General features: G+C 68.7%; 111 protein-coding genes, 4 tRNA genes and 1 pseudogene (2 of these 116 running past the window's edge). 43 read left to right on the top strand and 73 right to left on the bottom strand.

The window, feature by feature from the left end:
- Together ELQ92_RS12275 and ELQ92_RS12280 are read right to left on the bottom strand one after the other, a co-directional pair.
- Positions 1 to 3,651, bottom strand: partial view of a DUF7927 domain-containing protein gene (locus ELQ92_RS12275; protein WP_128499394.1) — the start only. 5,343 nt of this gene lie to the left of the window's left edge; only the first 3,651 of its 8,994 coding nucleotides appear in the window; its start codon is at positions 3,649 to 3,651; its stop codon lies beyond the left edge, outside the window.
- Positions 3,652 to 3,902: 251 nt separating this feature from the next.
- Positions 3,903 to 7,301 carry a PKD domain-containing protein gene (locus ELQ92_RS12280; RefSeq protein WP_128499396.1) on the bottom strand — a complete coding sequence of 1,133 codons (3,399 nt, stop codon included), beginning with the start codon at positions 7,299 to 7,301 and terminating at the stop codon, positions 3,903 to 3,905.
- 185 nt (positions 7,302 to 7,486) lie between these two features.
- Here ELQ92_RS12280 and ELQ92_RS12285 point away from each other — a divergent pair, with 185 nt between their 5' ends.
- Both ELQ92_RS12285 and ELQ92_RS12290 read left to right on the top strand, forming a co-directional pair.
- Positions 7,487 to 9,031 carry a helix-turn-helix transcriptional regulator gene (locus ELQ92_RS12285; RefSeq protein ID WP_128499398.1) on the top strand — a complete coding sequence of 515 codons (1,545 nt, stop codon included), beginning with the start codon at positions 7,487 to 7,489 and terminating at the stop codon, positions 9,029 to 9,031.
- A gap of 74 nt (positions 9,032 to 9,105) precedes the next feature.
- Positions 9,106 to 9,372 carry a hypothetical protein gene (locus ELQ92_RS12290; RefSeq protein WP_128499400.1) on the top strand — a complete coding sequence of 89 codons (267 nt, stop codon included), beginning with the start codon at positions 9,106 to 9,108 and terminating at the stop codon, positions 9,370 to 9,372.
- A gap of 115 nt (positions 9,373 to 9,487) precedes the next feature.
- Here the strand turns inward: ELQ92_RS12290 and rplA are convergent, their stop codons facing one another.
- The 7 genes from rplA to ELQ92_RS12320 form a co-directional block, all read right to left on the bottom strand.
- Positions 9,488 to 10,177 carry a 50S ribosomal protein L1 gene (gene rplA, locus ELQ92_RS12295; RefSeq protein WP_128499402.1) on the bottom strand — a complete coding sequence of 230 codons (690 nt, stop codon included), beginning with the start codon at positions 10,175 to 10,177 and terminating at the stop codon, positions 9,488 to 9,490.
- Between the two features lie 101 nt (positions 10,178 to 10,278).
- Positions 10,279 to 10,710: a 50S ribosomal protein L11 gene (rplK, locus tag ELQ92_RS12300; protein WP_128499404.1), complete on the bottom strand. Its 432-nt coding sequence runs from the start codon at positions 10,708 to 10,710 to the stop codon at positions 10,279 to 10,281.
- A gap of 83 nt (positions 10,711 to 10,793) precedes the next feature.
- Complete coding sequence (gene nusG / locus ELQ92_RS12305) at positions 10,794 to 11,963, bottom strand: transcription termination/antitermination protein NusG (protein ID WP_128499406.1); 1,170 nt, start codon at positions 11,961 to 11,963, stop codon at positions 10,794 to 10,796.
- Between the two features lie 116 nt (positions 11,964 to 12,079).
- The gene (gene secE, locus ELQ92_RS12310) at positions 12,080 to 12,358 is read right to left on the bottom strand and encodes a preprotein translocase subunit SecE (RefSeq protein ID WP_128499408.1); all 279 of its coding nucleotides are present in this window, start codon (positions 12,356 to 12,358) and stop codon (positions 12,080 to 12,082) included.
- A gap of 42 nt (positions 12,359 to 12,400) precedes the next feature.
- Positions 12,401 to 12,473 (bottom strand) — tRNA-Trp (locus tag ELQ92_RS12315).
- Positions 12,474 to 12,745: 272 nt separating this feature from the next.
- A complete protein-coding gene (locus ELQ92_RS16315; RefSeq protein WP_166426782.1) occupies positions 12,746 to 12,895 on the bottom strand; it encodes a hypothetical protein in 150 nt (49 codons plus the stop codon).
- Positions 12,896 to 13,055: 160 nt separating this feature from the next.
- Positions 13,056 to 13,235 (bottom strand): hypothetical protein, encoded by a 180-nt coding sequence (locus ELQ92_RS12320; protein ID WP_128499410.1) that lies wholly within the window; start codon positions 13,233 to 13,235, stop codon positions 13,056 to 13,058.
- Positions 13,236 to 13,502: 267 nt separating this feature from the next.
- On the opposite strand from ELQ92_RS12320, the gene ELQ92_RS12325 reads away from it, so the two are divergent.
- Positions 13,503 to 14,693: a pyridoxal phosphate-dependent aminotransferase gene (locus ELQ92_RS12325; protein ID WP_128499412.1), complete on the top strand. Its 1,191-nt coding sequence runs from the start codon at positions 13,503 to 13,505 to the stop codon at positions 14,691 to 14,693.
- A 558-nt stretch (positions 14,694 to 15,251) separates the two neighbouring features.
- On the opposite strand, the gene ELQ92_RS12335 is transcribed toward ELQ92_RS12325, so the two are convergent.
- The 5 genes from ELQ92_RS12335 to ELQ92_RS12355 are packed head-to-tail and all read right to left on the bottom strand — an operon-like array spanning position 15,252 to position 18,940.
- Positions 15,252 to 16,412, bottom strand: a complete 1,161-nt coding sequence (locus tag ELQ92_RS12335; protein ID WP_128499416.1) for a UDP-N-acetylmuramate dehydrogenase — start codon at positions 16,410 to 16,412, stop codon at positions 15,252 to 15,254.
- Positions 16,409 to 16,846, bottom strand: coding sequence for a MaoC/PaaZ C-terminal domain-containing protein (locus ELQ92_RS12340; protein WP_243695012.1), 438 nt, complete (start codon positions 16,844 to 16,846; stop codon positions 16,409 to 16,411). The genes ELQ92_RS12335 and ELQ92_RS12340 overlap by 4 nt, the downstream gene beginning before the upstream one ends.
- On the bottom strand, positions 16,843 to 17,289 hold the full coding sequence (locus tag ELQ92_RS12345) for a MaoC family dehydratase N-terminal domain-containing protein (RefSeq protein WP_128499420.1): 447 nt from the start codon (positions 17,287 to 17,289) through the stop codon (positions 16,843 to 16,845). Before ELQ92_RS12345 ends, ELQ92_RS12340 begins: the two co-directional genes overlap by 4 nt.
- Before the next feature lie 49 nt (positions 17,290 to 17,338).
- The gene (locus ELQ92_RS12350) at positions 17,339 to 17,932 is read right to left on the bottom strand and encodes a histidine phosphatase family protein (RefSeq protein ID WP_128499422.1); all 594 of its coding nucleotides are present in this window, start codon (positions 17,930 to 17,932) and stop codon (positions 17,339 to 17,341) included.
- A 9-nt stretch (positions 17,933 to 17,941) separates the two neighbouring features.
- Positions 17,942 to 18,940, bottom strand: a complete 999-nt coding sequence (locus ELQ92_RS12355; RefSeq protein WP_128499423.1) for a DUF7927 domain-containing protein — start codon at positions 18,938 to 18,940, stop codon at positions 17,942 to 17,944.
- 242 nt (positions 18,941 to 19,182) lie between these two features.
- Between ELQ92_RS12355 and ELQ92_RS12360 the strand changes: the two genes are divergently transcribed.
- A complete protein-coding gene (locus tag ELQ92_RS12360) occupies positions 19,183 to 19,917 on the top strand; it encodes a glutamine amidotransferase (protein ID WP_128499425.1) in 735 nt (244 codons plus the stop codon).
- 132 nt (positions 19,918 to 20,049) lie between these two features.
- On the opposite strand, the gene ELQ92_RS12365 is transcribed toward ELQ92_RS12360, so the two are convergent.
- The gene (locus ELQ92_RS12365) at positions 20,050 to 20,847 is read right to left on the bottom strand and encodes a DeoR/GlpR family DNA-binding transcription regulator (RefSeq protein WP_128499427.1); all 798 of its coding nucleotides are present in this window, start codon (positions 20,845 to 20,847) and stop codon (positions 20,050 to 20,052) included.
- Positions 20,848 to 20,892: 45 nt separating this feature from the next.
- On the opposite strand from ELQ92_RS12365, the gene galT reads away from it, so the two are divergent.
- The 3 genes from galT (at position 20,893) to galE (ending at position 24,240) form a co-directional block, all read left to right on the top strand.
- A complete protein-coding gene (gene galT, locus ELQ92_RS12370; RefSeq protein ID WP_128499429.1) occupies positions 20,893 to 22,011 on the top strand; it encodes a galactose-1-phosphate uridylyltransferase in 1,119 nt (372 codons plus the stop codon).
- A complete protein-coding gene (gene galK, locus ELQ92_RS12375; RefSeq protein ID WP_128499431.1) occupies positions 22,008 to 23,174 on the top strand; it encodes a galactokinase in 1,167 nt (388 codons plus the stop codon). The genes galT and galK overlap by 4 nt, the downstream gene beginning before the upstream one ends.
- A gap of 103 nt (positions 23,175 to 23,277) precedes the next feature.
- Entirely contained in the window at positions 23,278 to 24,240 is a 963-nt protein-coding gene (galE, locus tag ELQ92_RS12380; protein ID WP_128499433.1) for a UDP-glucose 4-epimerase GalE, read from the top strand.
- Between the two features lies 1 nt (position 24,241).
- Here the strand turns inward: galE and ELQ92_RS12385 are convergent, their stop codons facing one another.
- On the bottom strand, positions 24,242 to 24,544 hold the full coding sequence (locus ELQ92_RS12385; protein WP_128499435.1) for a hypothetical protein: 303 nt from the start codon (positions 24,542 to 24,544) through the stop codon (positions 24,242 to 24,244).
- A gap of 128 nt (positions 24,545 to 24,672) precedes the next feature.
- Positions 24,673 to 25,647 (bottom strand): L,D-transpeptidase, encoded by a 975-nt coding sequence (locus tag ELQ92_RS12390; protein WP_243695026.1) that lies wholly within the window; start codon positions 25,645 to 25,647, stop codon positions 24,673 to 24,675.
- 112 nt (positions 25,648 to 25,759) lie between these two features.
- On the opposite strand from ELQ92_RS12390, the gene ELQ92_RS12395 reads away from it, so the two are divergent.
- The 6 genes from ELQ92_RS12395 (at position 25,760) to ELQ92_RS12420 (ending at position 31,824) form a co-directional block, all read left to right on the top strand.
- A complete protein-coding gene (locus tag ELQ92_RS12395) occupies positions 25,760 to 26,371 on the top strand; it encodes a hypothetical protein (protein ID WP_128499437.1) in 612 nt (203 codons plus the stop codon).
- Positions 26,372 to 26,496: 125 nt separating this feature from the next.
- Entirely contained in the window at positions 26,497 to 27,228 is a 732-nt protein-coding gene (locus ELQ92_RS12400) for a YcnI family copper-binding membrane protein (protein ID WP_128499439.1), read from the top strand.
- A gap of 125 nt (positions 27,229 to 27,353) precedes the next feature.
- A complete protein-coding gene (locus tag ELQ92_RS12405) occupies positions 27,354 to 27,968 on the top strand; it encodes a TetR/AcrR family transcriptional regulator (RefSeq protein WP_128499441.1) in 615 nt (204 codons plus the stop codon).
- A gap of 120 nt (positions 27,969 to 28,088) precedes the next feature.
- Positions 28,089 to 29,696 (top strand): MDR family MFS transporter, encoded by a 1,608-nt coding sequence (locus ELQ92_RS12410; RefSeq protein ID WP_128499443.1) that lies wholly within the window; start codon positions 28,089 to 28,091, stop codon positions 29,694 to 29,696.
- A gap of 110 nt (positions 29,697 to 29,806) precedes the next feature.
- A complete protein-coding gene (locus ELQ92_RS12415; RefSeq protein WP_128499445.1) occupies positions 29,807 to 31,048 on the top strand; it encodes a cation:proton antiporter domain-containing protein in 1,242 nt (413 codons plus the stop codon).
- Entirely contained in the window at positions 31,045 to 31,824 is a 780-nt protein-coding gene (locus ELQ92_RS12420) for a hypothetical protein (protein WP_208004368.1), read from the top strand. The genes ELQ92_RS12415 and ELQ92_RS12420 overlap by 4 nt, the downstream gene beginning before the upstream one ends.
- A 16-nt stretch (positions 31,825 to 31,840) precedes the next feature.
- On the opposite strand, the gene ELQ92_RS12425 is transcribed toward ELQ92_RS12420, so the two are convergent.
- The 7 genes from ELQ92_RS12425 to ELQ92_RS12455 all read right to left on the bottom strand — a co-directional run bounded on the left by ELQ92_RS12425 (position 31,841) and on the right by ELQ92_RS12455 (position 39,948).
- The gene (locus ELQ92_RS12425) at positions 31,841 to 33,091 is read right to left on the bottom strand and encodes an MFS transporter (protein WP_128499447.1); all 1,251 of its coding nucleotides are present in this window, start codon (positions 33,089 to 33,091) and stop codon (positions 31,841 to 31,843) included.
- A 186-nt stretch (positions 33,092 to 33,277) separates the two neighbouring features.
- Entirely contained in the window at positions 33,278 to 33,985 is a 708-nt protein-coding gene (locus ELQ92_RS12430) for a hypothetical protein (protein ID WP_128499449.1), read from the bottom strand.
- A gap of 587 nt (positions 33,986 to 34,572) precedes the next feature.
- Positions 34,573 to 34,758 carry a hypothetical protein gene (locus ELQ92_RS12435; protein ID WP_128499451.1) on the bottom strand — a complete coding sequence of 62 codons (186 nt, stop codon included), beginning with the start codon at positions 34,756 to 34,758 and terminating at the stop codon, positions 34,573 to 34,575.
- 99 nt (positions 34,759 to 34,857) lie between these two features.
- On the bottom strand, positions 34,858 to 35,169 hold the full coding sequence (locus tag ELQ92_RS12440) for a hypothetical protein (protein ID WP_128499453.1): 312 nt from the start codon (positions 35,167 to 35,169) through the stop codon (positions 34,858 to 34,860).
- A gap of 353 nt (positions 35,170 to 35,522) precedes the next feature.
- A complete protein-coding gene (locus ELQ92_RS12445; RefSeq protein WP_128499455.1) occupies positions 35,523 to 37,454 on the bottom strand; it encodes a S8 family peptidase in 1,932 nt (643 codons plus the stop codon).
- A gap of 580 nt (positions 37,455 to 38,034) precedes the next feature.
- Positions 38,035 to 39,012, bottom strand: a complete 978-nt coding sequence (locus ELQ92_RS12450) for an AAA family ATPase (RefSeq protein ID WP_128499457.1) — start codon at positions 39,010 to 39,012, stop codon at positions 38,035 to 38,037.
- Between the two features lie 198 nt (positions 39,013 to 39,210).
- Positions 39,211 to 39,948, bottom strand: coding sequence for a hypothetical protein (locus ELQ92_RS12455; protein ID WP_128499459.1), 738 nt, complete (start codon positions 39,946 to 39,948; stop codon positions 39,211 to 39,213).
- A 254-nt stretch (positions 39,949 to 40,202) separates the two neighbouring features.
- On the opposite strand from ELQ92_RS12455, the gene ELQ92_RS12460 reads away from it, so the two are divergent.
- From ELQ92_RS12460 to ELQ92_RS16320, 3 genes are all read left to right on the top strand, one after another.
- On the top strand, positions 40,203 to 41,240 hold the full coding sequence (locus ELQ92_RS12460) for a tyrosine-type recombinase/integrase (protein ID WP_166426783.1): 1,038 nt from the start codon (positions 40,203 to 40,205) through the stop codon (positions 41,238 to 41,240).
- A gap of 16 nt (positions 41,241 to 41,256) precedes the next feature.
- The gene (locus tag ELQ92_RS12465) at positions 41,257 to 41,850 is read left to right on the top strand and encodes a hypothetical protein (protein WP_128499463.1); all 594 of its coding nucleotides are present in this window, start codon (positions 41,257 to 41,259) and stop codon (positions 41,848 to 41,850) included.
- 157 nt (positions 41,851 to 42,007) lie between these two features.
- A complete protein-coding gene (locus ELQ92_RS16320; RefSeq protein WP_166426784.1) occupies positions 42,008 to 42,172 on the top strand; it encodes a hypothetical protein in 165 nt (54 codons plus the stop codon).
- 125 nt (positions 42,173 to 42,297) lie between these two features.
- Here the strand turns inward: ELQ92_RS16320 and ELQ92_RS12470 are convergent, their stop codons facing one another.
- Complete coding sequence (locus ELQ92_RS12470; RefSeq protein WP_128499465.1) at positions 42,298 to 42,948, bottom strand: type IV toxin-antitoxin system AbiEi family antitoxin domain-containing protein; 651 nt, start codon at positions 42,946 to 42,948, stop codon at positions 42,298 to 42,300.
- 123 nt (positions 42,949 to 43,071) lie between these two features.
- On the opposite strand from ELQ92_RS12470, the gene ELQ92_RS12475 reads away from it, so the two are divergent.
- Positions 43,072 to 43,557 carry a hypothetical protein gene (locus ELQ92_RS12475; protein WP_128499467.1) on the top strand — a complete coding sequence of 162 codons (486 nt, stop codon included), beginning with the start codon at positions 43,072 to 43,074 and terminating at the stop codon, positions 43,555 to 43,557.
- 141 nt (positions 43,558 to 43,698) lie between these two features.
- On the opposite strand, the gene ELQ92_RS12480 is transcribed toward ELQ92_RS12475, so the two are convergent.
- The 3 genes from ELQ92_RS12480 to ELQ92_RS12490 all read right to left on the bottom strand — a co-directional run bounded on the left by ELQ92_RS12480 (position 43,699) and on the right by ELQ92_RS12490 (position 45,595).
- Positions 43,699 to 43,772, bottom strand: a tRNA-Met gene (locus ELQ92_RS12480).
- Positions 43,773 to 43,803: 31 nt separating this feature from the next.
- Positions 43,804 to 43,875: transfer RNA gene (locus ELQ92_RS12485), tRNA-Thr, on the bottom strand.
- Between the two features lie 118 nt (positions 43,876 to 43,993).
- Entirely contained in the window at positions 43,994 to 45,595 is a 1,602-nt protein-coding gene (locus ELQ92_RS12490; RefSeq protein ID WP_128499469.1) for an amidohydrolase, read from the bottom strand.
- A 111-nt stretch (positions 45,596 to 45,706) separates the two neighbouring features.
- Here ELQ92_RS12490 and ELQ92_RS12495 point away from each other — a divergent pair, with 111 nt between their 5' ends.
- On the top strand, positions 45,707 to 46,369 hold the full coding sequence (locus ELQ92_RS12495; RefSeq protein WP_128499471.1) for a YitT family protein: 663 nt from the start codon (positions 45,707 to 45,709) through the stop codon (positions 46,367 to 46,369).
- Positions 46,370 to 46,572: 203 nt separating this feature from the next.
- Positions 46,573 to 48,321: a glycoside hydrolase family 13 protein gene (locus tag ELQ92_RS12500; protein WP_128499473.1), complete on the top strand. Its 1,749-nt coding sequence runs from the start codon at positions 46,573 to 46,575 to the stop codon at positions 48,319 to 48,321.
- A 105-nt stretch (positions 48,322 to 48,426) separates the two neighbouring features.
- On the opposite strand, the gene ELQ92_RS12505 is transcribed toward ELQ92_RS12500, so the two are convergent.
- The 4 genes from ELQ92_RS12505 to ELQ92_RS12520 all read right to left on the bottom strand — a co-directional run bounded on the left by ELQ92_RS12505 (position 48,427) and on the right by ELQ92_RS12520 (position 52,516).
- Complete coding sequence (locus tag ELQ92_RS12505) at positions 48,427 to 50,121, bottom strand: M23 family metallopeptidase (protein ID WP_128499475.1); 1,695 nt, start codon at positions 50,119 to 50,121, stop codon at positions 48,427 to 48,429.
- 258 nt (positions 50,122 to 50,379) lie between these two features.
- Entirely contained in the window at positions 50,380 to 51,186 is an 807-nt protein-coding gene (locus ELQ92_RS12510) for an inositol monophosphatase family protein (RefSeq protein WP_128499477.1), read from the bottom strand.
- A 198-nt stretch (positions 51,187 to 51,384) separates the two neighbouring features.
- Positions 51,385 to 51,469, bottom strand: a tRNA-Tyr gene (locus ELQ92_RS12515).
- Positions 51,470 to 51,589: 120 nt separating this feature from the next.
- Positions 51,590 to 52,516 (bottom strand): carbohydrate kinase family protein, encoded by a 927-nt coding sequence (locus tag ELQ92_RS12520; RefSeq protein ID WP_128499479.1) that lies wholly within the window; start codon positions 52,514 to 52,516, stop codon positions 51,590 to 51,592.
- A gap of 56 nt (positions 52,517 to 52,572) precedes the next feature.
- Here ELQ92_RS12520 and ELQ92_RS12525 point away from each other — a divergent pair, with 56 nt between their 5' ends.
- The 5 genes from ELQ92_RS12525 to ELQ92_RS12540 all read left to right on the top strand — a co-directional run bounded on the left by ELQ92_RS12525 (position 52,573) and on the right by ELQ92_RS12540 (position 55,800).
- Positions 52,573 to 53,868 carry a GNAT family N-acetyltransferase gene (locus ELQ92_RS12525; RefSeq protein WP_128499481.1) on the top strand — a complete coding sequence of 432 codons (1,296 nt, stop codon included), beginning with the start codon at positions 52,573 to 52,575 and terminating at the stop codon, positions 53,866 to 53,868.
- A 70-nt stretch (positions 53,869 to 53,938) separates the two neighbouring features.
- Positions 53,939 to 54,427 (top strand): YajQ family cyclic di-GMP-binding protein, encoded by a 489-nt coding sequence (locus ELQ92_RS12530; RefSeq protein WP_128499483.1) that lies wholly within the window; start codon positions 53,939 to 53,941, stop codon positions 54,425 to 54,427.
- A 115-nt stretch (positions 54,428 to 54,542) separates the two neighbouring features.
- Entirely contained in the window at positions 54,543 to 54,719 is a 177-nt protein-coding gene (locus ELQ92_RS16325; protein ID WP_166426785.1) for a hypothetical protein, read from the top strand.
- On the top strand, positions 54,719 to 54,982 hold the full coding sequence (locus tag ELQ92_RS12535) for a hypothetical protein (protein WP_128499485.1): 264 nt from the start codon (positions 54,719 to 54,721) through the stop codon (positions 54,980 to 54,982). The genes ELQ92_RS16325 and ELQ92_RS12535 overlap by 1 nt, the downstream gene beginning before the upstream one ends.
- A complete protein-coding gene (locus ELQ92_RS12540; protein ID WP_128499487.1) occupies positions 54,979 to 55,800 on the top strand; it encodes a DUF1206 domain-containing protein in 822 nt (273 codons plus the stop codon). Before ELQ92_RS12535 ends, ELQ92_RS12540 begins: the two co-directional genes overlap by 4 nt.
- 116 nt (positions 55,801 to 55,916) lie before the next feature.
- Here ELQ92_RS12540 and ELQ92_RS12545 read toward each other — a convergent pair whose 3' ends face one another.
- The 3 genes from ELQ92_RS12545 to gabT all read right to left on the bottom strand — a co-directional run bounded on the left by ELQ92_RS12545 (position 55,917) and on the right by gabT (position 60,287).
- Positions 55,917 to 57,299 (bottom strand): flavin monoamine oxidase family protein, encoded by a 1,383-nt coding sequence (locus tag ELQ92_RS12545; RefSeq protein WP_128499489.1) that lies wholly within the window; start codon positions 57,297 to 57,299, stop codon positions 55,917 to 55,919.
- A 60-nt stretch (positions 57,300 to 57,359) separates the two neighbouring features.
- Positions 57,360 to 58,820, bottom strand: coding sequence for an NAD-dependent succinate-semialdehyde dehydrogenase (locus ELQ92_RS12550; protein ID WP_128499491.1), 1,461 nt, complete (start codon positions 58,818 to 58,820; stop codon positions 57,360 to 57,362).
- Between the two features lie 105 nt (positions 58,821 to 58,925).
- Entirely contained in the window at positions 58,926 to 60,287 is a 1,362-nt protein-coding gene (gene gabT, locus ELQ92_RS12555) for a 4-aminobutyrate--2-oxoglutarate transaminase (protein WP_128499493.1), read from the bottom strand.
- A 155-nt stretch (positions 60,288 to 60,442) separates the two neighbouring features.
- Here gabT and ELQ92_RS12560 point away from each other — a divergent pair, with 155 nt between their 5' ends.
- Both ELQ92_RS12560 and ELQ92_RS12565 read left to right on the top strand, forming a co-directional pair.
- Entirely contained in the window at positions 60,443 to 61,927 is a 1,485-nt protein-coding gene (locus ELQ92_RS12560; RefSeq protein WP_166426786.1) for a PucR family transcriptional regulator, read from the top strand.
- A 73-nt stretch (positions 61,928 to 62,000) separates the two neighbouring features.
- Complete coding sequence (locus ELQ92_RS12565) at positions 62,001 to 63,041, top strand: CPBP family intramembrane glutamic endopeptidase (protein ID WP_128499497.1); 1,041 nt, start codon at positions 62,001 to 62,003, stop codon at positions 63,039 to 63,041.
- Between the two features lie 9 nt (positions 63,042 to 63,050).
- Here ELQ92_RS12565 and ELQ92_RS12570 read toward each other — a convergent pair whose 3' ends face one another.
- The 8 genes and pseudogenes from ELQ92_RS12570 to ELQ92_RS12605 form a co-directional block, all read right to left on the bottom strand.
- The gene (locus ELQ92_RS12570) at positions 63,051 to 64,058 is read right to left on the bottom strand and encodes an alpha/beta hydrolase (RefSeq protein WP_128499499.1); all 1,008 of its coding nucleotides are present in this window, start codon (positions 64,056 to 64,058) and stop codon (positions 63,051 to 63,053) included.
- An 11-nt stretch (positions 64,059 to 64,069) separates the two neighbouring features.
- Positions 64,070 to 64,630: a hypothetical protein gene (locus ELQ92_RS12575; protein ID WP_128499501.1), complete on the bottom strand. Its 561-nt coding sequence runs from the start codon at positions 64,628 to 64,630 to the stop codon at positions 64,070 to 64,072.
- Positions 64,631 to 64,689: 59 nt separating this feature from the next.
- Positions 64,690 to 66,084, bottom strand: a complete 1,395-nt coding sequence (locus ELQ92_RS12580; protein ID WP_128499503.1) for an FAD-dependent oxidoreductase — start codon at positions 66,082 to 66,084, stop codon at positions 64,690 to 64,692.
- Between the two features lie 70 nt (positions 66,085 to 66,154).
- Complete coding sequence (locus ELQ92_RS12585) at positions 66,155 to 67,213, bottom strand: polyprenyl synthetase family protein (protein WP_128499505.1); 1,059 nt, start codon at positions 67,211 to 67,213, stop codon at positions 66,155 to 66,157.
- 89 nt (positions 67,214 to 67,302) lie between these two features.
- A complete protein-coding gene (locus ELQ92_RS12590; protein ID WP_128499507.1) occupies positions 67,303 to 68,535 on the bottom strand; it encodes a saccharopine dehydrogenase family protein in 1,233 nt (410 codons plus the stop codon).
- A 508-nt stretch (positions 68,536 to 69,043) separates the two neighbouring features.
- Positions 69,044 to 70,696, bottom strand: a pseudogene (locus ELQ92_RS12595) (amidase); the annotation flags it as partial.
- Between the two features lie 38 nt (positions 70,697 to 70,734).
- Positions 70,735 to 71,877, bottom strand: coding sequence for a Fic family protein (locus ELQ92_RS12600; RefSeq protein ID WP_128499509.1), 1,143 nt, complete (start codon positions 71,875 to 71,877; stop codon positions 70,735 to 70,737).
- Positions 71,878 to 72,195: 318 nt separating this feature from the next.
- A complete protein-coding gene (locus ELQ92_RS12605) occupies positions 72,196 to 72,912 on the bottom strand; it encodes a demethylmenaquinone methyltransferase (protein ID WP_128499511.1) in 717 nt (238 codons plus the stop codon).
- An 84-nt stretch (positions 72,913 to 72,996) separates the two neighbouring features.
- Here ELQ92_RS12605 and ELQ92_RS12610 point away from each other — a divergent pair, with 84 nt between their 5' ends.
- Positions 72,997 to 73,518, top strand: a complete 522-nt coding sequence (locus ELQ92_RS12610) for a hypothetical protein (RefSeq protein WP_128499513.1) — start codon at positions 72,997 to 72,999, stop codon at positions 73,516 to 73,518.
- Between the two features lie 54 nt (positions 73,519 to 73,572).
- Positions 73,573 to 74,817, top strand: coding sequence for an isochorismate synthase (locus ELQ92_RS12615; protein ID WP_128499615.1), 1,245 nt, complete (start codon positions 73,573 to 73,575; stop codon positions 74,815 to 74,817).
- A 109-nt stretch (positions 74,818 to 74,926) separates the two neighbouring features.
- Here ELQ92_RS12615 and ELQ92_RS12620 read toward each other — a convergent pair whose 3' ends face one another.
- The 3 genes from ELQ92_RS12620 to ELQ92_RS12630 are packed head-to-tail and all read right to left on the bottom strand — an operon-like array spanning position 74,927 to position 78,005.
- Positions 74,927 to 75,769: a PPK2 family polyphosphate kinase gene (locus ELQ92_RS12620; RefSeq protein ID WP_128499515.1), complete on the bottom strand. Its 843-nt coding sequence runs from the start codon at positions 75,767 to 75,769 to the stop codon at positions 74,927 to 74,929.
- Between the two features lie 54 nt (positions 75,770 to 75,823).
- Positions 75,824 to 77,572 (bottom strand): 2-succinyl-5-enolpyruvyl-6-hydroxy-3-cyclohexene-1-carboxylic-acid synthase, encoded by a 1,749-nt coding sequence (gene menD, locus ELQ92_RS12625; RefSeq protein WP_208004370.1) that lies wholly within the window; start codon positions 77,570 to 77,572, stop codon positions 75,824 to 75,826.
- Between the two features lie 10 nt (positions 77,573 to 77,582).
- Complete coding sequence (locus tag ELQ92_RS12630; protein WP_128499519.1) at positions 77,583 to 78,005, bottom strand: PLDc N-terminal domain-containing protein; 423 nt, start codon at positions 78,003 to 78,005, stop codon at positions 77,583 to 77,585.
- A gap of 89 nt (positions 78,006 to 78,094) precedes the next feature.
- Between ELQ92_RS12630 and ELQ92_RS12635 the strand changes: the two genes are divergently transcribed.
- A complete protein-coding gene (locus ELQ92_RS12635) occupies positions 78,095 to 78,352 on the top strand; it encodes a DUF4229 domain-containing protein (RefSeq protein ID WP_243695014.1) in 258 nt (85 codons plus the stop codon).
- 78 nt (positions 78,353 to 78,430) lie between these two features.
- On the opposite strand, the gene ELQ92_RS12640 is transcribed toward ELQ92_RS12635, so the two are convergent.
- From ELQ92_RS12640 to ELQ92_RS12650, 3 genes are all read right to left on the bottom strand, one after another.
- Positions 78,431 to 79,405 carry a 1,4-dihydroxy-2-naphthoate polyprenyltransferase gene (locus tag ELQ92_RS12640; protein WP_128499617.1) on the bottom strand — a complete coding sequence of 325 codons (975 nt, stop codon included), beginning with the start codon at positions 79,403 to 79,405 and terminating at the stop codon, positions 78,431 to 78,433.
- A 283-nt stretch (positions 79,406 to 79,688) separates the two neighbouring features.
- Positions 79,689 to 80,870, bottom strand: coding sequence for an AMP-binding protein (locus ELQ92_RS12645; protein WP_243695015.1), 1,182 nt, complete (start codon positions 80,868 to 80,870; stop codon positions 79,689 to 79,691).
- A 40-nt stretch (positions 80,871 to 80,910) separates the two neighbouring features.
- Positions 80,911 to 81,816 carry a 1,4-dihydroxy-2-naphthoyl-CoA synthase gene (locus ELQ92_RS12650; protein WP_128499525.1) on the bottom strand — a complete coding sequence of 302 codons (906 nt, stop codon included), beginning with the start codon at positions 81,814 to 81,816 and terminating at the stop codon, positions 80,911 to 80,913.
- Between the two features lie 83 nt (positions 81,817 to 81,899).
- Between ELQ92_RS12650 and ELQ92_RS12655 the strand changes: the two genes are divergently transcribed.
- The gene (locus tag ELQ92_RS12655; RefSeq protein ID WP_128499527.1) at positions 81,900 to 82,898 is read left to right on the top strand and encodes an o-succinylbenzoate synthase; all 999 of its coding nucleotides are present in this window, start codon (positions 81,900 to 81,902) and stop codon (positions 82,896 to 82,898) included.
- Between the two features lie 18 nt (positions 82,899 to 82,916).
- On the opposite strand, the gene ccsB is transcribed toward ELQ92_RS12655, so the two are convergent.
- The 5 genes from ccsB to ELQ92_RS12680 all read right to left on the bottom strand — a co-directional run bounded on the left by ccsB (position 82,917) and on the right by ELQ92_RS12680 (position 87,746).
- A complete protein-coding gene (ccsB, locus tag ELQ92_RS12660) occupies positions 82,917 to 83,897 on the bottom strand; it encodes a c-type cytochrome biogenesis protein CcsB (protein ID WP_128499619.1) in 981 nt (326 codons plus the stop codon).
- A 94-nt stretch (positions 83,898 to 83,991) separates the two neighbouring features.
- Positions 83,992 to 85,701, bottom strand: a complete 1,710-nt coding sequence (resB, locus tag ELQ92_RS12665) for a cytochrome c biogenesis protein ResB (RefSeq protein WP_424980169.1) — start codon at positions 85,699 to 85,701, stop codon at positions 83,992 to 83,994.
- Positions 85,702 to 85,765: 64 nt separating this feature from the next.
- Positions 85,766 to 86,500, bottom strand: a complete 735-nt coding sequence (locus ELQ92_RS12670) for a cytochrome c biogenesis CcdA family protein (protein WP_481808276.1) — start codon at positions 86,498 to 86,500, stop codon at positions 85,766 to 85,768.
- Entirely contained in the window at positions 86,497 to 87,111 is a 615-nt protein-coding gene (locus tag ELQ92_RS12675; protein WP_243695017.1) for a TlpA family protein disulfide reductase, read from the bottom strand. Before ELQ92_RS12675 ends, ELQ92_RS12670 begins: the two co-directional genes overlap by 4 nt.
- The gene (locus ELQ92_RS12680; RefSeq protein WP_128499529.1) at positions 87,111 to 87,746 is read right to left on the bottom strand and encodes a histidine phosphatase family protein; all 636 of its coding nucleotides are present in this window, start codon (positions 87,744 to 87,746) and stop codon (positions 87,111 to 87,113) included. The genes ELQ92_RS12675 and ELQ92_RS12680 overlap by 1 nt, the downstream gene beginning before the upstream one ends.
- A 71-nt stretch (positions 87,747 to 87,817) precedes the next feature.
- Here ELQ92_RS12680 and aspS point away from each other — a divergent pair, with 71 nt between their 5' ends.
- A complete protein-coding gene (gene aspS / locus ELQ92_RS12685; RefSeq protein WP_128499531.1) occupies positions 87,818 to 89,158 on the top strand; it encodes an aspartate--tRNA(Asn) ligase in 1,341 nt (446 codons plus the stop codon).
- Between the two features lie 74 nt (positions 89,159 to 89,232).
- On the opposite strand, the gene ELQ92_RS12690 is transcribed toward aspS, so the two are convergent.
- The 7 genes from ELQ92_RS12690 to ELQ92_RS12720 form a co-directional block, all read right to left on the bottom strand.
- On the bottom strand, positions 89,233 to 89,535 hold the full coding sequence (locus ELQ92_RS12690; RefSeq protein WP_128499533.1) for a Dabb family protein: 303 nt from the start codon (positions 89,533 to 89,535) through the stop codon (positions 89,233 to 89,235).
- The gene (locus ELQ92_RS12695; protein ID WP_128499535.1) at positions 89,532 to 89,798 is read right to left on the bottom strand and encodes a glutaredoxin family protein; all 267 of its coding nucleotides are present in this window, start codon (positions 89,796 to 89,798) and stop codon (positions 89,532 to 89,534) included. Before ELQ92_RS12695 ends, ELQ92_RS12690 begins: the two co-directional genes overlap by 4 nt.
- A gap of 9 nt (positions 89,799 to 89,807) precedes the next feature.
- Positions 89,808 to 90,527 (bottom strand): metal-dependent transcriptional regulator, encoded by a 720-nt coding sequence (locus ELQ92_RS12700; RefSeq protein WP_279432169.1) that lies wholly within the window; start codon positions 90,525 to 90,527, stop codon positions 89,808 to 89,810.
- A 10-nt stretch (positions 90,528 to 90,537) separates the two neighbouring features.
- Entirely contained in the window at positions 90,538 to 91,437 is a 900-nt protein-coding gene (locus ELQ92_RS12705) for a metal ABC transporter permease (RefSeq protein WP_128499537.1), read from the bottom strand.
- A 1-nt stretch (position 91,438) separates the two neighbouring features.
- Positions 91,439 to 92,191: a metal ABC transporter ATP-binding protein gene (locus tag ELQ92_RS12710; protein ID WP_128499540.1), complete on the bottom strand. Its 753-nt coding sequence runs from the start codon at positions 92,189 to 92,191 to the stop codon at positions 91,439 to 91,441.
- Positions 92,188 to 93,111, bottom strand: coding sequence for a metal ABC transporter substrate-binding protein (locus ELQ92_RS12715; protein WP_128499542.1), 924 nt, complete (start codon positions 93,109 to 93,111; stop codon positions 92,188 to 92,190). Before ELQ92_RS12715 ends, ELQ92_RS12710 begins: the two co-directional genes overlap by 4 nt.
- Before the next feature lie 161 nt (positions 93,112 to 93,272).
- Entirely contained in the window at positions 93,273 to 93,371 is a 99-nt protein-coding gene (locus ELQ92_RS12720) for a 30S ribosomal protein bS22 (RefSeq protein ID WP_003792170.1), read from the bottom strand.
- A 294-nt stretch (positions 93,372 to 93,665) separates the two neighbouring features.
- Between ELQ92_RS12720 and ELQ92_RS12725 the strand changes: the two genes are divergently transcribed.
- Entirely contained in the window at positions 93,666 to 94,169 is a 504-nt protein-coding gene (locus ELQ92_RS12725) for a hypothetical protein (RefSeq protein WP_128499544.1), read from the top strand.
- Between the two features lie 40 nt (positions 94,170 to 94,209).
- Here the strand turns inward: ELQ92_RS12725 and ELQ92_RS12730 are convergent, their stop codons facing one another.
- Both ELQ92_RS12730 and ELQ92_RS12735 read right to left on the bottom strand, forming a co-directional pair.
- Positions 94,210 to 94,416, bottom strand: a complete 207-nt coding sequence (locus ELQ92_RS12730; protein WP_128499546.1) for a helix-turn-helix domain-containing protein — start codon at positions 94,414 to 94,416, stop codon at positions 94,210 to 94,212.
- Positions 94,417 to 94,605: 189 nt separating this feature from the next.
- The gene (locus ELQ92_RS12735) at positions 94,606 to 95,043 is read right to left on the bottom strand and encodes an ArsR/SmtB family transcription factor (protein WP_128499548.1); all 438 of its coding nucleotides are present in this window, start codon (positions 95,041 to 95,043) and stop codon (positions 94,606 to 94,608) included.
- A gap of 158 nt (positions 95,044 to 95,201) precedes the next feature.
- Between ELQ92_RS12735 and ELQ92_RS12740 the strand changes: the two genes are divergently transcribed.
- Positions 95,202 to 95,873: a potassium channel family protein gene (locus ELQ92_RS12740; RefSeq protein ID WP_128499550.1), complete on the top strand. Its 672-nt coding sequence runs from the start codon at positions 95,202 to 95,204 to the stop codon at positions 95,871 to 95,873.
- Positions 95,874 to 95,900: 27 nt separating this feature from the next.
- Here ELQ92_RS12740 and proC read toward each other — a convergent pair whose 3' ends face one another.
- A complete protein-coding gene (proC, locus tag ELQ92_RS12745; protein WP_279432170.1) occupies positions 95,901 to 96,752 on the bottom strand; it encodes a pyrroline-5-carboxylate reductase in 852 nt (283 codons plus the stop codon).
- 86 nt (positions 96,753 to 96,838) lie between these two features.
- Between proC and ELQ92_RS16330 the strand changes: the two genes are divergently transcribed.
- The 3 genes from ELQ92_RS16330 (at position 96,839) to ELQ92_RS12755 (ending at position 98,443) form a co-directional block, all read left to right on the top strand.
- Entirely contained in the window at positions 96,839 to 96,988 is a 150-nt protein-coding gene (locus ELQ92_RS16330) for a hypothetical protein (protein ID WP_166426787.1), read from the top strand.
- Positions 96,985 to 97,920 carry an N-acetylglucosamine kinase gene (locus ELQ92_RS12750; protein ID WP_128499552.1) on the top strand — a complete coding sequence of 312 codons (936 nt, stop codon included), beginning with the start codon at positions 96,985 to 96,987 and terminating at the stop codon, positions 97,918 to 97,920. The genes ELQ92_RS16330 and ELQ92_RS12750 overlap by 4 nt, the downstream gene beginning before the upstream one ends.
- A gap of 115 nt (positions 97,921 to 98,035) precedes the next feature.
- On the top strand, positions 98,036 to 98,443 hold the full coding sequence (locus ELQ92_RS12755; protein WP_128499554.1) for a hypothetical protein: 408 nt from the start codon (positions 98,036 to 98,038) through the stop codon (positions 98,441 to 98,443).
- 14 nt (positions 98,444 to 98,457) lie between these two features.
- On the opposite strand, the gene tadA is transcribed toward ELQ92_RS12755, so the two are convergent.
- Entirely contained in the window at positions 98,458 to 98,931 is a 474-nt protein-coding gene (gene tadA, locus ELQ92_RS12760; protein ID WP_243695025.1) for a tRNA adenosine(34) deaminase TadA, read from the bottom strand.
- Between the two features lie 78 nt (positions 98,932 to 99,009).
- On the opposite strand from tadA, the gene upp reads away from it, so the two are divergent.
- Together upp and ELQ92_RS12770 are read left to right on the top strand one after the other, a co-directional pair.
- Positions 99,010 to 99,642: a uracil phosphoribosyltransferase gene (gene upp / locus ELQ92_RS12765; RefSeq protein ID WP_128499558.1), complete on the top strand. Its 633-nt coding sequence runs from the start codon at positions 99,010 to 99,012 to the stop codon at positions 99,640 to 99,642.
- A gap of 488 nt (positions 99,643 to 100,130) precedes the next feature.
- Positions 100,131 to 100,844, top strand: a complete 714-nt coding sequence (locus tag ELQ92_RS12770; RefSeq protein ID WP_128499560.1) for a winged helix-turn-helix domain-containing protein — start codon at positions 100,131 to 100,133, stop codon at positions 100,842 to 100,844.
- A 10-nt stretch (positions 100,845 to 100,854) separates the two neighbouring features.
- On the opposite strand, the gene ELQ92_RS12775 is transcribed toward ELQ92_RS12770, so the two are convergent.
- The 3 genes from ELQ92_RS12775 to ELQ92_RS12785 form a co-directional block, all read right to left on the bottom strand.
- Positions 100,855 to 102,231: a L,D-transpeptidase gene (locus tag ELQ92_RS12775; RefSeq protein ID WP_128499562.1), complete on the bottom strand. Its 1,377-nt coding sequence runs from the start codon at positions 102,229 to 102,231 to the stop codon at positions 100,855 to 100,857.
- A gap of 102 nt (positions 102,232 to 102,333) precedes the next feature.
- Positions 102,334 to 103,239 (bottom strand): DMT family transporter, encoded by a 906-nt coding sequence (locus tag ELQ92_RS12780; protein ID WP_128499564.1) that lies wholly within the window; start codon positions 103,237 to 103,239, stop codon positions 102,334 to 102,336.
- A 43-nt stretch (positions 103,240 to 103,282) separates the two neighbouring features.
- Entirely contained in the window at positions 103,283 to 104,431 is a 1,149-nt protein-coding gene (locus tag ELQ92_RS12785; RefSeq protein WP_128499566.1) for an AI-2E family transporter, read from the bottom strand.
- Positions 104,432 to 104,837: 406 nt separating this feature from the next.
- On the opposite strand from ELQ92_RS12785, the gene ELQ92_RS12790 reads away from it, so the two are divergent.
- The 5 genes from ELQ92_RS12790 (at position 104,838) to ELQ92_RS12810 (ending at position 108,349) form a co-directional block, all read left to right on the top strand.
- The gene (locus ELQ92_RS12790; RefSeq protein ID WP_128499568.1) at positions 104,838 to 105,098 is read left to right on the top strand and encodes a hypothetical protein; all 261 of its coding nucleotides are present in this window, start codon (positions 104,838 to 104,840) and stop codon (positions 105,096 to 105,098) included.
- Positions 105,099 to 105,221: 123 nt separating this feature from the next.
- The gene (locus ELQ92_RS12795) at positions 105,222 to 105,668 is read left to right on the top strand and encodes a MarR family winged helix-turn-helix transcriptional regulator (protein ID WP_128499570.1); all 447 of its coding nucleotides are present in this window, start codon (positions 105,222 to 105,224) and stop codon (positions 105,666 to 105,668) included.
- A gap of 9 nt (positions 105,669 to 105,677) precedes the next feature.
- Positions 105,678 to 107,060, top strand: a complete 1,383-nt coding sequence (locus ELQ92_RS12800) for a cryptochrome/photolyase family protein (protein WP_128499572.1) — start codon at positions 105,678 to 105,680, stop codon at positions 107,058 to 107,060.
- A 110-nt stretch (positions 107,061 to 107,170) separates the two neighbouring features.
- On the top strand, positions 107,171 to 107,425 hold the full coding sequence (locus ELQ92_RS12805; protein ID WP_128499574.1) for a DUF6458 family protein: 255 nt from the start codon (positions 107,171 to 107,173) through the stop codon (positions 107,423 to 107,425).
- A 171-nt stretch (positions 107,426 to 107,596) separates the two neighbouring features.
- Complete coding sequence (locus tag ELQ92_RS12810) at positions 107,597 to 108,349, top strand: DUF1206 domain-containing protein (protein ID WP_128499576.1); 753 nt, start codon at positions 107,597 to 107,599, stop codon at positions 108,347 to 108,349.
- A 96-nt stretch (positions 108,350 to 108,445) separates the two neighbouring features.
- Here ELQ92_RS12810 and ELQ92_RS12815 read toward each other — a convergent pair whose 3' ends face one another.
- The 5 genes from ELQ92_RS12815 to ELQ92_RS12835 all read right to left on the bottom strand — a co-directional run.
- A complete protein-coding gene (locus tag ELQ92_RS12815; RefSeq protein ID WP_128499578.1) occupies positions 108,446 to 109,195 on the bottom strand; it encodes a hypothetical protein in 750 nt (249 codons plus the stop codon).
- Complete coding sequence (locus tag ELQ92_RS12820) at positions 109,192 to 110,103, bottom strand: ABC transporter ATP-binding protein (protein ID WP_128499580.1); 912 nt, start codon at positions 110,101 to 110,103, stop codon at positions 109,192 to 109,194. The genes ELQ92_RS12815 and ELQ92_RS12820 overlap by 4 nt, the downstream gene beginning before the upstream one ends.
- Entirely contained in the window at positions 110,100 to 110,462 is a 363-nt protein-coding gene (locus ELQ92_RS12825; protein ID WP_128499582.1) for a GntR family transcriptional regulator, read from the bottom strand. The genes ELQ92_RS12820 and ELQ92_RS12825 overlap by 4 nt, the downstream gene beginning before the upstream one ends.
- A 96-nt stretch (positions 110,463 to 110,558) precedes the next feature.
- On the bottom strand, positions 110,559 to 111,437 hold the full coding sequence (locus ELQ92_RS12830; protein ID WP_128499584.1) for a universal stress protein: 879 nt from the start codon (positions 111,435 to 111,437) through the stop codon (positions 110,559 to 110,561).
- Positions 111,434 to 112,336, bottom strand: the 3' portion of a protein-coding gene (locus ELQ92_RS12835; protein WP_208004372.1) for an amino acid permease. 588 nt of this gene lie beyond the right edge of the window; 903 of the gene's 1,491 nt are visible here — the last part of the coding sequence; the start codon falls outside the window, past its right edge — the gene reads right to left on this strand; its stop codon occupies positions 111,434 to 111,436. Before ELQ92_RS12835 ends, ELQ92_RS12830 begins: the two co-directional genes overlap by 4 nt.

Consider the following 112,336-nt stretch of genomic DNA (forward strand, 5'->3'; position numbering starts at 1 on the left):
GGACGCCTCGACGGACTTCGTCGTGATCAGCTTTCCGATCGGGGTGATCGTGCAGTCGGGCTCCTCCCCATCCGTCGGCTCGCAGACGGGATCCGTGGGTGGGGTGTCCTCGGGGTCGAGGAGGAAGTTCGCCGCGATGTCGTCTCCGCGCTCGCCATCGGCCTTAAGTGTGACGACATACGTCACCGTGGTGCTTTCACCCGCTTCGAGCGAACCGGTGATCGCGATACGTGCGCCGTCCCGGACGACGGTGAGGTCGTCGGAGGACGGCTCGACGGTCACGTCGGCGTCGTCGAGGACGAGGCTCAGATCATCGACCCGGTCCACGTCGATCGCGCCCTCGCCGCGGTTCTCGAAGTGCAACGTGTAGGTCAGCTCGGTGCCGGCGCCAACGGGCGCCTCGGACGCCTCGACGGTCTTCCAGTCGTGGAGCTCACCGATGGGGTTCTCCGTGCAGAGGACGCTGCCCTCCACGCATTCGGTCGGCGGCTCGTCGCCGTCGACGACGAGGAAGTTGCCGAGTCGGTTGTCTCCGCGGTCACCGTCGGTTTTCACAGTGACCCGGTAGGTGACGGTGACGGTCGCCCCGGGCGCGATCGGGCCCGAGACCGTGATCGTCTCGCCGTCGAGGACGGCGGTGACGTCGGGCGACGAACTCGCCGGCTCCACCGTGACGTCCGCGTCGTCGAGCACCCGCTCGAGGAGGTCGACGTGGTTCACGACACCGGCGGCGTCACCCTCGTTGACGAACGTCAGCGTGTAGGTGAGCACCTCGCCGGCGGCGACGGGCGTGCCAGATGACGGGTCGACGGACTTCGACGGGACGATGGAGGGGAGCTCCGTGACCGTGCAGACGTCCACCTCGGGGTCGCACTCGGTCGGCGGCTCCTCGCCGGGGGTCAGCACGAAGTTGAGGGCCTGGTTGTCCCCGCGCTCAGCGTCCGGCCTCACGACGACCGTGTAGGTGATCGTGGCCGACTCTCCGGCCCCGAGCTCCCCACCGATCGTGATGACGCCGTCCACGACGGGGGAAGCCGTCACGGTGGACGCTCCGGTCACGACAGGGTCCCCGGCCACGTCGGCGTCGTCGAGCACGCCGGCCAGGTCGTCGATCCGGACCACGTCACCGGTGGCCGTTCCCACGTTCTCGGCCGTCACCGTGTAGGTGAGTTCCGTGCCGGCCGCGATCGGATCGGTCGACGCCACGACGGACTTGCGGTACACGATCTCCGGGATGAGGTTCACCGTGCAGTCGGCCTCCTGCTCATCAGTGGGCTCGCACCCCGGCACGGTGGGCGGCGGCACGTTGGGGTCCAGAAGGAAGTTGGCGACGACATTGTCCCCCCGCGAGCCGTCCGGTCTGATGGTCACCGAGTAGGTGACCGAGAACGTCTCGCCCGGCGGCACCGACCCGGTGATCGAGATGACCGCACCGTTGCGCGTCACGGTGAGCCCGTCGGCGGAGCCGGGCTCGATCGTGACATCGGCGTCGTCGAGCACGTGGGAGAGGTCGTCGACGCGGTTCACGCTTGCCGCCGCCTGCCCGTCGTTCCGGAAGAACAGCGTGTACTCGATCGTCGAGCCAGCGACGAGCGGGTCGCTCGATCCGGTCGCGGTCTTCCAATCGGTGAGGAATGCTGCGGGCACCTCGACCGGGGCGCAGGGGAGATTCGGGGCGATGATCTCGCTCTCCGGAACACACGCCGAATTGCGGAGGACGCGGTCACCGGCTCCCGTGTAGACGGCGCGGTATGTCACCTCGGCCGATTCACCGGCCGCGAGCACGCCCGACCAGGACAGGGTAGATCCCGAGACGGTCGCCTCACCGACGGAGGCCATGATGGAGCCGGCGTCGAGGGTCGCGTCGTCGAGGACGTCCGCGAGGTCGTCGGAGAAGGTGGCGGGGTTGTCGACCGTGTAATCACCCGGACCGTCGTTCGTGATGTTCACGGTGTACTCGACCGGTTCGCCCACGGCCGGCAGGTCGGTGCGGTCGGCGGACTTCTCGATGGAGAGGCTCGGAAGCTCGATCTCAACCTCCGCACAGGGGATCCCCGTGGCGGGATCGGTGCCCCCGGTCGGCGGATCGCAGGCGGGGGTCGTCCCGGGGTCGTCCGGGTCCTCGCTGGGCGGCGCCCAGGCGACGTTGCGCAGCCCCTTGACTCCACCGGCAGTCAGCTCGACGGAGTAGCGCATCGTCACCGATTCGCCCATCGGAAGTGCGCCGGTCCACGTGAGAACAGGGTCGTTGAATGCAATCGCACCGTCGCGATCGGCGTCGGCGTCTCCCTGGTAGGTCGCTCCGGGGAGCACAGCGCTCAGGTCGTCGGCGACGACGAGCGGAGCCACGTCCGTGTAATCGGCGTCTCCCGTGTTCCTGGCCGTGACCTCGTAGGTGATGATGTCGCCGGGCTTCGCGTCCGGCTGCGCGTCGGACGTCTTCGTAATCTCGACGTCCCGCTCCTTCGGGCTATTCTCCACAGCGCACTCGACGATGTCACCAACACCGGTCATCGACGGGTCGATGACGACGCGGAAGGGATCGTCCTCGGTCGGCACGATATCCGGGTCGACGACGCCGTTGCGCGTGCAGGACCAGCTCGGATTGTACTGGCTCAGATCGGTCGTGCCCGAGGCGGTGTCGTCGAGCGTGAGCGTGCTGTTGGAGGGGACCGTGATCTGCCCCGTCGTCGCGGTCGACCCCTGCTGGGTGTTCGCGGAGGCGATCGTCGACGCTCCGGACCGGACGATGACGTCGAAGTCGTCCGTGGCGGTTCGGCGGTCTGTGACCGTCTTCGTGAGCGAGACCTTCGACATCATGAAGCCGAAGACGCCCGCGTTGCGCGATGAACTGCGGATTGTCTGACGGATGAACGTCGGGTCGGTCGACCCGAAGATGAGGTTCGCGGTCGGCAAGGTCGTCCCCGACCCCGTGCACAGCACGGAGGTCGTGCCGATGCCGGTCGTGTTCGCAGTATGGCAGCCCATCCTCCCCGGCTGCTGATTGATCGCGGAGATGAGTTGCAGCGGCACGTCCGACTCGAACTGCACGCTCTCCGTAGCTGAGGTGGCCTCGGCGTCGCCGCTGACGAAGCGGAAGCCCTCGACGCTGTTGCCGTCCGGGCCGACCACGTCGATGTCGTTGAGCGTCCACTCGACACCGGAGCCACCCGGATTACCTGAATTCAGGATGTTCCACAGAACCGGCCGGCCCGCGATCCCCGTGTAGTTCGGGGAGCTTCCGAAGCCGTCGACGTTGTTCCGGAGGGGGGCTGGGTATGCAGCCGTCGGGGCGTACGGGTGTCCGGCCACGGGTCGCGTCGTCAGAGTAAACCGCGCCGTGTACCCCCCGTCTATCTCAATCTCGAAGTCCTGGCCGGCCGCGCTTCGCGCTTGCGTTTCGTTGTAGGACGAAAAGTCGATCCAACAAATGGTGTCCGTGTAGGCGGCCGTCCCGCCCGTCGCGTAGCTACAGCCCTCGGCTGCGGCGTTGGCCGGTTCGACTCGGAGCGTCGGTACGAGCACGGTCAGAAGTGCCGCCAATAGACCCATCACCACCGAGAAGGCGAGGAGGCGCATGATCCGCGACCCCTCAACTCGCTGACCGCCGTAGCCGTCGTCGCGTGCACGTCCCACCATCGTGTTCGCCAATGCTCTTCCTTCCGAGGACCGTCGATGCCGTAGAGCACGACACCCATTTCGTCTCCTGCGCGTCTGAACACGGCGCGCGGGAGACGAAGCGACTCCCAGCCTCGCGTGACGCCCAGGCGATTTTCAGAGTCCAGCCACCGTATGGTCCGGGGGCTACCTCCCCCCAACGCGGGGGACACCAGCCGACGCACAGGTGACGCACAGGTGACGCCCGGTCGAGACCGACCGGGCGTCACCTGTGCGAACGAGCTCTACGGGGCCGGAATCGTGCGGGAGACGAAGTCTCCGATCCTCACCGTCGCGGCGGTTTCGGCGGCGGGCAGGTAGGCCGAGAGACCGACTGCTCCCGCCTTCTGCAGCGCCGGGGCCGAATCCGTCGCCGCGACCTGCCAGTCGCCCGGTTGGGCGGCGCCGGTCCACGCCTTCGCGCGTACCGTCGTCGTGCCGGTCCCGGTGACCTGGACCCGCACGGAGAGGGTCGCGCCCGCCGCGTAGGTAACGTCCGACAGTTTGCCGCCGCCGATCGCCGATCCGTTCTGCAGGACGTGGAGATGCACCGAGCCGTCCTTCCCCGCTCGTACGCGGGCCGAATAGCTGTCCGACCCGACCTTGCGGCCGATCACGGAGACGTACTGCGCGTTCGCCGCGGGTGCCGCGCTCCAGACGAAGGTTGCACTCGTGTCGGTGTCCGTGGCGGACACATCCGGCAGCGATGCGGTCCGCGTCTGGGACGGAGCCATGGCGATCCCCGCAGACCCGTTCGACACCGACAGGTCGGCCGCTGATCCGGTCACGCTCCAGGCCCCTCCCTCCTGCGCGGCGGGCCAGCCGCCCGTCGCGTCGCGAGCGAAGTCATCGGCGGCGAGCACGTCGTCTCCCGTGGCGGGCGGTGCCGCCGCGACGGTGACCGATCGGGTACTCGTTGAACGCGCACCCTCGTCGTCCGTGACGGTGAGGTCGACCGTGTAGGTACCGGGCTTCGCATAGACGTGCCGCGCCGTCATGCCGTAGGCGGACGCACCGTCGCCGAAGGTCCAGGCGTAGGACAGCGGACCGTCGGGGTCCAGGGAGCCGCTGCCGTCGACCGAGAGCGCGAGGTGCTCGGCGTCGGTCGTGAAGGACGCGGTCGGAACCGTGTTCGGCGTCGGGGGTGTTCCGGCCGCGAAGTGCGCAGCGATGGTGGCCTCGTCGAGCGCCCGCGGGTAGGTAGCGATATTGTCGAAGCCGCCAGCGAGGTGATTGCTCGTCGGACGGAACGCGCGGAGGTACATGTCGTGTCCGCCGATTCCCCAGTACCCCACGCCGCGCCACTGGGTGGCCGGCGTCGCCTTCGAAGCACGCTTGACGCCGTCGATGTAGAGCTCGATGGATGTCGGCGTTACCGCTGTGACGACGTGGTGCCACTCGCCGTCGTTCAGCGCGCCGGGCGCGGTGATCGTCTGCAGGCCAGTGGCGGCGACTTCGAAGCTGAGCCGGCCCGAGTTGTCCATGTAGAGCTGGCGGTCGTGGAAGTCATTCGGCCTTTGCCCCGCGGGAGCCCCGGCCGTGCGCTTGTTGGAGAACCCCATGAGAAAGCCGCCGACCTTCGTCTTCGTCTGGAACCACAACTCCATCGAATACGTGGCAGGCGCCATCGTCGCAACGTGGCTCGAGGCGAACTGGAGCCGCCCGTCCATCGTGGCGGCGTTCCCCCCGTCGACACCCGCGGTGCGACCCGTGAGGACGGAGAGGTTGTCAGCCCCGGCCCAGTCGTAGCCGACCGGGTGACCGGCCGCCTCGTTGACCGGCCAGTAGGTGGTCGGCTGATCCTGGAGAATCTTCTTGTCGTAGGCGGTCATGGACGCGACCCTGCCCGTCGTCGCCGTCGCCGTGTAGGACACCGGATCGCTCATGGTCGCGTTGCCGAAGGGATCGATCGTGCGCACGCGGTACGTGTACGTGGTGCCCGGCTTTAGCCCCGTGTCCATCGAGCGGATTACTGGCCGACGGTAGAACGTGGAGTCGACCGTCGTCTCGAAGACGGGCCGGTCGGCGCGGTCGGATCGGATCAGCTGGTAGGTCAGGGTGCGGTTGTCGGGGTCGTGATTCGCCGTCCAGTGGACGCGCACGTTGGTTCCGTCGAAGCCGCCCACCCACGGCAGCATGTCCGCTCCGGAGAGCCGAGGGCCCTCAACGTTCGGAGCGACCGACCGCGTCGCGAAGCGAGCGAGCCCGGTCTGCTTCTGGCCGTTCACCTTCGTGAACTCGCCCCCGTACAAGACATAGTCGCCGGCACTCTCGACGTCGTACGGCCCCTGGTCCGCTCCCGTGAAGGTGCCATTGTTGAAGTAGGGGAACCACTGCAAGAGCGACGGTGCCGGCTGGCCGGCGAAGTTCTTGTACAGGTTGGTCTTCGCCCAGGGCGCGAGAGTGCCCGTCGTCGCGGTCGAGAAGGCGAGCGCACGGTGCCAGCGGTCGCCGCCGACCACGCCCTGGCCCTCGCCGAACTCGCCCATGGTGACGCAATCGTGGGTGTGCCCGGCGATGTAGACGGCGCTCCCGTGAACGGCGACGCCATGGGTGTCACCGTGACAGTCGGAGAGCCATTCGAGCTTTCCGTCCGTCCACCTCGCCTTGAAGATTCCCTCGAACGTCGCTCCGTTCGCGATGCCGATCGCGGTGCCGTAGACGCTCGTCCCGTCGGAGGCGAAAGAGGTGATGGTCGGGGTGAACCGACCCCAGGGCTGGCCCATGCGAACGATGCCGTTGGACGTCCACGAGAGCGGCTTGCCATTGTCCTGCAGCGATGTCCCGGTGTCGGCACGGACGACACCCAGACCGTAGCCCGGGTTCACCGAACCGTTGAGCGACTGGAAGCTCCCGCCGAGCAGGATGCGGTCACCGGTCGGTGACACGTGCATCGTCTGCACGGTGCCCGCGCCCTTCTTCGGAGCCCAGGGAGTGAGGACACCGGCGTGGTCGAATGCGGCGAGGCCCGACCGCGCGACTTTGTTGGCGGAGGCGAAGATACCACTCACGTAGACCGCGGCGTCCGTGACGACGAGCGACCGCACACTGGCGTTGAGGACCGGGCGGAATGCCATGTTCCGGTCACCGGTGGCGACGTCGAAGGCGGCGATCCGATAGGCCGACGCTCCGTCGACCGCACTGAACGTCCCGGCGACGTAGAGCGTCTTGCCGTCCGGTGACACCTCGATCTCGTTCACCGCCTGGTTGAACGCGGGAGCGTAGTCGAGCAGTTCCCCCGTCGTGAGGTCGTACGCGAGGAAGTTCTTCCGATCCACGACCTTCTCGTCCGGACCGGCGCCGAACGGCCGCGCATACTCGAACTTGCCTCCAACGTAGACGGTGTCGCCGACGACGAGCTGGTCGTAGACCACCCCTCCGCCGACGAGGTCTCCCGGGCCGTGCGACGCGCCGGTGCCGATCTGAGGAGTGGGAAGGAGATCGGCGGAGACCGTCTCCGGGGTTCGCGGGTCCGACGGCAGCGTCGGCGCCGTGTCCGCGAACGCTGTCCCCGTCGGGCTCAGCGGACTGAGCAAACCGGCTGCGAGGAGAACGGCGACAGCCGCGGTCACCGACCCGCGGAGCGACCGGGAACGGCGCCTCCGCTCGGAATAGTGCCCCGAGGGCACGACAAATGTACTCATGTTCTTCTCTGTTTCTGCCCGAGATTCGGGTTCAGGCAGCCCCCTGAGCGCGATTCCCCCCGCACTCAGGCCCAGTGTGACAGATGCTCACGTTCTCTTCCATCGCTCTCCCCACCCCAATTCGCGCCCCGATCCGGAGGGGGGTGACGGCCTCAATGCGGACGCCGCATGGTGGAATGGGAGCCATGTCCATCGAGACCGATTTGATGGCCGCCGTCGCGGCCGAGCACTGGGAGCGCGTCCACGAGATCGTCGGTGCGAATTGGGGGGAGCTGACGAACCATCACCGAGGCACGCTGGCGGCAGCGATGTCAGCGCTCCCGCCGGAGGTGCTCGCGTCGATGCCGCGTTATGCGGCTTCGAAGGCCTACGGCGAGTTCATCCCCGTGAGCGGTTCGACCCGCCCGACCCGATTCACCTCCCCCGATGCATCGCCACGTGCGCTCATCGACTACCTCTCCGTCCTCACCGCACGATCGGCAGCCGCCCGCATGCATGGGCACCACTCGAACGCCGTCTCCGCTGCCCGGGAGGCACGGAGCATGCTCGACGACGCAACGCCGGCTGCGCGAGCCGAGATCGCGGGCGTGCTCGCCGATCTCAAGGTGCAGTGGGGGATCGGGCATCTCCTCGCGGGCGATCTCGAGCAGGCGCTCGGCGAGTTCACGGCCGCATACGACTCGGCGGTCGCCGCTGACAACCGGCGCATGACGGTGGAGGCGGCGGGCGATTGCGCGCTCGTCCTCGCCCTCCAGGGGCTGGCACCCGGCGCATCCGACTGGATCGCGCGCATCCCGGAAATCGACGACGAGACCGACACCGTGGCGGACTCCGGCAACATCGCGACCGCGCTCGTGGCGATCGATGCCGGCGACCGAGACCGGGCGGCACTCGCGCTCTCGCGCTTCCGGCCCTCCACCGAAGAGGTGGACCACTGGGCCATCCGGCGGTTCACGCACTCCCGCTTCGCCGCGACGTTCGAGGACGACGCGGTCGCCGCCCTGTCGATGCTCGCGGCGACGAGAGCCGAGTATCCGGACCGCGAACGCAACAGCGGGCTCAACGGATCCCTGCTCGTCCTCGCTGAAGCGGAGCTCCGCCTTCTGACAGGCGACCTCGAGGGCGCGGATGCCGTGATCGCGCGCCACCGGAGATCCGTGGTGCCGTGTTTCGCCAACGCACTCACGATCATGGCGGCGCGCGTCGCCGTGACGGGGGGCCACCGTGATCGCGCGCGACGTCTCGCCGGTTCGGTCCTCGGCAAGAACCCGCTCCCCCGGGACGGTGCGACGACGCTCCTACTGATGGCGTCGCTCGACCCGGTGCCGGCGCAAGCGGCGCGTTTCCTCGCTTCAGCCCTTACCCTGATACGGGAGTTCGGTCTCACGACCGTCGCGGCGGCCATCCCCCTCGACGTCTGGACGGCGCTCTCCTCGCACGAGCCGTCTCCGGTCGACGTGCCCACGACGGTCGTCTTCCGTGCCCATCACCCGTCTGCTCCCGCGACGCTGTCCCGCCGCGAGACCGTCGTCCTCAGGGCCGCGAGTGCCGGCATGACCGTTGCCGAGATCGCCGCGTCCGAGCAGGTCTCGCCCCACACCGTCAAGAAGCAGCTGCACAGCGCCTATCGCAAGCTCGGGGCCACCAGCCGACAGGATGCCGTCGCCACGCTCGCGGCGAGCCCCTGGCTCCTGATACCGACCGAGGACCGGGAGGGCATCACCGGCTGACGCGGCCCGTCCCCGCCGTGGTCGACTGTGGAGAGTGCCGGGCAGCGGAAAGTGGACTCGCATACGCTGGCGCCATGCACACCCCTCGCTTACACGATTTCCGCGTCGCCGCGGGCGCGGTGCGTGCCGAACTCGCCCGCCGCAGCATCCCGCGCCGTGAGGCCGTTTCCGTGCTCCAGGGTGGCGCCTCCGGTCTCGGGCGAACCGCCGCCTACGAGCGCATCGCTGGGCTCGTTCCGTTCTCCTGGGCTGAACTCGTCCTGCTCTCGGCGGCGTTCGGAATACCCGTCGAGGTCCTCTCCGGATCGCGCGCCCCCGACCCGTCCGTCGTCGGGACCTGATCCTGGCGACTCGCCAGCCACCGCGCGTGGCGGGCCGTACCTCACACGACGAAGAAGGGCCCCGCCTGCCGGCGGGGCCCTTCTCACGATGGTGCTGCGTCTGTCGGACGACGAATCAGAGCGCGTTGACGTCGAGCGGGATGCCCGGGCCGAAGGTCGTCGAGACGGCGCCCTTCTGGATGTAACGGCCCTTCGAGCTCGACGGCTTGAGGCGCTGGACCTCGTCGAGGGCCGCTGCGAGGTTCTGCTCGAGCTGCTCCGCCGAGAACTGCGCCTTGCCGACGACGAAGTGCACGTTGGCGTGCTTGTCGACGCGGAACTCGATCTTTCCACCCTTGATCTCGGTGACCGCGCGAGCGACGTCCGGGGTCACGGTGCCGGTCTTCGGGTTGGGCATGAGGCCGCGGGGGCCGAGCACCTTACCGAGACGACCGACCTTGCCCATGAGTTCCGGCGTCGAGACGGCCGAGTCGAACGACGTGTAGCCGCCCGCGACCTTCTCGATGAGCTCGTCGCCGCCGACCTCGTCGGCGCCCGCGGCGATCGCGGCCTCGGCGGCCGGCCCGGTCGCGAACACGATGACGCGAGCGGTCTTACCCGTGCCGTGCGGCAGGATGACCGTTCCGCGGACCATCTGGTCGGCCTTACGGGGGTCGACACCGAGCTTGAGGGCGACCTCGACGGTGCTGTTGAACTTGGCCGAACCGGTCTGCTGAGCGAGAGCGACAGCCTCGGAGGTCGAGTAGAACTTGCCCTCTTCGATCTTCTCGGCCGCGGCCCGGTAGGCCTTTGACTTCTGTGCCATTTTTTTCTCCTGTGAGAATGTGGTCATCTGCGCCTGGCCGGCGCTGCCACGAATTTGCGTACCCGGTCCGAAAGGGACTGGGCGGGGATGTCTGGTGAGCGTCAGCCCTCGACGGTGATGCCCATGGAGCGGGCGGTACCGGCGATGATCTTCGCCGCAGCGTCGATGTCGTTCGCGTTGAGGTCGGGCTGCTTGGTCTCGGCGATCTCGCGGACCTGAGCCTGCGTGAGCTTCGCGACCTTGACGGTGTGCGGCGTGGAGGAACCCTTGCCGACGCCCGCAGCCTTCTTGATGAGCTCGGCGGCCGGCGGGGTCTTGAGGATGAACGTGAACGAGCGGTCCTCGTACACGGTGATCTCGACCGGGATGACGTTTCCGCGCTGTGCTTCCGTCGCGGCGTTGTACGCCTTGCAGAACTCCATGATGTTGACGCCGTGCTGACCGAGCGCCGGTCCGATCGGCGGTGCGGGGTTGGCGGCGCCGGCCTTGATCTGAAGCTTAATCAGACCTGTGACCTTCTTCTTCGGTGCCATGTTTCTTCCTTCTTCATTGGTTCGAACGCCATCGGATGATGCGCGCTCTCCCGCATGCCGCGAGGGCAGCGGTGGCTAGGGGGCTAGAGCTTCGAGACCTGGTCGAAGCTGAGCTCGACGGGCGTCTCGCGCTCGAACAGGGAGACGAGCACGGTGAGCTTTCCGCTCTCCGGCTTGATCTCGCTGATCGATCCGGGCAGACCCGCGAACGAGCCCTCCTTGATCGTGATGGTCTCGCCGATCTCGAAGTCGACCTCGGCAGGGATGGCGCGCGACGTCGTGGCCGATCCCTTCTGACCGCCCGACTTGGCGGGGGCGGTCTCCTGGATCTCGACGAGGCTCTTCAGCATGTTGAAGGCCTCCTCGAAGCGGAGCGGCGTCGGGTTGTGCGAGTTGCCGACGAAGCCCGTGACGCCCGGCGTGTGACGCACGACCGACCACGAGTCCTCGTTGAGATCCATGCGCACCAGCACGTAGCCGGGGATCCGGACGCGCGTGACCATCTTGCGCTGACCGTTCTTGATCTCGACGACGTCCTCCATGGGGACCTCGACCTGGTAGATGTACTCCTCGACCTCGAGCGAGCCCTTGCGCTGCTCGATGTTGGCCTTCACCCGCCGCTCGAAGCCCGCGTACGAGTGGATGACGTACCACTTGCCGGGGAGCGAACGCAACTCGGTGCGGAATGCGTCGTACGGGTCGACCTCCGCGGGCTCCTCGTCGGCGACGGCATCCACGCCGTCGTCGTCGGGACGCTCCACGTCGACGCCGCCTTCGTCCTCGGCCTCGATGATGTCGTCGAGAGCGGCGGAGACCTCCGCGACCTCGGCGTCGACATCGGGGACGGGACGAACGTCGTCGTCATCGTCTCCGCCGACGGGCTCTCCCGTGTAGGGCGAGTCGTCGTACTCGGTGCCCTCGGCGGCCTCGTCGGCCAGCTCCACCTCTTCTTCGTCCTCGATGGCCTCGGCGGCGGCCTCGACCTCGGCGGCCTCGTCGATCTCGAGCGCGTCGTCGACGACCGCGTCGGCCTCGGGGTCGGGAGCCTCCGCAACGGCGTCGACGTCGTCGAACGCAGCGTTCGACTCGTCGTCCGTCTCGTCGTCGGGGAGGACGTGCACGGCGGAGTGCTCGGCGGCGTCGACGGAGTGGATCTCGGCGTCGGCGACGTTGCCCTCCTGGGCCTCGTCGACCTCGCTCGACTGCTCGGCAGCCGTCGACAGGTCGATGTCGTCGCGGTTTCTGTCAGACACTGGATCTCTTCCTTCGATTTCGATCGGGGGCGCGGGCGCCGTCCGATGCGTCGTTGCGTTCTGTGCGTCGTCGTTCCGCCGATCACCGGGTTCCCCCGACGGACGGCATGAGAGCGTCAGCCGCCCGCGGGTGTCCCGAAGACGAAGATCACGATGAAGCTGAACAGCTGGTCCATCCCGTAGACGAGAGCCATCATGATCACCACGAACACGAGCACGACGCCCGTGTAGCTCAGCAGCTCTTTGCGGGTCGGGGTGACGACCTTCTTGAGTTCGTTCACCACCTGCTTGAGGAACAGGATGAGCCCGGCGATGGGTCCACGCCGTGCGGCGCGCTCCTTCTTCGCGTTCGCGACGATCTCTTCGCTCGGCTCGTCGATAACTTTTCGGGCCACCTCGTTACACCTTTCCCGTGTCGGACCCAGTGGGCCGACGCGCAGGGCGGACAGGACTCGAACCTGCAACCTGCGGTTTTGGAGACCGCTGCTCTACCAATTGAGCCACCGCCCTTCGGCCTCGGGGTTCCGAGGCCGGGCCCCGGAGGTCCGGAACCAATGGTACGAAATCCACGACTGCTCTGCTGACCACCTGCGAAGAACACGGGGAGCCGCCACCGGAAAAATGGGCGCAGAAAAGCTTGGCGGATTTCACCACCGTGATCCAGTGTAGACGACGCCCGGCGGCCGGTAAAGCCGAGCGGAGGAGCGGACGATCCGGACGCGACGCGACGACGCGCGGTCCCGCCGAGCGGCCACCCGCCCGCCCGGGCCGTGAACCGGCAGTCAGCGGAGGACGGACACGACGACGACGCTCGCGATGACGAGCCAGACCGGGATGACGAAGACGAGACCGTGCACGATGCCCGCGACGGCGGACGTTCCCGCGGGGTGCTCCGCGAGCTCGGAGCGGGTGTTGCTGTCCATGGCGACCATGTGGGCTCCCTCCCGACGGACGATACGAGTCAACAATGATCGCCGCCCCGCCTGACGGCCAGCCGAGAAGACCGGGAACGAGCAGAGTTCACGTGTTGTTCGCCGCGTCGCCGACGGGTGGGGGTCGCCCACGGCGCGGGGCGCGAGGGAAAGTACCGGGTCAGAGCGAGAGCAAGGCGACGATGCCGATGCCGGCACCGATCCAGATCGGCACGACGATCGCGAGGCCGAAGAGGATGCCGCGGATGGGGGCGGAATCACGGCGTGCGGCGGCGAGTTCCCGGCCCTCGAGGGGAGTCTGCTCGCCGAAGGGACGAGTCGAGACATCGTACGTGGTCATTCCTGACCCCCCAGGTCCTATCTCGCGCCCACTCCGCGTGCGACGGGAGCGAGCGCCACCGCGCGCACGGTGGCTGACGCCAGTCTGACCGCCCGTGGCCCGGCGGTCGACCCCGTATCCGGGCGATCCCCATTCGGGGGTCATCATGCCTCCCCTCTGCACCCCCTCTCCCTTCTCGGTTCGCCCACCGGAGCGCGATCACCCGGGCTGTCCGAGAATCGGGCGCCCGGGCAGTCGTTTCGGACGCACGGGCGATACGGTGGGAGCGTGACATCGCGACTCTCCACGAAGATCTCCGCCATCGCCGAATCGGCGACCCTCAAGGTCGATGCGAAGGCGAAGGCCCTCCAGGCCGCCGGCCGGCCGGTCATCAGCTATGCGGCGGGCGAGCCCGACTTCCCGACGCCCGCGCACATCGTCGAAGCGGCACTCTCCGCGGTGAGTGACCCCCGCAACCACCGGTACACACCCGCCGCCGGCCTGCCCGAGCTCCGCGAGGCGATCGCGGCGAAGACCCTGAGCGACTCGGGCACGGCCGTCGAGCCATCGCAGGTGATCGTGACGAACGGCGGCAAGCAGTCCGTCTACGAAGCGTTCCAGGTGCTCCTCGATCCGGGCGACGAGGTCATCGTGCCCTCCCCTTTCTGGACGACGTACCCCGAGGCCATCGCTCTCGCCGACGGCGTCACGGTGCCGGTCTTCGCCGACGCTGATGCCGGGTACCTCGTCACGGTTGAGCAGCTCGAGGCCGCTCGCACCGACCGCACGAAGGTGCTGCTCTTCGTCTCGCCGTCGAACCCGACGGGCGCCGTGTACTCAGCCGAGCAGACCCGTGTGATCGGCGAATGGGCCCTCGAGCACGGCATCTGGGTGATCAGCGACGAGATCTACCAGAATCTCACCTACGGCGAGCGCGCCGTCTCGATCCTCGAGGCCGTGCCCGACCTGGCCTCCCAGGTCCTACTCGTCAATGGCGTCGCGAAGACCTACGCGATGACCGGGTGGCGCGTGGGCTGGACCGTCGGCCCCGTCGACGCCGTCAAGGCCCTCGGCAACCTGCAGTCCCACCTCTCGGGCAACGTCAACAACATCGCCCAGCGCGCCGCGATCGCCGCGCTGACGGGACCTCAGGACAGCGCTCATGAGATGCGAGCGGCCTTCGATCGGCGCAGGCACCTGATCCTCGACGAGTTCGCGAAGGTTCCCGGCTTCCGCACGCCCACGCCCGATGGCGCGTTCTACGTCTACCCCGACGTGACCGCACTGCTCGGGCGCGAGTGGGGCGGACGGACGATCTCGACGTCGCTCGAACTCGCCGACTACATCCTGGACGACGCCGAGGTCGCCGCCGTTCCCGGCGAGGCCTTCGGGCCCTCGGGCTATCTGCGCTTCAGTTACGCGCTCGGCGACGAGCAGCTCGTCGAGGGAGCTCGGCGCCTCGCACGCCTTTTCGGCTGACGCCCCGTACGCGCCGTCAGTAACTGGGCGAGAACGGCGGTCCGCCCGGCGCGACCGGGCCTGACGGCGCGGACGGCGGGCTGAAGGGGGTCGACGGAGCGGTCGGGGCACCGGGAGCGCTGGGAGCTCCCGGCAGACCCGGAGGCCCAGGTCGCGGCTCCGTCCAGGGCTCCGGAGCGGGCTCCGGGACGGGTGACGGCTCCGGTTCCGGCGCGGGCTCGGGTTGCGGTTCCGGTGCGGGCTCGGGAACCGGCTCCGGGGTCGGCTCGCGAGCCGGTTCGGCGGGAAGCGACGATCGGCGGTCGACGCGTTCGGGGTGGATCGGCGGTTCGGGCTCCAGCGGACCGGGCTCCGGCGGAGCCGCGGACGGGTCGCCTCCGGGGGACGGAGCGGGCGGCGGGAAGGTCGGTTCCTGGGACATGGTCTCCTCCTCGATCGGTTCACCGAGCCTAGGCGAGCGCGGGCGCCTCGCCAGGGGGTCGCGGAATACCCAGGTCTCATCGATGATGGGCCCGGCTCGGGTCCACCCCGCCGGAGGCATCGACCGGCGATGCGGGATCAGATGTCGAGGCCGACGACCACGGGCTCGGGCAGGAGCAGGACTCCGAACTCCGACTGCACTCGTGCCTGCACGTACCGGGCGAGAGCCGCGACGTCCTCCCCTGAGGCGTTGCCCTGATTCGTGAGCGCGAGCGTGTGCTTCGAGGAGATGGCCGCTCGCGAACCCGGGAGGGCGAATCCCCGGCCGATGCCGGCGTTCTCGATGAGCCAGGCCGCGCTGAGCTTCACACGGCGCTCCTCCTCCGCGACCGACGCCGGACGGGGGAGATCGAAGCCGGCGGACCCGTCGAGCGGCAGCACCGTGACCGGCTCGTCGACCTCGCCGACGGGCCACCGGGGGGCATCGGCCGGGAGGTCCGCGGCGAAACGCTCCGAGACGATGGGATTGGTGAAGAAGGAGCCGGCGCTCCAGGAGTCGTGGTCGTCGGGGTCCAACACCATGCCCTTCGAGCCGCGGAGTGCGAGTACGGACGCCCGGACGTCGGCGAGCGCCACCCGTTCCCCGAGGTCGACGCCGAGGGCCTTCGCGAGCTGCGGGTAGGCGATCGGTGCCCCGAGGCCGTCGAGCGATCGGCGGAGATCGAGGTCGATCGACACGACGACGGCCTCGCGCTCGGCGGGGGCACCCCCGTGCCGCTTGAGGACGGACGTGCGGTACCCGAGTCCCAGGTCACGCGCGCTCACGCGTTCGAGAGTCCCCGACTCGCGGTCGTACAGCTCCACCGAGGAGAGGACGTCGCCGATCTCCGCTCCGTACGCCCCGATGTTCTGGATGGGCGCGGCTCCCGACGAACCGGGGATCCCCGAGAGCGCCTCGATGCCGCTGAGCCCCTCCTCGACGGCGAACGCGACGACCCGGTCCCACGACTCTCCGGCCTGGACCCGGAGACGCGCAGCCCCCTCCGGGACGTCGGGCTCGTCCTGTCCGCTGATGACCTCGATGCCCCGGGTACGGACGGCGATCGCGATGCCCGGGAAGCCGTCGGAACCGACGAGGAGGTTCGAGCCCCCGCCGACGACCATCCACTCGTCGAAACGCCGCCAGCCGTCGTCGAGCAGGGCGAGCAGTCCACGGACGTCGGTCGCTTCCGCGTACTCGGCCGGCTCGCCGCCCACCCGGAACGTCGTGAGTGAGGAGAACGGGACCACGGTCGTCATCGGAGGAGGACGCGGACCTGCGCCTTGCCGAGCACCGTCGTCCCGCCCACGGTGACGACGAGGTCGATCCGTGCGGACGACTCCTCGGCGAGGATCGCGCCGACCTTGGCCATCACACTCACGTCGACGCCGTTCTGCGGGTCGACGACGACGGGACGCGTGAAGCGCACCTGGTAGTCGGTGACACGGCCGGGGTCGCCGACGGCCTCGACGACCGGCTGGACCGCGACGCCCATGGTGAGCATGCCGTGCGCGAGGACTCCCGGCAGGCCGACGCTCGCCGCGACGTCGTCGCGGTAGTGGATGGGGTTGAAGTCACCGGACGCTCCGGCATACCGCACGAGGGTGTCGCGGCTGAAGTGGTAGTCCTTTTCCGCGACGACCTGCCCGACGGCGAGACCGTCGAGCTCGAGTCCGGTGTGCTGCATGGTCATTCGTCCCCCCTGACGACGAGCGTGGAGATGGCGGTCACGACGTGGGCGCCGTCGTGGTCGGTCACGGTGGTCTCCGCGGTGACCATGGAGTTGCCGCCGAGGGACTTGACGCTCGAGACCCGCAGGGTCGCCGTGAGCTCGTCGCCCGCCACGATCGGGCGGCCGAACGAGAACCGCTGGTCGCCGTGGACGACGCGCGAGAAATCGATGCCGGCATCGGGATCGGCGAGGAGCTGTGCGAGCGTCGCCTCCTGGATCACGACGGCGAACGTCGGAGGAGCGACGACGTCGGCGTATCCCGCCGCGCGAGCGGCGTCCGGATCGTGGTGCAGCGGGGACGTGGCGAGGACGGCACGCGCGAACTCGCGCACCTTCTCCCGACCGACGAGGTACGGGGGGACGGGAGGGAACTCCCTGCCCTGGATCGCGGGGTTCACAGTCACCCGGACAGCCTACAGCGGGTGCCCGGGGTGCCCCGCGATCGCGGTGAGGTCAGCGCGAGGGCGAGTGCCCGATGCGCGTCGCGGCCTCGACACCCTCGACGCTCAGCTCCGCGTGCACGAGGACCCATTCGTCGCCGGCCCGATCGAGTTCGACGATGGCCGTGTTCGGGATGGGCGTGATGGGCGTTCCGGTCACGGCGCCGACAGTGAGACGGATGAGCGTGCCGTGACTCACCGCGAGGACGTTGCGCTCCGGGAACTGCTCGCGGATCGCGGCGAGCGCTGCCGTTCCCCGGGCCTCGACCTCGCGCTCGGCCTCCATGCCGGGGTACTGACGGTCCGGCCAATTCGCGCGCACGTCCTCCGACGTCGCGCCCTCCGCTTGACCGTAGCTGCGCTCCCTCAGTTCCGGGATGGCTGGGCCGAGGTCGATTCCGAGACCGTCCGCGAGGATCTGCGCGGTCTCGCGCGCCCGGGAGAGCGGCGAACTCACGACGACGTCCCACCGGGACGCGTCGAGTCGCTCGACGATGCCCCTCGCCTGCTGGCGGCCCGCGTCGTTGAGCGGGATGTCGGTCGCGCCTTGGATGCGGAGAGCGAGATTCCAGTCGGTCTGGCCATGGCGGATGAGGGCGATCGGCATGTCTCGAGCCTAGGCGACGGGGACGGCCGCCCTCGACTCCGCGAGCCGGCGTTCACGCCGAGTCGAGTAGCCCGAGATCGGTGTCGGTGTCGGTATCGGGGCCGGGCCGGGCGTGACCGTCACCCGGACCGGTCGGGGCGATCGGCCCGACGGCGCCGGTCGGAGCGGCGAGCCGGGCGCGACGAGGACGCCACGCGCCGCCGTCGAGTGGCGGGGCCGGCGCACGGGCCCCCGACCTCGGCGGGCGATGACGGGCCCCCGACCTCGGCGGGCGATGACAATGCCGAGTACGACGACGAGACCGGGCCCGATCACCGCGACGGCGAGAGCCAGCGTCGGGAAGGACCCGGGTGCCGCGAGGACGGGCCCGATCGGGGCGGACACCCCCGTCGTGCCCTCGATGGCGGCGACACTGCTCGACAGGAGGGTGTCGGAGGGCATCGCTTCGGTCGTCGATACCACCGACGAGAGGAGGACCGTGCAGACCCCGAGCCCCTCGACCGCGGCCGGCGTCGCGGTGCCCGGGCACTCGGGCGCGTCCTCGTCGGCCGCGACGATGCTGCGACTCAGCATCCCGTCGCCACCGGCGGCGGGATCGTCGAGAATCGCTCGGTAGGTCAGCGTGACAGCTGCGCCGGCCGCAAGCCGTCCGGAGAGTCCCAGGCGATCGCGGCCCACGCGGACGACCGTGACGTCGACCGAGGACGAGGTGGACACGAGCGCGATCCGCGCGTCGTCGACGACCCCGGTGACGATCTCGTCGAGCCGGACGCGTTGCGAGGTCGCGCCGCGGTTCTCGAGTTCGACGGCCACGTCGACGCCGTCGCCGGGGCCGACCGGCTCGGCATCCGCGGCCATGCGCGCGGTGACCACGATGTCCGCCTCCGCCGCCGCCGCGGCCGTCGCCGGCATCGTCAGCGCGGTCGTGACGATCCCGGCAGCGACGATTCCGGCAGCGACGATCGTGCGGGCCACGTTCGTGACCGTGATGTGCTCTCGATGATGCATGCTGTGCTCCCCTGGCATGGCCGGTCGCGACGCCGATCGGCGTGCGACGCGTGCATCGGACCGCGGCCCCCCGACCTCGATCGATCCGTCACGACCGTGATATCGGTCGCGTGCACGTCTCCTGCACCGATTCTCATCGAGGAGGCGTCCGACGCGTCAGCCCCCGAGCACGGGGGCCGACGTCGCACCGGGCGCAGAGGGTGACGAGCGGCCGAGCGGGCGAGCGGCGCTACCCTGGGCGGATGCGCCCGTTCCTCCTGCTCACGACGCGCGTCGAGGACGACGCAGCCTCCCATGAGTATGGACTCTTCGTCGCGCTCACCGGTCTGGCCCCGAGCAGGCTCGCCCACCACCGCCTCGACGTCGCTCCGCTGCCCGCTGGCTTGGACCTCGACGACTACTCGGGCGTCTTCCTCGCCGGCAGCCCCTTCACCTCGACGGATCCTGTCGAGTCGAAGTCCACAGTCCAGCTCCGCGTGGAGCGGGAGCTCGACGACCTGCTCGACCGCATCGAAGCGGACGACGTGCCCTTCTTCGGCGCCTGCTACGGGATCGGCACGCTCGGTCGCCACGCCGGCGCGGTCATCGACCGTCGTTACGGCGAGCAGTCCGGCGCCGTCTCGGTGACCTTGACGGCGGAGGGCAGCATGGACCCCGTCTTCAGCGTGCTCCCCGCGCGATTCGACGCCTTCGTCGGCCACAAGGAGGCGATCTCGGTGCTCCCGGAGGGTGCCGTGCTCCTCGCGATGGGTGAGGCCTGTCCCGTTCAGGGGTTCCGGATCGGGCGGAACCGCTACGCGACGCAATTCCACCCCGAGCTGACCGTCGACGCGATGGTCGCCCGCGTGCGGACGTATTCTCGACACGGCTACTTCGATCCGTCGGACACCGCAGCCGTCGCCGACCGCGTCGCCGCAGCCGATGTCAGCGCCTCCCACCGCGTGCTGCGCTCCTTCGCCGAGCGCTACTCCGACTGACCGTCCTCGATCACCGAGAGGATGTTGCCGGTCGGGTCGGTGAACCACGCGATCGTGCGCCCGTTCCCGCGATGATGCCGCGGTCGTGAGCAGAGGGCACTCCCCCCGTGCGACACGGCGAGAACCGCCCCGTCACACGCGAGCGACCGCGAGCCCCACCGCGTCGAATTCGGCGAGCGCGCCGATCGGGGCCGACGGACCCGTGACGAGGGCGTCGACCTCGGAGAGGTGCGCGATGCGACCGAGGTGCACGTTGCCGAGCTTCGATCCGTCGGCGACCACGATGGCGCGGCCGGCCCGTTCCACCATCGCTCGCTTCACCTCCGCCTCCGGGAGGTTCACGTTCGTGACGCCCGCCTCCGGGTGCACACCGTTGCAGCCGACGATCGCGAGGTCGGCGTGCAGTCCCTCGAAGAGCCGCAGGGCCATCGGGTTCACGAGGGAGTGCTGGCGCGGTCGCAATGCTCCGCCTGTGACGATGACGGTCATGCGCGGGATCGCGGCCTCGAGGGCCAACGCCACCGTGAGACCGTTCGTCATGACGACGACGTCCTCGAGATCGTCGCGCGCCGCGAGGGCCACTGCGACCGCGTTCGTCGTCGTGCCGACATCGAGGAACACACTCTGCCCCGAGGAGACGAGGCCGGCGGCGTACCGGCCGATGGCCGTCTTCTCGGCCGCGAACGAGTCGGACGCCTGCTCGAACGACGGCTCCGCGAGCGGCGCGACCGCGGCGACGGCCCCACCGTGCACCCGTCTCACCGTGCCCGACGACGCGAGCACGTCGAGGTCCGCGCGGATCGTGACGTCTGACACGCCGAAGGCCGCTCCGAGATCCGAGACGCGGACGAAACCGCGCTCCAGGACGAGGTCGAGCACGCGGGCCCGTCGCAGTTCCGCCGGAACCATCGGCTCCTCCACAGCACTCATGATGTGAACCTTGCTTTACTTGCGTTTGCTTGTCAATATGAAACCATGCCAGTCCTTCCCGCCTCGACGCTGACGGACGGAGTCGTCCGTCGGGACGACACCCTCGCCGACGGACGCCGGCTCTACTACTACGACGATGCCGGATCGACGCTGCCGACGGAGCGAGCGAGCGACGCGCGTGTGCTCGACCCCCGCCCCGACACCGCCACGATGCGGCGTGATCCCCTCACCGACGAATGGATCTCCATCGCCGCCGCCCGGCAGAACCGCGTCTTCCTCCCCCCCGCCGACCTCGACCCGCTCGCCCCGGCGAGCCCGACGAACCCATCGGAGGTGCCCGACCGATACGACGTCGCGGTCTTCGAGAACCGCTCCCCCTCTTTCGGACCCGCAACCGCCGCGGACGTCGACGCCGACGCGGACACCGCCGGGTCGCGCGCGGTCGGCCACACCCGCGCGTCGGTCGGGCGCTGCGAGGTCGTGTGTTTCAGCCCCGAGCACGAGGGCTCACTCGGCAGCCAGAGCCCCGCTCGCCTCCGCACCGTCGTCGAGGCGTGGGCGGACCGCACGGCGGCCCTCTCCGAGATCCCCGGGATCGAGCAGGTCTTCCCCTTCGAGAACCGCGGAGAGGCCATCGGCGTCACCCTGCACCACCCGCACGGCCAGATCTACGGCTACCCCTACGTCACACCACGGACGCAGTGCCTCATCACACAAGTCGAGCGGCACGGGCCCGGCCTCTTCGAGGAGATCCTCGCGTTCGAGTCGGCGTCCGAGCGCCTCATCCTCCGCGGCGAGCATTGGAGCGCATTCGTGCCGTTCGCCGCGCGTTGGCCCCTCGAGCTGCACGTCATGCCGCACCGCCACATCGCCGACCTCGCCGAGACCGACTCCGCCGAACGCGGGGAGCTCGCTGCGCTCCTGCCGCGACTTCTCCAAGGCATCGACGCCCTCTACGGGGACCCGACCCCGTACATCGCCGCGTGGCACCAGGCACCGGTGCGCGACCACCGCGACATCCGATTGACGTTGCAGATCACGTCGCCGCGGCGCGCCGCCGCTCGTCTCAAGTACCTCGCCGGTTCCGAGAGCGCCATGGGCGCCTTCATCGGAGACGTCCTGCCGGAGGTCCAAGCGGCCGCCTGGAAGGAAGCCGTCCGATGATCGGCACCCGTGAGGACCGGGTTCTCGAGCTCTTCGCCGAGCACTTCGGCGGGCGACCGGACGGGGTCTGGTCCGCTCCCGGCCGCGTCAATCTCATCGGCGAGCACACCGACTACAACGACGGCTTCGCCCTGCCCTTCGCGATCGGCCACCGCGCCGTCGTCGCCGTGCGGCTGCGCCACGACGAGCGCGTGATCGTCGCGACGACGGCCCCGGGCGACCCCGTCGACACGACGCTGTCGGCCCTCACCGGCGAGCGGATCGCGTCGTGGGCCGCGTATCCGCTCGGCGTCGCCTGGGCGCTCGGCGAGGCCCACGGCCGTGATCGGCTCACGGGGTTCGAGCTCGCCGTGCACTCGGACGTCCCGATCGGCGCCGGTCTGTCGTCGTCTGCCGCCATCGAGTGCGCAGCGGCACTCGCCCTCGACGAGTTGTGGAGTCTCGAATCGGGCCGACCGGCGCTCGCTCTCGCGGGGCAGCGCGCGGAGAACACCGTCGTCGGCGCGCCGACGGGGATCATGGACCAGACCGCGTCGCTCCTCGGAGAGGCCGACGCCGCCGTCTTCCTCGACTGCCGGTCGCTCGAGGCCGAGGCCGTGGGCCTGGGGTTCGAGCGCGCGGGACTCGAGGTGCTCATCGTCAACACGCACGTCTCGCACGATCACGCCACGGGCGGCTACGCGAGCCGACGAGCGGCGTGTGAGCGCGCGGCCGACGCTCTCCACGTCGTGGCGCTCAGGGATGCGAGCCTCGACGAACTCCGCGCGGCCCGCGACGACGGACGTCTCGACGACGAGGCCTTCCGCCGGGCGCGACACGTCGTGACGGAGAACGCCCGCGTCCTCGACACGGTGGCGACCCTGCGGGACGTCGGGGCGGCGGCGATCGGTTCGCTGCTCGACGCCTCGCACGCGTCGATGCGCGACGACTTCGAGATCTCCGTCCCGGAGATCGACACGGCGGTCGAGGCGATGCGCTCGGCCGGCGCGCTCGGCGCTCGTCTCACGGGAGGCGGCTTCGGGGGGTCGGCGATCGGTCTCGTACCCTCCGATGACATCGGTGCGGTGGCCGACGCGGTGCTCGCCGCCTTCTCGCGCGCCGGGTTCCGGGAGCCCACCGTGTCGACGGTGTCGCCGTCGGCGGGAGCACGGCGAGAGCGATGACGACTCCCGCCGTGCATCCGTGCGGCGGGTCCGCCAGGATGAGGGTGGAGCGCCGGACGGCCTGCTCTCCACCCGGACGACGACGAGACGAACGAAGGACGACATGACCTGGTTGATCACCGGCGGCGCCGGATACATCGGGTCGCACGTCGTGCGGGCCTTCGCGGCGGCGGGCCTCCCGACGGTCGTGCTCGACGACCTCTCGAGCGGGCACCGCTCCTTCATCGCCCCGGATCAGGACTTCGTCGAGGGGACCCTGCTCGACGTCGCCCTGCTCGACCGGCTCTTCTCCGAATACCGCTTCGCGGGTGTCGTCCACATCGCCGGGTACAAGTACGCCGGCGAATCCGTCTCGAAGCCCGTGCACACCTACGAGCAGAACGTCACCGCGACGACGAACCTGCTGGCTGCGGCGCAACGCGCCGGCGTCGACCGCTTGGTGTTCTCGTCGAGCGCCGCCGTCTACGGCACGCCCGACGTCGATCTCGTGACCGAGGCGACGCCCACACGCCCCGAGTCGCCGTACGGGGAGTCGAAGCTCATCGGCGAGTGGCTGCTGCGGGACCAGGGGCGCGCGACGAGACTCGCGCACACGAGTCTGCGGTACTTCAATGTCGTCGGCTCGGCGACGCCGGAGCTCCGGGACACGAGTCCGCACAACCTGTTCCCGCTCGTCTTCGCGGCACTCGCCGATGGCCGGACGCCGCGGATCAACGGCGAGGACTACCCCACCCCCGACGGCACCTGCGTGCGCGACTACGTGCACGTCGGCGACATCGCGGAGGCGCACGTGCGGGCGGCCGAGCGGTTGATCGCCGGACACCCGATCGAGCCCGTCTACAACCTCGGCAGCGGGGACGGCGTCTCGGTCCGGCAGATCATGGACGGGGTCGCCCGGGTCACGGGTGTCGAGTTCGAGCCGGAGGTCCACCCTCGCCGCCCCGGGGACCCCGCCCGTATCGTTGCGAGCGGCGAGCTCGCGGCACGTGACCTCGACTGGCGCATGCGGTACTCGCTCGACGAGATGATCGCGAGCGCCTGGGAGGCCTCCCGATCGGAGGGGTGATTCAGCGCGATCGCCCATACATTCCAAATGCGGCATGGCCGGTGACGACCGTGGCCGGATCGGGGATGTCGAACTTCACGGCGGCGTTCGCCTCCGTGAGTGTCGCGAAGTAGCCGACGAGCATCCGGTCGGCCGAGTCCGGGGCCCACGTCACGACGCGATAGCGTTCGCACGGACGCCCCTCCCCGTCGCCCGCCCGGGGGCGCACGGTGACGAGCCGGATCACCGCCTTCGGCAGGACGGGGTCGTTGCGCATGCACACCCACTCCACCCGCGAGATGCGGATGGGTCTCGGCAAGGACATGCGGTGCTCCCGTGGATCGATAGGAGCGCTCCGGCCAGCGCGTGTGCTCGATCCTACGAAATCCCCACCGACACTCCACCCCCTGAACACTTCCTTTGTGCTCCAAAATTCGAGCACAGAGGAAGTGTTCAGGGGGTGATGCGGACGGCGGTGCCTGGCGGGACCTGCGTGAGGCGGGCGATCGCGTCCGCGCCGACACGGAGACAACCGTTCGAGATCGGGCCGGCGTGCACGTCGTGGTAATGGAATGCCGTGATCGCGACGTCGATGCCACCGAAACCGTCGAGCGTCGGCGACTGGACGGCGAGATAGACGATCGGGTGCCCACGCGTGTACGCGAGCGACGAGGCGGTTCGCACACTCATCACGAAGGTCCGACCGATCGGCGTCGGTGTCGCCTCCGTCCCCCAGGCGAACTCTCCGGGCACCCGTTCCCGCTCGCCGCCTCTCACGATGTCGATCGTGCCGGCCGAGACACTCACCTCGATCGACGTGTCGAGCACACTGATGTCGACGTCCGTCGCACGCAGCCAGCCGGTCAACTGCCCGGCGACACCCGCCGACGGCACGCCGGCTCGACCGACGAGGAGCACCCGCACCCAGTGCTCCTCCCGTTCGATGATCGGAACGATGCTGCCCTCGTACGGCAGTTCGTGCGGCAAGGCGGCGACGGGCGCGGCCCCCGGTTCGGCGAAGACGGGCGCGCCCGCCGGAACCGGTCGGGCCACTTCGCCCGTCGTACCCTCTTCCGGTGCGTCGTCGACGGGAAGCGCCGGGATGACGGCGAACACGTCGACCGTCGGTAGATCTGCGAGATCATACGACCGGTCGTCCGGAGCGTGCCCCGTGGGCGTCGGCGTGGGCGTCGGCGTGGGCGTCGGACTCACCGTGGGGGTCGGCGACGCGGCGACAGGAGGCGGTTCGGGTTCGGTGAGCTGCCGGACCACGGCGACTCCGGCGACGAGCAGGATCACGGCCAGGGCGGCGACGGCGACGATCAGCAGCCGACGTCGGCCGCGGCCCGACGAGGCGACGACTCCCGGCTCCGCATCGTTCGCGGGCTCGACGCCGCCGGGTCCCTGCTCGGTTCCGCCCCCACTCACGGTTCCATGCTGCGGGGGCGGTGGGTCCCGCGCAAGCCGGCGAGGGAGATCGGCATCGGATTCCCGGATCACTCCGAACGGGTACCGTTGAGTTCGGAGGATCTCGCCCATCATGCACTCGCGCTCGGACCGGCTGGCCCGCGGCACCACCGCGGCCGCCATCGCGACACTCGTCGCCGCGCTGTCGCACACGATCGGAGGCGGCACGTTCCCCTCCGCGCCTCTCCTGGCCCTCGCGTTCATCACGAGCATCGGGTGGTGCACGGCCCTCGTCGGCCGACGGTTCTCGTGGCCACGGGTCTCCGTCGCCGTCATCGCGTCGCAAGCGCTCTTCCACGGCACGTTCGCGCTCACCGGGTCCGGTGGTGCTCGCGTCGTCGCCGAGACCGGCGGCCATGCCGGACACGGCGGATCGACGGTGCTCACGGTCGTCCCGGGCGAGATCGGCCACCTGCACGACGGGCCGAGCATGCTCGTCGCCCACGGCGTCGCGGCCGTCGTCACGATCGTTGCACTGCGCCTCGCCGATCGGTCGTCGCGAGCGACGGCCGCTCTCTCCCGGATCGTCCGATCCCTCCTCCCCCTCCTCGTCGCGGCGCCCGTCGCCGTCGGAACTCGCGCGACGCGTGTCCGCCCCGATGGCAGCGGATTCCGGCCCGCCCGGGCAGCGGCCCTCCTCGGCGGACTCCGACACCGCGGACCCCCCGTCCTGATCGCCGCGTAGACCGGTCCCGAGCGCCCGCACCGAGCGGCCGCCGATCGTCTGCGCGCGCCGCGCCGTCGTCGCACGACGGCCTCCTCGCACGCTTCCGCCGCTCCGTCGCGGCCCCACGATCAAGGACAAAAGATATGACCCGCTCGACCACCCACACCCGCATCCGCACCACCCGCACCCGCTCGACCCGCCGCATCATCCTCGGGGCGACCGCCGGAGTCACCCTCTCCCTCGCGGCTCCTCTCGCCGCGAGTGCCCACATCGGCGTCACCCCCGACACGACGGCGGCCGGCGCCTACGCGAACCTGACCTTCGCCGTCCCGCACGGTTGCGACGGATCGTCGACGACCGAGATCCGCATCACGATCCCCGGCGACGTCATCACCGTCACGCCGACGGTGAACCCGAACTGGGATGTCGCCGAGGTGCCCTCCGAGACGGACCCGGATTACACGGCCGCCGTCGTCTACACGGCGAAGACCCCACTCACCGACGGCCTCCGCGACACGTTCACGCTCTCGGTCCCGCTCCCCGACGGCGAGCCGGGCGACGCGCTCGCATTCCCGGTGCTGCAGACGTGCGAGGTCGGTTCGACCGTGTGGGACGAAGAGACCGTCGAGGGTGAGGAGGAGCCGGAGCACCCCGCTCCGATCGTCACGCTCACCGAGGCGTCCACGGACGGCCACGGCGCGGCGACGGAGGAACCGGAGACGGCCACGGCCGAGGGCGACTCGGTGAGCGCCACGGCGGCCGCGACCTCCGACCCGGCCACGGGCACCGCGATCGGGATCGGCATCGCCGGGCTCGTGACCGGCCTGGCCGGCGTCGTCCTCGCGCTGTGGGCGCTTCGCCGCCGCTCCGCCTGAGTACCACGCGCGATCGGGTGCTCCTCTCGCCGCGCGGGAGGAGCACCCGGACGCGTACGGACGACCTCCCTCCGTCGACCGATCCACCACTTGCACTACGAGCCGAGTAGTGCAAATATGCACGTATGACAGAAAGTGCAATGGGAGTCCGCGAGCGCCGGAAGAACGAGACGTCCTCCCGCCTCGTCTCGGCTTCACGACGACTCTTCACCGAACGGGGGCTCAACGGCTTCACGGTCGAGGAGCTCTGCGCAGAGGTCGGCGTCTCACGGCGCACCTTCTTCAACTACTTCGCCTCGAAGGACGACGCGGTGCTCGGCATCTCGAGCCGCGACATGGACGACGAACTCGACGACGCCTTCGTCGCGGGCGGCGACCCGTCCGTCAACGAGATCTCGGCCTCTCTTTTCAGCGACTTCGTCCACCTCCTGCTGTCGCGGTGGGAGCGGGCGGAGGTCGACGCCGACGGCATGCGCGGCGTCGCCGAAGCCTTGAAGGACGAACCCCGCCTCCTCGCTCGCATGATGGAACTCGCCATGCGCGACGAGGCCAACGACATGGCACTCGTCGAGCGCCGCGAGGGGCTGCCGCCCGGAGACCTGCGCGCTGCCGCCGTCGTCCAGCTCGCGGGAGCATTCGCACGACCGAGCGCGATCGCTTTCCTCGACGCGGGCAACACCGAGTCGATCGCGGAGCTCTTCGGTCGCCGGATCGACGCAGCCCGCGCCGTCCTTCACTGACCTCGAACCGACCGACACCCTCAGATCCTCCGGCATCGACGCCACCCCGCGCCCGTGCGACGCGGGACCGGCCGCTTCGCCGCGCCTCCCCACTCCCACGACATCTCGAATGGATACGACATGACCTCCCCCGCCGCTGCCCCGGCACCGTTCCTCCTCACCCAGAGGCGGATCTGGATCATCTTCGGCGCACTCATCGCCGGGATGCTGCTGTCGAGTCTCGACCAGACGATCGTGTCGACCGCGATGCCGACCATCGTCGGCGAGCTCGGCGGCGTCGACCACCAGGTGTGGATCACGACCGCCTATCTCCTCGCGACGACGATCGTGATGCCCATCTACGGCAAGTTCGGTGACGTGCTCGGGCGGCGGAACCTGTTCCTCATCGCCATCGCCATCTTCACGATCGCCTCGGTGGGCGCGGCGTTCGCCGGTGACTTCTGGTCCTTCGTCGCGTTCCGCGCGATGCAGGGGCTCGGCGGCGGCGGACTCATGATCCTGTCGCAAGCGATCATCGCGGACATCGTTCCCGCGAACGAGCGCGGCAAGTACCTCGGACCGCTCGGCGCGGTGTTCGGGCTCTCCGCCGTCGGCGGACCCCTGCTCGGCGGGTACTTCGTCGACCACCTGACCTGGCAGTGGGCGTTCTACATCAACATTCCCGTCGGTATCGCTGCCTTCATGATCGCGCTGTTCGCCCTCCGCTTGCCGAGCAAGAAGGCGACCAAGAAGATCGACCTGATGGGGATACTCCTCCTCTCCGTCGCGACGACGTGCCTCATCTTCTTCACCGACTTCGGCGGCGACACCGCTTACGGCTGGGATTCACTCGCGACCTGGGCGTGGGGACTCGGGCTCCTCATCGCCGTCGCTGCGTTCATCGTCACGGAGGCGCGCGCCGAGGACCCGGTGATCCCGCTCGGCCTCTTCCGCAACCCGATCTTCGTCAACGCGACCGCGATCGGCCTCACCCTCGGCCTCGGCATGTTCGCCGCGATCGGTTTCGTCCCGACCTTCCTGCAGATGTCCTCCGGCACCTCGGCGGCCGAGTCCGGCCTGCTCATGCTCCCGATGATGGCCGGACTCATGCTCACGTCGATCACGTCGGGGATCCTCATCTCGAAGACGGGGCGCTACAAACTCTTCCCCATCGTCGGAACGCTCCTCACCGGAGCAGCCATGGTCGCGATGACTACGTTGTCCGCCGAGACCCCCGTATGGCTGATCTGCGTGTTCCTGTTCTTCTTCGGCTCGGGACTCGGCCTCATCATGCAGGTCGTCGTCCTCGTCGTGCAGAACGCAGTGCCCGCGTCGCAGATCGGCACGGCGACGAGCACCAACAACTACTTCCGCGAGGTGGGCGCGAGCCTCGGTACGGCCGTCTTCGGCACCCTCTTCACGACGCGACTGACGGAGAATCTCACGAGCGTCTTCCGGGACGCGGGCGCCGATCCCGACGCCGCGGCGAATGCGACGTCGACGCTCGACCCGCAGACGCTCGCGCAACTCCCCGACTCCGTCCGTGACGGCATCGTCACCGCCTACGCCGATGCGCTCGCGCCCGTGTTCTGGTACCTCGTGCCCTTCATCGGGCTCGCGTTCATCCTGTCCCTCTTCCTCAAGCAGATTCCCCTCTCCGACATCGCCGGTCTCGTGGCTCGCGGTGAGGCCGTCGGCGGGGCGCAGGCCGAGGAGCTCGAGAAGGCCCAGCGCGGGAGCGGGCGCTAGGACGGGACTGCTGGAGCCGTCCGGTCAAGCACCTTGCGGCATCGGGGCGGTCGGCGACTAGCATCGGACCTCTGCCAGCGGTGGCCCGAGACGGGCCGGGACGGAGCCCCATGGACCTCAACCTCCCCCTCGCCCTCTTCGCCGGGGTCGTGCTCATGCTCTCGGTCTTCTCGAGCGTGCTCCAGAGGGCGAGCCTGCCCGGGCCCGTCATCGCCCTCGGACTCGGCGTCCTCCTCGGGCCGTTCGCCCTCGACCTCGTGCGCATCGAGGAGTTCGGCATCCCCACCGGAACCCTGTTGGAGGAGGCGGCCCGGCTGACGCTCGGCATCGGCCTCGCCGGCGTCGCCCTCCGGTTGCCCCACGGCTACTGGCGCGCCAACCGGCGCTGGCTGATCGTGATCCTCGGCGTCGGGATGCCCCTCATGCTCGCCGTCGCGACCGGAGTCCTCTGGGCGGGACTCGGTCTTCCGATCCTCGTCGCCCTGCTCCTCGGTGCCATCCTGACGCCGACGGATCCCGTGGTGACCACGCCCGTCGTGACGGGTTCGCTCGCGACCGAGAGGGTGCCCGATCGGGTGAGGTTCAACCTCTCCTCGGAGAGCGGCATCAACGACGGGCTCGGGTACCTGTTCGTGATGCTTCCCGTCCTCCTGCTCACCACCCCCGGACGCGCCTGGCAGGACTTCGTGCTCACCGTGCTCGTTCGGGAGGTCATCGGGGCGGCGGTCTTCGGTCTCGTCGTCGGGTATGCCGCCGGCAAACTTTTCGTCGCGGCGCGCTCGCGCGGGCTCATGGAGGAAAGCTCCTACCTCGGCTTCATCGTCCCGCTGGGTCTCGTGGTCCTCGGCGCGGGCAAGCTCCTCGGCACGGACGCGATCCTCGCCGTCTTCATCGCCGCCGCCGTGTTCGGGCAGATCATCCCCCAGTCCGACGAAAAGCAGGAGGACACGATCGACGACGTCGTCAACCGGTTCTTCCTCTTGCCGATCTTCCTCCTCATCGGGCTCGCGCTTCCGATCGGTGAATGGGCGGAGCGAGGCTGGATCGCTCCGGTCGTCGTGATCGCTGCTGTGCTGCTGCGGCGCTTTGTCGCCGTGTGGGCGCTGCGCCCACTCCTGCGTCGCCTGCACTCGCGCGGTGAGACGATGTTCCTCAGCTGGTTCGGGCCGATCGGTGTCTCGGCGCTCTTCTACGCGACCCTCGCCGAACGACAGACCGGACTCAGGGACGTCTTCGTCTACACGACCCTTGCCATCACGGTCTCCGTCGTCGTGCACGGTGTCTCCACGGCTCCGGCGAGCGCGCTGATCGCCCGCCACCGAGCGGACCACCGGGACGGAACCGCTGCGTGACCTCCCCCTCTCCCCTCGAGGACGGGCACGGGACGAACTCCGTGCGCGACCCGCTCGCCCCCGACACTCCCGATGTCGACCGCCTCCATGTGGCTGAGGCGCTCGCGCGGCGTCTCGATCGCCCCATGGGTGTCCTCGGCGTCGTGTTCCTGTTCGTCGTCCTCGGACAGTTGCTCGTGACGGACCCCGGGTGGAGTCTCGGACTCAACGTCGTGGGATGGGCGTTCTGGGCCGTGTTCGTGGCCGAGTTCCTGCTCCGCGCGTACATCGCGCGCTTCCAGAAGTCGTTCTGGAAGCGCAACTGGTGGCAGGTGCTCTTCTTGCTCGTGCCGTTCCTGCGGTTCTTCCGGGCGCTGCAGGCGCTGCGGCTCGTGCGCCTCGCGCGGCTCAGCCGCGTGGCGCGCGCCGGCGGCATCCTCTCGGCCGGAGTGCGCGGTTCCCGCTCCGCCGGCCGGCTCCTGTCGACGCGCATCGGTTGGCTCGCGGCCATGACCGTCGTCGTCGTGCTCGTCGCGAGTCAGCTGCTCTACGCGTTCGAATCGCAGTCCGACTACCCGAAGGCCCTCCACCAGGCGGCTCTCGCGACGATCACCGGCGCGGGCATCACGACCGACGACGGACTCTCGCGGGTTCTCCAGGTCGTGCTCGCCGTGTACTCGGTCGGCGTGTTCGCCACCCTCGCCGGCACCATCGGGGCGTTCTTCCTGCGAGACGGCGTCGTGCAAGCACCACCAGACGACGGGGACGTACACGATGGCGGCGGTTCCCCGCACTGAGGACGGCCGCCCGCTGTCAGTCCTCGAGGGGATCGAACTCCTCGACATCCCGGTGACGACGGAGCGCACGGACGAGAACGACCGGTGCGGTGAGAGCGACCGCGCCGGCCACGACGAGCGTCCATCGGGTGCCGATGAGCTCGCCGAGGACGCCGCCGAGAAGCGCGCCAGCGGGGAAGAACGCCATGATCAGGAAGCGCATGGTCGCGTTGACACGGCCGAGCAGGTGGTCGGGCGTGAGGCGCTGGCGCAGGCTCACGTTCGTGATCGAGTAGACGATCTGGCCGAGCTCACCCGCCGCGAAGCCGAGGAGCGCGATCGCGAGCCCCCAGCCCGGAGTCGCCGCCGGCACGAGCAGCACGAAGGGGGTCGTCACGGCGAGCGACACCCAGATGACCCGCGCGGACCCGATCGTGCGGGCGAGGCGCGGCGTGAGGGCCGCGCCGACCATGACGGCGACCGATCCCGCCGCAATCAGCAGTCCGAGGATCCAGGCCGGCTGCCCGAGGTCCCGCGAGAGGAACACGAAGGTCACCGCCGACGCGATCGCGAACGACAGGTTGCTCGCCGCGCTCGCGAGAGCCGTCGCGCGGAGCACGCGGTGGTGGACGACGAAGCGAAAACCCGCCCGCACCCGCACCCACATCGTGCCGCTGTGAGCAGTGGGGTCGTGCGACGTCTCGACCGCCCGGATCCCGGCGAGCGTCACCGCCGACACGACGAAACCGATCGCCTGGAGGAGGACGACGTTCGCGGCACCCGCGAGGGACACGAGTGCCCCGCCGATCCCCGGACCCGCGACCTGTCCACCGGACCGCAGGAACTCCATCGCCGAGTTTCCGGCGAGCACTCGGTCCCGGCCGGTGATGGTGGGGACGTAGCTCTGGTAGCCGACATCGAAGAACACACGCGCTGTTCCCACGAGGAACGAGACCACGAGCAGGTGCGCCATCGTGAGCCATCCGAACCATGCGGCGGCGGGGATCGTCGCAAGGAGGACGGCACGCGCGAGATCGCTCGCGACGAGGACCGGTCGTCGCCGCATCCGGTCGAGCCACGCACCCGCCGGCAGGCCGATAAGCGCGAACGCGATCGTCGAGGCGGCGCCGAGCATGCCGACCTCGAACGGAGACGCCTCGAGGGTGATGACGGCCAGCAACGGGACGGCGACGCCGGCGATCTGCGTCCCGAACTGGCTCGTCGTCTGTCCTGCCAGGAGCAGTCGGAAGTCCCGGGAGGAACGCAGTGGGCCGCGCGCGTCCGACATCACCGCCCCCTCCGCGGCCCTTCGTCGCATGACGTGACCGGTGTTCGAGCCTACGCGGCGACGACGGCCTCACACGACGCAGCGTCTCGCGCGGACGATCAAGCGCTGCAGAGCTGCCCGAGGTCGTCGGAGGACGACGAGGGAGCTCCACACTTCGGGGCTTTCAGCGTCCTCGATACGCCCCGCTCAAGCTTGCGACACTTCGAAATCAGTTCGGGTGATCAGCTCGAGGGCGTCGTCGAAGTCTCGGGCGGCGGTTGAGTAGTCTCGCTGCCGGGTCAGAAGGAGGATCTGTTCTATCCCATTTGGCTTGTGCAGGTAGGCGCTGCCCGTGAAGCATCTGCGGTCGTCATCGAAGCCGGGGAGAATCGATGGCGCGAAAGGATTGACGGGTCCGGGCAGATAGAGCGCGGACGTCCACGCTTCATCATCCATCCTTTCGAATGCACCCTGTGCCTCGGCGGCCGTCGGGTTGGGATCGAAAATCGTCGGGGGCATTTCTCCCTCCCCCAGAAGCTTTCGGGCGATGCGGGCGAGCGCGCTCGCGCTAGCCCGCTGCGACTGGCTCGCCGGACGCAGCTCTCCGAGGGTGACCGCTTCGCGGAACGCGACGGGGCCCCGCGCGATCGTGGCGAGCAGTTCGCCTGAGAATGTCGACCGCACGTCCTGGTCGTCGTGAACCGGCCTATCCGGGACGGCGGCCGCAACCTCCGCGCTGTATCGGGCGAGGGCCTCGTGGAATCCGCGCACGACCTCCCGCGGGAGGCCCTTCAAGTTGCGTCGGGCTCGAGCCGCGACCTCTTCGACCGCGAACGGGAACCGGTCGATCTGGGGTGAGATGACACGGCGAAAGCGTTCCGGAGAGAGAAGATCGCCCGGTCCCGCCAGCTTCACCGACGGGAAGGGGCCGAGGACGCTCTAGAACGGATCCCACGGAAGCACGTAAGTCGGGGAACGGTCCTCGCTGGCGACCTCCTGGTCTTCCGCGGCGGGCCATTCCATACCGGGCTCCCACACGTGCCCGGCGTTACCCCCGGCGGCGCGGGCTTCCGAAGGAGGACGGCGCCACCGTCGGGTTGGGACAGTTCGAACGTGTACTCGGCGACCGCGCGCTCACCGTCGCCCAGAAGGTCCGCCAGCGAATATTCAGACCCGTCGGGAACGTGAGCGGGATTTTTCTTGTCGAAGCTCGACACGGCTGGCACGTCTCGGGGTCGGCCCGAGAATGAGTGTCTAGAACGCTACTGGCGTCCCATCCGGGTTGCGGGTTTGGCACAGCGACATAGCGGCACACCAACGACAGACGAGGCGACGTATCGGTCTCTCACCCGTTCCGTATCGTAAAGGACCCGGCCATTGATCCTCGATCGAGAATCAATGGCCGGGTCCTCTGTCATTCGCCCCAGTCCGAGCGACATGTACGACGTACGGACGGTGGAGCATCTAGGTGTTCAGAGCTCGTGGCAGCCTGCTTCGTCTCGCTAGCCCTCGTTCTTCCGCGATCGGAACAGGAAGAGCGGGACGACCGCGCCGAGCGTCCCCGCGACTCCGACCAGCAGCAGGTACTGGAGCCAAAGTGGTTGAATCGCAGGATGACCTACGAGTTGCAGAGCCGTGATGAGGACGACGAAGCCCCATACGAGAAGCAGACCACCCCCGTTCTTCATCCTGTGCTCAGACGTGAGCATGAGTGATAGCAGGAACTGACGGCCAGCGAAGAGACGGGCAGGACGACGATAGATACGAGCCGGAGAACTTCGAACACGTCAGTAACTCGCCGTCACCAGCGACCAGCAGGTACCGATGCCAATCGCATTGATGAGAATCTTGCCTCCCGCGCGGAACAGACCCTCAAGAGCATCGATCTCCTTCTTCTTGAGGCTCGACTTCTTCTTCACGTACTTTTTGAGCTTGTCGATGACCTTGGTCATAGTGCCACCAAGCTGATTGTAGAACTTCTTCGCCGCCTTCAGACCGTTCAAGATCTTAGTCGCCTTAGTGACCATCGCAATAAACTTCGCGCCGGCGAATGCGAGGCTGAGAATCTCGGCGGCGCAGCCCGCGGCCGCCGCGATCACGGCCCACACACCACCTGACGGCTGACGTCGAGCTCCAGCCGGTCTTGCAGCAGACCCGTCACGCCGCGCTGTCAACGGCATCGCAAAAACAAAGAGGCACCGGAACAAAACGTTCCAGTGCCTCTGATGCCGAACCTTCTGACCTTTATTCTCAGGTCATTTGTTCGAGTAAATCTACCTTGGTAGCAGGAGCGGGGCTCGAACCCGCGACCTCACGATTATGAGTCCGATTCCTCGGGGTAGTAGGTACTCGTTGGCCCCGTTTGCCGCGTGATTCCGCGGAAGTAGTCATGGTTGGTCGCGGCTGGTTGAGAGTAGTTTCAGTAGAGCTACCGGCACAAGACCGGCACCGACTAGGGCCGAATCGCTTGGCGGGTGCGGACGGTGATTTGCTCGGCTACTTGCGAGTAGACATCGACTCCAAGCGAGTCATCAACCCAAAGCGTAATGGCGACGGCGAATTCGAGAAGTCCTGGGTCCTGAACACCAGCCTGCCCGAAACACTTCACGGTGAGCGCGAGATCATCTCCGTATCCCACGGCAAAGGATGAACGGACTTCCCAGTCGAGTCGCTGAAGAGTTGTTGCCCCCCGCGTTACCTCGGCATGCGAGCGATACTGGCCAGCTTTGAGGTCCGGGATACCACCGCCCGGTTTAGAGAAGGATAGCGATGCTTGACGGTATTGGCGGTGCCGCCAGTTGACTGGAGAGAGCCATGCAAGTGTCGCGGAAACCCGCTTCGCTCCAAGCTGTGACAGTCCGTCTGGTAGCGGGAGAAGCAGCTCTTGCGAATGACCGGGCGGAACCGCGCCGAGGAACAGGAGTGTTGCCTCGTTCTCAGCGCAGCCAGCAGTCAGATCGCGGGCCAACACGCCATTGCCGGTGGTCGCGCGGGAGGCTGTGTGATCCGCGTAATCTTGGCCGGGAGCAACAGCGCTATGAGCGATGAGAGCCTTCGTAGCCAGCGCTCGCTCACGCCGCGAGAACAACGTTCCCGGGGCGATTCTTTCCAACTCGTCGACAAGTTTCGCCGCATAGCGAGTCACCTCCGCTGCGGCCGGACTAGTGCCCGATATGTGTGTCTCACCGGCGTTCACAGGGTCTGCCACACGAATCCCAGGACCTGCTGGTCCTCCGTTGCGGAAAATAATCGGATCGCTGCCGATCACACTGGGCGTGAACACTGCTCGTCCACCCGGAGCGAGCAATTCGGGCTTGATGCTCCGGCGATATCCTCCGCCGAAAGCAGTGATCGGACTGACCGCGGGGTGACCGTCAGCGGGGTCGGCAAGGTATGGAGGAAGCGAAGCCGTCGCCGCGTCTGCGTGTGCCGCACCAACAGTGAGGGCGTTAATGGACTCACCCGGAGACAGGAGCCGTCGATTGACGCGGTCGGATTCTTGCGCATCCAACATAGCTTGCCGACGTTCTTCGCCCTGGAGGGACGAGAACTCAGCCTGAGACATCGGTATCGGGAGCCGCGTGTGATTACCGGCGGACACGATGACGAGAACTCCGTACTCGTAACTAAGCCAATCGAGCATTCTCGCCCACGATGAGATGATCGTGTCGAACGGCGTCGCGGGATCCCCAACAGAGAGATTGACTACGACGACCTCCGAGGCGACGGCCGCACCGTCTTCATCTTCCTCGAAAAGTTCACGAAATACGCGCCGCATGAGGTCCGGCATCAGGTCGACTTCTCGGACCTCTTCACTTCGATTCGCAGTGTGTGCAGACGGCGCGAGGATCGGTCGAACAAGAACAGGTCGGGCGGCGGGGGTCACGTCCGGACTAGCGAGGTCGCCCCAAATCGCGACAGACGACATATGCGTGCCGTGACGACGTTCATCGGCACTAACCCCGTCACCAATTTCGTCGGGGTCGAACACCGACACGCGGCCACTCAACAGAGGATGGTTTGTAGCCGGAATCCCGTCAAGGAGGCAGACAACTGGGTTTCCTTGAGGGAGGTCGTGCAGCTCGGTCCTCGGAACTGAGGCCACAACATCACCCTCGGGCGGCAGTGATTGACCACTGACACGCAAGAACATGACATTCGCAGACTTGACTACCCGCACGCCTTCAAAATCGCCGCTTGCCAACGCCTGAATGACGTTGCTTGGCACTTCGCACTTGAGCCCGTGATAGCCGATCGCTCCAATTTGGACGGATGCCGTGACGCTGCCACCTGCCTCCTCGACGAGCGTCTGCACTTCGCTCTGCGCAGCATCCCGACGAGATCCGCTCGCTCGATACCAGAGTTCGATCTCGATGGGATGCATTACATCAGGAAGAAGACCCTCTAGGTATTCCCGGGTCTCAAGGAGTTGCAGCCGATCTCTTGGGCCCCACGGTCGAAGATCCTTCAAGTGAGAGAATAGGTCTCGTAGCGGCGCGTTCCCAGGCACAGAATTGGTGCGCTTCCAAGTCGTCCAAGCCGCTGTGAGTTTATTGAAAGCTGCTTGATCGCCGCATACAGCATGCAGCGACGAGTGCACGAAGGGATCCCCGGGACGGCCCGAACGTAGTCGATACTCTGAGTCCGGCTCGAAAGCCGTCTCCGCTTCAATGAGAACTTCCAAACCGATGCGCTCGGCGGCAGTGACCAGGTCCGTGCGATCTTCGACGGCTTCCAGCACTAGCACTAGCTGCGGATCGGACGCGTTGATAGACGTAGTGAGCTCGACTTGCTCCAGCAGCGCTTCGGAAACGAGATCGAACCCGGAGTCAACCCGTCGTCGCTGTCCTCCACCCGCACCACCAGCAAGACGCTGGTTAGGCCTAGCCTGAGGCGGCGGGATTGGTGATGGCGCGTTGGGCCGCCCGAACAGCACTGGGCGTTCGAAGTTCGATGCGCTCGCGTCAGTCACTTTCGATTCCGCTCACGCTGAAGGCCAATTGCTGGAGGACCATCTGGGTGATCGTGCGAGGGTTGCTCGTCGGCCCGTCGAGAATTTGGCGACGCTCCACGTCGAGGGCGAACTGCTCGATTTCAGCGAGGCTCAGTCCTCGAAGCCTGTCCGCAAGTGTTCGACTTGCGAGTCCGAAATCTAACTGTTTGCGGCGAGCCCAACGTTCGATCCAAGTGATCCTCATCTCGCGGGTGGGCTTGGGAAGTTCCAGCCTCAACTGCATGCGCCGCCAAACGGCCCTGTCCAGCAGTTCAGGGTGATTTGTGGCTGCGACGACCACAACATGACTCGGGAGTCGATCGATCTGTTGCAGTAGCGAACTGACGACCCGTTTGATCTCGCCCGTTTCGTGGACGTCGCCGCGTTCTTTTGCGACCGCATCGAATTCGTCGAAGAACAGAACGCACGGCGTTGCTCTGACTAGTTCGAACAGCGAATCCATTCGTCCAGCGGTTTCGCCAAGGAAACTACCGATGATTCCCTCGTAGCGGACGCTGAGAAGCACTGTCCCCAATTCCGTTGCCAGTGCCTCGGCCAGCGTAGTCTTGCCTCCGCCTGGCGGGCCCACCAATAGCACCCGATGCCGGGGTTCGACGGCATAGCTACGGAGCAGGTCTCTACGGTGATGCTCTTCGATCAGCTGTTTGACAGACGCCGTGACGTGATCAGGTAGCACTAGCTCGCTGAGTGCTCGCTCAGGCAGAATCTCGTGAACGAGCCCGTCGTAATTCGGTCGAGCCGGAGCTGAGGCAGTGATTTCTCTACGTCTCGGTTGCGCTAAGAGAGCATTGCTGAGCTGTTCAGCCAAGACTCCATGCCGCTTGGCCTTCTCATCGGCGATCAGCGCTTCCGCTGCTCGTTGAAAACCTTGATCATCACCTTGAACACTCGTACGAACAAGAGCCAGCAAGAGATCAGCGCGGGCCATGATCGTTCCTTCCGGTTAGAGGTTGATGGGCCTGGCAGAGTTTAATGGCCCTCATATGCCTCGTGGCCTCTGCGGATCGATTCGTCGAGGAGCGCGCGGACCGCAGCGTAGCGAGGACCGCACGCACCGCAGACGAACCGATCCGCAGCCGGCCGGAGGCCGGCCTTGAACGAGTAAAGAAAGTCCTCACAGATCGGCTCACTTCGTCGCTCGTCGGACTCGTGTAGCGGTCGCCTTGACATCCTCTGGCTTGACTGCACGGGCATCGAAGCGCTTATGCCACGCGTCGAACACGGAGAGGAGCTTCGGCTCTCGACGCTTCAACGCCGTCGACATGAAGGATGACAGGTCATCGATGGGACGGGTGATGCGCTCGTCGGCCGGGTTACGGACGAAGCCAAGCTGCTTCGGGGCGTTCTGACCGAAGAGCGCGATGAACTCCTCCGAGACGATCTTGCGCATCCGTTCGCGAACCTTCAATTGCTCATCGAGCGTGGGAGTGATCCCCCGGAAGTCGCTGTCGACTACCGAGATGAAGGGCTCGAGCACGATGTCAATAAGGGGCTCCGGCTTGAGCAGTTCCCGCACTGCCTGAACGTGCTGCTCGTTGTAACGGTGCCGTAGCGCGCTCGGCGACACTCGCTGCCATTTGGCAAGAGCAGAGAGCTCCGGGCGCGGGTCGGCCACGGCCTGGCTGTACGCAGTAAGCAGAGCACGGATATCAGCCGAGCGATCTGCAAGCTCGGTGCTGACACCCGCGATCCGGTAGAGCCACTCCTCCGTGTCGTCCTCGGGCAGGTCCGTTGCTACAGGCGTCCATCTCGGGGGACGCGAGCGGTCGAAGTCCGAGATCGGGTCAGTGCGGACCTTGGACAGGTTGGAGAGCAGCCCGACGACCGGCGTCGGTATCTGTAACTGATTCAGATTCTTGCCCACCACATGAGACTACGGGATCTCGTGTCGCAAAGTACTTACGTTAAGTAAAGCGGCAAAGTACTGTGACAAGCGTAAGCGAAATACCCCTATTTGAGAGGAGCCAGAAATGGCACTGCAGTCAGGAATCCCGGTCAGCTTCGAGGCGTACTTCCCTCGCGGAGCGTTCATGGTCGGCGAAATCGAAGATCGATCCGAAGACGAGGAAGACGCTCCCCGAGGGCATCCGCTATCGCGCCGACCGCAACAAGTACCAGGTGCGGGTGTGGGCGCTCGGGATCAACGGAGAGCAGCGGGAACGCAGCTTCCTCGTAGACACTCTCGCGGAGGCCAAGAAGCTTCGCAGCGAGGCCCGGCTCAGCGTTCGTCCTGAAGGTGGGATGACCCTCAACAACTGGAAGGAGCGGCACTGGGCGACCCTCGTCGAAGGTGTCCGCCCAGCGACCGAGGCAGCGTACGAGCGGGGTTGGCGGCTTCGAGTGCAGCCGTGGCTCGGGCATCGGAAGCTCGAATCACTCGGCGTCACCGACATCGACGACGCGATCGCCGGATGGAGTGGTTCGGCTTCGACCCGCAATGACGCGCTCGCGGTCCTCAGTCGGCTCCTCGAGGGAGCTGCACGCGCCGGGATCATCGCTGCTAATCCTGTGCGGCTGGCTCGACGTCCGCGGCAGGAAGGAGCAGGCGAGGTTCGTTCACGCGCGCTCACTGCTGCCGAGGTGAAGGTCATGCTGGAGTTCGTTCCGGACGGGCCGCACCGCGACTACCTCGCGGCGCTGGTGTACACCGGCATGCGAGCGGGTGAGGCGAGTGCGCTTCGCGTCGGCGACGTCGACCTCGATCACGGCGTCATTCACGTTAGGCGCACCTTCTCCCCCGCCGGAGGTGGGAGGGTCCAGGAACAGACCCCGAAGAGCCACAAGGAGCGCTCCGTTCCCCTACCGTCGTCGCTGCGATCTGTCGTCATCCGGCGGATCGAGGGTCTGGGTCGGAATGATCTTGTGTTCACAGGGCCAAACGGCGGGCGACTGAACACCTCGAACGTGCGCCGTGCCGTCGAGTGGGAAGGTCTGCGGACTCAGCTCGATCGCCCGGACTTCCGCATTCACGACCTGCGGCACACGCTCGCGACGCTCCTCTTCGATGCCGGAGCGGCCGCAAACGACGTGCAGGCGATCCTCGGCCACTCATCGATGCAGGTAACCGAGCGCTATAGCCGTGCACGGTCCGACGCCGCACTGCGAGCCAACGGCGCCCTCAATCGACTTCTCGACTTCCCCATCCACCAGGACTGACGACAGGAACGGCACGATGTCTACGACCTACCGCTACACGAATCTGACGTCGGCGATGGCCGACCCGAATTCACCCCTGCGACAGCTGTTCGACAGGCTCTTTCCGAACACACGCGACGTACAAGCGGCCTACCGAGAAGGCAAGCCACACCTCCTTGTGGAGGGTGGGACGGCCAACCCCGGCACGCTGGGCGCTGCCTTCGACTACGCCACGCGATTCGCGTTGGACATCCTGTACGACGCGCCACTCGCTCGCGCCGCATTCATCGACGAGCCCGACACGGTGTCTAACATCGACGCCGTCATCACGGCCGCACAGATCGCCCAGCTGATCGGGGATCGCACCACTGTGTTCCGCGCATCGTGGGCGCTCGGATTGTTGACCGAGGTGTACCGAATCGGCCTACTCTCCGGGTCGCCCTTACGGGACCTTATCGACGCAGGGCGCATGCACGCGCAGGATCTCCTCGAGTCTGCTCCGGCCGATGCGCTCGACCAGCTGAGCAAGATGGACGCGATCGCTCGAGAGAGGCTGCTCCCCTACCTTCGCCATCCTCTCGAGCTCGGTCCGACGTTCGAGGGTTCGGCGCTGTGCCGCCGCAGACGCTGACATTATTGCCGACGGGCTCCTGCTTGACCTGAAGACGGCGCTTGGGGGAAAGGTCAAGGGTCGCGGAGGGCGGGCAGACTACCTGAAGGTCGACCACCTGCGACAGCTCATCGGATACCTGCTGTTCGACCACTCGGATTCGTACCGCATCGATCGCGTGGGTATCTACTCGGCCCGCTTCGGGCACCTCGTGACCTGGCCCGTCGCCGATGTACTCGAGATGCTCGCAGGGCGGCCAGTGGACCTAGCCGACGCACGTGAGCAGACGTGGCGCGCCCTCGGCGGGCGCTCGAGCGCGAAGCCCACGCAGAGCGATCGATGATGGACACGAACACCTTCGCAGAGCTGTCTCGATGGTCGAATCACCATAGTTCTGCTGGGTGATCGCCAGCATCGGCGAACTCCGAAACGCACTCGATGCCAAGTGTCAGCCACGTCAAGCCGGTGTCAGCCTCGTAGCCGGGCCCGCCAAGATGCGTCCGCTCCGGCCTCGAGTAGAAGCCGGTCGGCGAAGGCCACCCCGGACTCCATCTGATTCCGCCGCGCTAGAGGCTCGAGAAGCTCAGCAAGTCGTTTGGGCCAGAGCAGCACGCCTCGATGCATCGCATGCTCGACCGCATCGGCGACGAGCGAGAGGTCTTCCCACGACTCGACAAGGTCGGCGACGGTGCGCTCGACCGTCATCGTCGGAAGGCCGTGAACGCCAGTCACGTCCACGCTCTCGAGTCGGCGGATGCGCAGCTGAACGTGGGGCAGACGCGTCGTACGCCGCTCGGGTGTCACGAAGTCACTGTCTGACGGGAACCAATCGCCAATACCGTGCAGTGCCGCCGCCGACTTGCCTGCTGCGACGACGGTCCTGGCCGCTCCCCCAAGTGCGAGCCAATGTACCCGAATCATGTCGATCGCCGGTTCATGGGCCGAAGGCGCGCCAGCCATGCGGTACACACCTTGCGCCAGCCGCTCGATCGCGCCAGCCGCGGCGAGGCGGGCCAGTGCTGACCTCGGGACCCCAGCCTCCCCCGCCTGCTGTGTGGTGACCATCCCCCACTGCCCAGCGCCGATTGCGCCGAGGGTCGCGATCATTCGGAAGGACATACAGCATTTGTACCTCATAACGCCACAAACGCAGCGGGTTGGCACGCGGCGGAGCAGCAGATGGCGAACGGAGTGTCTGAGGTGGCCGTTACTGTTCTTCACACTGAGACGAACGGAGATCGCATGAACGAGATGTGGTGGCGCGCTGTGATCGAGGTGACGGATGACACCGGCATCGCCCGCGGCTGGCTCGTTGGAAGCGACTATCGGGGAGACGTACTGCCCAACGTCGGAGACCTTGTCACTCTGACGGGCGAACGCCTCGAGTCGAACCTCGACGTGCTCTTCGGGACGCCGACGCTCCCCGTCCTGCGACGGCACTTTCACGCGGAGGTCGAGAGGGCAGGCGATCGGAGAAGACGAGTCGTCTTCGGAGCACGGGTTGAGAGCGGACTCGACGACGTCTCGGCGAGAGATGAATGGCTCGAGTACTCCCCCTCGGCCGAGAGGTGCGTGTACGGCGGTTGTGCTAGAGACAACAAGCGAGAGGCGGACAGCGCGCTCTGGTCGTGCATCACATCGGGTCACAACCTCTGCCTGTCGTGCGACCGTCCTGTCCGAGGTAGCGGATACTTCTGCGCATACCACGATCGTTCCGAGTTCGAGTGATCCGGGAGCCCGACGCACAGGGGCGATGTGTCCTCACCTGCGGCTTCCACCGGCACAAAACCGGCACATCGCCATTCCAGCACGACGCTCAACCGTCAGCAGATAGGACAAAACCCCCGGAAAACCGGGGGTCCTAGTCTGTAGCAGGAGCGGGGCTCGAACCCGCGACCTCACGATTATGAGTCGTGCGCTCTTACCAGCTGAGCTACCCTGCCAGGCGATTCCCACGGTCGAGAGTGGAAAGCGAGCCCCGAGTCAGGATTGAACTGACGACCCCTTCCTTACCATGGAAGTGCTCTACCACTGAGCTATCGGGGCGTGACCATCGAAATGGCACCAGTCGAGGATAGCATCCGCCGAACCTCTCTCCGCACACCCCCGCTCTCCCCCCTGAACACTTCCTCTGTGCACGAGTTTTCGCGCACAGAGGAAGTGTTTAAGCACAGAGGGGTGAGGTGGGGGTGCCGTCGACGAGGGTGCGAAGGATCGGGATGGTCGCGAGGTCGACCGGGGTGGCCGTGAGCGGGTCGGCGGCGAGGACGACGAGGTCGGCGACGGCACCCTCGCGGATGATGCCGCGATCCGTCGCGCCGAGGGCGAGCGCGCCGGAGCGCGTGTAGGCGACGAGCGCCTCCTCGACGGACACCCGCTCATGCGGCTCGAAGACGGGGCCGTCGCCTGAGGGGGCCGAGCGCCACGTCGCCCAGACGAGGTTGGCGCGCGGGTCCATCCCGGCGACCGGCCAGTCGGAACCGAAGACGGTGAGCACCCCGGCGTCGAGGACGTCGCGCGCGCGGAACCCCGTCGCCGCGCGGTCCTCCCCCAGTCGCGCGGCCCACGAGTCGGAGAGGTCCTCGTGCCGCCACTGCATGTGCAGCGGCTGCATCGACGCGACGACGCCGCTGCCCGCGAGCTTCTCGATGTCCGCATCGGACAGGATCTCGAGGTGCTCGATGCGGCGGGGGCGTGCGGGATCGGCCGGCGGCAGTGCGGCGTAGGCGTCGAGCACCGCGTCGACGGCACGATCCCCGACCGCATGCGTCGTGAGTTGCAGACCCGCGGCGTCGTAGCGGCGGATGACCTCGCCGTACCGGCTCCAGTCGGGCCAGAAGCTCGCGCCTCCGTCTCCGTGCGCGTCGGGAGCGTGCAGCCAGGCGGTCCCGGTGTCGATGACGCCGTCGCTGAAGAGCTTGATCCCGGCGACGCGCCAGCGCCGACCGGCTCGCCCGGCGAGGGCGATGCGCTCGCGGACCGTCTCATCGTCATCTTCCGGGCGGTGCCAGAGGAAGACGTCGACGCGCAGGGTGAGCTCGCCGTCCCGCTCCATCGCGTCGAGCACGTCGAGCAGGCGCTCCGACCCATCCATGACGGCGCAGCCCGTCAGGCCGACCGCAGTGAAGCGCGCGAAGGTCGTCCGCAACAGCTCGCACTCCTCGTCGAGCGACGGCTGCGGCGCAGCGGAGCCGACGAGGTCGTAGGCGGTCGGCTCGCGCAGCTCACCGGTGGGACGACCGTGCTCGTCGACGACGACCTCTGAGGCGTCGGGGAACGCTCGCGCGCCGGTGACACCGGCGGCGTCGAGCGCGGCCCCCGTCGCGACAGCGGTGTGCAGGTCGTAGAACATCAGGAACGCCGGAGCCCCGGCGACCGCCTCCTCGAGGAGATCACCCCGCACCGCGTGGCCGCCGAAGGCCGCATAGTCGAGGTTCCAGCCCCGCACCCATGCTCCGGCGCCCACACGCCGGGCCTCCGCGGCGAGCGCCTCGCGAAGCGAGTCGAGATCCGTCAGCCCGCCGAGGTCGATGCCGGCCGACAACCGTGCACCCCAGAGAGGGTGAGAGTGCGAGTCGATGAAACCGGGAAGGACGGCTCCGCCCTCGAGCTCGACGATCTCCGCGCCGTCCGGCGTCGCGGCGAGCACCTCGGCCGTACTGCCGACCACGGTGATCCGCCCGTCGACGACCGCCACCGCCTCGGCGGTCGGTCGGTCCGGGTCCATCGTGCGGACCACTCCCGAGACGAAGCTGATAGCGGACATGCGCTCTCCCGTCGTTGTCGACCCTCGAGCCCATCCTGGCAGCGCACCCGCCGCGAGCGTCACCGACCCGCGACGTCCTCCGGGTATCGCTCGTGCCGGTAGCGTGGTCCGGTGACCGCCGAGCCCTCCGATCAGACCCCGTCCGCCGCGTCCCCGGAGCCCGCTCCCCCGGTGCACGCCGTGGCTCCTCCGCACTCGCTCGTCGAGGACGTCTTCGCTCTCGTGATCGGAACGCTCATGGTGTCGTTCGGCCTCGCGCTGCTCACCGCGTCCGGTGCCGTCACGGGCGGCGTCGCGGGTGTCGCGATCCTCGCCAGCTACGTCTCGCCGTTGCCGTTCGGCGTCTGGTTCGTGCTTCTCAATGCACCGTTCTTCGTCCTCGCCGTCCTCCGGATGGGGTGGGCATTCACAGTCAAGACGATCGTCACGGTGGTGCTCGTGTCGCTGTTCTCGAGCCTGCACCCTCTCATGCTGGATCTCGACGCCGTCCAACCCGTGTACGGAGTCCTCTTCGGGAGCGCCGTGACGGGAGTCGGCTTCATCGTGCTGTTCCGCCACCGCGCGAGCGTCGGCGGCATCTCGATCCTCTGCCTCTACCTGCAGGACCGCTTCGGGTGGCGGGCCGGCTACCTGCAGATGGGGTTCGACGCGGTCATCGTGCTGTCCTCCGTCTTCGTCGTCCCCCTTCCACTGCTCGTGCTCTCGTTCACCGGTGCGGTCGTCCTGAACCTCGTGATCGCGCTCAATCACCGCCCGAACCGCTACCTGGCCTGACCCGGCACCTCACTCCCGCCGCCCTTTCCCCGCGTCTTGCGTACGCAAAGGACAACCGCGGGTGTAATTACGGCCGCAGTTGCCCGTTGCGTACGCAATTGGCGGGAGGTCACCGGGTGCGACGTCGCCCTGATCGGGACGAACCGCCCGAGACGTTGTCAACAGCGGTCGGGTACTCGCTCGCCGGCCCGTAAAATCGAGACATGACGACGGCCGACGCTTCGACGACCTCTCGGGACGGCTTCGCCGCTCCCTCCGCAGCCGGTAGGGAATGGTGGCGCAGCGCCGTCATCTACCAGATCTACCCGCGCTCGTTCGCGGACGGCGACGGCGACGGCATCGGCGACCTCGCCGGTATCCGCTCACGACTCGGCTCCCTCGCGACGCTCGGCGTGGACGCGGTCTGGCTCTCGCCCTTCATGACGAGCCCGCAGAAGGACGCCGGGTACGACGTGGCCGACTACTGCGACGTCGACCCGCTCTTCGGAACCCTCGAGGACTTCGACCTCATGACGGCGGAGGCGCACCGGCTCGGCATCCGGGTCATCGTCGACCTCGTCCCGAATCACTCGTCCGACGCCCACCCGTGGTTCCAGGCCGCCCTCGCGGCGGCCCCCGGCTCCACCGAACGTGCGCGTTACCTCTTCCGCGACGGGAAGGGCGAGGACGGCTCCCTGCCGCCGAACAACTGGCAATCGGTCTTCGGCGGCCCGGCATGGACCCGCACGACCGATCCCGACGGCACCCCCGGGCAGTGGTACCTGCACCTCTTCGACGCGAGCCAGCCCGACTTCGACTGGACCAACGACGAGGTCCGCGAGATGTTCCGCGACGTGCTGCGCTTCTGGCTCGATCGCGGCGTCGACGGCTTCCGCGTCGACGTCGCACACGGGATGATCAAGGCCGACGGGCTCCCCGACTACACACCCCCCGCCGACGGCGGCAGCATGGGCGGCGCCGGAGGCATCGCCCTCGAGCCGGGCATCTCCGACGACGTCGAGGAGAGCCCCGGTGCACCGTACTGGGCGCAAGAAGGGGTGCACGAGATCTTCCGCGACTGGCACGAGGTGCTCGCCGCATACGAAGGCGACCGCGTGCTGTGCGCCGAGGCCTGGGTCGACCCGCTCGCCAAGATGGCGCTGTGGGTGCGTCCGGACGAGATGCACCAGGCGTTCAACTTCCCGTACCTCGAGACGCCGTGGGCGGCTGCGCCGCTGCGGGCGGTCATCGACGAGTCGATCGCCGCGTTCTCCGCCGTCGGCGCCCCGAGCACGTGGGTGCTGTCGAACCACGACGTCGTGCGTCACGCCTCCCGGCTCGCCCTCACCGCGGAGAACCCTCAGGGGCACGGCATCGGCCCGCGGTCGCCGGGTCAGCCGGACGCCGTCGTCGGACTCGCCCGGGCTCGGGCCGCATCCATGCTCATGCTCGCGCTCCCGGGCGGTGCCTACATCTACCAGGGCGAGGAACTCGGGCTGCCCGAGGCCGTCGACCTGCCGGACGACTCGCGGCAGGACCCGACGTGGTTCCGCACGAAGGGCGAGCGCTACGGTCGAGACGGGTGCCGCGTGCCGATTCCGTGGGAGTCGGCCGCCCCCGCCTACGGGTTCAACGACTCGGGCGCGTCCTGGTTGCCGCAGCCGGACGAGTGGGCGGACCTCGCGCGCGACGCGCAGGAGGACGTCCCCGGAACGACGCTCGAGCTCTACCGGACGGCGCTGCACCTCCGCCGGGAGCACGCGCTCGGCTACGGACGCCTCGAGTGGGTCGAGGGACTGCCCGCCGACGTGCTCGGCTTCGTCTCGAACGACGTGGTCGTGTTCGCGAACGTCGGGACGACCGACGTTCCGGTGCCGGAGGCGTTCCTCGACACCGGACTGCTCCTCGCGAGCGGACCCTTCGACGGCACGACCCTTCCGGGCGACACGACGGTCTGGTTCCGCCTGGCCTGACGCGGTCGGCGAGTCCGTCGAAGTGGATCACGGCACCATACCGTTACGACCCTTCGACAGCCTCAGGGACCGAAGAGGGCACCGCCTCGAGAGGCGGAGGCCGCGTCAGTTCGTGTTGGCGTAGAGCCAGTCGAGCGGGTCGACGTGCTCGGTGCCGCCGAGGAGGATCTCGAAGTGGAGGTGCGGGCCCGTCGAGCGACCCGTGTTGCCCGTCTGCCCGATGACCTGGCCGACCGTGACCGGGTCGCCGACCTGGACGGTACGCGACCCATTGATCATGTGGCCGTAGAGGCTGCGGACGACCTGGCCGTCGATGACGTGCTCGATGACGATTTTGACGCCGAATGCTCCACCGGAGTCGGTGGATTCGATGACGATACCGTCGGCGATCGACTGGATGGGAGCGCCGTAGCCGGGGTTGAAGTCCTGACCCTTGTGGTTGGTGCTGCAGCCGATCGGGCAACCGGGACGAGCGCCGTAACCGCTGCCGATGTGCACTCCGACCGCGAAGGGCCACTGGACGGTGCCGTTCGGGTCGTTCGAGAACGTCGCCTCCGGCTGGATGCCGAGGGCCTTCGCGGCCTCGATCGCCGACATGGCGCCGTAGGAGTCGCGCTTGACGGTCTCCATGGCGGTCGCACCGGACGCCGCGACGGTCTGCGTCTGCCCCGTGGAGGTCGACGTCGAGTCGCCCTGGGTCACGAGCACCTTCTGAGCGGCGACGTCATCTGCCGACAGCAGCGCGTTGGCCGGGAGCGAGGTCGCGAGCGTGAGGAGGCCGGCGACGCTGAAGGCCGCGAAGCTGAAGGACTTCGCGGCGACACGGCCGGCACGGTGGCGCCGCGAGACAGCCGGTGCCGGGGCCGGCGCCGCCGACACGCTCGCGGCGGCGGCGACGGGCGCGATGAGCTCGGTGCGCGGCACGAAGACGGGACGCTCGTCCTGCTCGGTCAGGTGCCCGACCGCCACGACCGACGTCGTGGTCTCCATGTCGATGTGCTCGACGTGAAGCGTCGCGACGTCGAGGATCGGGGCGGCGGAGCGCGTGTCCTCGGAGTCGAGCACGATCGTCGGCGAGACACTCGCGATGACCGGTTCGACGGGGACGTCCTCGATCATGACGGCGACGGCTTCGCGCTCGTCGACGATGGCATTGTGGGAGGCGACGTCCGCCGGGTCGTCCTGCACGATCGTGAACGACTCGCTCGAGTCGGTGGACTCGGCCGCGACGACGAGGTCCGACGGGGTGGCCGCGACCGGGGCCGATTCGAGCGTCGCCCGGGGCTCGAACGTGAGGAGCGGGATGTCCTCGGCGGACTCGGAGCGCGCCGAGCGCCGAGCACGGCGCGAGACGAGGGGCAGCGCCTCGGTCTCGTCGAGCGCGCTCGACTCGAGGGAGACGACCTGACGTGCACGGCGCGCACGGCGCGAGAGGACGACGGTTTTCTCGAGGTCGTGCTCGGTGCGCGTCCCCATCCAGTCGCTCACGATGTTGTCGGGCACGGAGTCGGCCGCTGCGAGGCTGCGACGTGCACGCCGACCGAGCGTCACCTGCTGCTCGTCAGGGCCGGAGACGGGAGCGTCGGCCACGCCGCGCGTGTCGGACGAGACGGAAACGATCCGACGAGCCCTCCGCTCCGAACGGTTGGCGGGAAGCGTCGACTCCGGTTCGGTGCGGGCCTCAGCACTCAGCGGAGCGGCGCCGGACTCCGGGGTCGCCTCGAACCCGTCGGCCGCAGGGGTGCGGCGGTTGCGGACGCGGCGGAGCGGCGCGTCATCACCGGGGAGGCTGGCTGGCACGGAGCGATGGATCCTTTGGAACAGAGCGGGCAGGCAGAACGAACGAACGTGCGCGGGCGCGGCGCGAGCGCCTCGCCCGACGACCTACTCGGAGGAGAAATGGCGGGTTGTCGGGTCGTCTTACATCACTGATGTGTAACGAATTCATCAAGAATAACGGGGTTGCGCTGAGAAAGCCAATGCGAGATGGCCTCGGTTTTGCTCCAGATTCGTGTCGAAAGCACGAGAAAAGCCCGGTCCATCCATGTTTCGCGTCGTTCACCCGTGAGAAGCCTCCGAGACACGTTCATGGAGGAAATCGAACAGGCCGGGCGTGGCGGCGATGGTGAGTCGACGATTGCTCGGGGCGCCCGCGCGACCTTCCACCCGGGCGCCCGCTTCGCGGGCGATGAGCGCACCCGCCGCTTGGTCCCAGGCATTGAGGCCGGACTCGTAGTACCCGTCGAGTCGGCCGCACGCCACAGCGCACAGATCGAGCGCGGCAGCGCCGATGCGCCGGATGTCGCGGACCTCGGCGATGAGCGACTCGACGACCGCCGCCTGGCGCACCCGCTTCTCGGCCGCGTAGCCGAAGCCGGTCCCGATGAGCGCGAGTTCGGGCCGCACATCCGGATTGACGACAAGCCGCTCGTCTCCCCGGAAGGCACCGTGACCGACAGCCGTGCGGAAGAGTTCCGACTTGGCCGGGGCGAAGACGACTCCGGCGAGCGCCGACCAGGTGCTCGGGTCGGGTTCCCCCTCGACGACCGCGATGCTCACGCAGTAGTCGGGGATGCCGTAGAGGTAGTTGACCGTGCCGTCGATCGGGTCCACGACCCACGTGAGTCCGCTCGAGCCGCCCTCCGCACCGGACTCCTCTCCGAGGAAGGCATCGGCCGGCCGGACGTCGGCGAGTCGTGAGCGGATGAGGGTCTCGACCTCGCGGTCGGCCTCCGTGACCACGTCCTCGAGCGACGACTTGGACGCCGCGATCGACACGCCCTCGACTCGACGCGTGAACGCGAGCTCCCCCGCCTCTCGTGCGATCGACTCGGCGATGTCCCTTAGTTCGAGCACTCCGGTCATGTCGGTCTCCTCACGTCAGCGGCCGGCCCGCACGGCCGAGCGACTCCAGGGTACCGGGGCCCCTCGACGAGCGGATGGCCTCGCGGACGGCCGGATGGTCGGGGAGGCGGCACGGACGGCGCGACCGAGCGGAAACGGGCCGGACAGGGAGGCAGCCCCCCGCCCGTCCGGGAGGACGTGCGGGGGGCTGTCGTGGTCTGGTGGCGAGTGAGGGATTCGAACCCCCGAATGCTGAGCAGTCTGATTTACAGTCAGATCCCTTTGGCCGCTTGGGTAACTCGCCAGATGCGCTTCCGACCGTACTTGTTCAGCCAACCGAACGCGCCGCAAGAAATACTACCCCGGAGCCGGGAGGCTGCGAAATCCGCGCCGCCCGGCGCCCACCGGCGTGTCTCGCGTTCTCCTACCGGTCGAGATCCTCCGGTGTGCGGAGCAGAGCACCCTCGGCTCGACACGTCGCGGCGGCGACGAGCATCGCCCGGTCGAGCACCCTCGACCAGCCGTTTGCGTCGGTCGGGCGGCCCTGCCGGACCACGTCGGCGACCACGGATGCGAGCGAAGCGTCTCCGGCCCCCATGGTGTCGACGATCGGACCCGGGAGCGAGGCGATCCCGCTCGAGACCTCGATCGTCCCGTCGAGGATGCGCGCTCCCGCCTTGCCCTCGGTCGCGAGCACGGCGTCGGCGCCGCGCTCACGCAGGTCCGACACGAGCGCCGCGAGTCCGGCGGCGCCGAGGAACGGGGCGTCGTCGTCGCCGACCTTCACGAGCATGCTGCCGCCGGAGACGCGCAAAGCGTTCGTCTCGAAGCGGCCGCGGTCCGCCATCATCGCCTCGCGCGGATTCGGATCGACGATGAGCGGCACCCCCGCCGTCGTCTCCTCGAGCGCGGCGGACTGCGCGTCGTCGTCGAAGGGGAAGCAGCTCACGACGACGGCGGGGGCTGCGGCGATCACTGCCCGTTCCCGGTCTCCGAAGTCGACGTGGCGGTTCTGGGCGGCGGCGTTGAAGACGTAATGCGGCTCCCCGTCCACTCGCTCGCTGACGGCCCGAGAGGAGCCGTGCTCCGACGACGTCGCGATGAGTTCGACGCCGTGCGTCTCGAGCAGTTCGCGGATGGTACGCCCGTCCTCGTCGTCGCCGACCATCGCGAGCAGCGTCGTGGGAACGCCGAGGCGCGCGAGACCCACCGCGACGTTGAGCGCCGCTCCCCCGACGAATTCACGCGTGCCCCGCTCGTCCCGCAACTCGTCGATGAGGGCGTCGCCGATGACGACGACTCGGTCCGGTCCCGTGGTGGCGTCCGCTGCGGCGCTGTGCTGTTCGCTCATGGTTCGGAATGTACACGGACTGACGGCCGGGTGCTGCGGACGGATACCGTGGAGTCATGACCGAGCCGTACCTCTCTCTTCCCATCGACGACCAGGCGGCGGCATCGCTGCGCGACTCCGGATTGCGACTCGCCCTCGTCGACACCGCCGACGACGACGCCTTCGACGCGTGGCTCTCGGCCGACGCCCGCGGCTTTCACTCGAAGCAGCCGTCCCCCGCGGCCCTCGCCCAGCAACGCGAGCTGCTGCGCCACCGTCGCACCACGGGTGTCTACGACGACAACATCCCCGTCCCGCACTCCCCCGTCGGAACCGTGAACTCCTGGCCGGCGCCCCTCACCGTGCCCGGACCCGGGCAGGTCGACTCGTGGCTCATCAGCTCCGTCACGGTCGCTCCGACGCACCGACGCCGCGGTATCGCGACGGCCATGCTCCCCGCGGAGTTGCGGACCGCCGTCGCGCTCGGGCTCCCGGTCGCCGCCCTCACCGTCTCCGAGTCGACGATCTACGGCCGGTGGGGCTTCGGACCGAGCGCATTCTCCACCGCCTGGACGATCGACGCCCGACGCGCCGGTTGGATCGGCCCCGCGACCCGCGGTCGCCTGTCGTTCACGACGGCACCCGAATTCATCGAGACCGGACGGGCCCTGCTCGCCCGCCAGAACGCGGCACATGCCGGGGAGGTCGGCCTCTCCGAGTACCTCGCCGACCGCACGATGACGCCTCTCGAGGGAGCGCCTGACGCCTCCACGTACCGCATCGTGCGTTACGACGGGCCCGACGGTGACCCCGAGGGCTTCGTCACGTACACGATCACCGAGGACGACTCCGACTTCACGAACGCCACGCTCGACGTCGTGGCCCTTGTGGCGACGACCGACGCGGCGAACGCCGCCCTCTGGCGCTACGTCATCGAGATGGACCTCGTGTCGACCGTCCGCGCCCACACCCGGGCGGTCGACGAGCCGCTCCCCTGGCTCGTCCGCGACATCCGCAGAGCGAAGGTCACGAAGGTGCAGGACCACCTCTGGACCCGCATTCTCGATGTTCCCGCGGCCCTCGAGGCGCGCCGCTACGAGAACGCCGGAACCCTCGTCCTCGAGGTCGACGACCCGCTCGGGTTCGCCGACGGCCGGTTCCGCGTCGCTGCCGGATCGGACGGAGTCGCGAGCGTCACGGAGACGACGGACGCCCCGGACGTCTCCCTCCCCGTCGGCGCGCTCGCCTCGGTGTACCTCGGCGCACCGGCCGCGGCCGGTCTCGCCGCAGCCGGTCGGATCGACGGCGACGCCGTGGCCCTCGACCGGCTCTTCCGCACCGCCGTTCCCCCGCGGCTCAGCAGCTGGTTCTAGCCCGCTCCGCCTCCCGTCATGACGGCTCGTCCGCTCGCACGCGTGCGGACGGGCCGCCTACACTGGCCGTATGGCAGATTCATCGTTCGACGTCGTCAGCAAGGTCGAGAAGATGGAGGCGGACAACGCCGTTCATCAGGCCTCGAAGGAGATCGAGCAGCGCTACGACTTCAAGGGCGTCGGCGCGTCGGTCGAGTGGAGCGGCGAGAAGATCATGCTCAAGGCCAACAGCGAGGAGCGCGTGAAGGCCGTCCTCGACGTCCTCCAGTCGAAGCTCATCAAGCGGGGCATCTCGCTCAAGAGCCTCGAAGCGGGCGAGCCCTACGCGAGCGGCAAGGAGTACCGCGTGGAGGCCACCCTCAAGGATGGCATCTCCTCCGAGAACGCGAAGAAGATCGGCAAGATCATCCGCGACGAGGCGCCCAAGAGCGTCAAGAGCCAGATCCAGGGCGACGAGTTGCGCGTGCAGTCGAAGAGTCGCGACGACCTCCAGGAGACGATCGCTCTCCTCAAGGGCAAGGACCTCGACATCGACCTCCAGTTCGTCAACTTCCGCTGACGGACCGTCGGGGACCTCCGACCGCCCCTGAGCGACTCGCGCGCGGTCGGAGTCGGACGGAACCGTGCCGCGTCAACCCTCGGCCCGGGGAACACGTTCCCCCTACGCTCACGCCATGACCGCTCTCGGGCGGACTCCCCTCGAGCCGCTCCCCGAATCCGTGGCTCCCGAACCGGAGTCGCGGCGCTCCATCGTCTTCGTCGTGGGTGTCATCGCGTTCCTGGCCTTCGCCGTGCTGCGCATCGTCGTCGCCATCGACCGCGCCCCCTCGACGTGTCGTGGAACGACCTGATGCTCGTGCTGACGAGCGACCCGATCGTCGTCGTCGCCTGGGTTCCCGCGATCGTGGGCGGGACGGTGGGGATGTTCGTCGTCGGTCTGGTCCTCATCCTCCTCCTGTCGTGGCGCGGGCGGCGGTGGGACGCGGCGACCTTCGCGGTCGCCGTCGTCTCGACCCTCGTATGGTGCACCATCGAAGCCGGGCGCGATCGTCGCGCTGCCCGTTCCCCCGACGCCTCGGCGACCGAACCCCACTGGAAGGCCCCTAGCTCATGACCCGCAACAGCTCGACAGCATCCCCGACGGGCGCCGCCCGCGCCGCTCAGGATTCGACGGTCTTCCGTGCCCTCGCGCGCATCGGCTACGTCGTGCTCGGCATCCTGCACATCGTCATCGGAGGGATCGCGATATCGATCTCGACGGGGTCCGGCGGGGAATCCGCCGATCAGGGCGGCGCGATGGAGCAGATCCAGCAGTCGCCCGCCGGCGTCTTCCTGCTGTGGCTCATCGTCGTCGGACTCGCTGCCCTCGCGATCTGGCAGATCGCCGAGGCCTTCCTCGAGCGCGAGCCGGACACGAAGAAGAAGTGGGGCCACCGGATCAAGTTCCTCGGCACCGCCGCCGCCTACATCGCGATCGCGATCACGGCGCTCACCTACGCCATGGGCGGCCAGTCCCCGTCGTCGGACTCGTCGCAGTCGTTCAGCGCGCAGCTCCTCGCCGCACCGGCGGGCGTCGCGCTCCTCGTCCTCGTCGGTCTCATCGTGGTCGGCGTCGGCGTCGCCTTCGTCGTGCGCGGATTCACCAAGGCCTTCATGAAGCACTTGAGCCTCCCCGGAGGGACGACGAAGAAGGGGATCGTCGCGTTCGGCGTCGCCGGCTACATCGCGAAGGGCGTCGCCGTCACCGTGACGGGCATCCTCTTCGTCGTCGCAGCCATCACACACGACCCCGAGGCCGCCGGCGGCCTCGACGCCGGCCTCCGCACCCTCGCCGGTCTGCCCTTCGGCACGGTCATCCTGTGGATCGTCGGCGTCGGTCTCGCGCTCTACGGCCTGTTCTGCTTCGCCCGCTCCCGCTACGCGCGCATGTAGCAGCTCACAGGCGGCGACCACCTCGACCAGCGAGTCGTCGCCAGGCTGCCGGCGCGCTACTTCGGAAGGCGTTCCGATCGCGCGTGCGGCGGGAGGCGCCCGACCTCAGTGGAGGCTCAGCCGAGCGACGCGGCGATCTCGTCGGCCGTGGCGCGGCCGATCCGGATGGCGCCGTCGACGTGTTGGTAGCCCTCGGCCGCGAGATCGCTGCACGACCAGTGGATCGGACCGACGGGCGTGCGCTGGTGCGCTCCGTAACGCGACAGTCCGCCGAGGTCGAAGCTCGCGGCGTACGCTCCGCGCGTCCACTCCTCGGACGCCCAGTCGCTCTCGTAGTAGACGACCGGCTCGAGCGCTTGCGGTCCGTAGTAGGCCGCGAGCGACCCGAGGATGCGGCGCTTCCGCTCCTCGGCCGGGAGGGCGAACACCGCGTCGGCCTTCTCGTCCGAGACGAAGCCGACGAGCGTCCCGCGCGGATCGCCGTGATTCGTGTTGTCGTACGCCTCGTGAACGAGTTGGTACGGGCTGAAGGCGGTGCCCGAGAGACCGGACTCGCGCCAGAACGGCGTCTCGTAGACGGCGTGCACCTTGATGACGAGCCCGAGCGACAGGTGCTGGTGCATCTGCTGCTGACGTCGGGGAAGAGGCGGCTCGAACGCGATGCGCGAGTAGAGGTTCGGCGGAACGGCGACGACGGCCCGGCGGGCCGTCACGGTGATGCCGTCTGCGTACGCGGTGACCGAATCGCCGCTCCATGCGAGCCGACGCACCGGGGCGCTGAGGTGCACGGCGTCGCCGAGGCGTTCGGCGAGCTTGATCGGCACCTGCTGGAGCCCGCCGGCGACACGCTTGTCGAGGATGTAGTCGGCGTCGACGAGGTGGGAGAAGCTCCCGGCCGATGCGGCCATGAGGATCGCCTGAAGGGCCGAGAAGGAGTGCGACGGCTTCGTGAGCATCGCCTCGGCGATGAAGAGGGCGATGTTGTCGCGCGCCTCGACGTCGTCCGTCTGCTGCGTCAGCCACTCGCTCCACGAGATCCGGTCGAGCTCCGCGGCCTTCGCGTGCGCCCACGGCTCCGTGGCGCCGATCTCGGCGGTGAGGCCGTCGAGCACATCGATGAGCCGCTCCATCTCGCGCTGGGTCGCAGCGTCGACGGGGAAGAGCTCGCCGGTGAAGCGGGTGACCTCGCCCGCCGCGTTCGCGTAGACGCTGTCGCCCTCGCGGTAGCGCGAATAGGTCTCGAGCCCGAGTTCTTCGACGGTCTCGATGAGGGCGGCCTGGTCCGGGGACACCCACTGGCCACCGAGTTCGAGGAGTGCCCCGTCGATCGTCTCGGTCCAGAGCCGGCCCCCGACGCGCTCGCGCGCCTCGAGAACGGCGACGGAGTGCCCGGCCGCACGCAATCGGGTCGCGGCGGTGAGGCCGGACGCGCCGGCTCCGACGATCACGACGTCGACGTCGAGTGCCGTGCCCTGCTCGGAACGGCGACTGTCCACCATGGCGGCTCCTTGCTCCAGTACTGCATCCGGTCTGACGGTCGTGGGTCGGGGTTGCGCGGGTCAGGAGACCGGGGTGAGCGTGTACTTCGTCGAGAGGTACTCGTGGATGCCCTCGAAACCGCCCTCGCGGCCGACCCCCGATTGCTTGACGCCCCCGAAGGGAGCCGCCGCATTCGAGATCACGCCGACGTTCAGTCCCATCATGCCCGTCTCGAGCCGATCGATCATGCGGTGACCGCGTCCGAGGTTCTCGGTGAAGACGTAGCTCACGAGACCGTACTCGGTGTCGTTCGCGAGGTGCACGGCCTCGTCCTCGGTGTCGAAGGTCGCGATGGCGAGCACGGGTCCGAAGATCTCCTCGCGGAGGATCTGCGCGTCGCGCGTCACGCCCGTGACGACGGTGGGTTCGAAGAACGTGCCGTCTCCCTCGATCGGGTTGCCGCCCGTCGTGACGGTCGCGCCCTTCGAGACGGCGTCATTCACGAGCTCCTCGGCCTTGCCGACGGCCTTCTCGTCGATGAGCGGTCCGATCGTGACGCCCTCCTCGGTACCGCGACCGATCGAGAAGCCCTGGACCCGCTCGGTCACCCGCCGGGCGAACTCCTCGGCGACGGCCGAGTGCACGATGAAGCGGTTCGCCGCGGTGCATGCCTGACCGATATTGCGGAACTTCGCCGCGATCGCGCCGTCGACGGCCTTGTCCAGGTCGGCGTCCTCGAAGACGACGAACGGTGCGTTGCCGCCGAGCTCCATCGACGTGCGGAGGACGCCTTCGGCCGCCTGGGCGATCAGCTTCTTGCCGACGCCCGTCGATCCTGTGAAGCTGAGCTTCCGCAGCCGAGGGTCGGCGATGATCGGCTCGGACACGGGTCCGCTGCTCGTCGTCTGGACGACGTTGACGACACCCTTCGGCAGGCCCGCCTCCTCGAGGATCTTCACGAACGCGATCGTCGTGAGCGGCGTGAGTGCGGCCGGCTTCACCACGACGGTGCAACCGGCGGCGAGCGCCGGCGCGATCTTGCGCGTCGCCATCGCGAGGGGGAAGTTCCACGGGGTGATGAAGTAGCAGGGTCCCACGGGGAGCTGGCTCACGATCATGTGGCCCGTACCCTCGGGGTTCAGTCCGTAGCGGCCCGTGATGCGCACGGCCTCCTCGCTGAACCAGCGGAGGAACTCGCCGCCGTAGGTGATCTCGCCGACGGACTCGGCGAGCGGCTTGCCCATCTCGAGCGTCATGAGGAGCGCGATGTCCTGCTTGCGCTCCTGCAGCAGGTCGAACGCCTTCCGGAGGATGTTCGAGCGCGTGCGCGGAGGGGTCGCGGCCCACTCGTCCTGCGCCGCGACGGCGGCGTCGAGCGCCGCCACGCCGTCGGCTGCGCTCGCGTCCGCGATCGTCGCGATCGTCTTGCCGGTTGAGGGATCGGTCACGTCGAAGGTCTTGCCGCCCTCGGCGTCTCGCCACTCGCCGCCGATGTACAAACCGGTGGGGATGCTCGCGAGGAGCTCCTGCTCTGTCGTCATAGTGCTGTTCCTTCCGAGGTTCACTGTCCGTGAGGTGTCGACATCGGTCGCCATTCCGGCTCGGATAGCGGCCGATTGTGACACCTCACGAGAGGTAGAGGGGGGTCAGGAGGCGGCGAGCGCCTGGAGGACGACGTCGATGCCCTCGTCGAGCAGCGCGTCCGGGATGGTGAGCGGCGGCAGGAACCGGATGATGTTCCCGTACGTCCCGCACGTCAGGACGATGACGCCCTCGGCGTGGGCGGCCTTCGCGACGCGACCCGTGAGCGTGGCGTCGGGCTCGTTCGTCTCGGGATCGACGAACTCGACCGCGATCATGGCACCCCGCCCGCGGACGTCGCCGATGCGCGCGTCCGACGCCGCCGCCTCCCGGAATCGCGAGACGAGTTTCTCGCCGATGCCGCGCGCCCGGTCGACGAGGCCGTCCTCCTCGTACGTCTCGATCGCCGCGAGGGCCGCAACGCACGCGAGCGGGTTTCCACCGTAGGTGCCGCCGAGTCCCCCGGCGTGCGGGGCGTCCATGATCTCGGCGCGACCGGTCACGGCGGAGAGGGGCAGTCCGCCCGCGATGCCCTTCGCCGTCACGACGAGGTCGGGGACGATGCCCTCGTGGTCGGAGGCGAACATGTCGCCGGTGCGGGCGAAGCCGGTCTGGACCTCGTCGGCGATGAAGACGACGCCGTTCGCGCTCGCCCACTCGACGAGCGCGGGCAGGAAGCCCTCGGCGGGGACGACGAAGCCGCCCTCACCCTGTATCGGCTCGATGATGATCGCCGCGAGGTTGTCCGCGCCGATCTGCTTTTCGATGAGCGAGATCGCGCGCTTCGCCGCTTCCGGACCGGTGAGCCCGTCGCGGAAGGGGTAGGACATCGGCGCGCGGTAGATCTCCGAGGCGAAGGGGCCGAAGCCGCTCTTGTAAGGCATCGACTTCGCGGTGAGCGCCATCGTGAGGTTCGTGCGGCCGTGATACGCGTGGTCGAAGGCGACGACGGCCTGCTTCTTCGTGTACGAACGCGCGATCTTGACGGCGTTCTCGACCGCTTCTGCGCCGGAGTTGAAGAGGGCGCTTCGCTTGTCGTGGTCACCGGGCGTGAGGCGGTTGAGCGCCTCGGCGACGGCGACGTACGAGTCGTACGGCGTGACCATGAAGCACGTGTGCGTGAAGTCGGCGACTTGCTGCTGGACCGCCGCGACGACGCGCGGTGCGCTGTTGCCGACTCCCGTGACCGCGATCCCCGAGCCGAGGTCGATGAGCGAGTTTCCGTCGACGTCCACGACGACGCCGCCGCCGGCGCGCGCCGCGAAGACCGGCATCGTCGTTCCCACCGCCGACGACACGGCCGCGAGCTTGCGCGTCATGAGTTCCTGCGACACGGGACCGGGGATCTCGGTGACGAGGCGTCGTTCCTGCACGAGCTCGTCCCGGTCGAGGGTCTGAGCGGTGATCGTGGCGGTGTCGATGGACATGGTCCGTGCCTCCCGGAGCGTCGAAGCGGCCGGCCTGTGCGCCGATGCCGCTCCGCCCATGCTAGAAGCCGCGGCACCCCGCGTCGATGGACACTCTGTCCATAAAGCCTGCTCAGGATCGACACCATGGCATATCGGGTTCTAGACTCCTCAGCATGCATCCCACCGTGCGCGCTCTCGTCGGTGAGGCGTCATTGCGGCTGACAGTGCTCGACGGCGGAGCGGACGGCGCGCTCGACGCCGAGGTGTCGTGGGCGCACAGCTCGGACCTCTCCGATCCGACGCCGTTCCTCGACCCCGGCCAGGTCCTGCTCACGACAGGAACGCAGTTCGCGGCGGAGGGCGACCACCACGACGCGTACGTCGAGAGACTCACCGCTCGCGGAGTGGCCGCCCTGGGTTTCGGGACCGAGGTGGTCACGGCCGGCACACCGGAGGCCCTCGTGCGCGCGTGCGCCACCCGGGGCCTCCCGCTCTTCGAGGTGCCGTATGACGTCCCCTTCATCGCGATCGCGCGCTTCGTCGCCGACCGTGTCGCCGCCGCCGAACACGCTCGTGACGCCTGGGCACTCGGGGCGATGCGCTCCATCTCGTTCGCCGCCCTGCGACCCGAGGGACTCGACGCGACGCTCGCGGAACTCGCCCGCCAGCTCGACCTGTCGGTGCTGTTGTTCGATGCGTCCGGCGCCGTGACCCACGGTGAGAGCGAAGGGGGACCCGCGCTCGCGGCCAGCCACCGGAGCGACATCGGGGCCGAGGCTGCGCGGCTCCTCCGCCGCGGCCAACGCTCCAGCTCGACGATGCACCTCGACGGCACGACGGTCACCCTGCAGACGATCGGTCGCCGCTCCGAGCTCCGCGGCGCTCTGGCCGTCGTGGGCGAACGCGACCTCGACGCATCCGACCAGACCGTCGTGACGAGCGTCGTGGCCCTCGTCGGCGTCGCGCTCGAGCAAGGGCGCATCCTCTCCCGGGCCCGCTCCGCCGTTCGCAGCGCGGCGGTGCGAGCCCTCCTCGACGGCCGCGCCGACCTCGCCGCCGCCGTCCTCGCCGAGTTGGGAGAGCGCGTTGCCGAGGGAGAGGTGATCGTCGCCCGCGTCCAGCCCGGCGACGGCACGACGGCCGACTCCCGTGCGGCGAATGCGGCGGTCCTCGACGCGTGGATCGACGACGGTCGCGTGCTCATCGGTACGCCGCAACGGATCCGTGCCGCAGCAGGCGCGCTCGTTCATGACGGTGCACGCATCGGCGTCTCGGCACCCACACGTCTCCCCGACCTCCCGCGTGCCCATCGCGAGGCCGGAGCGGCGCTCGCCGCCGCGACCGCCGCATCTCCCGTCGTGCACGCCGGGGAGCTCGGCTCCCGCGGCGTCGATTGGTTGCTCGAGCGACCGGGTTCCCGGGATATCGCAGCCGCCGTCCTGCGGCCGATCGCGCATGACGCGGCGCTTCTCGCGAGTCTCGAGGCCTGGCTCGAGGCGAATGGGCAGACGGATCCGGCCGCCCGCCGCCTCGGCGTGCACCGGCACACCCTCCGCGCGCGGATCTCGACGATCGAGCAGCTCATCGGACGGGACCTCTCCTCGTTCGCCGCTCGGACGGAGGCGTGGATCGCCCTCCGCGCCACCGCAGAAGACTGATGTGTCCCCTCCCCCTCGCGTCGACCGCCCCTGGGCGGAGGCGTTCGCTCCGCGGAACCCCTAGCGTGAAGTCATGACCGAGTTCACGCCACCTTCGCCGTCGGCCGGGTCCGGAATCCCGGCGCCCGCTGCCGATCCGACGTCGCCGCCCACCGCGACCGCCACGACCGTGACCGCGACCTACGACCACGCCCTCCGCGTCGCTCCCGCCTGGTGGCGCGGTGCCCTCGCGATCATCCTCCTCGCCGGGGTGTTCCTCGTTCTCTCGGTCGCACTGAGCGTCGCTGCGATCGCCGTCGATCTGCTGACGGGAGCGTACTCACTCGACGACCTCACGTCGGGGGCCATCACCCTCACCCCGTGGTCGATGCTCGCCAACAACCTCGCCCTCGCGGCGATGTGGCCGGTCGCGGTGCTCCTGCAGTGGTGGCTCTTCGGCGTCCGACCGCGGTGGATGTCGTCGGTCGAGGGCCGGTTCCGCTGGAACTGGGTCGGCCGCCTCGCGCTCGTCATCGTGCCGGTGTGGGCGGTCTACGTCGGGGGGTCGTTCCTCCTCTCGCCGCTCGACGCCGTGGTGATCGACGGCACCGTCATCGCCATGGTCGCCGTCGTCATCCTGACGACTCCACTGCAATCCGCCGGAGAGGAGTTCGGTACGCGGGGACTCATCCAGCGTTCGGCGGGCTCCTGGCTCGCAAACCCGACGGCTGCTTTCGTCGTGGGCACGCTCGTGTCCGGGGCGATCTTCGCCGTCGCGCACCTCGCGGGGGACCCGTGGCTCATCGCCTACTATTTCGTCTTCGGCGCCTCTCTCTCCCTCACCGCGCGCGGCACGGGCGGGCTCGAGGCCCCCATCCTCATCCACGTGACGAACAACGTGCTCCTCCTCGTTCCCACGGCGCTCATGTCACAGACGGACCAGGTCTTCCAGCGCGACGCCGGGACCGGCGGGCCGTTCATGCTCGTCCCGATGGCGATGTGCATCCTCGGGGCCGCCCTCAGCATCTGGTGGGCGCGACGGAACCGTGTCGTCACGGTGGCGCCACTCCCCCCGTCCCGCGTCGCGGCACCGGTCCCCGCGATCGACACCCGGGCGAGTGGTCCGCTCCTCTGAACGGGCTGCTCACCGCTCGAGGGCGCTCCGGAGCCAACGACGGACCTCGGTCTTCGCATGCTCTCGCACCGGTCGGCGCGACAGCATCACATCGTGAAGCGCCCCCTCGATCCGGGCGACGGTCACCGTCGGGGCGAGTTGGAGCGATCGACGGGCGATGTCGGCGACGTCGAGCACACCGTCGGTCTCGAGCATGAGCGGGGACCACTGAGGCTGCAATGTCGAGCGCGCGGACACGAGCGTGAGCACCCGCGCGTCGATCGAGAGGCCCGCCGCGACGGACGCGTGTCCCGCGAGTACCGCACGCAGCCACGCGCGATGCGTGCGGAATCCGCGCTCGGGCCGCCAGCGCAAATCGTAGTCCCACTCCCCTTCCATCGTCGAGGAGACGGCGCGGGTGTAGTAGCCGAAGTCGACGTTCGGCAGCATGCCCAGCGGATCGACGCGTACGCTCATCTCGAGCACCAGCGACAACGCGACGCGGCCGAATTGATGGGCTTGGAACTCGAGCCAGGGGCTGTTGAGGACGAGGGCCGCGACCCGGCCGGGGTGCCGGTCCGTCCACAGGCTCAGGGTGAGTCCCCCCGACGAGTGCCCCATGAGGATCAACGGTCTCGACGGGTGGTCGTCGGCCCCGTGGCCCATGGCGGCGAGGGCCGCCTCGATGTCCTCGTCGTAGGTCTCGAGCGACGTCACGAAGCCGGGTGTCTGATGGTCGAGCAGACTGCGCCCGTACTTCCGCAGGTCGACCGCGTGGAAGCGTGCACCCGTCGACGCCCAGAATTCGGCGAGTTCGCGCTGGAAGAAGTAGTCGGACCAACCGTGAACGTACAGGACGTCCGCGCCTCGTGCCGGGTGCGGTCCGCCCACGTGCAGGACGGCGCGGGCCCACGAGTCGCGGGGGCGGTGACGCACGAGAGTCGCGCGCACCTCCCCCTCGTCGTCGTCCGCGAGGGGCAGCACGAGCTGCTCGAAGTCGTCTCCGAGCACGTCGTCCCGCCACTGCCCCTCCGCCATGACGTGTGGCGTTACGAGGTCCGGTTGCGCCCGAGGCGGTCGAGGAGGATCGCCGCGATGAAGACCGCGATGTACTCGATCGACTGAGAGAGGGTGCCGACGATCCCACTGCTGACGAAGCTCGCCAGGAAGTCGCCACCCTCGACGAGTGTGAGCACCGTCGTGAGGAGGAAGAGTGCTGCGGCCCCGAGTCCGCCGGCGATGAGCGCGCTGCGGAGGAACGCGGTTCGCGTGGCCGCGCGATCGATCGGCGACACGAACGCCGCGCCGACGAAGGCCAGGCCCGCGAATGCGATCGGGAGCACGAGATACATGAGCCTCTGACCGATGTACTCGCTGCCGTAGCCGAACGTCAGGGTGCTGACGGTATTGAGGATCGTCAGCACGACGGCGACGACGACCACGGCGATCGCGCCGACGAGCGGTTCCCGAAACGATCGCGGAGGACGCTGGCCGGCGGAGGGGGCACCGTACTGCTGACCGTACGGCTGCTGCTGCGGGTAGGGCTGAGGCTGCCCGGACGGCTGCTGCGGCCACGGATTCTGGCCCGGATTCCCCTGATCGTTGGTCATGGCGTCAGCCTATCGACGCCATCCCCGCCACGCAGGGATGGCGGGTGTGGAGAACTCCCCTAGTCGGAGACGTGCGTCGAGCCGTCGACATCCGAGGAGACGCGATCGAGCGAGACGTCCACCATCTCCTCACGCGGGACGACCTTCACTCGCTCGCGGCCCCGGGCAGCGCCGAGGGCGAGCTCGTGCTGATCGAGCCGGTGCCAGCCGTCGAGCGTCGTGAATTCGACGCCGCGCTCAGCGAGCAGGGCGGGGACGCTCTCTTCGTCCGGGTGCGCTGGGCTCCACCAGTCGCTCTGGTCTCCGACGAGGTGCGAGATGGTCTCCATCGCGTCGGACTTGGTGTGGCCGATGAGGCCGACGGGTCCACGCTTGATCCAGCCCGTGGCGTAGACGCCCGACAGGATCTCGTTGCTCTCGGCGTGCAACACGCGACCCTCGTGGTTGGGGATGACGCCGTGCTCCTCGTCGAACGGGACACCGGCGAGCGGGGAGCCGAAGTAGCCCACGGCGCGGTAGAACGCCTGGATCGGGATTTCCCGGATCTCGCCCGTGCCGACGACACCGCCCTCGCCGTCCGGTCGGGTGCGCTCGTAGCGGAAGGCCGACACGCGGCCGGTGCCGTCGTCGACGAGACCGAGCGGCTTCGCGTAGAAGTGGAGGTGCAGGCGGCGGCTCGCCGACCCCGTCTCGCGCTGGCGCCACTGCTGCAGTACCCGGTCGATGACCATGACCTGCTTGTTCGACGCGACCGCGAGCTTCGACGCGTCGTCGTAGTCGAAGTCCTCGTCGTAGACGATCATGTCGACGTCGCGCAACTCGCCGAGCTCGCGGAGTTCGAGCGGCGTGAACTTCACCTGTGCAGGGCCCCGGCGGCCGAATACGTGCACGTCGGTGACCGGAGAGGCCTTGAGACCCTCGTAGACGTTGTCGGGGACCTCGGTCGTGAGGAGGTCGTCGGCGTGCTTCGCGAGGATCCGCGAGATGTCGAGGGCGACGTTTCCGTTGCCGAGCACCGCGACCTCGCGGGCCTCGAGCGGCCACGTGCGCGGCACGTCGGGGTGGCCGTCGAACCAGTTGACGAAGTCCGCGGCGCCGTACGAGCCCTCGAGGTCGATGCCCTCGATGTCGAGCGGAGCGTCGCGCACGGCTCCCGTCGAGAAGATGACGGCGTGGTAGTGCTGCTTGAGGTCGTCGAGAGTGATGTCGGTGCCGAAGTCGACGTTGCCGAAAATGCGGATGTCGCCTCGGTCGAGCACATCACGGAGGGCGTTGATGATGCCCTTGATACGGGGGTGGTCGGGTGCGACACCGTAGCGCACGAGGCCGTAGGGTGCGGGGAGTCGCTCGAAGAGATCGATCGAGACGTCGAACGCCCGCTCGTGCTTGAGCAGGATGTCCGCTGCATAGATGCCGGCGGGGCCGGCTCCGACGATCGCGAGTCTCAACTTCACGGGGCGTTCTCCTTGCTGACGGACGGCGCCGGGCGCGTCCGAGGTGCGATGATGCCGCGAGCGGCGATGGTCAGCTGCTGCGTTCGACGATCGAGTCGGCGAATCGCGTGAGCGCGTTCTTGATGGGTCCCTTGGGGAGCACGTCGAGGGCCTCGACGGCCTCGCGCGCCCACCGGTGGGCCTCGGCGAGCGTGTCGGCGGTCGCGGGGTGGCCGCGGAGCTCCGCGATGGCCGCGTCGAAGTCCGCGGAGTCCTCGCCGGCCCTCGCACCCCGCTCGATGCGCTCGAGAAGTGCGGCACTGGCCGCGTCGCTCGCGGCGCGTTCACGCAGGATGAGCAGCGGCAGCGTCACGACGCCGGCCTTGATGTCCGTGCCGGGCACCTTGCCCGTCTGCTCCGGCGCGGCCGAGAGGTCGATGACGTCGTCGACGAGCTGGAAGGCGACGCCGACCTTCTCGCCGTACTCGACGACGGCCGCCTCGTACTCCGACGGGGCGTTCGAGAAGATAACTCCGGCCTGGGCGGCGGCCGCGATGAGGGAGCCGGTCTTGTCGGCGAGGACCTGGATGTAGTGCGCGCGCGGGTCGTCGCCCTCCTTGGGGCCGACGGTCTCGTGCAGCTGACCGAGGACGAGGCGCTCGAACGTCTCGGCCTGGAGGCGGATGGCTCCCTCGCCGAGGCTCGCCATGAGGTTCGACGCGCGCGCGAAGAGGAGGTCGCCCGTGAGGATCGCGATGGAGTTGCCCCACACCGTATGGGCGCTCGGAACGCCTCGGCGGCGATCCGCGTGATCCATGACGTCGTCATGGTAGAGCGACGCGAGGTGGGTGATCTCGATGGCCTTCGCCGCCGTCACGACGTCATCCGTCACGCCCTCGCCCAGGTGCGCGGTGAGCAGCAGGAGCATGGGACGCACGCGCTTGCCGCCCGCTTCGAGCAGGTAACGGCTGGTGGCATCGGCGAGGTCGTCGGTGAAGCTCAGTTCGGCGGCGAGGCTCGCTTCGACGGCGTCCAAACCCTCCTCGATCGCGGAGAGCAAACGCTTCGTCTCGGGGGTGGCGAACATCCGTTCGGCGAGCCCCAACTGCTTGGACAGGCTCGACCCTCGCGTGGGGGCGCTTGGATTCACACCCTCAGCCTATCCGAGCGCCCATGCCACGCCGACGGGGTAGCAGCGGACTGGCAGCAACATCGCCGACGGAGCGCTCGCGCTGCAGGTCAGAGCGGCTTCTCCTCCACCCCCCATGGGGAGTCGTAGCCGTGCGGGGCAGGGGCGGCGAGGAGGTCGAGGAACGGTTTCGCGGGGAAGGCCTCGGGACCGAGCACGCCCGTCCCGGTCCAGACACCCGTCGCGAGCAGTTCCAGAGCGATGACGGGGTTGATCGCCGTCTGCCACACAACGGCTTGCGAGCCGTACTCCGCCATCGTCTGCTCGTTGTCGGCCACGTGGTAGAGGTACGTCGACCGCGGCCGGCCGTCGGTGCCGGTGCCGCGCACCCACACGCCGGCGCAGGTCTTGCCGGTCATCCTGTCGCCGAGGGTCGCGGGGTCCGGGAGGGCGGCCGCGACGACGTCGCGCGGTGAGACCGGGACGCCCTTCACCATCACGGGCTCCGTCTTGTCGAGACCGAGCTTGTGCAGCGTCTTCAGCACGTCGATGAACTCGTCGCCGAGGCCGTACTTGAAGGTCACTCGCTTGGCCTTCGTCCAGCGCGGCATGAGGAGGACCTCTTCGTGCTCGACGTTGACGCACTCGACGGCACCGATGCCCGCCGGGAAATCGAAGACCTCCGGCTCGCTGAACGGCGCCGTCGTGAACCAGCCGCGATCCTGCTCGAATACGACGGGCGGATTGAGGCATTCCTCGATCGTCGTCCAGATGGAGAACGAGGGCGCGAAGTCGTGGCCGGCCACGACGAGATTCGCGCCGTCACGCACGCCGAGTTCATCGATCTCGCTGAAGAGCTCGTCCTCGGCGTAGCGGGCGAACACGTCCGAGAGCCCGGGCTCGACACCGATGCCCACGAGCGCGAGCCGTCCCTCCGCCTCCCACTCGTCGGCCTTCGCGAATTGCTCGTCGCCGAGCTTCACGCCCGTCTCGACGTAGGGGTTCTCGGGGTGCGGCTTCGACAGGCTCATGGCCATGTCGAGATACGTCGCACCGGCGGCGAACGCGCCGTCGAAGATCGGCATCACGAAGCGCGGGTCGACCGCGTTGAGCACGTGGGTGATGCGGTGCTCCTGGATGAGGGCCGCGACCGAGTCGGTACTCGACGCGTCGACCTGCGCGGCGACGAGGCGATCATCTCCGACCGCGGCGACAAGGCTCTTCGGCCGGGCCGGGTCGTAGTCCGCCACGACGAGCGTCTCGAAGAAGGAACGGCGAACGGCGATGCGCGCCGCGGCGGAACCGACGCCTCCGGCGCCGACGATGAGGATCCTGACGGTCATGCTGAGTGCTCCTCGAGAATGGGTGGCGCGGTGAGCGGGTGCGTCGGGCGGATCGGATCGAGCGTCAACGCGTCGATGTGGTGGCGGAGCGGGAGGGTCCGTCGATGGGTCGCGCTGCTCGTCATGCGATGCCGCCGACCACGGAGTAGGCGGCCTCAACGCCGCCGGTCTCGTCCCGCACACGGACGACGACGATCGACCCGTACGGCTCCCGCCACCGGCTGTGGCGGTACGCGTGCACCTCGGGCCCCCGCGGGACGGCGACATCGACGACGGTCCGGTGATCGTGCTCGTCGCCCTCCGGACTCACCGGCACCTGCTCGCCGTCGACCGTGACCACGAGGTCGGCGAGCGGCGACCTGCTCTCGACCTCGATGCGCGCCCGCACGACGACGGTGCCGTCCGCGCCCGGCTCGACCCCGGCGTCGAGCACTACGACGGGCGCCGCAGCCGGCCTCGCCGCCGGAGGGACGACCGCTGCACGCGGGAACACGTCGAGGGCGCGCTCCGGCGTCCGCGGCGGTGCCACACGCGCCTCCGCCGCCGCTTCGAAGGCGCCGGCGAGCGCCAGCAGACACGCATCGTCGTAGGCGCGACCGACGAACGTGAGCCCGACGGGCATCCCGATGTCGTCGAGGAGCCCCATCGTCACGGTGACGGTCGGGATGCCGAGGTGCCGGGGGATCGAGTTGCCGTTCGAGAACGCGACGCCGTTCCGCCAGGCGATCTCGCTCGAGGCCGGATCGACGTCCGCATCGGCCGGCGCGACGTCGGCGTTCGCGGGGAACACGATCGCGTCGAGACCCTGCTCGTCCATCCACTGCTCGAGGTCGATGCGCCGCGTCTCCTCGAGGCCGCGCACCGCCTCGGCCATGCCGGGGAGATCGTCGAGGCCGATGTCGCGCTGCTTCGCGATCTCGACGAGGCGCGCGAGCTCCTCCGCGAGGTTCTCCGGGTTCGGGATGTCGCCCGGGTTCTCGGGGAAGAGCAAGGCACCGTCGACGTCGCGGAACCGGTTCAGCGCGGGGTCGCCGTTCGCGCGCAGATATTCGTCCCACGCGTAGATCGAACCGAGCTCCCACTCCATCGCGCTGAAGCCGGGAGGGACGAGTCCACGCGTCTCGATCGTCGGGGTGCCCGGCCGGTCGCCCTCGTAGTTCGTCACGGGCGGGAAGTCCGTCTCGATCACCGTTGCGCCGAGCGACTCGAGGAGCGTGCGCGCGCTCCTCCAACGATCCATGATCGACTCGCGCGTCACGATCGGCTCGGCGATCTCCTCGTCGGCGTTGATGTACATGCGCGGCACACCGATACGCGCCCCCGCGAGCGCGCCGTCGTCGGCGAGCGCAGCGTAGGAGGCGGGCCGCACGTCGGCGAGCGGCGGCAACGCGACCCAGGGCTGCGTCCTCCAGAAGTCCCCACGCGGCTCGGGGTCGTCGGCGACGAGGACGTCGAGGAGCTCGAGCAGGTCCGGGACGCTCCGCGTGTGCGGGACGACGACGTCCATCGTCGGATACAACGGCCAGTTGCCACGCACGGAGATAACGCCGCGCGACGGCGTGTACGCGACGAGGCCGTTGTTCGACGCGGGCGACCGGCCGGAGGACCAGGTCTCCTCACCGAGCCCGATGATCGCGAGGCTCGCGGCCGTCCCGGCGCCGGAGCCGTTCGACGATCCGGATCCGAAGGCGGCAGGGAGGAAGTCCGCGTTGTACGGGCTCTCCGCTCGACCGTAGAGGCCTCGCTGCATCCCGCCGTCGGCCATGGGCGGCATGTTCGTGAGCCCGATGAGCACGGCCCCCGCGGCACGCATCCGCTCGATCGCGAACGCGTCGCGCGAGGCGATGAGGTCGGCGAAGGCCGGCGACCCGCTCGCGACCGTCAGGCCCTCGACGGCGTAGCTGTCCTTCGCGGTGTAGGGGATGCCGTCGAGCGGACCGAGCGTCCGTCCCGTCCGCCGCCGCTCGTCCGAGGCCCTGGCCTCCTCGAACATCCTCGGGTCCAGCACGGGCACGGCGTTGAGGTGGATGCCGTGTCGGTCGTACCGCGCGATGCGCTCGAGGCACGCGGCGACGAGTTCGACGCTCGTCACGACGCCGTCCTCGAGCGCGCGACGGGTCGCCGCGATCGTCCCCTCGACGACGCTGTATCGCTGTGGAATCCCCTGTAGGCCCGATGTGCGCACCGCAATCACACTCCCTACTCGAGTTTGTCGTTCTGCAGCATCGGCGGAAGGAAACCCAATTCGTTGAAGCGCCGCACCAGGAAAGGCCCGATCACCGGATTGTGAAGTGATGCCGTATAAAAGCGCGGTCCCGCATCGGCTCGCTGCAGCAATCCGCGCTCTACCATCGCTCGAATAGCCACCGAGCGTGCCGATGGCCCACCTGGGAACGCATCCTCTAGGTCTCCCGCTTTCACGACTCCCTGGTCGAAGACGATCTGAAGCGCTTTGCTCTCCGCCGTATTGAGAATCCCGGACTCGCGCATCCTTTGGATGGTCGGAGCCAAGACTTCTCGGCTCAGGTATTCGGCGTCTTGAAGCTTCGTTAGGCGCTCAAGGTCGTCATGTACGCCACGTGCGAAGAAGGTGCACCACAGCACAGTGCCACTGTTTGAGAGATCGTCGGCCGCTTCCAATGAGGCGTAGTACTCGTCTCGATCGTTTCCGAAGACAGCTGTGGGGTTGACCGTACGAAGCCCTACAGGGCTGACGAACCCGTTCCGTCTGATCATGAAGTAGGTCACGAGTCGAGAGACCCGCCCATTACCGTTCCTGAAAGGATGAATCCAGAGGAAACGATGGTGAGCAATCGCGACGTGAATCATCTGTTGGTGCGCAGGCAACGGCCTGTTTGCGAACTCCAGAAAATCGCTCATTTCAGAGTGCACGTAAACGTGGCTCGGCGGAGTATGAGCTGAGTTCAATATTTCTACGTCTACGACACGATAGGAGCCCGGGGTCGGGTCGCCTTCCCGTGTCAGGCCGTCGACGGTCATGCGATGAAACTCGCGCACGAGCGAATGCGTCAACGGAGCTTCCGGCGGCAGCTCGTCGATCAGACGCATCGCAGCGAGAAGATTGTTGATCTCTCGCTGGGCCTCGCTTTGCTGCTCGTCATCACCCGAGGGGCCCCGAATAGCGTCGTAAACGGTGGTCCTGTTGCCCTCGATGCGGGCTGAGATGACGCTTGACAGAATTTGAAACAGGCTGTGCAACTCGATGATGAGTTGCGGGCGTGTAGTACCAAGCCCTAGGTTTCCGCGGAAACGTTCGAGTTCGAAAGAAAGCTCCACGAGAGGCGAATCGAAATCAACACTAGGAAGGCGATACTTGTCCACGCTTCACCTCCTATTTGTAATTCCTCAGTGGCTTTCTTTACAGCAGCCGTCGTGCCACGCGGAAAGACGCCAGTGGGAACTTCTTCAGGCAAGTAACTTCTTGTGAGACCAGTAAAGACTATTTGCGAATGTCTCCGCGGAATATTTTCCCAGGCAATCGCTTACTGATCCCGCCGCCTATCTAATGTTGCTAGCGAAACGAGGAGGCACACGCATGCTCAAGGCAGGGCGCCCATAGAGGCGTCAGCGCGATCAAGACATGGATTGGCCGGCGGGGCCGGATGTAGGACCTGTCGATCACCTCAAACGCGCTCGTCGTCAGGCGGTCTCGAGCGGCTTGCGACCCCGGTGCAGCGCGACGATGCCGCCCGTAAGGTTGCGCCAGGCGACGTCGCGCCAGCCGGCCTCGCGCAACCACGCCGCGAGCTTGGGCTGCGCCGGCCAGTCCTTGATCGACTCGTCGAGGTAGTCGTAGGCGTCGGAGTTCGAGCTCACGACCTTGACGACCGTGGGCATGACGCGGTCGAGGTAGAAGTCGTAGAGTCCGCGGAAGGCACGGTTCGGGGGCGTCGAGAACTCGCAGATGACGATGCGGCCGCCGGGCTTCGTGACCCGGAGCATCTCGGCGATGGCCGTCTGGGGCCCCTCGACGTTGCGGAGCCCGAAGGAGATCGTCACGGCGTCGAACTCGGCGTCGCCGAAGGGCAAGGCCGTCGCGTCGGCCTCGACGAAATCGACGTTCGTGAGGTGTCCGTACTTCTGCCGCCCGACCTCGAGCATACCGGGCGAGAAATCGGCCGCGACGATGTGGGCACCCGACGCGGCGAAGGCGGCACTCGAGGTCCCCGTCCCGGCGGCGAGGTCGAGCACGCGCTCGCCCGGCTTCGGGTCGACCGCGCGCGTCGTGGCGATGCGCCAGAGTCGGTCGTTGCCCACCGAGAGGACCGTGTTGGTGCGGTCGTAGTGCGTCGACACCTCATCGAACATCGCCGAGACCTGGCCGGGTTGCTTCGAGAGATCGGCTTTGCTGTTCACCCCGCCAGTCTAGGACCGCTCATCACCCGGAGCCTGGGCGCCGACCGGGTGGACACGCCGTCGGACGCGGCCGAGACTGGAGGCATGGAGCGGCACGGACGTGGTCGAGCGGGAGCGGTGGTCGCCGCGAGCGCCGCACTCCTCGCCGGTTGCGCCGCCGGGCCACGAGTGGCGGAGAGCCCGGACCTCTCGTCCGATCCGTCCGTCGCGCCGTCGTCGACCCGCTCCGAGTCGGTCACGCCCCTCCAGGACGGCTTTTACCGCGCCGCGGTCTACGTCTCCGACGGCGCCGCGTCGGACGGTGTCCTCGCCGCCGGCACGCTCGTCGACCTCGGCGATGGCTGCCTCGGCCTCGAATCCACTGACGGGCAGCGCTTCCTCGTCGCGTTCCCGGACGGCACCACACTCGAGGACGGGGTCGTCACGGCCGTCGGTATGGCGCCGTTCGGGCTCGGACAGCCGCTGCGCTACGAGGGCGCCGTGCGAAGCCTCGACGACCGGCAGGACGCCCTGGCCCTGCCGGTCGGCTGTCCGGACGACGTGACGGACGTCTGGTACTTCGTCGTGCCGAACAGCGCCGGCGTCGGCGGCCCCGGCGCTGACTGACGCCGCCGCTGGACACCCGACGCGACCGCCCACCGGGCTTAGGCTGAATCCGTGATCAGTACCGGCACGCCCCCAGCCCTCGTCGCCTCGACGAGACGGGTCGACGGTATCGGTCCCCTCCTCGCCCACGCCGACGCACAGCGTCCGCTCGTGTGGTCGCGACGCGGAGACGGCCTGGTCGGAATCGGTGAGGCCCTGCGGCTCGAGTTCCGGGGAGCAGACCGCATGAGGGAGGCCGCCGCGGCGTGGCGCGACGTGGCGGCCGCCGCCACGGTGACGGACGGCGTCCGCGTGTCGGGATCCGGACTGGTCGCCTTCGGGACCTTCGCTTTCTCCGCCGACTCGCAGGAGCCGAGCGTCCTCATCGTGCCGCGCACGATCGTGGGGCGGCACGGGTCGACGACCTTCGTGACACGGATCCGCCGGGCGGACGAGCCCGACGACGACTCCCGGCTCACCGCGTCACGGCGCTTCGGCGACGAATTCCGCATCTCCCTCTCCGCCGGTGAGGAGACCGCCGACGGATACGTCGAGCACGTGGGTCACGCGATCGACCGGATCGCGAGCGGTGCCCTCTCGAAGGTCGTGCTCGCTCGGGAGCTCACGGGGCACGTCCCCGCCGGAGCCGATCTGCGCCGGGTCATCACCGACCTCGCCCTCGGATACCCCGACTGCTGGACCTTCGCCGTCGACGGACTGATCGGCTCGAGCCCGGAGACGCTCGTCCGTGTCGAAGCCGGCACGGTGGGCGCTCGGGTGCTCGCCGGAACGGCTTCGCGCGGCGTCAACGCGGACGCCGACCAGAAGGCGGCCCTCGCGCTCGTGACGTCGACGAAGGACCAGGACGAGCACCAGTTCGCCGTGCGGAGCGCCGTCGAGTCGCTCCGTCCGCACACGCGGCACCTCGCGACGAGCGAGGTGCCGTTCGCCCTCAAACTGCCGAATCTCTGGCACCTCGCGACCGATCTCGAGGGAGCGCTCGACGGCGGCGCCTCCTCGATCGACCTCATCGACGCGATGCACCCGACCGCCGCCGTGGCCGGCTCCCCCCGCGAGGAGGCCGTCTCGCTCATCGCCGAACTCGAGCCCTTCGACCGGGGTCGCTATTCGGGTCCCGTCGGGTGGGTGGACGCGTCGGGCGACGGCGAGTGGGCGATCGCGCTGCGCTGCGCACAGGTCGACCCCGACGGCGACGTCACCGCATATGCCGGCTGCGGCATCGTCATCGACTCGGATCCGGCGGCCGAACTCGCCGAGACGCGGATGAAGTTCCGCCCCATCGTCGACGCCTTCGGCTGATCCGCCCCCTCCACCTCCCGCGGATCCCCCTCCCGGGTCGTCACATGTGTCCGCGGTCGCCGGCCCCAAGACCACGGATTCGCGTCCACCCGGGACCCGACTGGAGGGATCAGGTCGCCGCGAGCCGCTGCTTCTCGCGCTCGACACCGAAGTCGGCCGTCGGCCACTGCGGAGAGATGGACTCGAGCGCGTCGATGAGGAGTTGTTGCACGGCGAGGCGTGCGAACCACTTCTTGTCCGCGGGGACGACGTGCCAGGGCGCCTCCGGAATCGAGGTCCGTTCGATCGCCACCTGGTACGCCGCCTGGTAGTCGTCCCACAGCAACCGTTCGTCGACGTCTCCGGGGTTGTACTTCCAGTGTTTGTCCGCGCGTTCGAGCCGCTCGCCGAGGCGTTCCTTCTGCTCGGAGCGGCCCACGTGCAGCATGACCTTCACCACTCGGACGCCGCGCTCGACGAGCCCGCGCTCGAACTCGACGATGGCCCCGTAGCGCCGCTCGAGTTCGTCCTCACCGGCGAGCGAACGGACACGACCGATGAGGACGTCCTCATAGTGCGAGCGGTCGAAGACGCCGATGAGGCCGGGCGTCGGCACCCGCCGCTCGACGCGCCAGAGGAAGTCGTGCTCGAGCTCCTCATCCGTGGGCTTTTTGAAGGCGGTGATCGTCACACCTTGGGGGTCGACGGCGCCGACGACGTGCCGCATGATGCCGCCCTTTCCCGCGGTGTCCATGCCCTGGACGATGAGCAGCACGGAGTCGCGAGCACCGCCTGTGCTCGACGCGAAGAGCCGCTCCTGCAGTTCCGCGAGCCGTTCGACGCGCGCCGTGAGTTCCGTCTTCCCCCGCTTCTTCGGGCTCCGTGAGCCCCGCGACGTGAATCCGGGGGTCGAGCCGGGGTCGACGTCGGAGAGTCTGAAGCCCGGGCCGATGGTGAGGGTTGTGGAGTCCATGCCCTCATCCTCGTCCCTCCGACCGATGGGCGACACCCCGCCACGGTCCAGTGCTCAGCGCTCGAGCGGGACCTCGATGAGTGTCGGCGCACTCGTCTGAGCGGTGAGAGCCTGATCGAGCTCCGCGCGCGTCGTGGCGCGCGCGTGACCCCACCCGAATCCCCGGGCGAGCGCCTCGAAATCGACGGACCGCGGGGTGTAGAGGACGCGGTCGATATCGTCCTTCCGCGCCGACGTCGCGACCTCGAGTCCATCGAAGATCGTGCCGCCGCCATCGTCGCCGACGACGAGTTGCAGGCGCGGCGGCGTCTCGCCCGCTGCCAGCAGGAGCCCGCCGATGTCGTGCAGAGCCGTGAGGTCGCCGACGAGGACGCGTGTGACTCCCGCACCCCCCGCGCGCTGACTCGCCGTCGCGATACCGAGAGCCGTCGAGATCGTGCCGTCGATTCCCGCGAGGCCACGATTGGCGTGGACCCGGACCTTCTTCCCGCCCACGACGGCGTCGGCCTCGCGGATCAGTCGGGACGCCCCGAGGACGAGCCGGTCGTGCGGCCACGTCGCCCGCCACACCGCCTCGACGAGGAGGCGACGATCGATCGGTTGTCGCACGGCGGAGAACTCCGCCTTGACGTAGGCGAGCCGCTCGGCGGGGTCGTGGGAGCGCGCGGCTTCGAGGTCGGGCGCACTGTCCCGCGACTCCGCCTCGGCGATCCCGCGCGACGCCGTGATCCAACTCCCGAGCCACTGCCGGTCGACGGGCCCCTCCACGACGGAGACGGCGGACACGACACGCACGGCTCGACGACCCGGGTTGTACACCTCGCCTCCAGTGGGGGCCACGACGGTGACGTCCATCCCCTCTCGTGACAGCAACGCGGGGACCTCCCGGCTGAGCGTCGGATGCCCGAAGACCACGGCGCGCTCGATGCGGCCGCCGAGCGCGGGGTCTGCGAGGAGGCGGCGGTACGCGACGACGAGGTTGCGTCCGTACCGCGCATCACTCGACACCTCCGCGATGAGCGGCCAGCCGCCGGCGTGAGCCAACGACTCCGCCGCGGGTCCGGCCGCGTGGCCGGCGATGACGACCGTGCGCTTGTCGCGATCGAGCAGGATCGACGGCCGGTAGACCGCGGTCGGAGCGGCCGCCGGCGGCGTGACGAGACCGCCCTCGTCCGTCAGGGCGTCGACGAGCTGATGCGGCACATGGACGAATCCCGAGGAGAGCGGCTCCCGAAAGGCGAGGTTGAGGTGGACCGGCCCCGCGCCGGCCTCGCCGCGGCCGGCGGCGAACGACACCGCGTTGTCGGCGAGTTCGTCTGCCGCTCGGGACTCGCTCCGGAGCCCCGACGGTGCGGCGACGTCGACGGCGAACCGGGTCGCCTTCGCGAAGATCCCCGGCTGGGCGGTGGTCTGGTTGGAGCGGATGCCGCGCAGCTCCTCCGGACGATCCGCGGTGAGCAGGATGAGCGGTACGAGCGAGTGGTGGGCCTCGAGAACGGCGGGGTGCAGGTTCGCGACGGCGGTCCCCGAGGTCACGACGATCGCGACGGGTCGCCTCGACTCCACCGCGAGCCCGAGCGCGAAGAAACCGGCGGCCCGCTCATCGATCCGCACGTGCACGGCGATGGCACCGGCGCGCTCGAACGCGGCGGCCGCGAGAGCGAGGGCTTGCGATCGAGAACCGGGGGCCACGACCACGTCCCGGACCCCGCGACGCACGAGACCCTCGAGGAGGGCCGCGGCGAACGCGGTCGAGGGGGCTGGGCTCTGGTCCTCGGGGGAGGTGCGTTGACCGTCAGACATGCTGAGGACTCTATCGGTCGCGCGAATCGCCGTCCTGGCGGTCTGCTCCATGGTCGGCCGGGTCGTCGGGCAGCGTCTCGGGGTGACCGGCCGCGGGGCCGTCGGGCTCCGGTGACTCGGAGTCGAGCGCGGCGAGCTCCTCCTCGAGGCGACGGATGCGGTCGTCCTGCTCGGCGTCGCGGCCGAGTCGGCCGAGGAACGCCGGGTCGTCGTCCGGGGCCCGCGGTCCTGCGGCGACGGCGGTGTTCTTCCGTCCGCGACCGATGAGGAACCACAGGACGATCCCGATGACGGGGAGGACGATGATGACGACGATCCAGACCGGCTTCGGCAGCCCGCGGACGCGATCGTTGGCCATCATGGCGCAATCCACGACCGCATAGATCGTGACCACCACGACGATGACGGCGAGTCCGAGGAGCAGACGGGGCATGCCGTCATGATATCCGCCGAAACTGGGCGTCGTCCGTGGCGCTGGTTCCTCGGGCGGCCCCTCGCAGGCCGCCGCGTAGACTTATGCCCGTGAAACGCGTGCCCCCCGTCCTCGTCTACACGGTCCTCCGGCTGCTCGCGTTCCTCATCCCGCTCGGCGTCCTCCTCGCCTTGCGCATCGAGCCGTGGATCGCGGCCGTGCTCGCCGCGCTCATCGGCATGGCGCTCTCGTTCGTCCTCTTGCGGTCACCGCGGGAAGAGGTCGCGAAGGGCATCTACGCGCGACGGCACGGCGACCACATGCCGGACACCACGGACGAGGACGCCGAGGACTCCGCTACTCCCTGAGCGGCGGAGACCACCGCTCACGAACGCCGACGGCCCCACCCTCGAGGAGTGCGGGGCCGTCGGCGTTCGTGAGAACGGTCAGAACGCGAGCGCCCAGAACCACGAGATGCCGTAGAGCAGTTGCGTGATCCCCACGAGCCGGAGCGCCACGATCAGTTCACGAGGCTGCTGAGCCGTCGCCACGATGACGCACGCGGGGAGAGCCGCGAGGAGCGCGAAGAGCGAGAACCACAGCTCGGGGAAGAGGAACGCGACCCACGCCGCGAGCAGGAAGGGCACGATGAGGAAGACGATGAAGAGCACGCGTGAAGCCGTCGATCCGATGATGACGCTGAGGGTGCGCTTTCCCACGAGCCGGTCCTGGTCACGGTCCCGCAGGTTGTTGACGAGGATCGCGGAGCACGCGATGAGGCCCGCGCCCGCCGCACCGAACAACGCCTCCTGGCTGAGCGTTCCGACCTGGACGTACATCGTGCCGAGCGTCGCCACGAGTCCGAAGAAGAGGAAGACGAAGACCTCACCGAGCGCGAAGTAGCCGTAGGGGCGCTTCCCGCCCGTGTAGAACCACGCAGCAGCGATGCTCGCCGCGCCGACGATGAGGAGCCACCAGTACTGTGTCAGGACGGTCAGCGTGATGCCGGCGATCGCGGCGATCCCGAAGAACACGAACGCCACGACGAGCACGGTTCGCGCCGCCGCTCGACCGGAGCCCACGAGGCGCGACGGGCCGACGCGGACCGCGTCGGTGCCCCGGATGCCGTCGGAGTAGTCGTTGGCGAAGTTGACGGCGATCTGCAGCGACACCGCCGTGACGAGGCAGAGGAGTGCGCGCACCCAGTGGTACTCGCCGGGACCGGCCGCGAAGATCGCCGCGCCCGTGCCGATGAGCACGGGGGCGACGGCCATCGGGAGCGTCCGCACGCGAGCGCCCTCGACCCAGTCGCCGAAGCGGGCGGGCCGGACGCTCTCGATACGGCGAGCCGCGGGGTTTCCGCTCTTCCCCTTCGCCTTCGGACGGTTGCCGCCGCCGCGCCCGCCGGCTTCGGCGATCACCTTGGCGGCCCCCGACTTGGCGTCGATCGACTTCTGCTTCGCGGCGCGTTCCTGCTGGGTGCGGCTCGGCGTCGCGGTCCCCTTCTTCGAGGAGGACTTCTGCGTGGCACCACCGGCCGCGCTCGACGCCTCGGAGCCCGTCGCCCCGTGCGCGGTGTTCTCCGCCGCGGGGGGCTTCTTCTTCCCGAGCGCCCCGGCGGGATCCAGCCTCTGTTCTTTCGCAGCCACGTGTCGACCTTTCGTTCGTGGAAATTCTAGGGTGTGGACGTCCGAGCGCTGCGCGTCATTCCTCGGGGCGGGGAGGAGCCACGAGTCGGGCGACCGCCGACCGGTCGGGTTTACCCGTGCCGAGAAGCGGGAGCTCGGCGAGACGGACGATGCGCGCCGGCCGGGCCGCGACACCGAGCTCTCGCTCGACGGCATCCCGCACCTCGGACAGCGACACGGCGGGGGCTGCAGCATCGACCGCGACGACGGGGACGCTTCCCCAGCGGGGGTCGGCGGCCCCGACGACCACGGCCGAGTCGAGGCCCGGTCGCTCCCGCACGGCGGCCTCGACACGATCGAGCGAGACGTTGACACCCCCGGAGACGATCACGTTGTCGATGCGGCCGAAGACGTGCACCACACCCTGATCGTCGATCGTCCCCGTATCCCCTGTACGGAACCACCGTCCGTCCGCGTCCTCCGGGAAGACCGCGGCGGTGCGGTCTGCGTCGTCGAGGTAGCCGAGAGCGAGGGTGGGGCCACCGATCCGGATCTCGCCGTCGACGAGGCGGACGGTGACGCCGTCGAGCGGTCGGCCGTCGTAGACGCAGCCCCCTGCGGTCTCGCTCGATCCGTAGCTGCGGACGAGGCGGACCCCGGCAGCGGCTGCGCGGTCGCGGAGCACCGACGGCACCGCTTGACCGCCGACGATCACGGCGTCGAGCGCGGCGAGCGCACCACGCCCGCGGTCGTCGTCGAGGAGCCGGGCCACCTGCGCCGGCACGAGCGCGGTGTACGAACGCTGTCCGGAGCGCGCCTCCGCGACCGCGGCGGTGAACGCCTCGATCCCGAAGGCGCCGCCGGCGAGCGGGACGGGCGCCGTCCCCGCCACGATCGACCTCACGAGGACCTGCACGCCCGCGACGTAGTGCGCGGGCATGGCGAGCACCCACCGGCCAGGACCGCCGATGGCGCTCTGGGTCGCGCGGGCGCTCGCGAGCAGCGCCGAGGCGGAGAGGGCGACGCGTTTCGGGTAGCCGCTCGATCCGGAGGTCGCGATCACGACGGCGACCTCGTCCTCGACGACGCCGGTGGCGTCGTCGATCGACGAGGAGTGCGCGGCGCCGGGCCCGGTCGAGAGCGCTCGCCCCACGGCGAACGGCTGCACCGCGGGACCCCTCCCCTCGATCGCGTGCTCGATCGCCCGGCTCAGCCGCAGCGGATCGTCGGCGGCGCTCAGGTGAAGTTCTCGCGTCACGGCTGTGTCCGCCCCCTGGTCGGTTGCGCCCGCCCCATGGTCAGTAATGCCAGGGGAAAGGCGACCAGTCGGGCTCGCGCTTCTCGAGGAAGGAGTCGCGCCCCTCGACGGCCTCGTCCGTGCCATACGCGAGCCGGGTCGCCTCCCCGGCGAAGACCTGCTGCCCCACGAGCCCGTCGTCGACCGCGTTGAAGGCGAACTTGAGCATGCGGATGGCCGTCGGCGACTTCCCGAGGACCGTGCGGGCCCAGGCGATCGCGGTCTCCTCGAGTTCCGCGTGCGGCACGGCCGCATTGATCGCGCCCGTCGCAAGGGCGCGCTCCGCGGAGTACTCCTCCGCGAGGAAGAACACCTCCCGCGCGAACTTCTGACCGACCTGCCGGGCGAAGTACGCGCTTCCATACCCGGCGTCGAACGAGCCGACGTCCGCGTCCGTCTGCTTGAACCTCCCGTGCTCGATGCTCGCGATCGTCAGGTCGCACACGACGTGGAGCGAGTGCCCTCCCCCCGCGGCCCAACCCGGAACCACCGCGATGACGACCTTCGGCATGAACCGGATGAGGCGCTGGACCTCGAGGATGTGCAGGCGCCCCGACCGCGCGGGTTCGACGGAGTCGACCGTGTCGCCCTCGGCGTACTTGTAGCCGTCTCGGCCCCGGATGCGCTGGTCGCCGCCGGAGCAGAAGGCCCAGCCGCCGTCCTTCGGGCTCGGACCGTTGCCGGTGAGGAGCACCACGCCGATGCGTGGGTTCTGGCGGGCGTCGTCGAGCACCCGAGCAAGTTCATCGACCGTCCGGGGGCGGAAAGCGTTCCGCACCTCGGGGCGGTCGAACGCGACCCGGGCGATCCGTCCGTCGGTCGAGTGGTGATAGGTGACGTCTCCGAGGTCGTCGAAGCCCGGGGCATCGATCCACGCGGATTCGTCGAACAGCTCGGAGACGCTCATTGCTCCAGCCTAATCCCGCGCCCTGGCGGAGACACCGCACCCGGCGAGCGCTCGATCGGGCGACCGGTGCGAGACTGAAGGCCATGGACCCACTCGCCGCACCCGTGCCGGACATCGAGGAGCTCCTCGACTCCGCCCACGTCGTCTCCCTTCCGCTGGCGACGCGGTTCCGCGGCATCACGGTGCGCGAGGCCGTCGTCTTCGACGCTCCGCTGCGCGCCACCGAGTTCTCGCCGTTCGCCGAATACGACGACGCCGAGGCCTCCACCTGGTTGAGGGCGGCGATCGACTTCGGTTGGGCGGAGCAGCCCGCTGTCCTCCGCGGCCGCATCCCGGTCAACGCAACGGTCCCGGCCGTGTCCGCCGATGACGTCCCGGCGATCCTGGCACGGTTCCCCGGGTGCCGGACGGCGAAGGTCAAGGTCGCCGAACCGTCGCAGACGCGCGACGATGACGTCGCGCGGGTGCGTGCCGTCCGAGACGTGATGGGTCCGGAGGGTCGCATCCGGGTCGACGCCAACGGCGGCTGGAACGTCGACGAGGCGGAGCACACCATCCACGAGCTCGCCCCGTTCGACCTCGAGTACGTCGAGCAGCCGTGCGCGAGCGTCGAGGAGCTCGGCGAGTTGCGGGCGCGCATCCGCTGGATGGGCGTCCCCATCGCCGCCGACGAGAGCGTGCGGAAGGCCGCGGACCCACTCGCCGTGGCGCGAGCCGGCGCCGCCGACGTGCTCGTCGTGAAGGCTCAGCCTCTCGGTGGTGTTCGGCGCGCCCTCGCGATCCTCGAGCAGACGGGGCTTCCCGTGGTGATCTCGAGCGCCCTCGACACGTCCGTCGGGTTGGCGATGGGCGCTCGGCTGGCCGCGGCGGTACCCGGACTCGCGTTCGACTGCGGCCTCGGGACGGCGGCTCTCCTCGCGGCCGACGTCACCGACGACCCACTGCTCCCCGTCGAGGGAGCGATCCCCGTCCGCGACGTCGCCCTCTCCCCCGAGCTGATGTCCCGTCACGTGGCGGACGCGGAGCGCACGGCCTGGTGGCACGAGCGCATCAGGCGCTGCCACCACCTGCTCGCCCGCTGACCCGGGCCGGAGAGGGGATCAGAGGCCGGAGTAGGCGTGCAGTCCCTTGAAGAAGACGTTGACGACGCCGAAGTTGAACAGCACTGCCGAGAATCCGATGATCGCGAGCCATGCCGAGCGGGTTCCGCGCCATCCCCGAGTGGCACGAGCGTGGATGTACCCGGCGTAGATGACCCAGATGATGAACGTCCACACTTCCTTCGTGTCCCAGCCCCAGTAGCGACCCCACGCCGACTCGGCCCAGATCGCTCCCGCGATGAGGGTGAAGGTCCAGAAGATGAAGCCGATGATGCTCACGCGGTACGCGAGGTTCTCGAGTCGGTCGGCGCTCGGAAGTGTCGCGAGGAAGCGCATCCTGAGCGCCGAGAGCTCGAGCTTCAGCCGCTCCTGTCGCGCCTGGATCAATTGCACGACCGACAGTGCGAAGCCGAGCGCGAGGAACGCCGTCCCGAGACTCGCGACGAAGACGTGTACGACGAGCCACGCCGATTGGAGGGCCGGGGGCAGCGGGGCGATCTCGACGTAGAAGTTCCACGACAGGCCCAGCAGGACGACGACGAGCCCGGTCACGAACGTGCCGAGGAAGCGCAGGTCCTCGCGCGTGAGCACGAGGAGGAAGACGCCGATGATGAGCAGCGTGCCCGTCATGGCGAACTCGTACATGTTGGCCCACGGCACCCGACCGGCGGCGATACCGCGCGTCACGTCGGCGGCGAGATGCACGATGAAGCCGAGGACCGTGAGGGCGACGCCCACCCGCAGCGACGGAGACCGCGACGCGGTGACGCGCGCCCCTCCCCCGGTTCCCGTCGGCCGATCGACCGTGAGGGTCCGCGCGCCGCCGGTGGATCCCGCGTCGGCCGCAGCGGAGTTCCGCGCGACGGCGCTCGGGACGACGGCACCGGCCGCCTCGCGCACCTCGGTGCTGCGTCTCGCCAGATCGAAGGTGAAGGCGATGAAGGCCAAGGCGTAGAGCGCGAGCGCCGTCCACAGTGCCATCACCGAGAAGTCGTTGAGATCCACCCGATCAGACTACCCCGCGAACCTGTGGCGGAGACGGGGCGGAGCCGGCCTCCTGGGCGCTCCTCCGATGTCAGAGTCGCTCGACGCCGAGCGCAGTGCCATGCCGGTACGCGAGCGATGCGACGGCCTCGGCGAGCCCCGGATCCTCGCCTCGGGCCAGGCCCGCGTACTCCACGCGGACTCCCCCGCCGTATTCGTCCCCGTCGCTCCCGCCACCGTCGTCGGTCTCCCCGAGCGGACGTACGGCGACCCAGACGCGACGGCGCGGGACGAAGAGCGACGTCAGCAGGCCGAGTGTCACGAGCACGGCGAAGAGCAGCACCCAGAACTGGCTCGGGTCGCTGTGGATGTCGAGCGAGGCGAAGCGCGGCACGGAGTTCGAGAAGTCACCGGCCGCAGCCTCCGGATCGGCGTTGCCGAACTCGATGGACCCGAGTCCGTTCGGCAGCTCGGCGGATTGTCCCGGCAGCAGCTGGATGGCGTCGACGTCCGTACCGCGGCCCGCGATCTGCGTCATATCGTCCGTGTTGAGCGTGTACACGGAGCGCGGCACACCCCCGTCGATTCCGAGGTCGCCCGTGAAGACGTTGAGCGACAGCATCGGGAGGACGAGGTCCGGGTAGGTCGACGTGAAGGCGCCGTCCTCGAGCGGCTGCGCCGTCGGGTAGAAGAATCCGAGCAGGCCCACCTGCTCCGCGAGGCCGTCGGGAACCTTCACGACGCCGACCGACGTGAGGTTCGCGTCTTGCGGCAGGAACGGGATGGAATCGGTGAAGACGACGGTCCCCTCCGGGTCGCGCACCGTGATCGTCGGCGCGTAGCCGTTGCCGAGCAGGAAGACATCGGTGCCGGCGAATCGGAGCGGCTCGTTGACCTTGATGCGCTGCTCCTGGCTCGTGCCGTCCGGTGTCGTCGTCGTGAGATGCGCCGTGAAGTCGATCGGCTGCCCGAAAGCGTCCGCGTTCTGCGTCTCGTAGGTCACGTCGAAGGCGTCGAGCGTGAGCGCGTACGGCGACAAGGTGCCTTCGTCGAAGAAGCGACCGGGATTGATGGTGTCGTAGTCGATGACCGAGTTGACGAACGACTGGCCCTCGACGACGACACGCTGACCCGAGTAGCCGAAACCACCCCCGACGCCGACGGCGACGAGCACGCCGACGAGCGACGCGTGGAAGACGAGGTTGCCCGTCTCGCGCAGATAGCCGCGCTCCGCCGAGATCGACCGGACGCCGCGCTGGTCGTACTCCTCGATCCGGTAGCCCGAGCTCTTCAGGAGGGTGCGCGCCTCGGCGATCGCCGTGTCGACGTCGACGTCCGGGTAGGCCTCCTCCCGGTGGTCGGCAAGACGCGACAGCCGCGCCGGGGTGCGCGGGGGCCGCGAGCGCATCGCGTCGAAGTGGTGCTTCGTGCGCGGGATGATGCAGCCGATGAGGGAGACGAACAACAGGATGTAGACGGCCGAGAACCAGGCCGAGCTGTAGACGTCGAAGGCCTGCAGGTTGTCGAGCACGGGTGCGAGGTCCGGGTTGTCGACGAAGTACTGCGTGACGCCGTTCGGGTCGCTCGATCGCTGCGGGACGAGGGACCCGGGGATCGCCGCGATCGCGAGCAGCAGGAGCAGGAGGATCGCCGTCCGCATGCTCGTGAGCTGTCGCCAGAAGAACCGGAGCGACCCCGCGAGACCGAGCTTCGGCGAGACGGGACCGTCCGGCCGCGCACCGCTCGCCGTACCCTCCGTCGACTCGCCGTCGAGCTCGGGGCGTGCGTTGGGGTCGTCGATGCGGTCGGACGGTCCGCGCGCGCGCGTCGATCGGGCGGCCCGCTCGGGAACCTCCCGCTCGGAATCAGATGACGAGGTCAAAGCCGTACATCACCCCTTGAAGCTGATACATGATGAGGGACCAGACGCCCGTGACCATGAGGACACCGACGACGATGAGCAGCACTCCGCCGATGATGTTGACGGCGCGGATGTGGCGACGCAGGAACCCGACGGAGCGCGTCGCCCAGCCGAGGCCGAGCGCGATAAGGATGAACGGGATGCCGAGCCCGAGGCAATAGCCGAAAGCGAGGAGGGCGCCCTGCCATGCCGTGCCGCCCGTGAAGCCCAGGGAGAGCACGGCCGAGAGCGTCGGTCCGATGCACGGCGTCCAGCCGATGGCGAAGACCGCACCGAGGAGAGGGGCGCCACCGAGTCCCGTCGCGGGCAGCCACGAGAGCTTCGCGGTGCGCTGGAAGGCTCCGAAGCGCCCGATGAAGACGAGCCCCATCACGATGACGACGGCACCGAGGACGCGGGTGATGACGTTCTCCCACTGCACGAACCACGCGCCGATCGCGCCGAACGCCGCACCATAAAGGACGAAGACGACGGCGAAGCCGAGCACGAAGAGCGACGCGCCGAGCACGAGGCGGCGGCGGTCCTGTCGTCCCTCGCCCTGGAACCCGCCGACGTAGCCGAGGTAGCCCGGGACGAGCGGAAGCACACACGGCGAGGCGAACGACACGAGGCCGGCGAGCATCGCGAGCGGCACGGCCAGCAGGAGGGACCCGCCCGTGATGATCTCCCCCGGATTCACTCCTCTGACTCGGCGATCGTGTCGCGGATGAGGGTGTCGAGGATCGAGGCGTCGCGGATCTGGCCGACGATACGCGCGGCGATGCGGCCCTCCGCATCGAGCACGAGGGTCGTCGGAACGGCGTTCGGAGGCACCGAACCGGAGAAGGCGAGCTTCACGGCACCGTCGTTCGTGTCGATGATCGACGGGTATTCGATTCCGTACGTCTCATCGAACGCGATCGCCGTGTCCGCCTGGTCCCGCACGTTGACGCCGAGGAAACTCGCGCCCTGGCCCTCGTACTGCCCGCTGAGCTCGACGAGATCGGGCGCCTCGGCCCGGCACGGCGCACACGCGGCGTACCAGAAGTTCACGACGAGGACCTCGCCGGCGAAGTCGTCGGAGGTCACCTCGTCGCCGTTCTGGTCGACGCCCGCGAACTCGACCGGCTCGTCCCGCTCCACCGCGGGGATCTCGGTCCAACTGCCGTCACCGGCGATGTATCCCTTGCCGCTGCCCTCGCGGTACTGATCGGCGAGCGGATCGTTCGTGCAGCCCGTGAGCGCGAGGAGAGCGACGCCCGCGATGGCCGCGAGCCGGGAGGGGAGTCGGAATCGGGAGGTGCGCATCATCACACCGCCCCCACATCGGTCGCGGCGGTCGCGAGCCCCGCCGCGGGGTCACGGTAGGAGACCTCGATGAACCCATCGCCGCTGCGCTCCAGCGTCGTGATGCTCGAGAGCGCGCAGCGCCGCTTCCGCGGGTCGTGCGGGAGCGGGATGCCCGCCACCGTGGAGTGCACCATCCAGATGGGGAGTTGGTGGCTCACGAGGACGACGTCGCCGTCGGGCGTGGACTCCCACGCGTCGTGGACGGCCGCGAGCATCCGGGCGGAGATGGACACGTAGGGCTCCCCCCAGGTGGGCACCCGCGGGTTGCGCAGCGCGAACCAGTTCCGCGGGTCGCGCACAGCGCGTGCCATCACGCGTCCCTCGAAGTGGTTCGCGGGCTCGATGAGGCGCTCGTCGAGCTCGGGCTCGAGCTCGAAGCGCTTCCCGATCGGCGCGGCCGACTCCTGCGTGCGCTGGAGCGGTGAGGCGATGATGCGGGAGACCGGCGCATGCTCGTCCTGCAGGGCGAGCGCTGCAGCCGCGGCCATCCGCTCGCCGAGGGTCGAGAGCCGGAATCCGGGAAGGCGTCCATAGAGCACGCGCGAGGGATTGTGGACCTCGCCGTGCCGGACGAGGTGGATCCGGGAGGCAGACACGCCTTCAGTCTACGTTCGCGTCGCCTGAGCGTTCGCCCTGGCCGCGCACGCCCCGAGTAGGCTTGACCCCCGTGAGTGAACGCACCCTAGTCAAGAACCTCGCCGCCCTCGAAGACGGCCCCGTCAGCGTGTCCGGATGGGTCGAGACCGTCCGTGATCAGAAGAAGGTGCAGTTCGTCGTCCTGCGGGATGAGTCCGGCGCCGTCCAGCTCGTGAACCCCGCGGTCCGCGAGCTCGTCGAGGACGACCCGGAGAGCGCGGCGAAGCTCGCGACGACGGAGGCGATCTCGGCGCTCGCGCACGGTTCGTTCCTCACCGTCACGGGGTCTCTCAAGCACGACGAGCGCGTGAAGCTCGGTGGGCTCGAGGTGAAGATCGGCTCGCTCGAGGTCGTGAGCGAGTCGCTGCCCGAGACACCGATCGCTGCCGACTCGAGCCTCGACAAGCGCCTCGACTGGCGGTTCCTCGACCTGCGGAACCCGAAGCAGAACCTCATCTTCCGGGTGCAGACGACCATCGAGCACGCCTTCCGTCAGTACTGGATCGACAACGACTTCATCGAGATCCACACGCCGAAGCTCATGGCGTCGGCGAGCGAGTCCCGCGCCGAGCTCTTCGAGGTGGGCTACTTCGACACGACCGCATACCTCGCGCAGAGTCCCCAGTTCTTCAAGCAGATGGCGCAGCCCGCCGGCTTCGGGAAGGTCTTCGAGATCGGCCCCGCCTTCCGCGCAGACCCCTCCTTCACGAGCCGTCACGCGACGGAGTTCACGAGCGTCGACGCCGAGATCAGCTGGATCGACTCGCACGAGGACGTCATGGCCCTCCACGAGGAGCTCCTCGTCGCGGCCTTCACCGCGGTGAAGGAGAAGCACGGCGAAGCCCTCAAGGAACACTTCGACCTCGACGTCGTGGTGCCCTCTCGCCCCTTCCCGCGCATCCCGTTGGCCGAGGCGAAGCGCATCGTCGCCGAGCGCGGCTACGAGATCCCGCGCGCCGACGACGACATGGACCCCGAGGGTGAGCGTCGCATCGCGGCGTACGTGAAGGAGGAGTTCGGCCACGATTTCGTGTTCCTCACGGACTACGCGTCGAGCATCCGGCCGTTCTACCACATGCGTCACGAGGGCGACGCGGCGCTCACCAACAGCTACGACCTCATCTACAGCGGCGTCGAGATCTCGACGGGCGCACAGCGCGAGCACCGTGTCGACGTGCTCATCGAACAGGCGCGAGAGAAGGGCCTCGAGCCGGAGGAGCTCGAGTTCTACCTCGACTTCTTCCGCTACGGCGTCCCGCCGCACGGCGGATTCGGCATGGGGCTAGCGCGCGTTCTCATGCTGCTGCTCGGCGAGCAGTCCATCCGCGAGACGACGTACCTCTTCCGAGGCCCCACCCGCCTCCTCCCCTAACCCTCACCCCCCTGAACACTTCCTTTGTGCTCGAATTTTCGAGCACAAAGGAAGTGTTCAGGGGGGTGAGTGGGTCAGAGGGCGTAGTCGATCGAGGCCCGGTCGGAGACGACGCCGCGGACGTACGACGCCGCGTCCTGGTGGGCCGGGTGCTTCTGATAGCGCTCGAGAGCATCGAGGTCGTCGAACTCCGAGACGAGGACGACGTCCCAGTTCTGCTCCGGGTAGGCGACGTTCGTCGCGACCGAGAGCGATCGGATGTCCTCGACCACGCCGACGAGCGCGGTGAGCCGTTCGGAGATCCCGGAGGCGTGCTCGGCGCGTGACTGCGGGTCACTCGCCGCGAGCTTCCACGTGACGATGTGGCGGATGGTCATCGGTCTCCCAGGATCGCGTTCGTCAGGCGGCCGGAGTCGACCCGCCAATAGCAGTGCTGTCGGCCGTCGAGGAGGACGACAGGGATCATCTCCCCGTAACGCTCGCGGAGCGCCTCGTCGTCCACGATGGAGAGTTCCTCCACGGTGAGCTCCGGAGAGCCTGCGCGAGAACGGATGTCGGCGACGACAGACGACACGACGTCACGCGCGTCGTCGCACAGATGGCAGTCCGGTTTGCCGATAAGGGTGATGGCGACGGTCACGCGTTCAGCCTATCCGCAGTCAGCGTCGCCGGGCGCGAGCGCCGGTCTGACCCAGATGGACCGAGCGGCGAGCACACCGAGCTCGGTGCTCGCGTCGCGCCCCTCGGCATCGCCGCTGCCGTCCCGACCGAGAACGAGCACACCCGCAACCTCCACGCGTTCCCGTACCGTGACGCGCGTGTCGAGCACGATCCCGTGGGCGCCGAGGTAGCGCAGCAGAGCGGGGTCCTCGTCCGAGATGCGCGCGACGGTCCCGCCCGCGCCGACCGCGAGGTCCGCGAGATTCACGGCATCGGAGGCGGGGACCCGGCCATCCCGCCGCGGGATCAGATCACCGTGGGGGTCACGCTCGGGGAAGCCGAGCTCCTCGTCGATCCGGTCGATGAAGGTCTCCGACGCCGCGTGCTCGAGGTGTTCGGCCTCGTCGTGGACCTCGTCCCAGCCGTAACCGAGCCGCTCGACGAGGTACGACTCGAGCAGCCGGTGCCGACGGACCATCTGCACGGCGGCGGCGCGGCCGTCGGCCGTGAGGGTCACCGCGCCATACCGTTCGTGCTCGACGAGTCCGTCGGCGACGAGCTTCTTCAGGTTGCCCGAGACGGTCGAGGTCGCGACTCCGAGTCGGGCGGCGATGTCGCCGGCGGCGGCGTGCTGATCGCTCCACTCCTCCGACTTCCAGATGGCGCTCACGTAGTCCTGCGCCATCCGCGTCAACCGGTCGAGTTCCACGCGAGCGAGTCTACGGTGCGGCCGGGCGGCGACGGATCGGCCGACGCCGACGCCACCGGCGCCGCAGAACCGCAACGAGTACGCCGTGACGAGGGCTCACGAGGAACACGATCGCGAACACCGCGCCTTGCGAGAGGACCACCATGCCACCGGGCGCCGTATCCAGGAAGTAGCTCGAGTAGATGCCCGCGACAGCGGAGAACGCCGCGATCGACGGGGCGATCACGAGCATGCGGGGGAGGCGATCCGTGAGGAGGTACGCCGTCGCACCGGGGATGATCAGCATCGCGACGACGAGGATCACCCCGACGGTCTGCAATGCGACGACGGCCGTCAAAGCGAGCACACCGAGCAGCAGCGCACCCAGCAGGCGTGGTGAGAGCCCGATCGCATGTGCGTGCGTCGGATCGAACGCGAAGAGGGTGAGGTCGCGACGCTTGACGATCAGCAGACCTGCGGCGATGGCGCCGAGGACGAGGATCTGCACGAGGTCGCTCGTCCCGATCCCGAGGACGTTCCCGAAAATGATGTGGCTGAGGTCCGTCTGGCTGGGCGTGACCGAGATGAGGACGAGACCCAGCGCGAAGAGCGTCGTGAAGACGATGCCGATCGCGGCGTCCTCCTTGACCCTGCTCGTGTCGCGGACGACGCCGATGAGGGCGACGGCGAGGAAGCCGAACACGAGGGCACCCACGGCGAAAGGCACCCCGACGATGTAGGCGAGGACGACACCCGGCAGGACCGCGTGGGAGACCGCGTCCCCCATGAGCGACCACCCGATGAGCACGAGCCAGCAGCTGAGCAGAGCGCACACGACGGCGGCGGCGAGCGTCGCGACGAGCGCACGCACCATGAAGTCGAACTGGAGCGGTTCGAGGAGGAGGCCGAGGACACCGTCGAGTTCCGCCATGTCAGTCCCCCTCCGCGAGCACGTCGAGACCGAAGGCTCGCGCGAGCTGCTCGGGTCGCAGCACGTCACGCGGATCACCGTGGGCGAGTACGCGGCGCAAGAGGAGGATGGCCTCGTCGCAGAGCGCGGGGAGGGCGCGGAGGTCGTGTGTCGAGACGACGACGGTCTTGCCGTCGGCCGCCAGCTCGCGCAGCAGGCGGCTGATCGTGGCCTCCGAACGCTTGTCGACCCCGGCGAACGGCTCGTCGAGCAGCAGGACGTCGGCGCCCTGGGCGATGCCGCGAGCGACGAAGGCGCGCTTGCGCTGCCCGCCGGAGAGCTGCCCGATCTGCCGGTCCGCGAACTCCGTCAACTCGACGCGCTCGAGCGCATCGACGACGGCGGCACGGTCGCTCGCCCGAGGGCGGCGCGTGAATCCCATCCGCCCGTAGCGTCCCATCATGACGACGTCGGCGACGCTGACGGGGAACTGCGCGTCGATCTCCTCGCTCTGCGGCACGTAACCGACGATGCCGCGCTTGCGGGCGATCCCGGGCGGGAGCCCCATGACCGCGACCGTCCCGGAATCGGGGACGACGAGACCCATCACGGTCTTGAAGAGCGTCGACTTGCCCGAGCCGTTCATGCCGACGAGCCCGCACACTCGACCAGGCCGGATGGCGACACTCGCGCCGTCGAGCCCGAGCACCTCGCCGTAGCGGACGGTGACGTCGCGCAGTTCGAGGGTGCGAGTGTCCGGTCGATCGGCGCTCACTCCGCGGCCACCGATCCGGTCAATCCCCCGACGATCGTCCGCACGTCGTACCGGAGGAGGTCGAGGTAGGTCGGAACGGGTCCGTCGGGCAGGGAGAGGGAGTCGACGTAGAGCACTCCCCCGAAGCGGGCTCCCGTCGCTCCGACGACCTGGCGCATGGCCGAGTCCGACACGGTCGACTCGCAGAAGACCGCCGCGACGTCGTTCCGCTCGACGAAGTCGATGGCTCCGGCGATCTGGCCGGGGGTCGCCTGCTGCTCGGCGTTGACCGGCCAGAGATACGCCTCCTCGAGGCCGCCGTCCCTCGCGAGATACGAGAAGGCGCCCTCGCACGTGACGAGAGCGCGTTGCGATCTCGGCAATCCCGACAGCCCGTCGATGAGCTCGTCGTGCACGTCGTCGATCTCGGCGGCGTAAGCCTCACCGTTCGACCGGTAGTCCGCGGCGTTCGGCGGATCCAGTTCGCTGAACGCGTCGACCATCGTCGTGACGTACCGTTGCGCCTCGAGCGGCGACATCCATGCGTGGGGGTTGGGTCGACCGGCGTAGACGTCCGAGGCGATCGGGAGGGGATCGACGTCGCCGCTCACGACGACGTGCGGCACGTCGAGCTCACCGACGAATCGCTCAAACCACGCTTCGAGGCCCAATCCGTTGTCGAGGACGAGGTCGGCACCCGCCGTGACCCGGACGTCTCCCGGGGTCGGCTCGTACCCATGGATCTCCGCCCCGATCTTCGTGATCGACTCGATCCTCAGGTGATCACCCGCGACGTTGCGGGCCATGTCGGCGAGAACCGTGAACGTCGTGACGACGACGGGACGATCATCAGCCGGAGCGAGGGAGGCACAGCCCGACGTCGCGAGTGACGCCACGACGGCGAGCGCCACGGCGGTCGTCCTCGACGGGGAGAATCGCATGAGACGAGCCTAGTGTTCGGTCGCGACACTCTCAATGTTTGGGTACCCGAACTTCGGGACCCACCTGCGCGCTGCCGCGAGCACATGCAGCCCCGAGCCGCCGCCCGTGAACGCCAAAAAGCGCCAGGCCGTGCGGCCTGGCGCTCGTTCGACGCGCGACTCTACTTCTTGTTGCGGCGCTGGTGGCGGGTCTTGCGAAGCAGCTTGCGATGCTTCTTCTTCGCCATACGCTTGCGGCGCTTCTTGATAACAGAACCCACGGATACCTCACTGAAGAATCGGAAAGGGCCACGACCAGCGCGGCCTGAGAAAAATGCCTCGGGACAGTCTAGCCGATCGCCGGGCCTGCGGGCGCACTGCCGTGATTCGCCGCTGATCCCCCTCGGCGTGGCGCGCCGTCGAGCACTCACACCGATGTCCCCCAAACGTCCGACTACCCCCTCGGGGGACGAGGCGACAGGATCAGGGGACCAAGGGATCGGGGGGTCACCATGGACGAAACGACTCATGATTGGTGGGTTCTCGGCGCCGATCACGGCAGATCGAGTCCCCACGTGCAGAGCACCTGGCCCGGTCGGACGGGGCCGACCGACTTCCGGCTCCCGGACGGTCGGGACGAGGACGAGCTCGTGTCGACGGGGGATTTCGCCGGCTGCACCTTCCCGCTGTGGTTCGAACCCGTTCTCGGAGTCGCGCTCCGGGGTGACATGGTCGCAGCGAACGGGGCGGGCTACAAGATCGTGTCCGACCGGATCGTCGAGGTGTTCGACGACCTCGACGTGGTGGGATTCCTGTCCACCCCGGCGGATCTCCGTGACGGCGAAGGTCGTCGGGTACCCGGCTTCCACATGCTGCACGCCCTCCCCGAGGCCCCCGGTCACGAGGTGCGCCCGTTCTTCCGAGACCTCCCCCACGTCTGGATGTTCGAGGTGAGCGCTCGCGTCCGGTGGGAACTCGCGAGGCGCGGCATCGGTGACCTCCGGATCCGACCCGCACGCGTCGTGCACGAGTGCGCGAGCCGGATCGTGAGCGATCCGTCGGTCCTCGAGGCGCCCTGATCGGCGGCCGCACCGTGCGCGCGCCGAGCGGGTGCCGCCGTCAGGCGGAGGACTCGCCCGCGTCGGCCACCGGATTGTTCAGGACGGCGATCACGGCCGACTCGGGGACCCGGAACGAGCGACCGAAGCGGATGGCCGGCAGATCCCCCGAGTGGACGTGGCGGTAGACGGTCATCTTGGACACCCGCATCATCTCGGCCACTTCGGCGACCGTGAGGAAGCGGGCATCGGACAGTCCGTTGCTCACGGGAACCTCCCCATCTGTGTCGAGTGTGCGACCTGTGTCGAGTGTGCGATCTGTGCGTGTGGTCACGGCACCGGTCACGGCCTGCTGTGGCGGATGTGACCGATGTGAATGACGATCACTTTAGTGACCGTGCGGGGGAAAAGCCATGCTCCCGAAGGCGGGACACCACGAGCGACGGGACCGGGGCGATCAGGGACGCAGTTTCTTCCCCACGGCATGGACGGCCGTCGTGACGCGGTGGGTGGTGTCGGCGACGGCGTGGCCGATCGCATCGGCGACCTGCTTCGCCTGGTCGGGCAGGCTCGCGACCATCTGTCGCGCTTGCTCAGCGGGGTCGAAGTCGGCGCTCAGGAACGGGATGAGCCAGTCCTCGACGCTCTCGAGAGGCGTGTAGTCGAGACTGTAGAAGCGGTGCTGGCCCTCTTCCCGCACGGTTACGAGCCCCGCTTCCCTCAGCACCTTGAGGTGCTTCGAGACGGTGGGCTGGCTGAGCCCCAGGTGCGCGACGATCTCCGAGACGCTCGTCCCCGGTTGCTGGTCCTCGGTGTCCGGCACGTGGCCGTCGAGCAGCACCTGAAGGATGTCTCGTCGCGTGGGATCCGCGATCACGGTGAAGATGTCGGCCATGGCACCAGGCTAGTGAGTCCGAGTGCGGAGTACCACGACTCGCGATCGGCGGGCCGTCACGCCGCGACCCGGCCACGTTGATACAGTGACACTCTCAGCCGCACTGGCGGTGCGTCGGACGTCGGCGCTTCTCAGACGCTCAGAGGGAAGGCCCATCGGTGGTTGATCGGATCAAACACGACGCGCCCGTTCTCGTGATCGGGCTCGGCCGGTTCGGAGCCGCGTGCGCCGGCGAACTCGACCGACTCGACCGTGAGGTGCTCGCGATCGACGAGGACATGGGGCTCGTGCAGAAGTGGTCCGAGCGGATCACGCACACCGTGCAGGCCGACGCACGGAATCTCGAGGCGCTCAAGCAGATCGGTGCGCAGGACTTCTCGATCGCCGTCGTGGCGGTGGGCTCCTCCATCGAGGCGAGTGTGCTCATCACCGCGAACCTCGTCGACCTGAAGGTCCCGCAGATCTGGGCGAAGGCCGTCTCCCAGTCGCACGGCAAGATCCTCGCGCGCGTCGGCGCGAACCACGTCATCTACCCCGAGGCGGAAGCGGGAGAGCGCGTCGCGCACCTCGTGAGCGGCCGCATGCTCGACTTCATCCAGTTCGATGACGATTTCGTGCTCGTGAAGATGTACCCGCCGAAACCGATCCGCGGTCTCAACCTCACGGAGAGCGGCGTGCGGACGAAGCACCGCATCACCGTGGTCGGGGTGAAGAGTCCCGGCAAACCCTTCACCTATGCGACCGCAGACACCGTGGTCTCGAACCACGACCTCATCATCGTGTCGGGCACGTCCGCCGACATCGAGCGCTTCGCCGCTCTCGGCTCCTGAGGTCAGGAGCGGGTCGAGGGAGCGGAGTCAGTCGGGGGTGGGGGCCGCGAGCTCGCGGGCGCGCGCGAGCGCGGCGTCGGTCGCCTCGGTGAAGGTCCGTTCGAGGCCCGCCGCCTGGAGGACCGCGATAGCCCGCTCCGTCGTGCCCTTCGGACTCGTCACCTGGATGCGCAACTCCTCCGCCGTCCGGTCGGAGGACACGAGGAGCTCCGCCGCGCCGAGGAACGTCTGCGAGACGAGGAGATCGGCCTCCTCCGGGGAGAACCCCTTGCCGATAGCCGTCCGCGTGAACTCCTCGATGAGGTAGAAGACGTACGCGGGGCCGGAGCCCGAGATCGTGCTCAGGGCGTCGAGCTTGTCCTCGGGCACCTCGAGCACCTCTCCGACGGTCTCGAAAACGGAGCGGACGAGCGCGAGGTCGTCGGAGCTCGAGCGGGTCCCGGCTGACAGCCCCGTCAGCCCGCGGCCGACGATCGAGGGCGTGTTGGGCATCGAACGGATGACAGAGACACCGGCGGGGAGGATCGATTCGAACGTCGCGACGGTGACGCCGGCCGCGACGCTCACGACGATCGTCCCTGGCGCGAGGTCACCCGCGATCTCGCGCAACAGGTCGGGCACCATCGCGGGCTTCACCGCCACGAGCACGACGGCGGCGTCGGCGACGGCTGCCCGATTCCCGTCGGGCCGTTCCTCGAGCGCGATCGACGCGACGCCACGGAGCCCGGCGAGCGGCTCGGCCTTCGCCCGCGTGCGGTTGGTGACCGTGATCCCACCGTCGACCTCGATGTGGGGCTGCACAAGCCCCGAGAGGATCGCGCCACCCATCGAGCCGGTGCCGAGAATCGCGATGCGGGGAAGAGTCGTCGGGGTGCTCACGCCCCCATCCTAGGAGGCCGTCGAGGCGCTATCGTGGCTCGGTGGCGGCGGAAGCCGACGTATCCCCGAGGAGACGAGCAGGAACGATGGCGATCATGATCGGGCGCGGCACACGCGTTCTCTTCACCGGCGACAGCATCACCGATACGGGCCGGCGCGACGGCGTCGGTGACGGCCTCGACGCCACGAGGACCGACGCCACGAGGACCGATGCGACGACGGGAGCGACACCGTGAGCACCCTCAACCGCCTCGCCGTCGACGGTGGCCAGACGGGCACGCGCTTGCGTCTCACGGACGGCTCGGGCTCGGTCCTCGTCGAGCAGGAACTCCCGGGGATCCTCACGGACCGGCCGATCCTGCCTCAAGTGGCCGCCTACTCCGCCGAGCTCGCCGCGGCTTCCGGTCACCGCATCGACGAACTGGCACTCGGTCTCTCCGGACTCACGCCGGCCGCATCACGGCCCGAGGCGCTCCTCGCCGCCGTGGCTCCGCTCGGCGTCCGGCGCGTCGCCCTCGCGCACGACTCGGTGAGCGGCTACCTCGCAGCCAACGGCCTCGCGACCGGGGCGATGCTCGCCGTCGGCACGGGCGTCGTGATCCTCGCGGCATCGGACGACTCTGTCGCGAAGGTCGACGGCTGGGGTTATCTGGTCGGCGATGTCGGCAGCGGCTTCTGGATCGGCCGCGCCGGTCTCGAGGCCGCGATGCGTGCGTTCGACGGCCGCGGCGCGGCGACGGTGCTCGAAGCGGCGGCGCGCGAGCGGTTCGGAGCCCTTGACGAGCTCTACATGGTCATCCAGGGCGACGAGCGGCGAGTGTCCCTCGTCGCATCCTTCTGCCGCACCGTCATCGAGGCCGCCACGGCCGGTGATGGCGTCTCTCTCGGTGTCGTCCGTGCCGCGGCGCGCGAGCTCGCCCACTCCGCCGCGACCGCTCTTCGGCGCACGGGGTGGCAGCCCGAGACCCCGACGCGCGTCGGAGCGGTCGGCGCTCCCGTGACGCGTTCCGAGTTGATGCGCGGGGAGCTGTCGGCAGGACTCGAGATCGAGGCCCCCGGCGCGCGGCTCGAGCCACCCCTCGGCGAGCCGATCGACGGTGTCGGCGCCCTCCTCGACGTCCCTGTCGGGCACGCTCTGCACCGCTCCATCCTCGTCGCCACGGCGTGAGCCGCCGCGTCACCGATCCCGCGGGCCCCACCGAGGAACGGGATGGCGGATCGATAGCGCTCGCATAGCAACACCGGGGACGCTGTCATTCCGAACCCGCAATCGGAGGAGAGCGATGAGCAACGACGAGACAACCGGCACCCGCGCCACGACACCGGGGTCCCCGGCAGCACCCGCACCCGCACCCACCACAGCGGTGTCGGCGCCGCCCCGACGCCGCCGGACGCTCGCCGTCGTGGGGGCCGTCCTCGGTGGTCTCGTCCTCCTGGGAGGCGCGTTCGGCGGCGGAGTCGCCGTAGGCTCTGCGATCGGCGACCCGGTGCCCGGTCAGTTCTCCGACCAGATCCCGGACGGCGACATGCCCGTTCCGCCCGGGCAGGACGGCGGGCGCGGAGCCCCCGGATCGGAGGGAGGAGCTCCCGGATCCGGGAGTGGCGCTGAGTCGGACAGTGACAGTGACACGGGCACGGGCACGGGCACGGGCACGGCCCCGGGCGCCGCGACGGGCGGCACGGCGTCCTGATCGGCGGACGACCGTCAGGGCCGGGCGTCAGGACCGGGCGTCGAGCCCGCTGACATCGCCCGCTCGCCGCGGAAGAAACGTGTCAGGAGCTGCGAGCACTGCTCCTCGTCGATTCCCCCGACGACCTCGACTCGGTGATTGAGCCGTCGATCACGCACGAGGTCGAAGGCGGAGCCCGCCGCTCCGGCTTTGTCGTCCCATGCCCCGAACACGAGCCGCTCGAGCCGCGCGGCGACGATGGCACCCGCGCACATGACACACGGTTCGAGTGTCACGACGATCGTCGACCCCTCGAGTCGCCAGTCGCCGAGGCGAGCCGCCGCGTCGCGGATCGCGAGGACCTCCGCATGGGCCGTCGGATCGTGACCGGCCTCTTTGCGGTTGTGTCCGCGACCGATCACGCGCCCGTCGGCGTCGAGGACGACGGCGCCGACGGGGACGTCCCCGGAGGCGAGAGCCACTTCGGCCTCCGCACGCGCGGCCGCCATCGCCTCGAGGAGCACGCGGTCGATGATCACGATGATCCGCATCCTTCCGCGACGGGTGGAACCGGTAGGTTAGAGCCTATGCGAGTGCACGTTGCCGACCACCCCCTCATCACCCACAAGCTCACCGTCTTGCGGGACGAGCGGACCCCGTCGCCCGTGTTCCGCGCACTGACCGAGGAGCTCGTGACGCTGCTCGCCTACGAGGCGACGCGCAATGTGCGGACGGAGTCGGTGTCGATCCAGACGCCCGTCACGCAGACGATCGGGCTCGAGATCAGCCGCCCTCGACCCCTCGTCGTCCCGATCCTGCGCGCCGGCCTCGGCATGCTCGACGGAATGGTCAAGCTCCTCCCGACCGCCGAAGTGGGCTTCCTCGGCATGGTGCGCAACGAGGAGACCCTCGAACCCACCACCTACGCCGAGCGACTCCCCGACGACCTGTCCGATCGGCAGTGCTTCGTCCTCGACCCGATGCTCGCGACCGGCGGCTCGCTCGGCGCCGCGATCGAGTTCCTCTTCGATCGCGGCGCCGTCGATGTGACGGCGATCTGCCTGCTCGCCGCCCCCGAGGGCGTCGCCGCTCTCGAGAAGGCCACGGAGGGCCGCGACGTCACGATCGTCCTCGGGTCGCTCGACGAGCGACTCAACGAGAACGGCTACATCGTGCCCGGTCTCGGCGACGCCGGTGACCGCCTCTACGGTCTCGTCTGACGCGTCGAGGACTGCTCGAGTCGTCACGCACGTCCTGCGCCGACGCCTTCTTCGCGCGGAAAGACCCCGCATGATCCGCGATTCCCGCCGGACGAGTCGAAGAACCTGCAATGTGACGCCGACATTCGTCACCTTGTGCAAAGAATTGACACAGTTCTCCGGGCGTGTGTTTAATCATGCACATGACTGACAACGCGTATGTCCTGGGCTCCGTCGAGCTTCATCGGACTGCCGGCATGATGATGGCCGGCCGCGTCTCCACCTGTTGTCGAATGTGCCGCTGATCCTGCGCCCTTCGTCCCGATCCCGTCCGACCGCGACAGCCGGTCTCGGAATCGCCGCGGGTTCCCAGGACCCCGCCGCCGACTGATCCCCCCGGGAGTCGGCACTCGAGAACCCACCCCGGGTTCGTCCCGAACACGTCGACACGGATCGACCGCTGTTCCGACCGACAGGTCGCATCGCCTTCATCATCAAGGACTCCTCTCATGTCTCTCGCTCACATCGACAGCCACCCCTCCTTCGAACAGCAGCTCGACCGCCGGCCCGCCTCCGAGGCGCACGGTCGTCGTTTGAGCGCCGTTCCCGCCGGAGCCGAGGCTCGCGGGTTCGTGCTCTACGTCGGTGTCGACGAAGCCAAGGCGGCCGCCGCGGGCACCGACCTCGGCGCTCTCGTCCAGGCCCTCAAGACCCTCGCAGCGGACCTCGTGCCGACTTCGGAGACGTACGCGGCCGTCGCCCTCGCCCCCGAGGGCGTCGGGGGCAGGGACGTCGACGTCGTTCGGCTCGCCCTCCAGGAACCGGCGGCGTTGGCCCGTCACCGCCACAGCGACGAGGACGAGGACGCAGACCTCGATCGAGCGCGCGACGGGGTCGTGATCGACATCTCCCGCAAGCGCGTCATCCTCGACAACGAGGTCACCTCCCTCACCTACAAGGAGTTCGAACTCCTCCAGTTCCTCGTCCTCCGCGAGGGCCGGACGGTCGGCCGTGCCGAACTCATCGAGTCGCTGTGGACGGCGGGCGACGAGGACGGCGCACCGAACGAGCGCACCATCGACGTCCACGTCCGCCGCCTCCGCTCGAAGCTCGGTCGCTACGAGGACATCGTCCGGACCGTGCGCGGCGTCGGGTACCGGTTCGACCGCCACGCGGACGTCTCCATCCGGCACGCCTCGACCCCGTCCCCCGACCTCTTCTAGGGCGCGCTCCTCAGTTGTGGACGGAGACCTCCGTGCCGACCTGGGCGAAGCGGTAGACGGCCTCCGCAGCGCTGATCGGGAGATTGACGCAGCCGTGGCTCATCATCGCCCCGGCGCCGAAGTTGCTGTGCCAGTACGTGCCGTGGAGACCCTGGTCGCCGTTGAAGTATGTGACCCACGGCACATCCTTCGTGCAGTAGTCGTAGCCGTCGACGCACCCCATGTCTTGCTTGGTGAGTTGGGCATACACGCGGTAGTTGCCGTTGTCGGTCGGGCTCGCGGGCTTGCCGATCGCCATCCGGTACGTGGCCATGAGCTTCTCGTTCTCGTACAACCGGGTCACGCCGTCGCTCTTGTCGACATCGATGCGGCGGTACAACTCGTGCGTCGCGGCCTCCTTGACCTCGACTGCGAGTTCGTAGACGCCGTCACCCTCGGCGAGCTGCTGCGCGAAGCTGGCAGCGACACCGTCGGTCGTGGGCAGCGCCCAGCCGTCCTGGCCCTTCTGGATCGTGCGGAGGTGCTTACCCGCCGAGTCGGTGACGATCTTCTCGTCGATGACGGTCCGGGTGATCTTCTCGGGAAGGGTCGCGACGACGCCTCCGATGGCGTCCTGGTCGACGGTCACCGAGAAGTCCTCACCCTCGGCGGCGATCGTCAGCCACGAGGCCACCTCGGCCGGCGGCACGGCGACGGCCTTCTCCCCATCGATGTAGAAGCCGGCTTCGGAGATGAGGCTGTTCAGCTCGTCCACCTCGGTCTGCGCGTCCGCCGTCGTGATGGCGGCCTCGACCTCGCTCGCCTGCGGAACGACGGAAATCGCCCCTCCTCCGTCGGCGAGGGCTGCGGAGATGCCGGCGGCGAGCGCGTCGAGGTCGACACCGGTACCGGTCTGCGCTTCGGCGACCGTGTAAGCGGCTGCCGCCTCGTCGAAAACGACACCGGCGTCGACGGGGTCTGAATAGAGGTCCGGGGCGGCCTCGCGCAACGCCGCAGCCGCAACCGCCTGATCGATCTCGACATCGAGGTCCAGGGAACCGGCGTTCCAGCTTCCGACATTCCACAGCGGGTGGTCCGCGTGTGCCCGGTCCGCGACGGCCCGCGCATCGACGGACAGTCCGAGCTCGGCCCCCGTCAGGGAGACGCCGCCTCCCGCTCCGTCGATCGTGATCGCGGTCGACGCGAGGGACGTCATGATCGACTCCGCCGCAGCGTCGCTCGTCCGCCATCCGATCTCCGCGCCCGCTGCGCTCACACCGGGCGCGACGAGAAGGAGGGAGCACACCGTGGCACCGACGGCGAGGAGTCCGCCGGGAACGCCGAACCACAAACCGAGGTGGCGCTTCTTCGGGGCCGGCTCGTCCGGCGCCCACTCGTACTGAACCACGACTCTCCCGACCTCCACACGCGCCGGACCCCCCGGCGAGACACGTCAGTCCATGCTAAGCGCGGCGCAGGCGAATCCGCGCATACCCATCTCACGAATCGGCTACGATTCGTCCCCGCTCCGATGCTCGGCGTCGCCGTGGCGCGCGAGCGTCCAGACGCCGAATCCGGCCATCGCACCGGCGAGGAGGAAGATCGGTATCGCGTAGAGAGGTGCGTTCGCGGCCTCTCCCAGCACGACGATTCCGAGGCCGACGGCTACGATCGGATCGATCACGGTGAGCCCCGCCACCACGAGCGACGCCTTGCCGGTGACATACGCCTTCTGCACGAAGAAGACGCCGAGCGCGAGTGTCGCCCCGAGTGCCACCACGCAGACGACGGACAGCCACTCGGCGTTTCCGGTGATCACCCGGTTGATGACGACCTTCGCGAGTGTGACGACGAAGCCGTACAGGACGCCGGCGGCGACGATGTAGAACGGCGCGCGCAGCGATCCGTGCGCGCGCGCGTAGAGGACCACGGCGGTCGTATAGACCACGAGGAGGAGGCCGAGGATGACGAAGAGCTGCGGCTCGCGGATCGGCTCCTCGTGCGCGAAGATCGCTGCGGCCGTGACGAAGACGGCGATGCCTCCCACGCAGAGGCCGATCGACCGGATCTCGACGCCGTCGAGTCGACGTTTCACGTGCCGCGCCCCGAGCAGCGCGGTGATGACGAGCGCGAGCGCGCCGAGCGGCTGGACGACGATGAGCGGCGCGAAGCCGAGCGCGACCAACTGGAGCACGACCGCCGAGCCGAGCAGCACGGTTCCGACGAGCCACGATGGCCGCTTGAGCAGCAACGGGAGTTGACGGAAGCCGAAGCCGTCGCCGTCGCTCGCGGCCTTGCCCACCCCGCGCGACTGGTAGTGCGTCCCGAGCGCCAGCAGGACGGCGGCGAACAGGGCGATCGGGATCCCGATGGCCTGGTAGGGCGTCACCGAGATGTTGAGATCGTCCTCGAGCATGCAGCGGTCCTCCGGTCGGGCGTTGTACGTTTCGACGTCGGCGTCAGGAGGCGACCACCGGGGCCGGCGCCTTCTTGGCGTCCTGGCTCGGGAAGACCACCTTCTGGATGATGATAATGACCGATGCTGCGATCGGGATGGCCACGAGCGCCCCGAGCACCCCACCGAGCGCCCCACCGGCGACGGCGGCGATCACCACGACCGCTCCCGGCACCGACACCGCCCGGTTCATGATGCGGGGGCTGAGGAGATACGCCTCCACCTGCATGTAGATCAGGTAGTAGATGCCCGCGATGAGGGCCGTCTGCGGCGAGTTGAAGAAGCAGAGCGCGGTGATGACGATCGAGGCCGACAGCGTCCCGACGAGGGGGATGAGCGAGCCGATGAAGGCGAGGAGCGCGAGGAGCGCCGGCAGGGGAGCCTGGATGGTCGTGAGGAAGATGAAGCTCAGCACACCGTTGACGAGCGCGAGGCTCACTTGTCCCATGACGTAGCGCCCCACGGCCCCCGTGACCTGGTCAGTCACGTCGGCGAAGGCCTCGCGACGGTAGGCCGGGACGAAGCGGTAGAGCGCTCGCTTCATACTGCGGAGAGATCCGAGGAAGTAGAGGGTGAGGATCGTCACGATCGTGACGGCGGTGAGACCCGACGCGACGCCCGCACCCACCGCGACGATGCCGCCGCCGATCGACAGAAGGTTGGCCGGGTCCTGAACGAATGAGAGCGCCCCGTTGACGGCGTCCTGGAACCCGTCGCCGAACATGTCCTCGAGGTTGTTGTACCACTCGCTCGCGAGGATGTCATCGACGTAGCCGGGGATGTCCTCCACGAGATTCGTCGTCTGCCTCACGAGGAGGGGAACGATCGCGAAGAGGATGCCGGCCACGGCGGCGAGCGCGCCCAGCACGACGATGGCGATCGCGGCCGGACGCGGCAGCTTGCGCTCGATGAGCGACACGAGCGGGTCGAGGCCGAGTGCGAGGAAGAGAGCGAGCCCCACGTAGACGAGCACGGTCGACAGCTGCGTCACGATGCTGCCGACGAGCAACGCGACGAGCACGCCGAGGCCTCCGAGCAGGCCCATCCGGAACGCATTGATGCGAACGGGCGGGAGCGGACCGTAGCCATCAGCTTCGATCGTCTTCACCTCGAAGTGAGCGGGGTCCGCCGAATGACGGAACGGGTTCTTCATATGCGTTTCCTCTCGCGCGGCGGGACGGCGACACCGTCGTGGCGCGATCGGACTCCCCACGCGCCGCTCCCCCGCGCTCTCATGATCCCGCACGCCGGTCCGAACCGGGGGACCTTGCGACGCGGCGCGGTCGGGGAACCCTGACATGCGCATTCACGCACCGTTTCCGCTCTCTCGAACGGTTTTTCCCGATCCGGACTAGCCGTCGTTACCGTTCCGTTATATATTCGAGGAGCGGAAGTTGTTTTGCTGTGGCGGCTTTCGCGAATGTGATTGCAGGACACTCTTGGTGCAAAGGGATGGGCCGGTCGCGAAGCCTCTCGCGACCGGCCCTCACCTGCCTCCGCCCCAACGTGGACCGGACTCCCAGCAGGACGGACGCCGAGGTCTCGCGTAGCGTGGAGTCATGACGAGACCGAGCCGGACCGACGACGAGAGCGGCGTCTCGCTGCTCCGCGACGCCGGCGGCGCCGTTGCATTCGGGCTCGGACTCCTGCTGCTCGCGGCCGGCCTCCTGCTCGTGATCCTCGGGCTCGTCGGCTCCCCGACCGTCGTCGGCGAGGGGATCGCGCCCGTGCTCCTCGGACTCGTCCTCGTGCTCGCCGGACTCGGCACGGCGGCGGCCGGGCTCGTCGCCCTGTACCGCCGCCTGACCCGCGACCGGTAGCGAATCGGCCGCGAGACGCGGTGACACGTCACTCGCCCCGACCCGTCTCCACCGACGCGGCCCGCCGACCCGGGAGTGCTTCAACGGAACCGTAGGCTGGTCGCAGCGAAAGGAGACGCACTCATGGCTTCGACGTCTGCGGCGGTGACCGCTTGGGAGTCGCTGTTCCGAGCCCAGGTCGGAGTCATGCGCGCGCTCGCCGCCGAGTTCCCCACCCACCTGCTTTCGCTCAACGAGTACGACGTGCTGTTCAATCTCTCGACCCAGCCGGACCGCAGCGCACGACTGCGCGACATCAACGACCTCGTGCTCATCAGCCAGCCGAGCGTCTCGCGCCTCGTCGACAAGCTCACGAAGCGTGGACTCGTCGGCAAGTGCCCCGACGCGAACGACGGTCGCGGCACGATCGTGCGCCTCACCGACGAGGGCTACGCGCTGTACCGTCGGGTCGCCCTCGAGCATGTCAGGGTCATCTCTCGCGTGATGACGCTCGAACTCGACGAGGACGACCTGTCAACCCTCACGGGCCTGACGGACCGCATCAGTTCGGGTCTGCGCCGCCGCGCCTAGGCTGGCCCGATGGCAGCCCCCTCGACCACGCCGTCCGCCTCGGTCGCCTCCGTCGTCTGGTTCCGCGACGACCTCCGCGTGGCCGACAACGGGGCGCTCACCGCCGCCGTCGGGCGAGGCGGACCCGTCGTGGCCGTGTACGTCCTCGACGAGGTGAGCGACGAGATCCGGCCCCTGGGCGGTGCAGCGAAGTGGTGGCTCCACGGCAGTCTCGAGGTCCTCGCCGACCGGCTCGGCGGCCTCGGGATCCCCCTCGTCCTCCGGGCGGGCCCCGCCGAGGCTGTCGTGACCGGCATCGTCGAGGAGGTCTCGGCCGACGCGGTGTTCTGGAACCGCCGGTACGGCGCCGAGCACCACATCGACGGACGCATCACGTCGCGCCTCCGGGACGCGGGTCTCGAGGTCGCGAGCTTCCCCGGGTTCCTCCTGAACGAGCCGTGGGACATCCAGACGGGCGCGGGGACGCCGTACGCCGTCTATTCGCCTTTCTGGCGTGCGAACCTCGACCGGATCGCCCACCATCCCGTCGCCGAGCCCCTCCCCGTGCCCGGGTCCGCCGCAGGACGGGCTCCCGAAGTGCCCGGAGAGACGCTCAATTCGTGGAAGCTGCGGCCGACGGCGCCCGACTGGGCGACCGAGTTCGCCGAGCGATGGACGCCGGGCGAGGATGCGGCGCACGAGCGGCTCCTGGAGTTCGTCGATTCCGGACTCGTCGACTACGTGCGCTCCCGGGACCACCTCGACGTCGACGAGACGTCGCGCCTCTCGCCGCGCCTCCGCTGGGGCGAGCTCACCCCGCGGCAGGTCTGGCACGCGGTCGCGCATCATCAGTCGGAGGCCGCCCGCACCTTCCGATCGGAGCTCGGCTGGCGCGAGTTCGCGTGGCACTCGCTCTACGCCCGCCCCGACCTGCACGAGCGCAACTGGCGCGTCGCCTTCGACCTCTTCCCCTGGCCACCTCTCGACCAAGACGCGCTGAGGGCGTGGGAGCGGGGGCTGACGGGCATCCCCCTCGTCGACGCCGGCATGCGCGAACTGTGGCGGACCGGCACGATGCACAATCGCGTGCGGATGGTCGTGGCGTCATTCCTCACGAAGAACCTCCTCATCGACTGGCGCATCGGCGAGCGGTGGTTCTGGGACACCCTCGTCGACGCCGATCCCGCGAGCAATCCGTTCAACTGGCAATGGGTCGCGGGGAGCGGAGCCGACGCCGCCCCCTTCTTCCGCGTCTTCAACCCGGAACGCCAGCGCGAGAAGTTCGACGCGAACGGCGGCTACGTGGCGCGTTGGCTCCCCGATCTCGATTCTCCGGACTACCCGGATCCGATCGTCGATCTCGCCGCCTCTCGACGCGCCGCGCTCGACGCCTGGGAGTCGATCCGGCACTGAGTGCGGTCGGCGGGCGCACCGCAACCCCCCTGCATCCGACCGGCGCTCCCCTACGGTGGTCTTCGGTCGGGCGCTCTCCGTGCCCGATCCCTCACCGAAAGGACGCCATCATGAGTATCGGGCTCGGAATCTTCCTGTTCGTCGTCGGCGCCATCCTCACCTTCGCCTTGAACGTCAGTCTCGATTGGATCGACCTCGATCTCGTCGGCTACCTCCTCATGGGAGCCGGGGTCGTCATCACGATCATCGGCATCGCCCTGCTCGCGCGTCGTCGCCAGTCCGTGACGACCGAGCGCAGCCGCGTCGACCCCGCCGCCAACGAGCGAGTCACGCAGCGCTCGACCGAGTCTGACCCCCTGGCCTGATCGGGTTCCGCCCGATCAACCGCCGGAGCGACTCCGGCTGAGGTCCTGAGCACTCGTCGCGGCCTCGATACCGCCGCCCTCGCCGATGCGGTCCGCTCCCCGTTCACAGGGAGCGGACCGCATCGTCGTGCGATCAAGCGGCGCGCGAAGAAGATCAATGACAGCCCGGCCGTGCGGATCGCAGCCCGCATCGGGCTCGTCGCGAACGGAGCCCTGCACGTCCTCATCGGCGGTGTCGCGATCGGGGTCGCCCTCGGCGCGGGCGGCGACGCCGCTCAATCCGGTGTGCTGACGGCGATCGCCGCAACCCCGGGCGGCTTCCTCGTCTTGTGGACGGCGGCGGCAGGGCTCGGCGGCCTCGCCCTCTGGCAGCTCACCGACGCCGCCTGGGTCGGCACACGCGACCCTGCGAAGATCGCCTACCGAGGCACGAAGGCGGCCGGGAAGGCCGTCGGTTTCGCGAGCGTCGGCGCACTCGCGGCGTTCGTGGCGGTCGGAGGACGCTCCGATGGCGATTCGACCGCGCGAGGCTTCAGCGAATGGGCGCTCTCGTCGCCGGTGGGCGGAGCCGTCCTCCTCGTCGCAGCGGGACTCGTGGGAGCTCTCGGCGTCGGCTTCGCGGTCCGCGGCGTGATGCGTACGTTCCGCGAGGACCTCTCGATCCCGCCGGACGCCCTCGGATCGGTCGTCACAGCTGTCGGGGTCTTCGGGCACATCGCGAAGGGAGTGTCGTTCCTCCTCGTCGCGGGGCTGCTGGTCTCCGCAGCCGTGGTCTCCGACCCCGAGAGGGCCGGGGGGCTCGACGGGGCGCTCAGCGCTGTCCGAGACCGACCGTACGGAGTGGCCCTGCTCATCGTGATCGCCGCCGGGCTGATCGCATTCGGGATCTACCTCGGGGCTCGCGCGCGCTACCTGCGCCGCTGAATGACGCGGCGAGCCGACCGGGATCCGTGAGGTGAGCACGCGTCGGAACCCGGGCTCAGGTCCGCGCCCTCAGACAGCGCCCTCAGGACCGTGCCGTCAGGACCGCGGTGTCGCCTTCCTGATGACGAGGTAGCCGCCGACCGCGCAGAGGAGCGCCGTGGCGAGGACGACGGTGAAGATCCCGGGAATGGTCGCCGTCGCCAGGAGGTCGGCGAGAGCGGACCATCCGTCGACCGCGGTGACGACCACCGCGGCCGCGAGAAGGAGGACCACGACCACCGCCGACGCCGCGATCACGCCGACGACGCGCCACCGCATGTAGAGGGTCGTGGTCGCTGCGCCGATGAAGAAGACGAACATCTGCAAGGCGAAGGTCGAGAAGAAGTCGTGGTACCACGGTCCGAGGCCGTACCAGAGCGAGTCGAACATGTGCGTCCCGGTCCACCAATGGTCCGTCGCCCGCTCCACCTGCAACAGGATCGTGTACGCGGCCGCATTCACGAGCGACAGCAGCGTGAAGAGGGCCGCGGTGCCGAGCCAGAAGTCGCGACGGGTGACACCGAAGCCGAGGGCGAACGGGAAAGTCAACCCGACGGCCTGAACGCCGACGACCACGAGGTACCACTGGGGCGAAAGGACCGCCCAGCTGTACCGCTGACCCGTCGCCTGGCCCCCGTTCAGGGCGATGAGGACCGCGATCGCGACGCTCACGAAGAACGCCATGCCCACGATGATCCAGGGGATTCCGAGGAAGACGGACGGGGCGGCGAGGTGGAGCCTCATGACGCGCCAGATCCGTCGGCTGCGCGGCGGCACGGTGATGCCGTCCAGGGTCGCTGTCGTCACGAGACGACCTCCTTCTCTGTGGGGATTTCCGTGCCCGTGAGGTGCACGACGAGTTGCTGGAGCGACACGGGGGCGAGCTCGAGACCGAGTTCTCGGGCCTCACGGCGTTCGGTGGGGTGGAGCGGGCCGGTGAAGGTGACGGACGCGAGACCGCCGATGCCGTCACGGCCGATCACGTCGCGACCGGTGACGAACGCCTCGACGGTGCCGCGGGTCCCCACGACCGTGGTCGCCGAGCCGCGCACCTCCTCGGCATCGGCGTCGATGAGGATGCGTCCGCGGTCGACGAGCACGACGTGCTCGATGAGGTTGCTGACCTCATCGATGAGGTGCGTCGAGAGGACGATTGTGCGCGGATGCTCGGCGACGTCGGCGAGGAGCCGATCGTAGAAGGTCGCTCGCGCGACGGCGTCGAGACCGAGGTACGGTTCGTCGAAGAAGGTCAGAGGGGCCCGGGAGGCGAGACCGACAATGACACCCACGGCGGACAACTGGCCACGCGAGAGCTTCTTGATGGGACGGCCGAGGGGCACTCGGAACTCGGCGATGAGTTCCGCCGCGAGCGCCTCGTCCCAGTTCGGGAAGAACCACGGCGCCGAGGCGAAGACGTGGCTCGGTCTGAACTGGTCCGGATACTTCTGCGACTCCGCGATGAAGCAGATGCGACTGAGAACGTCGGCATGTTCGGCCGGGGTTCGACCGAACACCTCGACGGTGCCGCCGTCCGGGAAGATCTGGCCGGTGAGCAGTTGCATCGCCGTGGTCTTCCCCGCTCCGTTCCGACCGAGCAGGCCGTAGATCCTGTTCGCCTCGAAGGTCAGGTCGACGGCGTCGAGCGCGGTGAAGGAGCCATAGGTCTTCGTGAGGCCGCGTGCCCTCACCACCGGCCCGGTGTCGTGCGTGCTCATGATGCAGGTCCTTCCGAACGGATCATGTCCGAGAGTTGGGTGGCGGAGATGCCGAGCTTGGCTGCCTCCGTGAGGAGCGGGCGGACGAACTCGTCCGGGAAGCGGGCGCGGCGACGCTCGATGAGCATGTCGCGGGCACCGGTGCTGACGAACATTCCGATCCCTCGTTTCTTGTAGATGACCCCGTCTTCGACGAGTCGATTGACGCCCTTGCCGGCCGTCGCCGGATTGATGCGGTGGAATGCGGCGAACTCGTTCGTCGACGGCACCTGGGTCTCCTCCGGGAGGCGGCCCTCGATGATGTCGTTCTCCACCTGCTCGGCGATCTGCAGGAAGATCGGACGCGAATCGTCCATCATTCATCGCCTCGCTGGTTCATTAGTCATGTAACTAACCAATCAGGCCAAGCGACCGGTGTCAAGACCCGTCTCGCGACGTGTCGACTCGTCCCCCTGTCAGGCGGGGAGCAGCACGACCGGAACCGGGGAGTGGCGGACGATCTTCGTCGCACTCGACCCCATGAATACGCGCGCGACCGCCCCTCCCGGCTTCGAGCCGATGACGAGAACATCACCGGGGGCCCAGTCGACCTCATCCACCGCGGCCCGCCAGTCGGCTCCCACGGCGATCGTCGTCTCGACGTCGTCGCCCACGAGGCCGCGAGAACGCAAGGAATCGAACGTCACGCGCACGCCGGCGGTCCAGGCGACGAACACCTCCTCCTCGGCGTCGAGACCCACCTCCGGCGGGAACATCGCGGGACGCCGCAGCCCGAACGTGACGATGCGCACCCGTGCACTCGCGGACTCGGCGAGTGCGACGAGTCGCGCGATCGCGGGCACCTCCGACTCGTTGCCGGCCCACGCGAAGGTCAAGCGATCGATACCGTCCTTCGGCGCGCGATAGGCGCGCGGCGCGACCGCGACGGGCACCGGCGACGAGTGCACGAGCCGGTCGGCCGTCGACCCCAGCACGACCTGGCCGAGGCTGCCGTCGGCGGCCGAGCCGAGGACGATCACCGTCGCGTCCTCGTCCCGCGCTGCCTGGACGAGCGCAGCGGGCACCGATCGCCCCTCGACACGTCGGAAAGTGACGTCGTGCTGCGGTGCCGACTCCGTCAACCGCGTGCGAGCGGCTGCCAGGTCGTCGTCCGCGGCGCGTCGCGACCAGTCGATGAACTCCGCATCGACGCGCGAGATGGAGGGGGTGCCCCACGAGCGCCGCGCGGCCGTCACGACGGTGAGAGGGAGGCCGAACGCGTCGGCGAGCGCGACTCCGAGTTCGAGCGCGTCGCGAGCGCCCCGACCATTCGCGAACCCGACGAGGACGGTCATGACCGTCCCCCGCCGTCGGTCATACGCCCGGGTCCGGTCGCACCCCCCGGCGCCGGTCCGGCGGCCGGATCATCGACCTCCCCGACCAGGGTCTGATTGAGCTTGCTGTGCCGCCGACCCCAGAACAGATAGAACGCGAGGACCACGAGGAGCCAGCCGAGGAACCACACGTACGTACTCCAGTGCAGTCCGGACAGGATGTAGAGGCACGCGAGGATCGAGAGGATCGGCACGACGGGGTAGCCCGGGACGCGGAAGCCGCGCGGCAGATCCGGCCGGGTGCGTCGCAAGACGATGACACCGAGCGATACGACGATGAACGCGACGAGGGTGCCGATCGACACCAGGTCCCACAGACTGTCGAGCGGCACGAAACCGGCGAGGAGACCGACCGCGATCGCGACGACGACGGTCGTGTTGACGGGCGTCCGGAGCGTGGGGTGGACGCGAGCGAACATCGGCGGCAGCAGACCGTCGCGCCCGATGGCGAAGAGGATGCGCGTCTGCCCGTACATCGTCACGAGGGTGACCGAGAAGATCGAGATCACGGCTCCGATCGCGAGGATCGTGCCCGGCCACGCGGCACCGACGACGTTCTCGAGGATCTTCGCGAGACCGGCCTCGGCCTGGTCCTCATCGGAGAACGTCTGCCACGGCTGGGTCCCGAGGGCCGAGACCGCGACGAGCAGATAGATGACGACGACTGTGATGAGGGCAGCGATGAGGGCCCGCGGCAGCGTCTTCTGCGGATCCTTCACCTCGTCGCCGGCCGTCGAGACGGCGTCGAGACCGATGAACGTGAAGAAGATGGTTCCCGCGGCCGCGGTGACCCCGGTGACACCGTTCGGCGCGAAGTCCGCGAAGTTGTCCGCGCTGAAGGCCGTGAACGCCACGGCGCT

Origin of the sequence: Labedella populi, from assembly GCF_004078655.1 — a bacterium.
GTDB lineage: Bacteria > Actinomycetota > Actinomycetes > Actinomycetales > Microbacteriaceae > Labedella > Labedella populi.

Bases quoted from the DNA above. Each gene is read 5' to 3' on its own strand.
- ELQ92_RS12620 (WP_128499515.1), bottom strand. From the start codon at position 75,769: ATGGACTCCACAACCCTCACCATCGGCCCGGGCTTCAGACTCTCCGAC.
- ELQ92_RS12355 (WP_128499423.1), bottom strand. From the start codon at position 18,940: ATGCATCATCGAGAGCACATCACGGTCACGAACGTGGCCCGCACGATC.
- ELQ92_RS12410 (WP_128499443.1), top strand. From the start codon at position 28,089: ATGACCTCCCCCGCCGCTGCCCCGGCACCGTTCCTCCTCACCCAGAGG.
- ELQ92_RS12520 (WP_128499479.1), bottom strand. From the start codon at position 52,516: ATGAGCGAACAGCACAGCGCCGCAGCGGACGCCACCACGGGACCGGAC.
- ELQ92_RS12675 (WP_243695017.1), bottom strand. From the start codon at position 87,111: ATGATGCGCACCTCCCGATTCCGACTCCCCTCCCGGCTCGCGGCCATC.
- ELQ92_RS12565 (WP_128499497.1), top strand. From the start codon at position 62,001: ATGACCGAGTTCACGCCACCTTCGCCGTCGGCCGGGTCCGGAATCCCG.
- menD (WP_208004370.1), bottom strand. From the start codon at position 77,572: ATGTCTGACGGTCAACGCACCTCCCCCGAGGACCAGAGCCCAGCCCCC.
- ELQ92_RS12780 (WP_128499564.1), bottom strand. From the start codon at position 103,239: ATGCTCGAGGACGATCTCAACATCTCGGTGACGCCCTACCAGGCCATC.
- ELQ92_RS12570 (WP_128499499.1), bottom strand. From the start codon at position 64,058: ATGGCGGAGGGGCAGTGGCGGGACGACGTGCTCGGAGACGACTTCGAG.
- ELQ92_RS12735 (WP_128499548.1), bottom strand. From the start codon at position 95,043: ATGGCCGACATCTTCACCGTGATCGCGGATCCCACGCGACGAGACATC.
- ELQ92_RS12415 (WP_128499445.1), top strand. From the start codon at position 29,807: ATGGACCTCAACCTCCCCCTCGCCCTCTTCGCCGGGGTCGTGCTCATG.
- ELQ92_RS12500 (WP_128499473.1), top strand. From the start codon at position 46,573: ATGACGACGGCCGACGCTTCGACGACCTCTCGGGACGGCTTCGCCGCT.
- ELQ92_RS12705 (WP_128499537.1), bottom strand. From the start codon at position 91,437: ATGGCGGAACTCGACGGTGTCCTCGGCCTCCTCCTCGAACCGCTCCAG.
- ELQ92_RS16330 (WP_166426787.1), top strand. From the start codon at position 96,839: ATGGCGATCATGATCGGGCGCGGCACACGCGTTCTCTTCACCGGCGAC.
- ELQ92_RS12475 (WP_128499467.1), top strand. From the start codon at position 43,072: ATGAACGAGATGTGGTGGCGCGCTGTGATCGAGGTGACGGATGACACC.
- ELQ92_RS12445 (WP_128499455.1), bottom strand. From the start codon at position 37,454: ATGCATCCCATCGAGATCGAACTCTGGTATCGAGCGAGCGGATCTCGT.
- ELQ92_RS12820 (WP_128499580.1), bottom strand. From the start codon at position 110,103: ATGAGCACGCACGACACCGGGCCGGTGGTGAGGGCACGCGGCCTCACG.
- rplA (WP_128499402.1), bottom strand. From the start codon at position 10,177: ATGGCACAGAAGTCAAAGGCCTACCGGGCCGCGGCCGAGAAGATCGAA.
- ELQ92_RS12805 (WP_128499574.1), top strand. From the start codon at position 107,171: ATGAGTATCGGGCTCGGAATCTTCCTGTTCGTCGTCGGCGCCATCCTC.
- ELQ92_RS12285 (WP_128499398.1), top strand. From the start codon at position 7,487: ATGTCCATCGAGACCGATTTGATGGCCGCCGTCGCGGCCGAGCACTGG.
- ELQ92_RS12525 (WP_128499481.1), top strand. From the start codon at position 52,573: ATGACCGAGCCGTACCTCTCTCTTCCCATCGACGACCAGGCGGCGGCA.
- ELQ92_RS12405 (WP_128499441.1), top strand. From the start codon at position 27,354: ATGACAGAAAGTGCAATGGGAGTCCGCGAGCGCCGGAAGAACGAGACG.
- ELQ92_RS16325 (WP_166426785.1), top strand. From the start codon at position 54,543: ATGACCGCTCTCGGGCGGACTCCCCTCGAGCCGCTCCCCGAATCCGTG.
- ELQ92_RS12590 (WP_128499507.1), bottom strand. From the start codon at position 68,535: ATGACCGTCAGGATCCTCATCGTCGGCGCCGGAGGCGTCGGTTCCGCC.
- ELQ92_RS12795 (WP_128499570.1), top strand. From the start codon at position 105,222: ATGGCTTCGACGTCTGCGGCGGTGACCGCTTGGGAGTCGCTGTTCCGA.
- ELQ92_RS12280 (WP_128499396.1), bottom strand. From the start codon at position 7,301: ATGAGTACATTTGTCGTGCCCTCGGGGCACTATTCCGAGCGGAGGCGC.
- ELQ92_RS12395 (WP_128499437.1), top strand. From the start codon at position 25,760: ATGCACTCGCGCTCGGACCGGCTGGCCCGCGGCACCACCGCGGCCGCC.
- ELQ92_RS12465 (WP_128499463.1), top strand. From the start codon at position 41,257: ATGTCTACGACCTACCGCTACACGAATCTGACGTCGGCGATGGCCGAC.
- tadA (WP_243695025.1), bottom strand. From the start codon at position 98,931: ATGGCGGCCGCGCGTGCGGAGGCCGAAGTGGCTCTCGCCTCCGGGGAC.
- ELQ92_RS12790 (WP_128499568.1), top strand. From the start codon at position 104,838: ATGACGAGACCGAGCCGGACCGACGACGAGAGCGGCGTCTCGCTGCTC.
- galE (WP_128499433.1), top strand. From the start codon at position 23,278: ATGACCTGGTTGATCACCGGCGGCGCCGGATACATCGGGTCGCACGTC.
- ELQ92_RS12650 (WP_128499525.1), bottom strand. From the start codon at position 81,816: ATGAGCGTCTCCGAGCTGTTCGACGAATCCGCGTGGATCGATGCCCCG.
- upp (WP_128499558.1), top strand. From the start codon at position 99,010: ATGCGAGTGCACGTTGCCGACCACCCCCTCATCACCCACAAGCTCACC.
- ELQ92_RS12575 (WP_128499501.1), bottom strand. From the start codon at position 64,630: ATGACCAACGATCAGGGGAATCCGGGCCAGAATCCGTGGCCGCAGCAG.
- ELQ92_RS12530 (WP_128499483.1), top strand. From the start codon at position 53,939: ATGGCAGATTCATCGTTCGACGTCGTCAGCAAGGTCGAGAAGATGGAG.
- ELQ92_RS12535 (WP_128499485.1), top strand. From the start codon at position 54,719: ATGCTCGTGCTGACGAGCGACCCGATCGTCGTCGTCGCCTGGGTTCCC.
- ccsB (WP_128499619.1), bottom strand. From the start codon at position 83,897: ATGGCACTGTGGACGGCGCTCGCGCTCTACGCCTTGGCCTTCATCGCC.
- galK (WP_128499431.1), top strand. From the start codon at position 22,008: ATGATCGGCACCCGTGAGGACCGGGTTCTCGAGCTCTTCGCCGAGCAC.
- ELQ92_RS12560 (WP_166426786.1), top strand. From the start codon at position 60,443: ATGCATCCCACCGTGCGCGCTCTCGTCGGTGAGGCGTCATTGCGGCTG.
- ELQ92_RS12365 (WP_128499427.1), bottom strand. From the start codon at position 20,847: ATGAGTGCTGTGGAGGAGCCGATGGTTCCGGCGGAACTGCGACGGGCC.
- ELQ92_RS12350 (WP_128499422.1), bottom strand. From the start codon at position 17,932: ATGCCGATCGCCCTCATCCGCCATGGCCAGACCGACTGGAATCTCGCT.
- ELQ92_RS12360 (WP_128499425.1), top strand. From the start codon at position 19,183: ATGCGCCCGTTCCTCCTGCTCACGACGCGCGTCGAGGACGACGCAGCC.
- ELQ92_RS12785 (WP_128499566.1), bottom strand. From the start codon at position 104,431: ATGAAGAACCCGTTCCGTCATTCGGCGGACCCCGCTCACTTCGAGGTG.
- ELQ92_RS12610 (WP_128499513.1), top strand. From the start codon at position 72,997: ATGGAGCGGCACGGACGTGGTCGAGCGGGAGCGGTGGTCGCCGCGAGC.
- ELQ92_RS12490 (WP_128499469.1), bottom strand. From the start codon at position 45,595: ATGTCCGCTATCAGCTTCGTCTCGGGAGTGGTCCGCACGATGGACCCG.
- ELQ92_RS12655 (WP_128499527.1), top strand. From the start codon at position 81,900: ATGGACCCACTCGCCGCACCCGTGCCGGACATCGAGGAGCTCCTCGAC.
- gabT (WP_128499493.1), bottom strand. From the start codon at position 60,287: ATGTCCATCGACACCGCCACGATCACCGCTCAGACCCTCGACCGGGAC.
- ELQ92_RS16315 (WP_166426782.1), bottom strand. From the start codon at position 12,895: ATGGTCGCCATGGACAGCAACACCCGCTCCGAGCTCGCGGAGCACCCC.
- ELQ92_RS12320 (WP_128499410.1), bottom strand. From the start codon at position 13,235: ATGACCACGTACGATGTCTCGACTCGTCCCTTCGGCGAGCAGACTCCC.
- ELQ92_RS12755 (WP_128499554.1), top strand. From the start codon at position 98,036: ATGAGCAACGACGAGACAACCGGCACCCGCGCCACGACACCGGGGTCC.
- ELQ92_RS12470 (WP_128499465.1), bottom strand. From the start codon at position 42,948: ATGTCCTTCCGAATGATCGCGACCCTCGGCGCAATCGGCGCTGGGCAG.
- ELQ92_RS12715 (WP_128499542.1), bottom strand. From the start codon at position 93,111: ATGCGATTCTCCCCGTCGAGGACGACCGCCGTGGCGCTCGCCGTCGTG.
- ELQ92_RS12770 (WP_128499560.1), top strand. From the start codon at position 100,131: ATGTCTCTCGCTCACATCGACAGCCACCCCTCCTTCGAACAGCAGCTC.
- ELQ92_RS12800 (WP_128499572.1), top strand. From the start codon at position 105,678: ATGGCAGCCCCCTCGACCACGCCGTCCGCCTCGGTCGCCTCCGTCGTC.
- ELQ92_RS12425 (WP_128499447.1), bottom strand. From the start codon at position 33,091: ATGTCGGACGCGCGCGGCCCACTGCGTTCCTCCCGGGACTTCCGACTG.
- ELQ92_RS12400 (WP_128499439.1), top strand. From the start codon at position 26,497: ATGACCCGCTCGACCACCCACACCCGCATCCGCACCACCCGCACCCGC.
- ELQ92_RS12385 (WP_128499435.1), bottom strand. From the start codon at position 24,544: ATGTCCTTGCCGAGACCCATCCGCATCTCGCGGGTGGAGTGGGTGTGC.
- ELQ92_RS12335 (WP_128499416.1), bottom strand. From the start codon at position 16,412: ATGACGACCGTGGTCCCGTTCTCCTCACTCACGACGTTCCGGGTGGGC.
- ELQ92_RS12450 (WP_128499457.1), bottom strand. From the start codon at position 39,012: ATGGCCCGCGCTGATCTCTTGCTGGCTCTTGTTCGTACGAGTGTTCAA.
- ELQ92_RS12825 (WP_128499582.1), bottom strand. From the start codon at position 110,462: ATGATGGACGATTCGCGTCCGATCTTCCTGCAGATCGCCGAGCAGGTG.
- ELQ92_RS12690 (WP_128499533.1), bottom strand. From the start codon at position 89,535: ATGACCATCCGCCACATCGTCACGTGGAAGCTCGCGGCGAGTGACCCG.
- ELQ92_RS12340 (WP_243695012.1), bottom strand. From the start codon at position 16,846: ATGACCATGCAGCACACCGGACTCGAGCTCGACGGTCTCGCCGTCGGG.
- ELQ92_RS12830 (WP_128499584.1), bottom strand. From the start codon at position 111,437: ATGACCGTCCTCGTCGGGTTCGCGAATGGTCGGGGCGCTCGCGACGCG.
- ELQ92_RS12510 (WP_128499477.1), bottom strand. From the start codon at position 51,186: ATGACCGGAGTGCTCGAACTAAGGGACATCGCCGAGTCGATCGCACGA.
- ELQ92_RS12550 (WP_128499491.1), bottom strand. From the start codon at position 58,820: ATGACGACAGAGCAGGAGCTCCTCGCGAGCATCCCCACCGGTTTGTAC.
- ELQ92_RS12630 (WP_128499519.1), bottom strand. From the start codon at position 78,005: ATGCCCCGTCTGCTCCTCGGACTCGCCGTCATCGTCGTGGTGGTCACG.
- ELQ92_RS12540 (WP_128499487.1), top strand. From the start codon at position 54,979: ATGACCCGCAACAGCTCGACAGCATCCCCGACGGGCGCCGCCCGCGCC.
- galT (WP_128499429.1), top strand. From the start codon at position 20,893: ATGCCAGTCCTTCCCGCCTCGACGCTGACGGACGGAGTCGTCCGTCGG.
- rplK (WP_128499404.1), bottom strand. From the start codon at position 10,710: ATGGCACCGAAGAAGAAGGTCACAGGTCTGATTAAGCTTCAGATCAAG.
- ELQ92_RS12545 (WP_128499489.1), bottom strand. From the start codon at position 57,299: ATGGTGGACAGTCGCCGTTCCGAGCAGGGCACGGCACTCGACGTCGAC.
- ELQ92_RS12290 (WP_128499400.1), top strand. From the start codon at position 9,106: ATGCACACCCCTCGCTTACACGATTTCCGCGTCGCCGCGGGCGCGGTG.
- ELQ92_RS12435 (WP_128499451.1), bottom strand. From the start codon at position 34,758: ATGAAGAACGGGGGTGGTCTGCTTCTCGTATGGGGCTTCGTCGTCCTC.